General features: G+C 33.2%; 98 protein-coding genes and 2 tRNA genes (2 of these 100 cut by a window edge). 55 read left to right on the plus strand and 45 right to left on the minus strand.

Features of this window, described 5'->3' with window-relative positions; translation table 11 throughout:
* From BM238_RS08560 to BM238_RS08615, 11 genes are all read right to left on the minus strand, one after another.
* Nucleotides 1-916 carry the start of a 4-alpha-glucanotransferase gene (locus tag BM238_RS08560; protein ID WP_090079873.1) on the minus strand. It extends 1,739 nt beyond the left edge of the window, so only the first 916 of its 2,655 coding nucleotides appear in the window; the start codon lies at nt 914-916; its stop codon lies off the left edge, out of view.
* 180 nt (nt 917-1,096) lie between these two features.
* Complete coding sequence (locus tag BM238_RS08565; RefSeq protein ID WP_090079874.1) at nt 1,097-1,414, minus strand: type II toxin-antitoxin system RelE/ParE family toxin; 318 nt, start codon at nt 1,412-1,414, stop codon at nt 1,097-1,099.
* Nucleotides 1,405-1,632 (minus strand): hypothetical protein, encoded by a 228-nt coding sequence (locus BM238_RS08570; RefSeq protein ID WP_090079876.1) that lies wholly within the window; start codon nt 1,630-1,632, stop codon nt 1,405-1,407. The genes BM238_RS08565 and BM238_RS08570 overlap by 10 nt, the downstream gene beginning before the upstream one ends.
* 312 nt (nt 1,633-1,944) lie before the next feature.
* Nucleotides 1,945-3,432 (minus strand): cysteine--tRNA ligase, encoded by a 1,488-nt coding sequence (cysS, locus tag BM238_RS08580; RefSeq protein ID WP_090079879.1) that lies wholly within the window; start codon nt 3,430-3,432, stop codon nt 1,945-1,947.
* Between the two features lie 41 nt (nt 3,433-3,473).
* The gene (folE, locus tag BM238_RS08585; RefSeq protein WP_090079881.1) at nt 3,474-4,139 is read right to left on the minus strand and encodes a GTP cyclohydrolase I FolE; all 666 of its coding nucleotides are present in this window, start codon (nt 4,137-4,139) and stop codon (nt 3,474-3,476) included.
* Nucleotides 4,140-4,284: 145 nt separating this feature from the next.
* Nucleotides 4,285-11,355: a T9SS outer membrane translocon Sov/SprA gene (gene sov / locus BM238_RS08590; protein ID WP_090079882.1), complete on the minus strand. Its 7,071-nt coding sequence runs from the start codon at nt 11,353-11,355 to the stop codon at nt 4,285-4,287.
* A 3-nt stretch (nt 11,356-11,358) separates the two neighbouring features.
* Nucleotides 11,359-11,943 carry a Holliday junction branch migration protein RuvA gene (gene ruvA / locus BM238_RS08595; protein ID WP_090079885.1) on the minus strand — a complete coding sequence of 195 codons (585 nt, stop codon included), beginning with the start codon at nt 11,941-11,943 and terminating at the stop codon, nt 11,359-11,361.
* Nucleotides 11,944-12,062: 119 nt separating this feature from the next.
* Nucleotides 12,063-12,452 (minus strand): hypothetical protein, encoded by a 390-nt coding sequence (locus BM238_RS08600; RefSeq protein WP_143093373.1) that lies wholly within the window; start codon nt 12,450-12,452, stop codon nt 12,063-12,065.
* A 216-nt stretch (nt 12,453-12,668) separates the two neighbouring features.
* On the minus strand, nt 12,669-14,960 hold the full coding sequence (locus BM238_RS08605) for an NADP-dependent malic enzyme (RefSeq protein ID WP_090079889.1): 2,292 nt from the start codon (nt 14,958-14,960) through the stop codon (nt 12,669-12,671).
* 169 nt (nt 14,961-15,129) lie between these two features.
* On the minus strand, nt 15,130-16,011 hold the full coding sequence (locus tag BM238_RS08610) for a BadF/BadG/BcrA/BcrD ATPase family protein (RefSeq protein WP_090079891.1): 882 nt from the start codon (nt 16,009-16,011) through the stop codon (nt 15,130-15,132).
* Between the two features lie 54 nt (nt 16,012-16,065).
* Nucleotides 16,066-16,320 (minus strand): hypothetical protein, encoded by a 255-nt coding sequence (locus tag BM238_RS08615; RefSeq protein WP_090079893.1) that lies wholly within the window; start codon nt 16,318-16,320, stop codon nt 16,066-16,068.
* A 195-nt stretch (nt 16,321-16,515) separates the two neighbouring features.
* Between BM238_RS08615 and BM238_RS08620 the strand changes: the two genes are divergently transcribed.
* Genes BM238_RS08620 through BM238_RS08635 form a run of 4 tightly spaced genes read left to right on the plus strand, consistent with a single transcriptional unit; the run spans nt 16,516 to nt 20,261 of the window.
* Nucleotides 16,516-16,974, plus strand: coding sequence for a GtrA family protein (locus BM238_RS08620; RefSeq protein WP_090079895.1), 459 nt, complete (start codon nt 16,516-16,518; stop codon nt 16,972-16,974).
* Nucleotides 16,975-16,986: 12 nt separating this feature from the next.
* Entirely contained in the window at nt 16,987-17,724 is a 738-nt protein-coding gene (locus BM238_RS08625; RefSeq protein ID WP_090079898.1) for a lysophospholipid acyltransferase family protein, read from the plus strand.
* Nucleotides 17,725-17,755: 31 nt separating this feature from the next.
* Nucleotides 17,756-19,201 (plus strand): MFS transporter, encoded by a 1,446-nt coding sequence (locus tag BM238_RS08630; RefSeq protein WP_090079900.1) that lies wholly within the window; start codon nt 17,756-17,758, stop codon nt 19,199-19,201.
* Entirely contained in the window at nt 19,188-20,261 is a 1,074-nt protein-coding gene (locus BM238_RS08635; RefSeq protein WP_090079901.1) for a DUF3810 domain-containing protein, read from the plus strand. The genes BM238_RS08630 and BM238_RS08635 overlap by 14 nt, the downstream gene beginning before the upstream one ends.
* A 350-nt stretch (nt 20,262-20,611) precedes the next feature.
* Here the strand turns inward: BM238_RS08635 and BM238_RS08640 are convergent, their stop codons facing one another.
* Genes BM238_RS08640 through BM238_RS08655 form a run of 4 tightly spaced genes read right to left on the minus strand, consistent with a single transcriptional unit; the run spans nt 20,612 to nt 23,437 of the window.
* Nucleotides 20,612-20,821, minus strand: coding sequence for a DUF3820 family protein (locus BM238_RS08640; protein ID WP_090079903.1), 210 nt, complete (start codon nt 20,819-20,821; stop codon nt 20,612-20,614).
* Between the two features lie 10 nt (nt 20,822-20,831).
* Nucleotides 20,832-21,911 carry an AI-2E family transporter gene (locus tag BM238_RS08645; protein ID WP_090079905.1) on the minus strand — a complete coding sequence of 360 codons (1,080 nt, stop codon included), beginning with the start codon at nt 21,909-21,911 and terminating at the stop codon, nt 20,832-20,834.
* 20 nt (nt 21,912-21,931) lie between these two features.
* A complete protein-coding gene (locus BM238_RS08650; RefSeq protein WP_090079906.1) occupies nt 21,932-22,666 on the minus strand; it encodes a hypothetical protein in 735 nt (244 codons plus the stop codon).
* 33 nt (nt 22,667-22,699) lie between these two features.
* The gene (locus BM238_RS08655) at nt 22,700-23,437 is read right to left on the minus strand and encodes a hypothetical protein (protein ID WP_090079908.1); all 738 of its coding nucleotides are present in this window, start codon (nt 23,435-23,437) and stop codon (nt 22,700-22,702) included.
* A 45-nt stretch (nt 23,438-23,482) separates the two neighbouring features.
* Between BM238_RS08655 and BM238_RS08660 the strand changes: the two genes are divergently transcribed.
* Both BM238_RS08660 and BM238_RS08665 read left to right on the plus strand, forming a co-directional pair.
* The gene (locus BM238_RS08660) at nt 23,483-24,457 is read left to right on the plus strand and encodes an aminodeoxychorismate synthase component I (protein WP_090079910.1); all 975 of its coding nucleotides are present in this window, start codon (nt 23,483-23,485) and stop codon (nt 24,455-24,457) included.
* Nucleotides 24,441-25,061, plus strand: a complete 621-nt coding sequence (locus tag BM238_RS08665) for an aminotransferase class IV (RefSeq protein ID WP_090079913.1) — start codon at nt 24,441-24,443, stop codon at nt 25,059-25,061. The genes BM238_RS08660 and BM238_RS08665 overlap by 17 nt, the downstream gene beginning before the upstream one ends.
* 64 nt (nt 25,062-25,125) lie before the next feature.
* On the opposite strand, the gene menD is transcribed toward BM238_RS08665, so the two are convergent.
* Complete coding sequence (gene menD / locus BM238_RS08670; RefSeq protein ID WP_090079915.1) at nt 25,126-26,790, minus strand: 2-succinyl-5-enolpyruvyl-6-hydroxy-3-cyclohexene-1-carboxylic-acid synthase; 1,665 nt, start codon at nt 26,788-26,790, stop codon at nt 25,126-25,128.
* Between the two features lie 117 nt (nt 26,791-26,907).
* The gene (locus BM238_RS08675; protein ID WP_090079917.1) at nt 26,908-27,087 is read right to left on the minus strand and encodes a hypothetical protein; all 180 of its coding nucleotides are present in this window, start codon (nt 27,085-27,087) and stop codon (nt 26,908-26,910) included.
* Between the two features lie 133 nt (nt 27,088-27,220).
* Here BM238_RS08675 and BM238_RS08680 point away from each other — a divergent pair, with 133 nt between their 5' ends.
* Nucleotides 27,221-29,332 (plus strand): prolyl oligopeptidase family serine peptidase, encoded by a 2,112-nt coding sequence (locus BM238_RS08680; protein WP_090079919.1) that lies wholly within the window; start codon nt 27,221-27,223, stop codon nt 29,330-29,332.
* Nucleotides 29,333-29,382: 50 nt separating this feature from the next.
* Here BM238_RS08680 and BM238_RS08685 read toward each other — a convergent pair whose 3' ends face one another.
* Nucleotides 29,383-29,919 carry a pyridoxamine 5'-phosphate oxidase family protein gene (locus BM238_RS08685; RefSeq protein WP_090080468.1) on the minus strand — a complete coding sequence of 179 codons (537 nt, stop codon included), beginning with the start codon at nt 29,917-29,919 and terminating at the stop codon, nt 29,383-29,385.
* Nucleotides 29,920-30,063: 144 nt separating this feature from the next.
* Here BM238_RS08685 and BM238_RS08690 point away from each other — a divergent pair, with 144 nt between their 5' ends.
* On the plus strand, nt 30,064-30,783 hold the full coding sequence (locus tag BM238_RS08690; RefSeq protein ID WP_090079921.1) for a class I SAM-dependent methyltransferase: 720 nt from the start codon (nt 30,064-30,066) through the stop codon (nt 30,781-30,783).
* A 59-nt stretch (nt 30,784-30,842) separates the two neighbouring features.
* On the opposite strand, the gene BM238_RS08695 is transcribed toward BM238_RS08690, so the two are convergent.
* The 4 genes from BM238_RS08695 to BM238_RS08710 are packed head-to-tail and all read right to left on the minus strand — an operon-like array spanning nt 30,843 to nt 33,898.
* Complete coding sequence (locus BM238_RS08695) at nt 30,843-31,352, minus strand: DUF4252 domain-containing protein (RefSeq protein ID WP_090079922.1); 510 nt, start codon at nt 31,350-31,352, stop codon at nt 30,843-30,845.
* A 12-nt stretch (nt 31,353-31,364) separates the two neighbouring features.
* On the minus strand, nt 31,365-32,678 hold the full coding sequence (locus BM238_RS08700) for a DUF4252 domain-containing protein (RefSeq protein WP_090079925.1): 1,314 nt from the start codon (nt 32,676-32,678) through the stop codon (nt 31,365-31,367).
* A gap of 31 nt (nt 32,679-32,709) precedes the next feature.
* A complete protein-coding gene (locus BM238_RS08705) occupies nt 32,710-33,414 on the minus strand; it encodes a hypothetical protein (RefSeq protein ID WP_090079928.1) in 705 nt (234 codons plus the stop codon).
* Nucleotides 33,392-33,898: an RNA polymerase sigma factor gene (locus tag BM238_RS08710; protein WP_090079930.1), complete on the minus strand. Its 507-nt coding sequence runs from the start codon at nt 33,896-33,898 to the stop codon at nt 33,392-33,394. The genes BM238_RS08705 and BM238_RS08710 overlap by 23 nt, the downstream gene beginning before the upstream one ends.
* A 240-nt stretch (nt 33,899-34,138) precedes the next feature.
* Between BM238_RS08710 and BM238_RS08715 the strand changes: the two genes are divergently transcribed.
* Nucleotides 34,139-35,686 (plus strand): trypsin-like peptidase domain-containing protein, encoded by a 1,548-nt coding sequence (locus tag BM238_RS08715; RefSeq protein ID WP_090079933.1) that lies wholly within the window; start codon nt 34,139-34,141, stop codon nt 35,684-35,686.
* A 180-nt stretch (nt 35,687-35,866) separates the two neighbouring features.
* On the opposite strand, the gene BM238_RS08720 is transcribed toward BM238_RS08715, so the two are convergent.
* From BM238_RS08720 to BM238_RS08730, 3 genes are all read right to left on the minus strand, one after another.
* Nucleotides 35,867-36,358, minus strand: coding sequence for a hypothetical protein (locus BM238_RS08720; protein ID WP_090079935.1), 492 nt, complete (start codon nt 36,356-36,358; stop codon nt 35,867-35,869).
* Nucleotides 36,359-36,742, minus strand: coding sequence for a RidA family protein (locus tag BM238_RS08725; protein WP_090079937.1), 384 nt, complete (start codon nt 36,740-36,742; stop codon nt 36,359-36,361). It lies immediately after the preceding gene.
* A gap of 80 nt (nt 36,743-36,822) precedes the next feature.
* Nucleotides 36,823-39,408 (minus strand): putative LPS assembly protein LptD, encoded by a 2,586-nt coding sequence (locus BM238_RS08730; RefSeq protein ID WP_177205449.1) that lies wholly within the window; start codon nt 39,406-39,408, stop codon nt 36,823-36,825.
* A gap of 53 nt (nt 39,409-39,461) precedes the next feature.
* Between BM238_RS08730 and BM238_RS08735 the strand changes: the two genes are divergently transcribed.
* The 10 genes from BM238_RS08735 (at nt 39,462) to BM238_RS08780 (ending at nt 46,221) form a co-directional block, all read left to right on the plus strand.
* Nucleotides 39,462-40,748, plus strand: coding sequence for an N-acetylmuramoyl-L-alanine amidase family protein (locus tag BM238_RS08735; RefSeq protein ID WP_090079940.1), 1,287 nt, complete (start codon nt 39,462-39,464; stop codon nt 40,746-40,748).
* 54 nt (nt 40,749-40,802) lie between these two features.
* Nucleotides 40,803-40,874: transfer RNA gene (locus BM238_RS08740), tRNA-Glu, on the plus strand.
* Between the two features lie 106 nt (nt 40,875-40,980).
* Nucleotides 40,981-41,235 carry a 30S ribosomal protein S20 gene (gene rpsT, locus BM238_RS08745; RefSeq protein ID WP_090079943.1) on the plus strand — a complete coding sequence of 85 codons (255 nt, stop codon included), beginning with the start codon at nt 40,981-40,983 and terminating at the stop codon, nt 41,233-41,235.
* Between the two features lie 15 nt (nt 41,236-41,250).
* Nucleotides 41,251-41,322: transfer RNA gene (locus BM238_RS08750), tRNA-Glu, on the plus strand.
* A 259-nt stretch (nt 41,323-41,581) separates the two neighbouring features.
* Entirely contained in the window at nt 41,582-42,202 is a 621-nt protein-coding gene (locus BM238_RS08755) for a Crp/Fnr family transcriptional regulator (RefSeq protein WP_090079945.1), read from the plus strand.
* 69 nt (nt 42,203-42,271) lie between these two features.
* Nucleotides 42,272-43,078 (plus strand): sulfite exporter TauE/SafE family protein, encoded by an 807-nt coding sequence (locus BM238_RS08760; RefSeq protein WP_090079947.1) that lies wholly within the window; start codon nt 42,272-42,274, stop codon nt 43,076-43,078.
* 32 nt (nt 43,079-43,110) lie between these two features.
* Nucleotides 43,111-43,719 (plus strand): class I SAM-dependent methyltransferase, encoded by a 609-nt coding sequence (locus BM238_RS08765; protein ID WP_090079949.1) that lies wholly within the window; start codon nt 43,111-43,113, stop codon nt 43,717-43,719.
* Nucleotides 43,720-43,793: 74 nt separating this feature from the next.
* Nucleotides 43,794-45,143: an MBL fold metallo-hydrolase gene (locus tag BM238_RS08770; RefSeq protein WP_090079951.1), complete on the plus strand. Its 1,350-nt coding sequence runs from the start codon at nt 43,794-43,796 to the stop codon at nt 45,141-45,143.
* Between the two features lie 21 nt (nt 45,144-45,164).
* Nucleotides 45,165-45,725 carry a YeeE/YedE family protein gene (locus BM238_RS08775; protein ID WP_090079953.1) on the plus strand — a complete coding sequence of 187 codons (561 nt, stop codon included), beginning with the start codon at nt 45,165-45,167 and terminating at the stop codon, nt 45,723-45,725.
* Nucleotides 45,726-45,807: 82 nt separating this feature from the next.
* A complete protein-coding gene (locus tag BM238_RS08780; RefSeq protein WP_090079955.1) occupies nt 45,808-46,221 on the plus strand; it encodes a DUF6691 family protein in 414 nt (137 codons plus the stop codon).
* A gap of 149 nt (nt 46,222-46,370) precedes the next feature.
* Here the strand turns inward: BM238_RS08780 and tamL are convergent, their stop codons facing one another.
* The gene (gene tamL, locus BM238_RS08785) at nt 46,371-48,728 is read right to left on the minus strand and encodes a translocation and assembly module lipoprotein TamL (RefSeq protein WP_090079956.1); all 2,358 of its coding nucleotides are present in this window, start codon (nt 48,726-48,728) and stop codon (nt 46,371-46,373) included.
* The gene (locus tag BM238_RS08790; protein ID WP_233741947.1) at nt 48,728-53,731 is read right to left on the minus strand and encodes a translocation/assembly module TamB domain-containing protein; all 5,004 of its coding nucleotides are present in this window, start codon (nt 53,729-53,731) and stop codon (nt 48,728-48,730) included. Before BM238_RS08790 ends, tamL begins: the two co-directional genes overlap by 1 nt.
* A 119-nt stretch (nt 53,732-53,850) precedes the next feature.
* On the opposite strand from BM238_RS08790, the gene BM238_RS08795 reads away from it, so the two are divergent.
* Complete coding sequence (locus BM238_RS08795; protein WP_090079958.1) at nt 53,851-54,261, plus strand: type II 3-dehydroquinate dehydratase; 411 nt, start codon at nt 53,851-53,853, stop codon at nt 54,259-54,261.
* Between the two features lie 14 nt (nt 54,262-54,275).
* On the plus strand, nt 54,276-55,136 hold the full coding sequence (locus tag BM238_RS08800) for an ATP-grasp domain-containing protein (RefSeq protein ID WP_090079961.1): 861 nt from the start codon (nt 54,276-54,278) through the stop codon (nt 55,134-55,136).
* Nucleotides 55,137-55,213: 77 nt separating this feature from the next.
* Here the strand turns inward: BM238_RS08800 and pckA are convergent, their stop codons facing one another.
* The 11 genes from pckA to rimP all read right to left on the minus strand — a co-directional run bounded on the left by pckA (nt 55,214) and on the right by rimP (nt 73,977).
* Nucleotides 55,214-56,818: a phosphoenolpyruvate carboxykinase (ATP) gene (pckA, locus tag BM238_RS08805; RefSeq protein WP_090079963.1), complete on the minus strand. Its 1,605-nt coding sequence runs from the start codon at nt 56,816-56,818 to the stop codon at nt 55,214-55,216.
* A gap of 203 nt (nt 56,819-57,021) precedes the next feature.
* On the minus strand, nt 57,022-57,933 hold the full coding sequence (locus BM238_RS08810; protein ID WP_090079965.1) for a GYDIA family GHMP kinase: 912 nt from the start codon (nt 57,931-57,933) through the stop codon (nt 57,022-57,024).
* Between the two features lie 46 nt (nt 57,934-57,979).
* The gene (gene fabD, locus BM238_RS08815) at nt 57,980-58,855 is read right to left on the minus strand and encodes an ACP S-malonyltransferase (protein WP_090079967.1); all 876 of its coding nucleotides are present in this window, start codon (nt 58,853-58,855) and stop codon (nt 57,980-57,982) included.
* Between the two features lie 18 nt (nt 58,856-58,873).
* Nucleotides 58,874-60,796 carry a LysM peptidoglycan-binding domain-containing protein gene (locus BM238_RS08820; protein WP_090079968.1) on the minus strand — a complete coding sequence of 641 codons (1,923 nt, stop codon included), beginning with the start codon at nt 60,794-60,796 and terminating at the stop codon, nt 58,874-58,876.
* Between the two features lie 39 nt (nt 60,797-60,835).
* Nucleotides 60,836-62,422 carry a bacillithiol biosynthesis cysteine-adding enzyme BshC gene (gene bshC / locus BM238_RS08825; protein WP_177205450.1) on the minus strand — a complete coding sequence of 529 codons (1,587 nt, stop codon included), beginning with the start codon at nt 62,420-62,422 and terminating at the stop codon, nt 60,836-60,838.
* A 36-nt stretch (nt 62,423-62,458) separates the two neighbouring features.
* Nucleotides 62,459-64,387 (minus strand): putative porin, encoded by a 1,929-nt coding sequence (locus BM238_RS08830; protein ID WP_090079972.1) that lies wholly within the window; start codon nt 64,385-64,387, stop codon nt 62,459-62,461.
* Nucleotides 64,388-64,481: 94 nt separating this feature from the next.
* Nucleotides 64,482-65,912 carry a RagB/SusD family nutrient uptake outer membrane protein gene (locus tag BM238_RS08835; protein WP_177205451.1) on the minus strand — a complete coding sequence of 477 codons (1,431 nt, stop codon included), beginning with the start codon at nt 65,910-65,912 and terminating at the stop codon, nt 64,482-64,484.
* Nucleotides 65,913-65,974: 62 nt separating this feature from the next.
* Nucleotides 65,975-68,785: a SusC/RagA family TonB-linked outer membrane protein gene (locus tag BM238_RS08840; protein ID WP_090079976.1), complete on the minus strand. Its 2,811-nt coding sequence runs from the start codon at nt 68,783-68,785 to the stop codon at nt 65,975-65,977.
* Nucleotides 68,786-69,321: 536 nt separating this feature from the next.
* The gene (gene infB, locus BM238_RS08845; protein ID WP_090079978.1) at nt 69,322-72,174 is read right to left on the minus strand and encodes a translation initiation factor IF-2; all 2,853 of its coding nucleotides are present in this window, start codon (nt 72,172-72,174) and stop codon (nt 69,322-69,324) included.
* A gap of 81 nt (nt 72,175-72,255) precedes the next feature.
* Nucleotides 72,256-73,491, minus strand: a complete 1,236-nt coding sequence (gene nusA, locus BM238_RS08850) for a transcription termination factor NusA (RefSeq protein ID WP_090079979.1) — start codon at nt 73,489-73,491, stop codon at nt 72,256-72,258.
* 21 nt (nt 73,492-73,512) lie between these two features.
* A complete protein-coding gene (gene rimP, locus BM238_RS08855; protein WP_090079981.1) occupies nt 73,513-73,977 on the minus strand; it encodes a ribosome assembly cofactor RimP in 465 nt (154 codons plus the stop codon).
* 180 nt (nt 73,978-74,157) lie between these two features.
* On the opposite strand from rimP, the gene BM238_RS08860 reads away from it, so the two are divergent.
* The 17 genes from BM238_RS08860 (at nt 74,158) to BM238_RS08940 (ending at nt 92,176) form a co-directional block, all read left to right on the plus strand.
* Nucleotides 74,158-75,471 carry a UDP-glucose dehydrogenase family protein gene (locus tag BM238_RS08860; RefSeq protein ID WP_090079983.1) on the plus strand — a complete coding sequence of 438 codons (1,314 nt, stop codon included), beginning with the start codon at nt 74,158-74,160 and terminating at the stop codon, nt 75,469-75,471.
* Between the two features lie 132 nt (nt 75,472-75,603).
* Nucleotides 75,604-76,683: a dTDP-glucose 4,6-dehydratase gene (rfbB, locus tag BM238_RS08865; protein WP_090080472.1), complete on the plus strand. Its 1,080-nt coding sequence runs from the start codon at nt 75,604-75,606 to the stop codon at nt 76,681-76,683.
* 54 nt (nt 76,684-76,737) lie between these two features.
* Entirely contained in the window at nt 76,738-77,595 is an 858-nt protein-coding gene (gene rfbA, locus BM238_RS08870; RefSeq protein WP_090079985.1) for a glucose-1-phosphate thymidylyltransferase RfbA, read from the plus strand.
* A 110-nt stretch (nt 77,596-77,705) separates the two neighbouring features.
* On the plus strand, nt 77,706-78,554 hold the full coding sequence (locus BM238_RS08875) for an ABC transporter permease (RefSeq protein ID WP_090079987.1): 849 nt from the start codon (nt 77,706-77,708) through the stop codon (nt 78,552-78,554).
* Between the two features lie 41 nt (nt 78,555-78,595).
* Nucleotides 78,596-79,849, plus strand: a complete 1,254-nt coding sequence (locus tag BM238_RS08880; protein WP_090079988.1) for an ABC transporter ATP-binding protein — start codon at nt 78,596-78,598, stop codon at nt 79,847-79,849.
* Between the two features lie 5 nt (nt 79,850-79,854).
* The gene (locus BM238_RS08885; protein WP_090079990.1) at nt 79,855-81,030 is read left to right on the plus strand and encodes a glycosyltransferase family 61 protein; all 1,176 of its coding nucleotides are present in this window, start codon (nt 79,855-79,857) and stop codon (nt 81,028-81,030) included.
* A gap of 158 nt (nt 81,031-81,188) precedes the next feature.
* Nucleotides 81,189-82,121 carry a glycosyltransferase family 2 protein gene (locus BM238_RS08890; RefSeq protein ID WP_090079992.1) on the plus strand — a complete coding sequence of 311 codons (933 nt, stop codon included), beginning with the start codon at nt 81,189-81,191 and terminating at the stop codon, nt 82,119-82,121.
* The gene (locus BM238_RS08895; protein ID WP_090079995.1) at nt 82,121-83,158 is read left to right on the plus strand and encodes an acyltransferase family protein; all 1,038 of its coding nucleotides are present in this window, start codon (nt 82,121-82,123) and stop codon (nt 83,156-83,158) included. Before BM238_RS08890 ends, BM238_RS08895 begins: the two co-directional genes overlap by 1 nt.
* 1 nt (nt 83,159) lies before the next feature.
* Complete coding sequence (locus tag BM238_RS08900) at nt 83,160-84,038, plus strand: glycosyltransferase family A protein (protein WP_090079996.1); 879 nt, start codon at nt 83,160-83,162, stop codon at nt 84,036-84,038.
* Nucleotide 84,039: 1 nt separating this feature from the next.
* Nucleotides 84,040-84,939: a glycosyltransferase family 2 protein gene (locus BM238_RS08905; RefSeq protein ID WP_090079998.1), complete on the plus strand. Its 900-nt coding sequence runs from the start codon at nt 84,040-84,042 to the stop codon at nt 84,937-84,939.
* Nucleotides 84,939-85,781, plus strand: coding sequence for an FkbM family methyltransferase (locus BM238_RS08910; RefSeq protein WP_090080000.1), 843 nt, complete (start codon nt 84,939-84,941; stop codon nt 85,779-85,781). The genes BM238_RS08905 and BM238_RS08910 overlap by 1 nt, the downstream gene beginning before the upstream one ends.
* Entirely contained in the window at nt 85,778-86,623 is an 846-nt protein-coding gene (locus BM238_RS08915) for a glycosyltransferase (RefSeq protein WP_090080002.1), read from the plus strand. The genes BM238_RS08910 and BM238_RS08915 overlap by 4 nt, the downstream gene beginning before the upstream one ends.
* Complete coding sequence (locus BM238_RS08920) at nt 86,613-87,440, plus strand: alpha-1,2-fucosyltransferase (RefSeq protein ID WP_090080003.1); 828 nt, start codon at nt 86,613-86,615, stop codon at nt 87,438-87,440. Before BM238_RS08915 ends, BM238_RS08920 begins: the two co-directional genes overlap by 11 nt.
* Before the next feature lie 12 nt (nt 87,441-87,452).
* The gene (locus BM238_RS08925) at nt 87,453-88,241 is read left to right on the plus strand and encodes a glycosyltransferase family 32 protein (RefSeq protein WP_090080005.1); all 789 of its coding nucleotides are present in this window, start codon (nt 87,453-87,455) and stop codon (nt 88,239-88,241) included.
* A 37-nt stretch (nt 88,242-88,278) separates the two neighbouring features.
* Nucleotides 88,279-89,355 (plus strand): non-hydrolyzing UDP-N-acetylglucosamine 2-epimerase, encoded by a 1,077-nt coding sequence (gene wecB / locus BM238_RS08930; protein WP_090080007.1) that lies wholly within the window; start codon nt 88,279-88,281, stop codon nt 89,353-89,355.
* 82 nt (nt 89,356-89,437) lie between these two features.
* Nucleotides 89,438-91,336 carry a molecular chaperone HtpG gene (gene htpG / locus BM238_RS08935; RefSeq protein ID WP_090080009.1) on the plus strand — a complete coding sequence of 633 codons (1,899 nt, stop codon included), beginning with the start codon at nt 89,438-89,440 and terminating at the stop codon, nt 91,334-91,336.
* Between the two features lie 159 nt (nt 91,337-91,495).
* Nucleotides 91,496-92,176, plus strand: coding sequence for an NAD-dependent epimerase/dehydratase family protein (locus tag BM238_RS08940; protein WP_090080011.1), 681 nt, complete (start codon nt 91,496-91,498; stop codon nt 92,174-92,176).
* Nucleotide 92,177: 1 nt separating this feature from the next.
* Here the strand turns inward: BM238_RS08940 and BM238_RS08945 are convergent, their stop codons facing one another.
* Nucleotides 92,178-93,176, minus strand: a complete 999-nt coding sequence (locus BM238_RS08945; protein ID WP_090080015.1) for a glycosyltransferase — start codon at nt 93,174-93,176, stop codon at nt 92,178-92,180.
* Between the two features lie 3 nt (nt 93,177-93,179).
* Nucleotides 93,180-93,956 carry a class I SAM-dependent methyltransferase gene (locus tag BM238_RS08950; protein ID WP_090080016.1) on the minus strand — a complete coding sequence of 259 codons (777 nt, stop codon included), beginning with the start codon at nt 93,954-93,956 and terminating at the stop codon, nt 93,180-93,182.
* Between the two features lie 81 nt (nt 93,957-94,037).
* Here BM238_RS08950 and BM238_RS08955 point away from each other — a divergent pair, with 81 nt between their 5' ends.
* Together BM238_RS08955 and BM238_RS08960 are read left to right on the plus strand one after the other, a co-directional pair.
* Nucleotides 94,038-94,607, plus strand: a complete 570-nt coding sequence (locus BM238_RS08955; protein ID WP_090080018.1) for an acyltransferase — start codon at nt 94,038-94,040, stop codon at nt 94,605-94,607.
* A 61-nt stretch (nt 94,608-94,668) separates the two neighbouring features.
* The gene (locus tag BM238_RS08960) at nt 94,669-95,577 is read left to right on the plus strand and encodes a glycosyltransferase family 2 protein (RefSeq protein ID WP_090080020.1); all 909 of its coding nucleotides are present in this window, start codon (nt 94,669-94,671) and stop codon (nt 95,575-95,577) included.
* Between the two features lie 3 nt (nt 95,578-95,580).
* On the opposite strand, the gene asnB is transcribed toward BM238_RS08960, so the two are convergent.
* Nucleotides 95,581-97,410 carry an asparagine synthase (glutamine-hydrolyzing) gene (asnB, locus tag BM238_RS08965; RefSeq protein WP_090080022.1) on the minus strand — a complete coding sequence of 610 codons (1,830 nt, stop codon included), beginning with the start codon at nt 97,408-97,410 and terminating at the stop codon, nt 95,581-95,583.
* A 61-nt stretch (nt 97,411-97,471) separates the two neighbouring features.
* Between asnB and BM238_RS08970 the strand changes: the two genes are divergently transcribed.
* From BM238_RS08970 to BM238_RS09005, 8 genes are read left to right on the plus strand one after another with little or no spacing between them, the layout of a single operon-like run.
* Nucleotides 97,472-98,281: a glycosyltransferase family 2 protein gene (locus BM238_RS08970; RefSeq protein ID WP_090080024.1), complete on the plus strand. Its 810-nt coding sequence runs from the start codon at nt 97,472-97,474 to the stop codon at nt 98,279-98,281.
* Nucleotides 98,278-99,297 (plus strand): glycosyltransferase family protein, encoded by a 1,020-nt coding sequence (locus tag BM238_RS08975; RefSeq protein WP_090080026.1) that lies wholly within the window; start codon nt 98,278-98,280, stop codon nt 99,295-99,297. The genes BM238_RS08970 and BM238_RS08975 overlap by 4 nt, the downstream gene beginning before the upstream one ends.
* The gene (locus BM238_RS08980) at nt 99,287-100,441 is read left to right on the plus strand and encodes a glycosyltransferase (protein WP_090080027.1); all 1,155 of its coding nucleotides are present in this window, start codon (nt 99,287-99,289) and stop codon (nt 100,439-100,441) included. The genes BM238_RS08975 and BM238_RS08980 overlap by 11 nt, the downstream gene beginning before the upstream one ends.
* 11 nt (nt 100,442-100,452) lie before the next feature.
* Complete coding sequence (locus tag BM238_RS08985; protein WP_090080029.1) at nt 100,453-101,013, plus strand: acyltransferase; 561 nt, start codon at nt 100,453-100,455, stop codon at nt 101,011-101,013.
* Between the two features lie 3 nt (nt 101,014-101,016).
* Entirely contained in the window at nt 101,017-102,183 is a 1,167-nt protein-coding gene (locus BM238_RS08990) for a glycosyltransferase (protein WP_090080031.1), read from the plus strand.
* A gap of 6 nt (nt 102,184-102,189) precedes the next feature.
* Nucleotides 102,190-102,606: an OsmC family protein gene (locus tag BM238_RS08995; RefSeq protein WP_090080032.1), complete on the plus strand. Its 417-nt coding sequence runs from the start codon at nt 102,190-102,192 to the stop codon at nt 102,604-102,606.
* Nucleotides 102,607-102,609: 3 nt separating this feature from the next.
* Nucleotides 102,610-103,788 carry a trans-sulfuration enzyme family protein gene (locus BM238_RS09000; RefSeq protein WP_090080034.1) on the plus strand — a complete coding sequence of 393 codons (1,179 nt, stop codon included), beginning with the start codon at nt 102,610-102,612 and terminating at the stop codon, nt 103,786-103,788.
* Between the two features lie 11 nt (nt 103,789-103,799).
* Nucleotides 103,800-104,360, plus strand: a complete 561-nt coding sequence (locus tag BM238_RS09005) for a serine acetyltransferase (RefSeq protein ID WP_090080035.1) — start codon at nt 103,800-103,802, stop codon at nt 104,358-104,360.
* Here BM238_RS09005 and BM238_RS09010 read toward each other — a convergent pair.
* A complete protein-coding gene (locus tag BM238_RS09010) occupies nt 104,357-105,460 on the minus strand; it encodes a Pnap_2097 family protein (protein WP_090080037.1) in 1,104 nt (367 codons plus the stop codon). The genes BM238_RS09005 and BM238_RS09010 overlap by 4 nt on opposite strands.
* Before the next feature lie 229 nt (nt 105,461-105,689).
* Here BM238_RS09010 and BM238_RS09015 point away from each other — a divergent pair, with 229 nt between their 5' ends.
* The 4 genes from BM238_RS09015 to BM238_RS09030 all read left to right on the plus strand — a co-directional run bounded on the left by BM238_RS09015 (nt 105,690) and on the right by BM238_RS09030 (nt 109,437).
* Nucleotides 105,690-106,358, plus strand: a complete 669-nt coding sequence (locus tag BM238_RS09015) for a carbonic anhydrase (protein ID WP_090080039.1) — start codon at nt 105,690-105,692, stop codon at nt 106,356-106,358.
* A gap of 13 nt (nt 106,359-106,371) precedes the next feature.
* Nucleotides 106,372-106,671 carry a hypothetical protein gene (locus BM238_RS09020; protein WP_090080041.1) on the plus strand — a complete coding sequence of 100 codons (300 nt, stop codon included), beginning with the start codon at nt 106,372-106,374 and terminating at the stop codon, nt 106,669-106,671.
* A 135-nt stretch (nt 106,672-106,806) separates the two neighbouring features.
* Nucleotides 106,807-108,402 carry a SulP family inorganic anion transporter gene (locus tag BM238_RS09025; RefSeq protein ID WP_090080042.1) on the plus strand — a complete coding sequence of 532 codons (1,596 nt, stop codon included), beginning with the start codon at nt 106,807-106,809 and terminating at the stop codon, nt 108,400-108,402.
* A 138-nt stretch (nt 108,403-108,540) separates the two neighbouring features.
* Nucleotides 108,541-109,437, plus strand: a complete 897-nt coding sequence (locus BM238_RS09030) for a bestrophin family protein (RefSeq protein WP_090080044.1) — start codon at nt 108,541-108,543, stop codon at nt 109,435-109,437.
* A 2-nt stretch (nt 109,438-109,439) separates the two neighbouring features.
* On the opposite strand, the gene pth is transcribed toward BM238_RS09030, so the two are convergent.
* From pth to mfd, 3 genes are read right to left on the minus strand one after another with little or no spacing between them, the layout of a single operon-like run.
* Nucleotides 109,440-110,003 carry an aminoacyl-tRNA hydrolase gene (gene pth / locus BM238_RS09035; RefSeq protein ID WP_090080046.1) on the minus strand — a complete coding sequence of 188 codons (564 nt, stop codon included), beginning with the start codon at nt 110,001-110,003 and terminating at the stop codon, nt 109,440-109,442.
* Between the two features lie 8 nt (nt 110,004-110,011).
* The gene (locus BM238_RS09040; RefSeq protein ID WP_090080049.1) at nt 110,012-110,890 is read right to left on the minus strand and encodes a hypothetical protein; all 879 of its coding nucleotides are present in this window, start codon (nt 110,888-110,890) and stop codon (nt 110,012-110,014) included.
* A 34-nt stretch (nt 110,891-110,924) separates the two neighbouring features.
* A complete protein-coding gene (gene mfd, locus BM238_RS09045) occupies nt 110,925-114,299 on the minus strand; it encodes a transcription-repair coupling factor (protein WP_090080051.1) in 3,375 nt (1,124 codons plus the stop codon).
* Between the two features lie 233 nt (nt 114,300-114,532).
* On the opposite strand from mfd, the gene BM238_RS09050 reads away from it, so the two are divergent.
* The 3 genes from BM238_RS09050 to BM238_RS09060 all read left to right on the plus strand — a co-directional run.
* Nucleotides 114,533-114,799 carry a hypothetical protein gene (locus BM238_RS09050; protein WP_090080053.1) on the plus strand — a complete coding sequence of 89 codons (267 nt, stop codon included), beginning with the start codon at nt 114,533-114,535 and terminating at the stop codon, nt 114,797-114,799.
* Nucleotides 114,800-114,863: 64 nt separating this feature from the next.
* Nucleotides 114,864-115,217: a hypothetical protein gene (locus BM238_RS09055; protein WP_090080055.1), complete on the plus strand. Its 354-nt coding sequence runs from the start codon at nt 114,864-114,866 to the stop codon at nt 115,215-115,217.
* Nucleotides 115,214-115,343, plus strand: partial view of a hypothetical protein gene (locus BM238_RS09060; protein WP_090080056.1) — the 5' portion only. 479 nt of this gene lie beyond the right edge of the window; the window shows 130 of its 609 coding nt (coding positions 1-130); it begins with the start codon at nt 115,214-115,216; the stop codon falls past the right edge of the window. Before BM238_RS09055 ends, BM238_RS09060 begins: the two co-directional genes overlap by 4 nt.

Consider the following 115,343-nt stretch of genomic DNA (forward strand, 5'->3'; position numbering starts at 1 on the left):
AAGATAAGTATTGCGGATGCAACGCGTAAACAGAAATTGCGGCGTAAGGATAAGAATCTGTCCAGGTGTAATTTGCGGTTGTGTCATTTATTGGCAAGATCTGGATCATTGAAAGTTTACTTTCTTTCGCCCAATCTCCCAGTAATTTTAAATCAGAAAATTCACCCACACCAAAACCATTTTCACTTCTCAAGGCAAAAACCGGAACGGCAACGCCTGCTGCGTGATATAATTCCTTAATTCCAAATCTAAAAAAATGATCGGCTTTTATGTGTAATAAACTTTCTTCTTTATTTGCCGCGCTCCAACGGTTATTTCCAGTTTCCATCGCAATGATCTTACCAGTAGTTTCATCTAAAATGGAATATTTATATTGAAAAGGATAATCAACCAAGATTTCTGCGGCAATTTCCCAGATGCCAAAATCGGTTTGGTGCATTTTTAAAGCAGTTTCCGCATTCCAGTTTTGCAGTCCATCCACATTTCCCATTAAAACAATCCGCCAGTTTTTATTAAAAAGTGGTGCTTCCAAACGAAAAAGATGCGTGTGTTTTTTTAAAATACTTACTTTCTCCTGCTTAAAAGGTGTTAAAGTATTTTCTAAAATCTTGTTGTGAAGATAATTCTCTGGGAAGTTTTTTAAATTCCAGACATCATAAATCCTGAACTCTTTAAAGTTGTTTGGAAAGTTTAAATAATGCGCAGAATATTCTTCATCCAAAATATTATCAGACTGATTTTTAAGTATATACCTGTAAGAAATAGATTTTGAATAATGATCTAACTCAAAGGTCCAGGTGTTTGCGCCTGTATAATTTAAAACATATTCTCTGATTTCCGCTTTTTCGTCTGTAACCTGAAGAATCATTTTTTCGCCAAACTTTGTGTCAAAGTTGATATTAAAGTACAGTTTCATGTATTTTTTAATGTTTGTTTTGCTGTGCTAAAGTAAGATTTTTAGTAAGTTTAAAAGCAACAAATCAAGATTATTTTAAAAAAATAATTATAGTTTAATTATTAACAATCAATACTTTACAAGACTCACTTTGAGACATAAAAAAACTCTTTTAATATTTTAAAAGAGTTTGGTGTTTTTCTAATTTCGTCGTTGAAGTTTTACAGGATTTTGTCTCGAATCGAAAACATCTGTAATCTCAACCCTATTTTTGTCTTTATTAAACCAATAAATTATTTTATAATTTTTAAAAACCAAATATCTAAATTCCTCTTTTCTCTCTAAAAGTAATTCTTCTTTTTGCCCGATTTCCGTTTGAAAATCTAACGAATTTCCTTTCATTAAGATTGCTTTTACTAAATTTTGTGCAATTGAAGGACTCGCTTTTAATTTGTAGTAATCGAATATTTTTTTCAATTCGTTCTTAGCAAATTGCGTCCAATAAACTTTTACTGCCATTCTTTAATTTCAGAGAGTAATTCACTTGATTCTGTGACTCTGTCACTTTTAGAATCTTCTAATGATTTATCAATTCTTTCATTAAATTCTTCCATCGTAAATGGTTTAAAATCATCATCTCTATTATTCAACAAACTTTCTAAACGAGAAATTAATTCCTCACTTTGAACTTTCAAAAATTCTTGAACAAATTCGATTTTACGAGTTTGAATATCCATTTTACAATTATTTAAATCAAAATTACAAATTAAATTTTAAAACTTAATTTGTTAAATCTTTACAATTTTCTTTTTAAAAATTGACATTAGACATAACAATAAAAAACTAATTGCACTTAAAATTTTAAAGACATTAATTTCTTTACACAAATCATCTCCCGTTATTAAAGAAATGCAATCATTCATATTTTCTGTTTCATATTTTAAACTAACCATCATATTAAATATTTCAAAAATAAAAATTGGAATTAATACGATTAAAATAATCAGAATAATTTTGTAAATCTTTTTATTCATTCTTATTGGTTGATTTTAATTAATCGAATAACTCGTCCCTTCTCTTCCATCTTTCAACTCAATTCCTTCGGCTAATAAACGATCACGGATCTGGTCAGACAATTCAAAGTTTTTAGATTTTCTCGCCTGGTTTCTAAGTTCAATTAAAACCTGCAAAGTCTGGTCTAGTTTCGCATTATTATTATTTTGTTCTAAATTTTGTAAACCTAAAACGTCAAAAATGTAAATATTTAGAGCCTTTTTTAAACCTTCTAAATCTTCGGAAGTGATTTTTTCTTTGCCTTCTTTTAGATTAAAAATAAATTTAACGGCTTCGAAAAGTTGCGCTATTAAAATCGGACTGTTAAAATCATCGGCTAAAACCTCATCAGACTTTGTTTTCCAATCACTGAAGTTGAAAGTTGTCGATTGTTGGTTGTCAGAAATACCATCAACTGGCAACTGATAACTATTAACTATTTTCACCGCTTCTAAAAGTCTTTGCAAACCTTTTTCACTCGCAAGCATTGCTTCATTTGAAATATCTAAAACGCTTCTGTAATGCGCCTGCAAAAAATTAAAACGAACAACCGAAGGATGAAACGGTTTTTCAAAAAAATCATTTTCACCAGAAATTAACTGTGCCGGTAAAATATAATTTCCAGTTGATTTACTCATTCTTTGTCCGTTCATTGTGAGCATATTTGCGTGCATCCAATAATTTACGGGTTCAGTTCCGTTCACGGCTTTTCCCTGTGCAATTTCACATTCGTGGTGTGGAAATTTAAGATCCATTCCGCCGCCGTGAATATCAAATTTTTCACCTAAATATTTGGTACTCATTGCAGTACATTCCAAATGCCATCCGGGAAAACCAGGTCCCCAAGGAGAATTCCAACGCATAATATGAGCCGGCGAAGCGCCTTTCCAAAGTGCAAAATCTGGTGGATTTTTCTTTTCAGATTGGCCATCTAAATCGCGTGTATTTGAAATCAGATCTTCGATATTTCTTTTAGAAAGTTCGCCATAATTCAAACCTTTTGCATTGTACGCCAAAACATCAAAATAAACCGAACCGTTGCTTTCATAGGCAAAACCCGTATCTAGCAATTTTTGTGTTAATTCAATTTGCTCTAAAATATGTCCGGTTGCAGTTGGTTCAATCGTGGGTGGAAGTAAATTAAATTCCTCTAAAACTTTATGAAAATCGACCGTGTATTTTTGTACAATTTCCATTGGTTCTAATTTTTCCAAACGCGATTGCTTTACAAAACGATCGTTATTCACATCGCCATCATCAGTTAAATGTCCGGCATCAGTGATATTTCTAACGTAGCGAACATCGTAGCCGAAATATTTTAAACTTCGGAAAATGAAATCAAAAGACAAAAAAGTACGAACATTTCCGAGATGCACATTGCTGTAAACCGTCGGTCCACAAACGTACATCCCGACTTTATTTTCATGGATAGGCTTAAAAATTTCTTTTTCTGAAGTGAGTGAATTGTATATTTTGAGTTGCATTTTGCTTATAGTTGTTGGTTGTTAGTTGTCGGTTGTCAGTTTTAATCAATTTTCGCGTGGCTTCCAACGTAATGTAAAAATTCCTGTCTTGTGATTGGATTGCTTCTAAAAATACCACTTAATTCGGCGGTAATTGTAGAACTCGCAGTGTCTTTTATGCCACGACAATTCACGCAAAGGTGTTTTGCATCGATAATACAAGCAACATCTATCGTGTTTAAGGCTTCTTTCAAAGCATCGACAATTTGCATCGTTAAACGTTCCTGAACTTGTGGTCTCTTAGAATAATAATCAACTATTCTGTTAATCTTAGAAAGGCCGATCACTTCACCGTTTGAAATATAGGCAACGTGCGCACGACCAATTATCGGTAAAAAATGATGTTCGCAGAAAGAATAAACGGTAATATCTTTTTCCACCAACATTTGGCGGTATTTGTATTTGTTGGAAAAACTTGAAATCGTTGGTTTATTTTCAGGTAATAGTCCGCCAAAAATTTCATTAACATACATTTTTGCGACTCTTTTTGGGGAATCTTTCAAGGAATCATCGGTCATATCCAAACCCAAAGTTTCCATTATTTTACCAAAATGATGTTGAATAATTTCAATTTTTTCCGCGGGTAATTTATCGAAAGCATCTTCTCTTAAAGGCGTGTGTTCTTTTCCGGTGAAAACGTCATCATCATTATCTAAAAAATCCTGCATTGTTTAAATTTAGATAACAAAAATAAGGATTTAAAATAAAAGAAAATCCGTGTTTATAAAGATTAAATTATTTCATTTTTCCATTATTTTTACGAAAAAAGCCAAAGAAATTAATCCCTGGCTTTTAAAATAATATTTAAATCTATTAAAATCCTGCTCCACCAAATGTGAATGTTGCCGTTAAACCTGCTCTCACAGTAGAAAGTGGAAAGGCTGTAGAAATTTTATATTTGGTCATTAACTGGTTGTAAAAGAATTTTAAATTAAAGTTTTTCGACATGTTGTAATCTGCGGCAAGATTAACCGAAACCAATTTTTGACCGCCTGTCACCTGAGAATCATTCTGTAAAATATTGGTAATTCTCGTCTGGCTGTCGCGGATTGCAAAATCGCCACGAACATTAAGGTCACTTTTTACTTTTTTCTCTTTTCCCTGAAAATTAAAATTAAGTACCAGATCTTTTAAAATATAGCCAAAACCAACCACATATTCTTTACCGGAATCTTCTGTTAAAGTATGGTTGATCAATCCTAGTAAAAACGCGCGGTCTCTGTTATACATCACCCGCAATTGGAAGTTGTTACGCATCGTAAAATCTGCTCCAATGAGTGGCGCAAAAGCTTCAACATAACCGACTTGCGAAAAGGAATATTTATTGTAAAAATCCCCAAAAGTATCGCGGTTATTTGAGCCGTTACTTTGCACATTGTAAAAATCGATACTGCTTTGGACGCCCGTTGCTGTGTAAGTTGAAGTATAAGAGTGAAGTATATCAAATTTAGAAAACTGATTATTAATGATCGGAATATTTTTTAAACCAGAATAGGTAATACGCCAGTTTGGTAAAGGAAAGCCGGATTTTTTAGCATCTCCCACGGCATTTGTACCTTTTTTTCCTTCAATTGCATTTTGAAAAGCTGGTACTAAAACATAGGCATTTGCCAAACTACGCCCATCTGTAAAACCATCTGTATTTACAGTTCCGCCATAAGACTGTGAAATCTGTTGAGCGTTTGTAATAATATTATTAAAAATAGTTTTTCCATCTACAAAAGCCGTTTTAAAAGTCCAGGCAGTTCGTGAGTAAGAAACGAATTCATTACCATAAGAAAATTGAAAACCTAGTGCATTTTGATCTGCATCAACATTAAAACCACCTTGCGTAAAGTTTCTGTTATAATTTTTTAAAATATTAAAATCTATTCTAAGATCATTTATCGGCATTACCTGGAGATTTGCAGTGAGGTTTTGACTGTTTAGTTCTGAATATGGATCATTTAGCAAAGGATTAATGGACAACCAACCCCGCTCGATCGCGATTCTTCTAATATCTGCCTGAGAACCTAAAAGGAAACCGTAAGTCGGGCCGCCCAAAGTTTGACCGTAACCAAAGGCATTTGGCGCAGAAAGTAAACCCGGAAGCACTATTCCATTATTTTCATTGTAGGAAATATCAAGTTGCTTTATTGAAGTTAAGGCAAATGCAACAGCTTGAAAAGGCGTTAATTTATTTTTAAATTTATAATTTTTAAAAGTATTTTTTTTGTTCTTTTTACTCCACGCCTGCGTGTAAACATTATTTAATGAATCTATTTCCTGACGGCGTTTCTGCAGGGTAATGTTCATTTTCTGGAAGTATTTAAACTTGCTGAAAAATTTCGGAACATCTACTGTAGAAGTCGCTACGATATTGTTGGTATTTTGACCAATACTTCCCAAACTTCCACCTGGACTGTTCAGTAAAACAGTTGATCGCGCGCTCCAGTTATACTGAAAACCATACCCAACTTCTGCATTAATAAAATCTACAAAAGGGAAATATTCAAACGGCAATCTGTAATTCAGCTGAACTCTGTGGTTATATAAAACCGGTCTTCCCGCGCGCAAAGGATCTCTGAAAATGGACGTGGTATTTAAGTTATTCACGTTAAAATTATCATTCAAAGTTCGGGTTGCAGAATTAATTTCAAGTTTTAAAGATTTAGTAAAATTAAAACCAAGCCCATATTGCCAGCCAAAATAAAAATTATTGTTCTTGATAATATCAAAATCCTGACCTGGAATTCCTGAAATCAACGCATCGACGTTTCTAAACTGAAGTTCATTATAATTACGATCAACTTCCGCGCGCAAAGTCAATCTTGTAGGAATTGGGTTAAAATTAACCTCTTTTAACCAGCGAAGATATTTGTAGGATTTTGCGGTATCGCTGATCATTTTATTGAACGGTCGAATTACAAAAGGTTTAAAACTATAATTGTAATCTGCAAAACCACGTAAATACTGACGGTAATTTCTCGTTGTATAAATATCACGGAAAAAATCATCGTTGTAAATAGTCGTTAAAGAGACATTTTCTACATCGTAAAATTTAGGTTTTTTTACCGTATTTACACGCTCTTTTCTCATATTTACCACGCCGATACTTCTTTGCTGGGTATAAGTTCTGGCAACTTTTTTTAATTCAGCATTATTTCTTGCTTTGCTGAATTCAATGTCATTATCTAAAGGATTGTATTTTGGATCCTCAATCGTTTGTGTGTAAGAATAATTAACGGGAATTTTTAAACCTAATTTTTCAGGTAAAAATTTATCAATATTTACCGCGGTATTTATACTGAAAGCTGAATTATCATTTTGTGAACGTTCTGCAGGTTTTTGCGTGATACTTCCAAAACCGATAGTTGAAAGTGCAGCATTTGCATTCACCGTCGCAAAATCGCCAAGATTAAAATTTAAGGTAGCATTTCCTGCATAACCTCCTTTGTTATCAATCCCTGACAAACGCATTTCGTCCACCCAAAGTACCAGATCTTTGGGTCCCGGAAGTGGCGCCGCTTTTTGTCCACGGTTATCAAAATTATTTCTAACCCCAATCATTACCGTTGTAATACTGCCTAAACTTGGTCGTCCTTTTACGTAAATCTTTTTGTTGGCATCGCCATAAGTCGGATCTGTGTAACGTTCTGTTATTGCAAATGCCTTATTATCATCTCTGTTTTGCTTGGCTTCTACAAATCTTTGTATTTCCAGATCGACATTATTTTCAATTGGCCAAATGTCTAAAGGCGATCTTGCATTTTGCGCGGTATATTTTAAAGACGATTCGTATTCATAATAATTGTCCGTGGCATCGCTACCAAATCTGATAAAGAATTTTGCATTTGGATCAAGATCGCTGGACGTTAAATTTTTAAGATCTTCAGCGTGTACAAACAACTGTAGATTTTTATAACGCCGCATATCAAGCTGCGTATTTTTAAAAACACCTCTTGCCTCGTCTTGCAGATCAGTTACTTTTAAATAAAGTGACGCTTCATTTTGTCTTTGCGCACCTGCATTTCCACTTAAAACCTGTCTGTCAATTCCCGGAGGCAAAACGTAAGGCGGCATTCCGCTGGAATTTTCTTCTAAATTAACACTTCCAACATCAAAATTATTATTTTGTGTGATTGGCGCTGCGGTTCCTTCATCCGGAGCGATAACTGAGGAACTAAAAATATTTTTTGTATAAGCGCGCCAGTCACTTCTTACAAGATCGAATGTTCCGAAACGTAAAGTCGAAGTCTGGTCAAAACCTTTTACCAACATTCTGGCAAAACGCACATTGTTTAAAATAGAATTATCATGAGCGCCTGAATCCTGGTCGTACTGATCTACAGGAATTCTGAAAAGATACCATTTATTAGTACCTGTTTGTCCGTTTTGAAATTTTACCTGAACCTGGCGCATATCAACAATATTGTTTTGGCCAACTACTAAATTTGTTTTGGCTAAATCTACCGTATATTGGTTATAATTTTCACTTTGATCTAAATTATAATCGCCGTTCGCATCTTCAGCATCAGGTGTTTGCGTAGAAACTTCAAGAGAATTACTTTCTGAATTGCCTTGTGGATTTCTAAAATATCGGTATCTGTCAGTTAAAGAAGATGCAAGTGCTCCCTGAAATCTATCTGATAAAAAGTATAAAAAATCATCAGACGCTGGATCATTTACCTGCGTCACGGGATTGACAGCTGTAAAGTTGTATTTTTCACTTTCCTGTTCGTCGCTTAAACCGTCTAGACCAAGATCCTGAATTGTTCGTTCTGCACCTTCCGTAGAAAAAGCATATAAAATAGGAAACTGATTTGGCTGAATACCAAGATTTGTTGTCGTTGTATTTGATGGAACATTCGGCGTTGGCAATCCGTTTTCATATTGAAGTTTGCCATCTTTTAAAACATCTTCAGAAACATTTCCTAATTGTAATAAAAGTTTTGGTGCTGCGCCTAAATTTTTCCCGTCTGCATAAGGATCCATCATCCAAAATTCAACGTATTGAATATTAGAATTAACAAAATTAGAAACAGAGATCGGACGCATTAAACCTGCCCATCTTTGCTGTGTTCCTTCTGCAGCCGGATTAAAATTATACGGTCCTCTTTCGGTTGGGTAATAACTAATGTCAAACGTATTTAAAAAAGTCTGGTCACCGGCAACGAAATCTCTGTTGTTAAAAAGCTCTGATAACTGTACGCGCCTGGAAGCATGATTTGAAAGTGCGTCTGCATTGATACCGTTTGGCGCTCTTCCGCCAACACCGTAAAATCTTGGGTCAATATTATACCAGGAAACTAAACCTCTTCCGAAGCCGTTTTTGATATTGTCGTTTGAACCTGCATCCATAAAAACCGGATCATCCAGATTTTGTTCAGGTTTTGAAGCCAGACTCCAGGCAGCGGGTTCTTTTAAAGAAATTTTTGAAGTGGTTTGTTCGAAATCATCAATGTAAGATTGATCATTTGTTCCTTTATTTTGTCCGGGAATTAAATAAGCGCCTTCTGCCTGAAAATTTAAGGTAGAAGGTGCCTCCGTTTTTACGAAAGGAATTTTATTAGTCAGTCTTGTTAAAAAAGGCAATTGATTATTATACAAAATATTAAAACCAGCCATCGTATTATTAACCGCTTCTTCGCCAAAATTTACTTTTTGTGTTAAAGGTCTTTCTGCATAATTAACCACCGTGGCGCCAAGCGTTAAATGGTCATTAAATTTGCGTTCTAAATTTAAGCCATAAAAACTTTTTCGCTGAGTATTAAAATTAAGCTGATTTTCTAACGAAATATTGATCGCCTGACCGGAATTTTTCACCGCTTCGTTGATGATATTAACAGATCCTAACAAATAATCTACCGTGTAATCCTGTCCTTCAACTAACTGAACACCATTTGCGGTTACTTTTACAGAACCTTGTGGCACATTAATAGCGCCTAAAGAAATACCGCTTCCCTGCGTTCCTTTATAACGACCTTCCAAAGTATAGCGCAGCGCAAGATTACTGTTCGTCGCGTCGGATTTTTGTAAATTATACAAATCATTAAAGACAAATTTAGGATCATTCGTTCCTAAAACATTCTGAAGATATTGTCCGAAAGGTTTCGCTTTGGTAAAAATTAATTTGCCATTTTCCGGATCAATGGTTATTCCCGGCACAAAATCAAAAATACCGTCACCAAGTTGACCGCCACTATTTTGCAGATCATTATTTAAATTTAAACGGTCCCAGTTGAATAATTTTAAAAGGTTGATATCCTGAACAGATGTTTTAGGCAAATAATTTACTTTCCCGCCAGAAGTTTGATCGCGGTAAAAAACATTCATGATAAAACCATCAGAATTAATTTGATTGGCGTTTATCGGGTAAATATTTTTCATCATCAAATCCCACATCGGCGAAGTGGTTTTTGTAATGCTGTTCGGTTTTAAAAGTTTGGTGATAATTACCGGGCTGTCTTCAGAAAACTCCCCAACTTTATAAACCCTGTTGTCTCCATTGATCGTGTAAGAATAGGCTACGGTTAAAAGCTGATTGTCATTAAGCCTTTGGGATAAATCTATATAACCAAGCTGCGCATTAAATTTAAATTCTCCACTGCTTAATCGTCTTGATTTTCGGTTAAAAATAAAGTTTTCACCATCCTTATAAGGTTCTGTTCCGCCGTTTGCGTTCGGTAAAACCTGATTATTTATGGTATTATAAGCCGTATTTACATCGCGTAAACCCGGACCTAAATTAACTAAAGTCTGGTAAAGATTATTTTGATTGTTATCCGGTGTTCCAGTAACGCCGTCGCCAAGATCACGAATTCCGACAACGCCTTTTTGATCCTGCAAATTTCCTGAACCCTGATCCAAAACCCAGACTTCAATTCTTGTAATATTAATTCTGGAATTGATCTGCGGATAATTTAAAAGTGAAGTATCATAATTATCAAGGAAATAATGTCCGATGTAATAATGCTGATTATCTTCATAATCAATGGCGTTTATCTTAAAAGTGTTTACAACGCCACCGCCCTGAACTACGATATTTCTAGCTTCTCCCTGTTGTTGCGACAAAAGTAAAGTTCCCCTTGTTTTACCCAACTGAAATTCTGTTTTTAAACCAAATAAACTTTCTGAACCGCGAATTAAACTCGTAGAAAGTGGCATATTAACATTTCCAAATTCTATTCTTTTGATGATTTTATCTTCGCCTCCGGTTGTTTTATCGTTTAAACCTTTACTTTGAAGATCCTGCCAGGTTCCTTTTGCCTGATAAACTAAATTTAATTTATTCTCAAAAGCAAAACCACTTTGAGTATCATAATTCGCTTTTAACTGTAAATTTTCACCTACTTTTCCCAATAAACCCAGCTGGATTCTTTGCTGAATATTAACCGCGAAACTCGTTCTGTTTTGAGGAAGAATTAAAGGATTGTCAATTTTTTGATATAAAATACCAAGATCAAAAGACGCAAAACCCTGCGGAATAATTTCTATTTTGTCACCGCCAAAAATAGTTTGAAATAACTGATTTTTGATCCTCACACTCGGAACAAAGCCTTGTTTTAAAGCTTCCGTCTGATCTTTCCTTGTAAGCAGATCATTTTTAGTGGATTTTTCCTGATAATAAGACTTTAACTGATTTGATTTTATGTACGCAGAATATTCAGAAGGCGTCATGGCGACAGGATTTCCCGTCACTAAGTTGCCCACTTTCGGGTACAGATAATACATATTGCTTTGAATATCGTAGAAAGCATCGTATCTCACGGGATTTGGAAGGCTGTAATTTCTCCTTACACTTGTGCTGTCTGCAGGTAAATTTTGCGCCCAACTTTTAGCAAAACCGAAGCATAAAAATGCAAATATGATCAGTTTGTACCAAAATATATTTTTTTTCTTCAAATGTTAAATCTTTTTTAAAATCTGCTTCACCAATTCTTCCGTTGTAAAGGCAGGATTTTCTTTTAAAATTCTGTCAGCAATCTTCTCGCTCATCTTTTTAGGAATTCCTAAAACTTCTAAAGCAGATAACGATTCTTCTTTAATTTTATTATCTGATATTTGAGAAATATTTTCTTCAGAAAGCCCGAATTTCTGCACCTTATCCCGCAAATCTACAATAATTCTTTCAGCGGTTTTAGTACCTATTCCTTTCGCCTTTTGTATCAAGCCGCTGTTACCCGATTGTATAGCCGAAGCGATCTCCTGAAGGCTAAAAGTTGACAACATAATTAACGTTGAAACGGCACCAACTCCATTAACACTTATTAACAGATTAAACATTTCTTTTTCTAAAAGAGTGTTAAAACCGAAAAGTAAATTGGCATCTTCCCGAATGATTTGTTGAATATAAATAAATACATTTTCACCTGGTTTAATTTTGTCTGAAGTCTGTAAACTTATACCAACAGCATAACCAACGCCGTTGCATTCAATAACACATGATGTTGGTTGAATTTCTAAAACTTTTCCTCTTAAAGAATAAATCATATTTCTAATTTGGGCAAATGTAAATAAATATTATAAGATTGGGAATTGGGTTTTAATGTTGGTTTTGTGATAACAGTTTAAAAATACGAGATCTCGGTTTTAAATTGTGAAAAACTTATTTATTTTGTCGCTCCACTTTCTGATACAATACTAACTTTAGCCTCATTATTGCTCGTTTTCGCAAATTCTTTAATATAAAAATTGCTAAAAGACACACAACCTCTCTTGTTAATTGTGAACGGCCCGTAATAAATCTTTATTGGAAAAAAATTCCTGTAATACATGTAAATTTCTTGCTGCGAAAAATAGAATTTTACAAATGAAATATTTTGTCCTTGATTTACAAATCCGCCATACTTAAAAGATGGTGTTCTAATATCCTCGGTAGAAATTAGGTCCGGAAGATTTACACCTTCCGGACTATGTATTTTTTTTATGTAATTTATTGCAGTTATCAGGAACAATATAAAACCAAGTCCTCCTAAAACTTTTTCATATTTTAGTTTCATTATATCTCTAACACTTAATTGAAAGAACAAGAACGACAAGGCAGTTAATGAAATTAATATATAAGGTAATAGATCAACGCCATTTATTTTTAATTTAACCATTCTATTTTTTTATCGTTTGAATTTCAATAAACGTTTTTTTGATATTGAGCATTTAATATTTAAAAATGGCAACAAATTCTACTGCGATGTCGCGGATTTGCAATCCGTGACCATTTATTTTTTTGCTGATTCTTTTTTCTGTGCATCCAAAACTGCAATGGTCGTAAGATTTACAATTTCCTCAACGCTTGATCGCATTTGCAGCACGTGAACCGGTTGATTTAATCCCATTAAAATTGGACCGATCGTTTGCGCGACTTTCATTCCGCGGATAATTTTGTAAGAAAGATTTGCGCTTTCAAGATTTGGGAAAATAAAAGTATTTGCAGGCGTTATTCCTAATTTTGAGAATGGATAATCGCTTAAATGATCACTATCCATGGCAAAATCTGGCTGAATTTCGCCATCAACGATCATTTTTGGAAATTTTTCATGTAACATTTTTACGGCTTTTGCTACTTTTTGAGAAGTTTCGGATTTTGCTGTAAAATTCTCATAAGCAAGCATTGCGATTCTTGGTTCTATGGCAAAAGATCGCACCGTGATTTCAGACATTTTTGCAATTGAAACCAGATCTTCCGCGGTCGGATTTTTATTAATTGATGTATCTGCGAAGAAATAAGGTTTCTTTTCTGACAAGATCATCATCATAGAAGCGACCTTTTCAACACCTTTTTCTTTACCAATAATTTCTAAAATTGGTTTTAAAACGGAAGAATAATTTTTAGAAAAACCTACAATCAAAGCATCGGTATCGCCATTTTTTAACATTAATGGACCAAAATAATCTCTTTGGCGAACGTAGCGTTTTGCTTTATATTCATTCACACCTTTTCTTTTGCGTAAATCCCAGATGATTTCTTTATATTTTTTGCGGTTTTCTTCCTGATCATCATCTGTTGGATCAACAATCGGAACATCCAGATCAATTCCATATTTTTCCATTTGCGCTTTGATGAATTTTTTTTCACCCAATAAAATAGGATGTGCAATGCCTTCTTCGAAGAGAATTTGTGCCGCTTTCAACACATTATATTCTTCAGCATTAGCAAGCGTGACTCTTTTCGGATTTGATCTCGCACGATTTTGCATCATTCGGATGAGTTTTTCATCACGACCCATTCTGTCTAAAAGTTGATTTTCATACTGCTCAAAATCTTCAATATTCTTTTGTGCAATTCCGCTTTCCATCGCAGCCTTTGCAACTGCCATAGAAACTTTTGTAATTAAACGGTTATCAAATGGTTTCGGGATAAAATATTCAGAACCAAAATTTAAACTTTTAAGATTATAAGTTAAAACTACCGCTTCGGGAACTGGTTCCTTAGCCAAATCTGCTATTGCGTAAACTGCAGCCAACTTCATTTCCTCGTTAATTCCTGTCGCCTGAACGTCTAATGCGCCACGGAAAATGTAAGGAAAACCTAAAACATTATTAACCTGATTAGGAAAATCACTTCTTCCGGTTGCCATCATAACATCACTTCGCGTTGCCATCGCTAAATCATAATCAATCTCCGGATCTGGATTTGCTAAGGCAAAAACGATTGGGTTTTGTGCCATTTTTTTTAGCATTTGTGGCGTAACGACATTTCCTTTAGAAAGACCAACAAAAACATCTGCGTCTTCCATCGCTTCTTCTAAAGTGGTTTTATCGGTATTTGCAACATAATCAAGTTTTTCCGCGGTAAGATTTTCGCGTTTGTGGTTGATCACACCTTTACTGTCGCACATTAAGATATTTTCTCTTTTTAGACCTAAAGCCATGTAAAGATTGGTACAAGCAATTGCTGCAGCACCGGCGCCATTGACAACCATTTTAATATCGCCGATTTTTTTGTTGGCAATTTGAAGCGAATTAATTAACGCAGCGGCTGAAATAATCGCAGTTCCATGCTGATCATCGTGCATCAACGGAATGTTGAGTTCTTCCTTTAATTTTTGTTCGATGTAAAATGCTTCTGGTGCTTTGATATCTTCCAAATTTATTCCGCCAAAAGTTGGGGCAATTCCTTTTACAATAGCAATGAATTTATCAGGATCTTTTTCATTAATTTCAATATCAAAGACATTAATATCAGCGAAAATTTTAAATAATAAACCTTTTCCTTCCATCACGGGTTTTGAGGCTTCCGGACCGATATCTCCCAAACCTAAAACAGCAGTTCCGTTGGAAATAACAGCAACTAAATTACCTTTTCCTGTGTAATCATAAACTTTTTCCGGATGATCAAAAATCTCCATACACGGAATTGCAACGCCTGGCGAATAGGCCAAAGATAAATCTCTTTGCGTAGAATGTGGTTTTGAAGGAATAACCTCAACTTTCCCTTTTGGCTCAGACTGGTGATAATCTAAGGCGGCTTGTCTGAAATTTTTTTCGTCTCTGTTTGTTTTATTACTCATAATATTTTTTATTTAACAGGGATCAACCTGTTATATTTTTATCTAATCTTTAATTTTACCAAATTACTGCAGCCCGACTTGAGTGGAGCTCCTTTTTTTTTTGCATTTGAAAAAAAAAGAGCGGGAACGGAAGGCGGAAATGTCTGCCCAAAAAATCCAGAAAAATAATTTAAGAATTGCTGGATTGGTCTTTTAATTTAGGTAAAATATATTTTATGTGGTATTCTGCTAAACTCTCAATTGGTTTTTGCACCACTTTTCCTACTTTTAAATGCATTTCTGCGGCGGCGGCACGCAAAATATCTTCGTAATAATGCGCAATGGAACCAATAAAATTGATGTCACAGTTTTTACTTTCTTCATAAGGCAAAACCTGATAATCAAGGAAATTTTTGATTTCTTCAAAAACCAAATGCTGCAAATATGGATGCTGTTTTCGCTCTAAAATAAATTTACTAAAATCTGCTAAATAGGCGTTCGCACGGGGATTGTGATACATTGAACTGATCACGTTTTCGATATTTAAATTGTAGGCTTCCTCAAATTCCCGGTTAAGATCCTCAGGAAATTTTTTCATAAAGTAATTCTTCAATAAAATTTTACCTAAAGCATTTCCGCTGCCTTCATCTCCGATCAGAAATCCCAAAGACGGCAGATCACGACGAATGGTTTTACCATCAAAAAAGCAGGAGTTTGATCCCGTTCCCAAAATACAGATAACGGCAGGTTTTCCGACATAAGCGGCATAAGCAGCGGCAGTAAGATCTTCTTTAACGGAAATTTCTGCCTTTGTAAAGATTTTTTTCAGTTCATGTTCAACCAAAAGGCAATTTTTTGCAACGCCACAACCGGAGCCATAGAAAAATAAATAGTCTATGTTTTCCGCTTCTTCATAAAGCTGATTATTTTTTTTTATTTCTGCAGGAATTAAGTGCGCATCAATAATATTCGGATTAAAACCTATAGTAACGGTTTTAAAAAGTGTTTTCCCGGAATTATCAAGAATGATCCAATCACATTTGGTAGAACCGCCATCTACAATTGCAAACATATTTTAGCAAATTTTAAGAATGCTAAAATATGAATTAATCTTTAGAATTAAATTTTATATTGGATTTTGGTCGGTTTCAGATTTGAGCCAACCGTCAATTTCTTCTTCCAAATAATTGGTTTGTGTGGTCACGGCGTTTAAGAAATCGTCTGAAACTGAGATGTCCAGTGAAGTTTCCATATCCCAAAGTTCGTCAGACATGAATTCATATTCCTTATAAACTCTCTTAAAACGAGAATTGTTCTTTTTCAGTTCATCAATTTTTTGCTTTAAAGGCGAAAATCTTTGCAGGCTTCTTTGGTTTTTCATGGCATTTGGTTTAAAAGTTTTTTATTAAAAAAATTTAATTTATCACCTGAATCCCTTGTAGCAATGCTTATGGCTGAAAAATACGGGTAACCTTTAAATTTGATAGAATAAATGTAGAAAATAAATGAATATCAATAAAAAAATTAACAACAATTTATTAATGTTTAACATTAAATTTTAAATTTGCAACTTATTATGATAAAAATATTTAACAGGCATAAGCAAATTATGCTTTTTATTTTAGCGGGCGGTTTAAGTGCTGTTGTAGAGATCGGCCTTTTTAAATGCAGCAGTGTTTATCTTCCAAAAATTCTGCCGTCGGAACTGAACTTTTACGGAATAAAATATCCTTTAAGCAACATACTTTCAACTGGTTGTGCTATTTTTTTTAATTATTTCCTAAGTATAAAATTTGTTTTTGAACAAGGGAAACATTCAAAAAAAAGAGAGTTTGCTTATTTTATGATCGTGTCTTCTTTTTCTACGGTTTTAAGTTTGACAATATTTCAACTATTTTTTCATTTTGTTTTTCTGGACAATATTTCTTTCTTAATTTTCGTTTTCAGCCCGGAAGTTCTTAGCAAGATTTTCGCTATTATTGTGGTCTCGGTTCTGAACTATTCCGTAAAGAAAAAAATTATTTTTAATGGCTAAATTTATTCTGTAATGAGCGTTTTACTTAATTATATATGGCGACTCTGGTTTGTTATTTTAGCCTTTATTGCTACACTTTTCTTCGGCATTTTCGTTTACATATTTACGATCAGTTCCAAACATTACAAATACGCCTACTTTTTTATTCGCCTTTGGTGTTTTACGACCTATTACGGAATGGGTTTTAGCTACAAATTAATTAAAGAAACAAAGCAAAAAATAGATAAAAATCAGCAGTATATTTTTATTTCTAATCACACATCGATAATGGATATCATGCTTCCCTGCATGCTGATGCCAAATCATCCCTTAGTTTATGTTGGTAAAAAAGAACTGGTGAAAATCCCAATTTTTGGCCAGATCTATAAAAGAATATGTGTCATGGTCGATCGCACCAGTGCAAAAAGCCGGGCAGAAGTTTATACCAGATGCGCTGAAAGAATGCGCGAAGGTCAAAGCATTGTGATTTTTCCGGAAGGTGGAGTGCCGGATGATACTTCTATATTATTAGGTGATTTCAAAGATGGCGCTTTTACTTTAGCCTCAAAACACCAGTTTTCTATTCTTGTTTTTACTTTTATTGGTTTAAAAGAAATGTTTCCTTTTAATAACAAGGTTGGTCATCCGGGAAAAGTGAAGGTTTATTTTAATGATATTTTAACGCCCGATGAAAAAGCAAATGTTTTAAAATCTACTTCTCAGGAAATAATTAAAAATACTTTAGAAAAAAACATTAAACCGATTATTTAATTATATTTGTTTAAATAAAACTACAAAAAACATGTCAAATTATTCTAAACAGACCAATTGGGGTCAGTTCTTAACGTTAATTACCGTATTCTTTTTTTGGGGCTTTGTGGCAGCAAGTAATGACATACTTATTCCTGTTTTCAAAAAAGCGTTTAACCTTTCACAAGGTGAAAGTCAACTGGTTTCAGTAGCCTTTTATGTGGCTTACACAGTTGGTTCTCTTATTTATATGTTTATATCTAAATCCATAAAACAAGATGTAGTTAATAGAATTGGTTACAAAAATGGACTAATATATGGGTTATTAATCTCGAGCGTTGGAGCTTTTTTATTCTACCCAGCAGCAAATTTAGGATCTTTTAATCTTATGATTACCGGACTCTTTGTGATAGGATTAGGATTTTCATTATTGCAGATTGTTGCAAATCCTTTAGCAATTGAACTTGGTCCTAAAGAAACCGGATCACAACGTTTGATAATGGCTGGAGGAATTAATAATTTTGGAACTACAATAGGACCACTTATTGTGGCATTTGCAATTTTTGGTTCTGCCGCAGCAGCCAATACAGAAGCTGATGTGAGTTCCATTAAAGTTCCTTATGTAGCACTTGGGATCATATTTATTTTAGTAGCAATTTTGATAAAATTTTCTTCATTACCAAAAGTTACACCCACAATTACAGAAAATACTGAAGACGTCGTAGTTGGCGAACATAGAGATTCTGCTTTGAAATATCCACAGCTGGTTTTAGGAATGATCGCTATTTTCGTTTACGTAGGTGTCGAAGTTTCTACAGCAAGTAATTTACCAGCTTACATGGAAAAATCTTTAGGTTTTGCAACCAAAGATATTGCTCCTTATGTCTCATTATATTGGGCTTCTTTGATGATTGGTAGATGGACAGGATCTGTTGAGGCGTTTGATATTACAGCAGGCGCTAAAAAAATCTTAAGATTCGTTGCACCTTACCTGGCTTTTGGCGTTTTTCTTTTGGTAAATGCGATCGCAAAACACGATCTTTCTCATTTTTATATTTATGGACTGGTAATTTTGGTTATGATTGCAGCTGATATTGCAAGCAAGGGAAATCCTGCAAGAATGCTTTTGATATTCTCTTCAATGGGAATTTTATCTTTAATTACAGGAATGCTAACTTCTGGTATGACTTCTGTTTACGCATTTACAAGCGTTGGTTTATTTTGTTCAACTTTATGGCCTTGTATTTTTACTTTGGCTATAAACGGTCTTGGAAAACATACTAACCAGGGTTCTGGATATTTAATAATGATGATCATGGGCGGCGGTATTATTTCCTATTTACAAGGGACGCTCGCAGATATGACCAACATTCACATGAGTTACGTAGTTGGTATTGCATGCTTTCTTTACCTTGCTTTTTACGCCGTAAGAGTTACCGGAATTTTAAAACGACAAGGGATCAATCTTGATCAATTAAAAAGTGATGGTGCACACTAACAAATATTTCAATATTTATAAAAAAAGATTTTGGGCAGGTATTTTACTTGTCCAATTTTTTTTATTTTATATTTTATCTAAAAGTGAAAATGCGATAGAATTCTTCAACCAGTTATTTGAATTAAAAAAAAATGTTCATCAGATTATTTTTAGCAAAATTCAATTTTCAGTTGGCGATGCGTTTTATATTCTAATTGTAATATTCCTGTTATTAATTATTGTGAATCTTTTTAAAAAGAAAAGACGTCCAAAAAGTGCTTTTGCACTAATAATTTTTTGTAACATTTTTTACCTTATCTACCAAATTTTCTGGGGAATGCTTTATTTCCAAAAGTCATTATCAGATAAACTTTCAAAGGAAGATGCGACAATAAATGAAGCAAAAAAACTTTCCTTTAAATATTTAAAATTATGCATCGCTGACCGGGAAAATGTGGACGAAAATAAGCAGGGCATTTTTGTAATTAAGGATCTTAAAAGTGTCAAAGAATCTATTTTAAAAGAACAGAAAAAATTACCTTCTCAATTTTCCACAAAAAAATCTACTTTAATTAATGACTTTAAACCAAGTCTTTTCAGAAATGTAATGAGTTCTACGGGAATTCTAGGTTATTACAATCCTTTTACAGCGGAAGCACAGTTTAATGAAGATCTGCCTGCAACATTTTTACCCTTTACTCTAGCCCATGAAAGTTCGCACCAACTTGGTTTTGCACGTGAAAATGAAGCTAATTTTATTGGTTATTTAACAGGAAAAAATTCCGGCAATAAGGCTTTAAAATACTCAACAGATTTATTTGTTTTAAAAAGTCTTTTGGCATTTGTTGCTGACAGTGATCCTGCTTTTATAAAATTTATGATCTCTCAATTTTCCCCAAAAATGAAAGCTGACCGACAAAATGATTTAGATTTTGTAAAAAAACACAATGGATTTTTGAATGTTGTTTTTGATGTAAGCAACAATTTATTTTTAAAATCAAATCAGCAAAAAGGTAGTATAACGTATTCGTATTTCACTGTAATGCTTATTAAATACGAGCGTTCTGCAGGACAAAAATAAAGAATCGCACCTGCGATGCGATTCTAAAACACAAATGATGAAAAAAAATTTATGCAGTATAAAAGACAATCAATTGCCTCCTAAAATGCGTGGTAAATATACGTCTAAAATGAATATCAGCAAAAAATATTGAGCTAGATTTTAAAAAAATTCTAATAAATTTTCAATAAAAAAAAATATTAAAGAAATTTAAATAATAATTCAATTATTATCTACTTATTAATATCATTTTCTATTTATCTCTACAAATATCATAAAAAAATTTTACATAAAAAAGAGTTTTTTAAATAAAATAAAAATATTCAAAAAAATTTTAATTGTTTAGAATTTGTTGCTTTTTAAACCAATAATTATCTACGTAAAGGTCTCAAAAGTTCTGTCAACCCGTTGAGTTTGATTTCATAAATAGTGGAAAGTTGCATACCGAGTTTGCCAGGCGGCATACCTTTTCGCTGAAACCATTCCAGATAAGAAATAGGCAGATCAGCTATTATGTAGCCCTTATATTTACCGAAAGGCATTTTTTGCACACAGATTTCCTGTAAAATTTCCGGATTCAATTAGTGATTTTTAGATTGAAAGATCTATTTTTTCTTCAATTTCTTTTGGTTCAGGAAGTATGATTTCGTGGTCATCTATTTTAAATTCATCACGATAAACCTGAATCAGCAAAAGTGTAATTGAAATTAAGATCGGCCCAAATATTAAACCCATGAAACCAAATAAATTAATACCCATTATAATCCCAAAAACAGTATTCAATGGGTGAATATCTTCTAATTTTTTTAAAAGTGTAAAACGCAACAGATTATCTGTGAGTCCTACCACAACCAGACAGTAAATAAGTAATCCAACACCACCACCTAAATCGCCCTGAGCAGCCATAAAAATAGAAACTGGCACAAAGATAATCGCTGCTCCGACGATAGGGATCATCGCCGTAATACACGTGAGTGCGAAAAGCAATAAAATATTAGGCGCACCAAATATATAATAGCCAATAATAGCAACCAAACCCTGACCAACGGCTACAACTGGAATTCCGATGGCATTTGCAGTTACCATTGAGCGAATTTTCCCACCTATTAACGTGATATTTGCTTTCTTTAATGGCGCTGAACTTCTTAAAAGTCTTTCAAAAAGCCTTGGCTTTTCCATCATAAAATAAAGCATAAAATAAGCGGATGCGATAACCGTAACCGTATTAAAAGTGCCACTTAAAGCCGAAGTAGAAAATTTGCCGACAGCGTCTTTTAACTTGGTCATATTTTCATTACTTAAAATATCAAATTTTGTTTTTAAATATACAAAGTCATGAATTTTATCAATAAAAACATTAAATTTTGACATGTATTCCTTCGTATTCCCCAACTTTTCAACCAGTAGATCTCCCAAGAAATAAATAGGCAAAACCAAAATTATCAGTGAAATAATAATGATGAATAATGCAGATAACCAGGGTTTCCAATTTTTTTTCTCCTGAAGATAAAGATTGTATTTTCTCGTTATCACGTATAGCGTTATCGCTCCTAAAACAGAAGGAATGAAAAGAGCTAGATTATAACCTATTAGAAGAAGTAAGATCACAATAAGTGTAAGTAAAAACACCTGCTTTATTTTCTCTTCGCTTATTGGTAAATTATGTTGCATTTTTTAGTTTATATAAATAATTATTTGGTTGAGATTGGTTTTGGTGCACCAAAATAAGCACAATATGCAGAATATTTTGCAGCGTATGAAAACATTGATGTTAATACTAATCCAACACAGCAAAGTATAACACCACTAATAGAGATTAAAAACGTTAGAATTGCTAAACCTAGAAATGTAGCATAATTATTTTTTACAGTTTCGTAAGATTTTTTTAGCGCGTCTGTAGCCGATGCATTTTCAAAGAAGACGATAGGCAGACCTAAAAAGAGAAAAGGCGCTATAAAAATAACTGGAATAACGCATAAAATCAGAGAGATAGTTGTGATCACTACTGATATCACATAATAAAGTATCAACTGCGCCGTGTTTTGCTTATAGCCGATAAAAAGATCAGAAAATGCATATTGCTCTCCAAAATTAGCTTTATTTAAAATATACATAAAACCTGCATATAAAGGAAATAAAGCCAGATTAATTAAAATTGAAATTCCGTAATTACTTCTCAGACCTTCAATATTTCTAATTTCTTCATAATTTTTAGTTCTTGCTGCTTCCCGAATAATATTGATCGCTTCAGCCTGATTAAATCCAAATAAACTGCTGACAATTGAAGAAATAACATAAACTCCCACTATGATCAAAACGCCGTACCACACTACTTTTTTGTAGTTATCAAAAGCGTGGGCAATTATTGAGTTGCTGTCTTTTTGTGGCGTTGTTGACAAATTGTCAAATTCAGTAAAATTTTCCATAGTTTTTTTTTTATAAAAGTAATTAAAAAAACTTTATACCAAAACTTCCTTTTTGATTTCATTAAAATATTTTTGATACATCGCGTAGATCACAGCGTTCCAAAAAGGAAACGTGAAGAAAATGCCCAATAAGAAAAATATTAAACCAAAATAACTAAATATAAAAGCCAGAACGCAACAGGAAAAAATCGTGAAAAAATCAATTTTGTACGCCTTCACAGTTAATCTTATGCTCTCAAAAATAGAAATATTCATAAAATACATCAGTGGTGCGGAGAAAACGGTTATTAAAATCCAGATAAAGACGAGTCCCACAGAAACATGTGCATAAAGATTTATAAATCCCCAAAAAATACCAAAACCTAAAAATTTGAAAAAGTTAAAACCCCGATATCCGGCATAAAGATCCGAAATGCTGTAAGGCAACTTTTCATCGATATTTCTGTAGATCTGAAATAATCCAATATTTAAAGGAAACATAACGGCTTTTATAACCACCATCGCAATCACAAAACTGGCAAAATCCGGCACTTTCGCCCATTCCAAAATTCCTTTTTGTGCGGCTGGAATGTCCGTTTCCGAAAGTTTCATCAACCTCATAAATTCTGGTAAAAGTCCATAATATTTAAAAAAATAAAATCCCAAAAGAAAGATAATAGAAAAATACAGCAAACTGAAAAGTATCTGGATATTTAAAGTCATCGCCCAGTAATTCACAGCTTTTCGCAGAATTTCTTCTATATTACTTTTCCAGGTTGGTTTGTTTTCCATAAAATAATTTGTGCAAAAGTACGCATCAATACTTACTTTTGCAGAATGTTTTCGAAGATAAAAGATAAATTCACAGAAATAGACGTCCTTTCCCAAAACGGAAAAGCCTTCTTCTTTTTTATTGATTTTAAAATAGAAAATATTCTGATCTATAATGAAGATGAATTACTAAAAGAAAATATTGCTGTTTATTTTCCTGATTTTAAAAATAAAAAACCGCATAAAAGTGAAAAAATATTGTCTTTAAAATCATTCCCGCCAACAAAATCAGATTATGAAGTCGGTTTTAAAAAAGTGCAGGATAATTTAAAACTTGGCAATTCTTATTTGGTGAATTATACCTGCGAAACGCCCATAGAAAGCAATTTTACGCTAAATGAATTTTTTGATCTTGCTGATGAAAAGTATAAAGTCTGCAAAGATGACGACTTTGTTTTTTTCTCTCCTGAAACTTTTATTGAAATAAAAGACGACAAAATTTTTACGCATCCAATGAAAGGCACAATTGATGCTTCCAGGGAAAATGCTGTTGGAACGCTGAAAAATGATGTCAAAGAAAAAGCCGAACATTACACGGTTGTAGATCTGTTGCGAAATGATTTGTCAATGGTTGCAGATCAGGTAAAAGTGGATGAATTTCAGCGGATCGATTTTATAAAAACAAAGCAAAAAAATCTTTATGCGATGAGTTCGGAAATTTCAGGGAATTTAAAACCGGAATTTAAAAATAAGATCGGAAGTATTTTAAAGACTTTACTTCCCGCTGGTTCAATTTTAGGTGCGCCAAAGAAGAAAACTCTGGATATAATTTTAGATGCAGAAACGCATGAAAGAAATTTTTACACTGGTGTTTGTGGTTATTTTGACGGTAAAAATTTAGATTCCTGCGTGATGATCCGGTTTATTGAAAAAAAAGATAACAAACTATATTTTAAAAGTGGCGGCGGAATTACGCACTTAAGCCTTTTAAACGACGAATATCAAGAAATGAAAAATAAAATTTATGTCCCGATTCATTGAAAGTATTAAAATAGAAGACCAGGAAATTTTTAATATCAATTTTCATCAAAAGCGTGTAAATGATACTTTTGAAAATTTTGGAAAGGAAAATCTAATTGATTTAGAGCAAATATTTAAGGATCTGGAACACGATGAAGACGGTCTTTATAAACTTAGAATTGTTTATGATTTAAATTCAAAATTTACTGTAAACATCATTCCTTACGCCTATTCTGAAATAAAAGAATTTGCATTGGTGGAAAATAATACTCTGGACTATTCCTTTAAATTTGAAGAAAGAAAAATCTTTGAAATGATGAAAATTAAATCAAGATCTGAAGAAATCATCATCGTTAAAAATAACCATATTACAGATTCTTCTTATGCCAATCTTTTATTTTTAAAAGGAAAACAATGGTTTACGCCAAATACCTGTTTATTAAATGGAACGCAAAAACAGGCGCTTTTAAAATCAAAAAAAATCAAAGAAACAGAAATTAATCTGCGGAATTTAAAGGAATTTTCACACTTCCAAATGATCAATGCGATGATTGGTTTTGAAGAAATAATCTATCCAATTGAACTTATTAATAATTTAAGTCATTTTTCAAACGACAACGAATAAGTTGAATTATTTTACTGAAATGAAGTAGATTTTCTAAATTATACTATAACTAATTTAAGAAAATCTACTTCATTTCAGTAAAATAGTCTTTTAAGATCTGTGCGTTTTCCACGTCTTTTGTAATAACTTCCAAAATTTTTGGCTGATAACTGTGTTGAAAAAAATGATCTAAAACGCGCTCAACAGTTTGTTCATCTTCCACTTTAAAATATTCAAACTTAAAATCTTCTGCCAAACGTTCGGCCGTTCTGTTGTGTTTTGTTAAAATAAATTCATCCAGAGCATTCGTAGAATCCGGCCCGGGAATAATTTTAAAAATATCACCACCGCCATTATTAAAGATAATAATTCTCACATAAGGTGGAATATATTGGTTCCACAAGCCATTAATATCATAGAAAAAACTGATATCACCAGTTATCAAAACAGTCGGATTTTCATTTTTTAGCGCAAAACCCATCGCTGTCGAAGTTGAACCATCAATTCCACTCGTGCCACGGTTGCAATAAATATGCTTTTGCTCAAAATGAAACAATTGCGCATAACGAATTGCAGAACTATTGCTAAAATGAATATTATGATTCTCCGGAATGGTCAGTGCTAGATTTTCAAATAATTTGAAATCTGAAAAGCCAATTTTTTTGCAGTATTCAACGTGTTTTGCGTCTTTTTTATCGCGTAAACTATCCCACAAATTATAATAAGCCTGCGGTTCGAGATTGATTTTATTTAAAAACTGACCAAAAAAAGTTTCGGGCTTCGTCTCAATTTTTTCCGACAAAGCAAAAAATGTATCAGGTTGCCAAAACGGATCGATATGCCAATGGCTTTTTGGTTTTGCTTTTCTCAGGAAATATTTTACTTTTTTGGAAACTACATTTTGTCCAATGGTGATTAGTAATTCCGGCGCAAAAGTTTTGATGTCTTCCTCAGAAAAATTAAAAATATAACGGTCAATATGTGAGAAAAATTTATCGTGTTTTAAATTAGAATTTACTTCGCTTAAAACGACAACACTGTGATTTTTCACCAATTGATTAAGCTGCATTTCCAGTTCTTCACTAAAATCGCGCGTTCCGACCAGAATTAAAATTCTTTTAGATAAATGCCATTCAGCGATTAAATTTGAAGGAAGCTCGTAAGATTTTTTTTGAATTGTTTTTTCAACAGGCGAAAAGACAGGCATTTCTGAAACCAGATTATAAAGTGGTTCTTCTAAAGGAATATTGATGTGGACCGGCCCTTGTTTTTCTATACAAAGTTCTACCGCTTTTTTTATAATGTTAAAATTTTCATCTTCCGCGTTTTCCTGTGAATCTTCTAAAAGTTGAAAATCACCATAAGAATGATTTTTATAAATGTCTTTTTGCCGAATTGTCTGACCGTCAAAAATGTCCACGTAATCTGCTGGTCTGTCCGCTGTTAAAATTAAAAGTGGAATATTAGAATAAAATGCTTCTGTAATCGCAGGGTAATAATTTGCCGACGCAGAACCGCTTGTACACGTGATCGCCACCGGAAGTTTAGTACTTTTTGACATTCCCAAAGCAACAAAAGCTGCGCTTCTTTCATCAACAATACTGTAAGAATTGAAATCATTAAGTTCAGAAAAATGAACTGCCAAAGGTGCATTTCTGGAACCGGGAGAAATCACAATATCTTTAATGCCGTAAGAACTTAAAATATGCCCCAATAACTGGATGCTTCTTTTGGCGGAATACTGCTTCATAAGATTAAAATAATTATACTACAAAAATAGGTATTAGAAATTGCTTCTCATAGTTTTTAAATTAAAAATCCAGCTATTAATAATAACTGGACATCTATAATTGATATGAAAATTTTATTATTTTAAGCCTAAATATTCAATTCCTTCGTCTGCAGACTGCATCTCTTGAAGTGATCTAAATTGATGGTAATAATTAGCAAGTTTTTTGTTACTCAAAAATTTCTTTAAAGCTAGAAATCCCAATACAGCAAATACGCCAAAACTTCCTGCTAATAATATGGTGGTTTCCTTTTTCATAAGTTCTTTAATTTTATTTCCAATCTGGGATACAAATAATGTTCCTTTTTAAAAGAGAAAGAATTAAATTTTTGTTAAAAGAGCGTTTATTAAATCATAATTTTTTTCTTAATTTTGGTAAAATCACTTTTTTATGAAATTTAAATCACTTTTTAGCATTTTTGCGATGACCATTGCGATTCCTGCTACTTCTCAAACTATGCAAAAAAATTTAAAATATCCCGAAACTAAAAAAATTGCGCACACCGATACTTATTTCGGCACTGCCGTTGAAGATCCTTATCGCTGGCTGGAAGACGATCAGGCGGCAGATACAAAAGACTGGGTGAAACGTGAAGCTGATTTCACGAAAGATTATTTTACCAAAATTCCTTTTCGTGAAGAAATAAGAGCACAATTAAAAGATATCTGGAATTACGAAAAAATAGGTGCACCTTTCAAAGAAGGAAATTATACTTATTTTTATAAAAATGACGGATTGCAGGCACAATCTGTTTTATATAGAACGGATAAAGCCAATAAAACAGAAGTTTTTTTGGACCCAAATAAATTTTCTACAGATGGCACAACGTCTTTAGCGGGAATTTCATTTAATAAAAAAGGAAATTTAGTCGCTTATTCAATTTCTGAAGGTGGCTCTGACTGGAATAAAATAATTATTTTAAATGCAGAAAACAAGGAAAAAATTGATGAAACCATTCAGGATGTAAAATTCTCCGGGACTGCGTGGCTCGGTGAAAAAGGATTTTTCTACAGCAGTTATGACAAGCCAAAAGGCAGCGAACTGACGGCGAAAACCGATACGCACAAAGTCTATTTTCACGAGCTTGGCACAAAACAAAGTGTTGATAAACTGATAATTGGCGGTGAAAAATTTAAAAGACGTTACATGGGAATTGCTGTTTCTGAAGATCAGCGCTTTGAATTTTTATCTGCTTCAGTTGCCACAAACGGAAATGAACTTTACGTAAAAGATCTAAAAAATAATACTGACTTCATTCCTCTTCAAACAGGTTATGACTTCAACACAAATATTATTGATACAAAAGGTGATTTTATCTACGCAATTACTGATAAAGACGCGCCGAATATGCGTTTGGTAAAATTCAACATTAATAATCCAACTGTTTGGATGGATGTTATTCCACAAAGTGAAAACGTACTTTCAGTTTCTACAGGTGGCGGTTATATTTTCGCCAATTACATGAAAGATGCATTGACGACCATTAATCAACTGGATTATGATGGTAAATTAATTCGAAAAATTTCGCTTCCAGGTAAAGGAACTGCGGGCGGCTTTAGTGGCAAAGATGATCAAAAAGAACTTTATTATTCTTTTACCAATTATATAACGCCGGGCACAACTTTTAAATTTAATGCAGATTCGGGTAAATCTGAAGTTTATCAAAAACCAAAAGTGAAATTTAATCCAGAAGATTTCGTTTCTGAGCAGGTTTTTTATACTTCGAAAGATGGTACAAAAATCCCGATGATGATCAGTTACAAAAAGGGATTAAAAATGAACGGTAAAAATCCTACCATTTTATATTCTTATGGCGGTTTTAATATTAGTTTAACTCCGGCTTTTTCTGTAGTAAATGCGATCTGGATGGAAAATGGCGGAATTTACGCAGTTCCAAATATCCGCGGCGGTGGTGAATACGGCAAAAAATGGCATGATGGCGGCATAAAAATGAATAAGAAAAATGTGTTTGAAGATTTTATTGCAGCAGGAGAATATTTACAGAAAAACAAATACACTTCCAAAGATTTTATGGCACTTTCCGGCCGATCAAATGGCGGATTATTAGTTGGCGCAACAATGACGATGCGTCCGGATCTGGCAAAAGTGGCTTTTCCCGGCGTTGGTGTTTTAGACATGCTGCGTTATAATAAATTTACAGCGGGTGCAGGCTGGAGCTACGATTACGGAACTGCAGAAGATTCAAAAGAAATGTTTGAGTATTTAAAATCTTATTCACCAGTTCAAAATGTGAAGAAAGGTGTTTGTTATCCTTCAACTTTGGTGATCACGAGCGATCATGATGACAGAGTTGTCCCGGCACATTCTTTTAAATTTGCCGCAAATCTGCAGGAAAAACAATCTTGCGCAAATCCGGTTTTGATAAGAATTGAAACAAATGCCGGACATGGCGCAGGAAAATCTACCGATCAAGTCATCGGTGAAAATTCTGACATTCTTAGTTTCGCGCTTTACGAAATGGGAATAAAAAAATTAAAATAAAAAAAATCCGGTTGAAATTTTCAACCGGATTTTTTAATATTAACAGGAAATTATGGGTTTAATTTTCCTTCAATACTATCGTCCAAAGTTTTCCCTAAAACTGCACCCAAAGCCATTTTAGCAAAAGCTACATATTTACCATGTTTGCTGTCCCAATAATAACTTTCTGAAGGCGTTACTTTTATGACTGTTATTCTTGGATCTTCTTTGCCCTCGGTAAACCAGGTTTTTAAAAGCGGATTCCACAATTCGTCAATTTTTGCCTGATCTTTACTTACTGTCGCATGACCGAAAATACTCATAAAATCCGTGTGCGGATCACCCTGAAATAAAAGTTGAACAGCATCATTATCTTTCAACTCTTCATTTTTATGACTGTCTACGGAACTTAAAAACCATAAATTTCCTTCGTCATCTACTTTTTGCACGGCCATTGGTCGTGTGGCAAATGGTTCATTAGATTTTAAATTGGTGCAAAAGAAACAACTTTCCGCGGTACTTACCAGATCTTTAATTTTTTTAACAGCTTCCTGATTATTTAAATCTTCGTGATTTTTTTCTTCTTGATTTTGATTAATTGAATCCATAATATTTATTTTGATTGTTAAAGATTTTCTATCAAATAAAACACCAAAAATTAAAAAGTAGTAAAAAACAATGGTAAATAAATTAACGAAAACTGAGATCAATATTATAAAATAGTAACAAAGTATAATTTGTATTTTTACAAAATGGAACAGGAAAAAATTTCAGATTTTTATGATAATTTCGTTCAAAAGCAGTTAAAAATTGGTGCGAACGAACGACTCATTTCTTTACTAAAAAGATTGCTAAAACTTGGTTTAAATAAAAACTCCAGGGTTTTGGAATTAGGTTGTGGTGTCGGAATTTTCACCGGACTTTTAGCCAAAAAAATTGAGAAAGGTTTTATTGAAGCGGTTGATCTTAGTGAAAAAAGCGTTGAAACTGCGAGAAATAATTTAAAAACCAAAAAGAATATTCATTTTCAAACTGCGGATGTGGTTTATTACAAACCAAAACAATCCGACTTTGATTTTATTACTTTAATGGATGTTATTGAACACATTCCTTTAACTGAACATCCAAAACTTTTTCAAAATTTAGCAGATATTTCTACGGAAAAAACTAAAATTATTATCAATATTCCCAATCCGGATTACACCGCTTTTACAAAAATTCACAATCCCGAAACGTTGCAGATCATTGATCAGGAAGTAGAAATTTTACCGATTTTACAGCATTTACAAAACACCGGCCTGGAAATGATTTTCTTTGAAAAATACAGCATTTGGCAAAAAGAAGATTACCATTTTATGATCATCAGAAAAAAACGAAAATTTGTATTAAAAACGACTGCTTCAGAAAGAAATCTTATAGCTAAAATTTTAAATAAAATAAATAAAACAGTTGATAAACTGAGATTTTCTTAGTTAAAAACTATTCAAAAAAAACCATCCTGTCGGATGGCGAAATAATTTGAATGAAAAATTTATTTATTTGTCGCGTTTATAAGATCTGTGATATCCTGTGGCGTAAATTTGCCGCGAATGTCTATGTAAACCAACTCTTTACCGGAATTCACCGTTAACAAAAGCTTTTTGATCATATCGCCGCTTTGTTGTGCTTTGATGTTGACGTTTTCACCATTGTGTTTTATCGACATCCAGTCTTCATAGTTGTTATCTGTAAGATATTTTGCATAATTACTGACAAGTTTTGTATCGCCATTTTCCACAGTCATTATTTTTACTCTACTGATTTTCCCGATCAGGTTTCTTAACTGTTTAGAATCTTCGTCTTTATCGTCCTTTAGAGCTTTTCGGATCATCGGTTTTGCCAAAAATAACGGAACATTTACGCTGGTGAACTGCGCTTCAGAATTTTTTGCCTCCGCGCCGTTGAAATAATCAATATTTGGTCTTGAAGAAACAATGCAGGATTGAAGTGCGAAAATTAAAAGTGTGAAAAAGGCTGTTTTTAAAATAAAGTTTGATTTCATAGTGTTGTTTTTTTAAAATTTTACAAGTGAACCGCCGGACATTTTGCTGATATTGCTGTCTATAGTAGGATTTCCTTTGTATCGTATTTTTCCACCGGATGAAGCGTCTGCCTTTAAGTTGCCTGACACATTTACGCTCACCGTAGAAGCAGAAGTGGCTTGTGCAAAGGCATTTTCTACATTTAAATTTTGCGCATTACAGTTGGCGGCGCTCGTTCCTTTGAAATTTGCCTTAGAAACTTTTCCTTTTATCGTGGCATTACTTCCACTTGTTCCTTCAAAATTTAAGTTTGCAGCGTTGATGTTTGCGCTGATGTTTGCCCCAGAATTAACTTCTAAATTAACAGTTTCACTGATATTAAAATCGCCGTTTAGATTTGAACCCGAAGTGCTTTCAATATTCAATTTATCTCCTTTTAAAGTATTTAAAATGGTGAGACTTGAACCGGATGTCGCAGAAATATCATTGATTTCCGGTGCAACAACATTCACAAAAATTTTGTTGAAATTAAGATTCTTCTTGCCGGTTTCTTTTACATAAATATTTAAGATTCCAGCTTTTACTTCTGTTGCAATGTATTGCATCTTATCTTCGTCGGTTTCTACGCGGATTTCCTGATCATTGCCTTGTGTGAAATTAACTTTTATCCCGGACGATACTTTTAAACCAGTGAATTTTCCTACTTTTCTTTCTTCAGAATTTCTGTTAATAACATTAGAGGAAGATGAATTTGAATTTGAGGAATTTGATGTTGTGAAATTCTGTGTTTCATTAACCAAATTATTAACGTCATCCATTGAAATTTTCCCGTCAAGCATCATTAAAACCATATTATCATTAGACGAAATGTTGAGTAAAAGATCATCTAAAATACCATCTTTTGCACCGGCGGAAAGAAATTTTATTTTATTTTCCTTACTGTTCACGCTCATTAATTCTTCGTAGTGCAAACCTTTTAAAAGAGAGGAAATGTCTTTTTGAACGCCATCATAATTTAAACCGGATTTCACACTTTTACCATCAACCATTTTGCCGGAAGGTTTTTCTATGACCAGTATTTTCAAGCCGTTTATTTTTGATAATAATGGTTTGATTTGATCTAATTCTCCGTCGCCTAAATTTAATTTGTTCAGCATACTAAACATTGGTTTGGCGATTTTAATGGAAGTAATTCCATCAGAATCCTGGTAACGATCAAAGATCTCGTCTAATTTTTCTCTCTGTGCGGAAACGTTTAAGATGGCGCAGAATAAAAAAGCAATTAAGACGAAGGCTTTTTTTGTCGTACTTAATAAATTACTGTGGGTTTGAATATTTGTTTTCATTTTATTTAAAATTTGGTAGGTTTTTATTGATTTATTTATCCATGTTGAGAGTGTTAAGCACGTCTGCCTGCTCTACGGTTTGGTTTACATTATTTGCTAAAATTTGGAAAGAATATTTTGTCACGTCGATCGCTTCCTTCTCACTTGTGATTTTATGACCGTTGATAATGACATAATTGCTTTGATATTCAGTTTTATTTTCTGCATTTTCCGGCTTTGAGTTACTTACATAACGGCGAATCACTCTTTTCTTCATTCTGGATTTTTTAGGTAAGATATCATCCAGAACATCATCACTTTTTGCCATTTTTTGCACATCAGGTTTGGCATTTTCCGCAACAGGTTCATACGTATTTTCCTGCATAATTTCTACTTTTCGTCTTTTATAAATGTCTGCGGATGCTATTTGAGGGCTTACTTTTTCCTGGTCATTTTTGCTGTTATTTAGCCAAAAAGCGCCAATGGAAAAGATAAAAATTAAACTTGCAGCAAGCCAAACCCATTTAAATTGAGATTCTTTTTTCTCAGGCGCAATACTTTTCTCTTTATTGGCCAAAGCCAAGAACTGCTCAAAATCTAAGTTTAATTTTTCCTTTTTTTCTTCCTTTAAAGTTTCAAAATAAAGAGAATCTTCTGCAGATAAATGTTCGGACGATTTCAGTACATTTTCTTCGGCGACTGTAGTTTGTCCGTCGTAAAATTTCTGAAGTAATTTATGATATTGTTCTGTGTTCATAATTCATTAATTGTGTGATCTGTGATTTTACTTTCTGCCGCGCTCTCATTAAATTGACGCGCACTGCGTTTTCTTCCATTTCCAAAATTTCAGCAATCTCTGAAACTTCGTGCTCTTCTACATCTTTCAGGTGAATGACCATCCTCTGTTTTTCCGGTAATTCACTTATATATTGTAGAATATAATCTTTTAAATTATTCGTTTCCATCTGAAATTCATCTGAAGTGTGCAATTTTACTTCCGCAAAATTCATTTTTACCTGATGGTGCTTTAATCTATTCAGGCAATCGTTTTTAACACATTTTAAAATATAAGACTTCAAATTTCCGTATGCCAAAAGTTCTTCTTTTTTCTGCCAAAATTTCAATAAAAGATCCTGCACCAAATCTTCCGCTTCATCTGAACTCTGCAGAAATTTTTTTGCAAAGCGGTACATTTCATCCTTTAGGGAAAATACCGAAGTTTCAAATGTTTGTGAAGTCATGTTTTAGTTTCTAATATTAAGACAACTAAAGATAAATTTTTATTACATCATCCTTTAAATTTTTTTTAATTTTAAATTTTATGCTAAAGTTTCTTAAATTTTAAATAAATAACAGTGCTAAATTTTAAAGTTGCATAATTCTTGTTAAAGTATCGTTAAATATGAAACAGAGGTACTTTTTATACTACCTATTTATCATTAATTTTGAATATTAAAATCATAAAAACCAAGTACAGTAAAATGAAGAACAGTTTAAAAAAGTTATTACCACTAGCGATTGTCGGGGTAATTTCTGCGGGTACTACTTTTGGTGCCATCACTTATTTCACGCCTTCCAGGGATAATGCGGATATGTCTTATTTCCATAATTCTAATAAAGATGCAAGATTTGCTTCCATGAATACGGAAGGTGCGAGCGACGATTTTGTAAAAGCTTCTAAAATGGTCGTTCCGGCGGTTGTTACCATTAAAAATTATCAAAATACCGCGCGGTCGCAGGACAATTCTTCTAACCAGGATATGTATGACTGGTTTTTTGGCGGTGGCAATGATCCATTCGGAGGCGGTGGGCGACAAAAACAGCAACCTCAGCAAAGACAGCAACCACCGAAAAATATGCCGACAAGTTTGGGTTCAGGCGTAATTATTTCTCCAGATGGTTATATCATCTCGAACAATCACGTTGTAGCGGGCGCCAATAAACTTGAAGTGGTACTTTCAAACCAAAAAACATACATCGCTAATTTAATTGGCCGTGATCCAAATACAGATATTGCACTTTTAAAAATCGAGGAAAGTGGATTACCTTATTTAAATTTTGCCAATTCTGATAATGTAGAAGTAGGACAATGGGTTCTAGCCGTAGGAAATCCTTTAGGTTTAAATTCTACCGTGACAGCAGGTATTATTTCCGCTAAAGGTAGAAGCATTGACCTTTTAAGCCAACAAAGTAAAACGCCGATCGAAAGTTTTATTCAAACAGATGCGGCGATCAATCCTGGAAATTCCGGAGGCGCGTTGGTAAATACAAATGGTGATTTGATTGGTATCAACTCCGCAATTTCTTCAAATACAGGTTATTATGAAGGTTATGGTTTTGCAGTTCCAGCAAATTTAGCGAGAAAAGTAGTAGAAGATCTTAAAAAATATGGTCTTGTTCAGCGAGGCTTCTTAGGCGTTAATTCCTTAGATTTATCTAATGATCAGCAGGTTGCAGCTTATAATCAGGATAAAAAAACCAATATAAAAATAGGTTCTGGTATTTATGTAGTAGGCGTTACTGATAAAAGTGGTGCAGAAGATGCGGGGTTAAAACTTGGCGACATCATTACAAAGATCGACAACGTTAATATTTTAAACTTCTCTGATCTTTCCGTGGCCGTTGGTAGCAAAAGACCTGGTGACAAACTGAACGTAACTTACATGAGAAATGGTAAAGAATATACGTCAAGCGTTACTTTAAAAGATCAAAACGGTGGCACTTCGGCAAGAAGTAAAGCAGATCTTACGGTGACTGAAAAAATAGGCGCAGATTTTCTTTCTTTAAGTGATAAAGTGAAAACAGATTACGGTTTAGAAAGCGGCGTATTGGTACAAAATACGGTTGATGCAGGAGAACTCGCAAAAATAGGAGTTCAGGATAATTATGTTATTATGGAAATTAATGGAAAACCGGTTAATTCTCAAAAAGATGTAGAAAAAATCCTTGCGGGTTATAAAGGAAATGTATCTGTGAAATTTGTCGATGGATACGGGAGAATTTACACGAAAGGTTTTAAAATGCCTTAACCGATAAATTCATATTTAATAAAAAACGCAACCGTAAAAAGTTGCGTTTTTTTTATTTTAAATTCTTATCAAAAATTAAATGGTAAAAATTATTTTAAATTTTAAAAAAGAAAATATTTAAGCAAAAAATCCGGATAAAATTTGAAAATATGATCTGATCGAGTGAACGGTTAAGATAATTTAATCTTCTTTTTGATCACTTTTAATGGTAGATTGTACGCTTTTCACAAGTAGTGCTAATCTCTCTTCTACCCTTTTTTTACGATTATATATCACTTCCGTTATCTTCCCGCCCATCCAGGCAAAAGGAAAAAAGGTGAGAAAAATAGTGATCTTGTAAAATGTAGGATGATAAGGAAAAATAATAATGTCAAGCATTGCTATGAAAAGCAAAATAAAACCAATCAAAATAGCGTAAGCAACTTTAGCATATTTCACAATAATTGCGGTGATAACGCCACCGATTGTAGATGCAACGCCGGTTGAAATAAGAAGTGCCACAAAAAAATAAGGTTTATGCTGCACAGATTTTAAAACACTTTCCCATTGCTCAAATGCAGTATAACGATCGTAAGTAACCCACGATGGATTCAATCTTATACCTAAAGTAATGATGAGTCCGGCTACAAAAAGCCCTACAATAACTGCAAAAGTATTTCTTAAAAAGTTCATTTAATCTTGATGAGCGATCATTGAAATTTCTATGTCAACATTTTTTGGCAAACAGGAAACCTGCACTGTTTCTCTAGCTGGGTACGAATCTGCTTCTAAGTAGGAAGCGTAGATTTCATTCATTTGTGCAAAATCATCCATATTTTTTAAATAAATGGTCGCTTTTACCACATTTCTGAAACCCATTCCTGCTTCTTCTAAAACAGCTTTTAAATTTTTCATCACCTGATGAGTTTCCTTCACAATACCTTCCACAAGTTTACCGGAAGCTGGATCAACAGGTATTTGCCCGGAAATATACAGAATTCCGTTCGCAAAATTAGCCTGAGAATAAGGTCCGATAGCTGACGGTGCAAATTGAGTCGAGATAATTTTCTTGGCCATAATTAGGTGGTTTTTCTCATTAAAATTTATGATAGCGCAAATATAAAATTTTACTTCACAATCCGTTCACATTTATTTAATTAAAATGGAGCGTTTGGTTGGGTGAAACTTCTGTCTTTATATTTTACGGCGTCTTTTAAAATATTGGCTTTTATCCCGATGAAAAAATCATACACTTTATACTGACCAAAAGGAACCCAGTTAAAATTGATGGTAAAACTTCTTTGATCACGGGAAAATCCAATTCTTGTGTAAGCTAATTGTTTAGAAACAACATCTATATTTGTACTTCCGGTCACGTTCCAGTAAGGTGTTAGTTTAATACTTCCATCCAAACCTACGGACGCTACTTTTTGACCAAATCTTGATAAATTTCTTGTGTATGCGTAATTGGCATTGATATTTAAAGTCCATGGCTGGTTAAAATGCGCATAATTATCATCATCAAAATAATAATTTTCATTGCGTATTTCGCCTTTTGCTTTATAGGTTTTAGCAAGATCTTTTTCTTTACCAAAAATATCTGAACTTAAAGGATAACTCAACTGCAGATTAAAACTCTGCAAACTGAAATAACCAAATTTATCTGTTCTAATTCCCAAATCATCTCCCGGCGCAAAAAGTATCTGATAGGGCTCAAGAGATAAACTGGTGTTGACATTCAACTTGTTATTAAAAAAAGAAGACTGCCCATTTATACTGAAAACAGACCATTTATTCGTCGTCGCAGCAAAATTATAATTCCCTGAAATATTTAAATTTTCAAAGATTTTTACTTTTTTCGTTCCTGTAGAATCACTTTTAGATCTGACTTTCATCTCAATATTATTTCCAATGCTGAAACCTATCGCTTCCTGTAAACTCGCATTTGGAGACCCAATAATACCGCCGTCAAAAATAGAATATGGCGTCAAAGCACCACGGTTATCTACATAATTTTTGTAATAACCATACCGGGGTTTGCTAAAGTCAGGCGAATAACTAAAACTTAAACTTGGCGTAATTACATGTCTGATCGCCTGAATTGCACTTCCTTTCGCAAAATTCTTTTGCCCGTAAACGGTAGTTTGCAAACTTAAACTGGTAGAAAAACTTGAAAAACCAGCGACATTGTTATTGATATTATTCTCCAGAATATTGGTAACAGGATTATAATATCTGTTTAACGTTTTCGTCGTAAGCGCATTATTAATATTTGCAGCAAGTGAAAACGTAAAGTATTTTGCCAGCGTGGTATTTGTTCCTAAAGCGATGGAATTGGTAATTCCGGTTTGCAGTTTATCAAAAATTGTTTTTGAAAATAACTGATTTTGTGGCGCGGAAACGTAATTATTTAAGTTAAAACCAGTATTTACCGTAATATTTTCCAGTAAACCACTTCGTAATCCTGTTTTAGATTTTAGTAAAAAAAACTGATTGATCGCCACATTCATCTGAGGTAAACGAATATCCGTCAAACCCGTAGAAAAATTTTGAGAATAAGAACCTGTCGCTGTGATAGTTACCGGCAAAGTAAGAAATCTTTTTATCAAACTTACCGTTGAATTCTGCTGGGTATTTAGTACGTTTTGGTTAAAAATATAATCGTTATTTACCGTGTTATTATAAAATTTAGTACTTACAATATCCACGGAAGCGGAAAAAGTCAATAAAGGATTGGCTTTCGTATCCTGCGAATGTCGCCACGAAATTCTATAAGTTCCGGACTTTGAATAACTGTCCAAACCTTTTATACCACGAACAGTCGTTCCCACATCCGCTGAAAAATTACCGGAATAACTGTAATTTTTCTTATAATTTAATTCTGGTTTAAGGTTATAACTGCCTTTTGTGCAAATATCCGCAAGCACTTTTAAATCAAAATGATCGCCGATCGGCTGATAATAGCCAAGACCATTTAAGAAAAATCCCACATCCTGGCGCTCACCAAAGCTCGGAATTAAAATACCTGCAGAACGTTTATCAGAAAAGGGCAAAATTGCAAAAGGTAAAATTAACGGCGTTGGAACATCTTCAATATAAAGCTGAATAGGACCGGTGATAACCTGAGATTTTTTTGATCCTTTGATTAATTTAATAGTTGGCGCCAATAAATAATAATCTGCGGTAGTATCTTTTTTCTTAATGAAATACTCATCAGTGGTGTATTTTCCCTGACGCATAAAGAAAACAGAATCATTGTATTTTTTTGTTTTTTGCGCCACAATAACGCCTTCGCTTTCTTCCGTTCGAGCATTGAAAGCGATCGCTTGTTTTGTTTTTAAATTATAGGAAAACTGATCTGTTTCATATTTTTTACTGGCTTGCGTTGTAATAACAGGCTCTCTTATTTTGCCTAATGAATCCAGCTTTCCGCGAGCAAAGACAAGACCTTTGTCCCAGTCAATGCTAATATAATCTGCATCGATCTGCAGATCTTGATAAATGACCTGGGCTTTTCTGTTAAGATAAGTCATCTTTTTTGGCAGATCATTTCGGATGTTTTCTGCCTTACTTTGCACCACGTCTTCCAGCTGTTCTTTCACAACCAAAGTGTCTTTTGATCTTATTGTATCGGTTATGATCCTGTTTTCCGGTGAATTTTTCGGCGTGGTTTGTGCTAAAAAATTGTTAAAAATTAGGATAAGTAAAATATGTAGTATATTTTTGAAGACTGTTTTGTGCAAAGTTGGTTGTTGATAGTTGGGCTCAAAATTAATATAAATTTTAAAATTGAAAGATGATTAATCCAAGATTTAACATTATTAAGTGCTTTTTTCTTATTTCTCTCCTGTTTTCTTCATTTACATTAGCTCAAAAAAAGTTTGTTTTGGTTTTGGATGCAGGCCACGGCGGGTCAGACTTTGGAGCGAACAGATCTTACTCTGATGTTGGAAAGGTGAATGAAAAAGACGTTACCTTGCAGATAACGTTAAAATTGGGGAAACTTTTAGAGAAAAACAAAGACATTAAAGTTATTTTTACCCGAACTGTTGACGAATATCCTTCTTTAACCTCAAGAACAAATCTTGCTAACCGAAGTAAAGCGGATCTTTTCATTTCAATACATTGTAATGCTTCCGGACCAACTCCTTATGGCACAGAAACTTTTGTACAGGGACCTGATCAAAACAGAACCAACCTTGAAGTGGCAAAAGAAGAAAATGATGTTTCTTTTCTAAATGCAGAAGACCGCCAAACCTTTTCCAGATATAATCCGAGTGCACCGGAATCTATTATTGCTTTAAAAATTCAACAAAGTAAATATTTAGAGGCAAGTTTAGCGATAGGAAGTTTTGTAGAGGATAATTTTGCCAATAAGAATAAACGACTTTCCCGTGGTGTAAAACAAAAAGACTTACACGTTTTAAGGCTTAATGCAATGCCTTCTATTCTTGTTGAGACAGGATTTATTAGTAATAATGATGAAGCGCATTATTTGATATCGGATGAAGGTCAAAACGAAATCGCAAGATCAGTCTACGACGCGATCATAAGCTATAAAAATTTAAAAGGAAACGTCATGGCCGTTACAGCGCCTGTAGAACCTCCAAAACCTGTCGAAATTCCTTCTAAGAATGATTTTAGAATTATGCTGATGAGCACGCCGATAAAATACAATGAAGATGATCCGGCATTAAAAGGTTTAAAATATATTTTAACCCTAAAAGAAAACGGACTTTATAAATATTACTACAGCACGACCAATATGACTTCCATTCGGGATAATAATATCAAGACGGCAAAAGATGCAGGCTTTAGGAATGCTTTTTCGGTAGGATTTATTCCAAACCAAACATTGGGAAGCGGATATTACAGAATAGAATTACTTGTTTCAAAAGATAAACTGAATAGCAATTCTTACATTTTAACGGCACTGAAAGATGTAGACCGAAATAAGGATAAAGGGCTTTTTTATTACACTTACGGTAAATTCCGTTCGCTGGAGCAGGCTGTTGAGGTTCAAAATGATCTGGAGAAAAAGGGCATTAAAAATACGGTGATTGAAAAAGTTCTAAATAATTAGATTTAAATTTTTCATAACGCCTAATTTTTACTAATTTTGCACTCAGAAAATTTTGGCCTATTCGTCTAGTGGTAAGGACTCAAGATTTTCAGTCTTGCAACAGGGGTTCGATTCCTCTATAGGCTACAAAAACAATAAAAAATCAGTAAAGATTATTTTTTCGTTTTTTTTCAAAAAAAGATTTTGAAAATAGAAATAATTATTTATCTTTGCACCCAAGTTTTTAGAAAATATGGCAAATCATAAATCAGCTCTGAAAAGAATCAGACAATCAGAAGTTAGAAGAATCAGAAACAAATATTACTACAAATCTGCAAGATCTGCTGTAAAAGTTTTGAGAAATGAAGAAGATAAAACTGCTGCATCTGAGCAATTACCAAAAGTAATCGCGTTATTGGGTAAATTAGCTAAGAAAAATATTATCCACAAAAATAAAGCGGCTAACTTAACAAGCAAATTAACTAAGCACGTAAACGGCTTAGCATAAAATAAAACGACGGATGGCCCGTTCGTCTATCGGTTAGGACCTCAGGTTTTCATCCTGGTAAGAGGGGTTCGACTCCCCTACGGGCTACTAAAAAAACCTTCAAGCAATTGAAGGTTTTTTGCTTTTTTATACTTTTAAACTTTTTTTTGAAGCTTAATCCTGCTATCCGCTGTATCTTTTTTTTGAGATGATATTGTTACTGAAAGATATATTTTAGATAAAAAAAAGGATGCCGCTTCTATCAGGGCTATTAAGATTATCTGAAAATTTAGATTTTATCAAGTAGATCACTTTTATTATAAAGCCGATTATTCTTTATATTTGATAAAATAATTTAATAATAGTTATGATCGATAATTTCATATCCATTTTTGAGCCCGAATTATTGCGGGAAATTAGCGAAACGGGAATTCCAAAAGAATTTAAAGAAGGTGATATCATCATTGAAATTGGTAACTATGTTAAATTTATACCTTTAATTATTTCTGGTAACATCAAAATTTCCCGGGAAGACGACAATGGCAAAGAATTATTACTTTATTTTTTAGAGAAAGGAAACACCTGTGCGATGACACTTACATGCTGCGTTGGCAATGCAAAAAGTGAAATTCGGGCTGTTGCTGAAACAGATGTGTCGCTAATTATGATCCCTGTGCAAAAAATGGATGAGTGGATGATAAAATACAAAACCTGGCGAAATTTCGTATTGCAAAGTTATCAGGACCGTTTTATGGAAGTCTTGGAAACTGTTGACAGCATCGCCTTTTTGAATATGGACAAACGCCTGCTAAAATATTTGGCCAATAAAGTAAAAATATCAAACAGCAATATTATAGAAACAACACATCAGCAAATTGCTGACGATCTAAATACTTCCCGCGTTGTAATTTCACGCTTACTGAAAACACTTGAAAGAGAAAATCTCGTTGAATTAAACAGAAACAGTATTAAATATCTTTTAAAATAAAAAACCTGTGTAACAATAGTTACGAATTGGTAAAAATCTACACTTTAACTTTGTGAAAAATATTTTAGGATGGATTTTGTACTTATTTTAGGTTATTTGGGAGCGTTAATAATCGGTGTGATTTTAGGATTAATCGGAGGTGGAGGCTCCATTTTGACCGCTCCTGTTTTCGTCTATCTATTGGGAATCGAACCTGTAACTGCAACCGCATATTCTCTGTTCGTTGTAGGAATTGTTTCTCTTTTTGGCGCGGGCAAAAATCTGCAGAAAGGTTTAGTAGATTACAAAACAGCCTTTACGTTCGCTGTTCCGGCAGTAATTTCTATCTATTCAGTTAGAAAATTCTTGATCCCCGTTATTCCCGAAGTCATTATTAAATTTAACGGTTATATTTTAACAAAAAACATCGCCATTATGGTGTTTTTCGCAATTTTGATGGTAACTGCTGCTATTTCCATGATCAAAAAAAACACAACAGAAATAGAAAGCAAAAAATCGAATATAAACAATTATAATAGTTTTAACCTTTCGGTTTTAGGACTTTTAACAGGATTAGTAACCGGAATTGTCGGCGCTGGTGGCGGTTTCATTATAATTCCTATTTTAGTTTTACTGGCTGGATTATCGATGAAAAAAGCGGTAGGAACATCGTTGTTTATTATTGCAATTAATTCTTTACTGGGATTTTTAGGTGATGTAAACGAGGTTTCAATTGACTGGAAATTCTTATTATCATTTTCCACAGTTGCAATTATTGGTGTATTTTTCGGAATTTATTTGAATCAATTTATTAACGGAAAAAAATTAAAAACCAGTTTCGGTTGGTTTGTATTAATAATGGGCGCTTATATCTTGAGCAAGGAAATATTATTTTAAATTTCTATTAATGAATATTATTTAAAATTAAAATGGAAAAAAAACAGCATTGGGAAAACGTATATGAAACGAAATCACCAAACGAAGTAAGTTGGACGCAGGAAAATCCGGGAATATCTCTGGATTTGATCAGACAAACTAATTTACCGAAAAGCGCTAAAATTATCGATATCGGCGCTGGCGACAGTAATCTTGTAGACTGGCTTTTAAAAGAAGGTTACAGTAACTTAAGCGTTCTTGATATTTCCTCTAAAGCGATTGAAAAAGCAAAAAATAGACTCGGGGAATTTGCCGAAAATGTAAAGTGGATCGTTTCTGATATCAACGATTTTCAACCGGAAGAAAGTTATGATCTGTGGCATGATCGTGCTGCTTTTCATTTTTTAACTGACCAAAAAGAGATTGAAAATTACAGATCACTCACTTCAAATTATATTTCAAATTCGCTAATTATTGGTACATTTTCTAAACTCGGTCCAAAAAAATGCAGCGGTTTGAATATTGTGCAATATGATGAGCGGGATTTAAACTTGATTTTTAATGAAAATTTCTCTCTTTTTAATAGTATTTCTTCTGATCACATTACACCTTTTTCAACCATACAAAATTTTCAGTTCTGTAGTTTTAAAAAAATCAATTAGGAAAGATTTCATTGTGTATCAAAAGTTACCATTTAATAAAAAAACCTTCTCTAATTTTGCATTAAATATTAGTTATGACAATTAAACAATTTGAATATAAACCATTATCCCATTATTCTTACGCCATAATAAGTGAGGGAAAAATGGCTGTAATAGATCCCGAAAGAAATCCACAGCAGTATTATGATTTTGCTAAAGCAAATAATGCTGAAATCGTAGCTGTTTTTGAAACGCATCCACATGCAGATTTTGTCAGTTCTCATTTGCAGATACATGATGAAACTGGCGCAAAAATATATGTAAGTGAAAAACTAGGTGCAGATTATCCACACGAAACTTTTGATGATGGAATCAGTTTAATGTTGGGTGAAGTTATTCTTAGCGCAATGAATACGCCGGGACATTCACCTGACAGCATCACAATAGTTGCAAAACATAAGAACGAAACTGTACTTTTCACAGGTGATACTTTATTTATAGGCGATGTTGGTAGACCTGATTTGCGGGAAAATGCCGGAAATATGACAGCAAAAAGAGAAGAGTTAGCAAAAATGATGTATGAAACAATCACTTTTAAATTCGCCAACTTAAGCGATGAATCCGTTGTATTTCCCACTCACGGCGCAGGTTCTTTATGCGGAAAAAATTTGAGCGATAAGCCAAGCAGCACTTTAGGAAATGAGAGAAAAAGCAACTGGGCTTTTAAAAAGCAAACTGAAGAAGAATTTCTTAATGTAATTTTAAACGGTCAGCCATCAATTCCTGCTTATTTCGGTTTTGATGTTGATTTAAATAAAAAAGGTGCACAACATTCAGAAAATTTTATCAAAAATATATCCTTTAAAGAAAATGCGAAATCTGATGGTTTAATAATCGACGTGAGATCAGAGGAAAGCTTTAAAAAAAATCACTTAAAAGGCAGCATAAATATTCAGGCAGCATCAGAAACCTCAAAATTCGAAACATGGCTGGGAACAGTTATTAAACCAGATGAAAAATTTACTGTCGTTGTAGAAAATATTAATGATAAAGAAAACATTTTGCAAAGAATCGCAAAAATCGGCTATGAAACACTTGTTAAATCTGTAATAACATTGGCAAATGAAGATTTAAAAACAATGGAAAAATTAAATCTTGAAGCGTTTAAAAAAAATCCGAATAATTACACAATTGTTGATGTTAGAAATCAGTCAGAGATAGATGAAGGTCAATATTTTGAAAATGCTTTGGCACACCCACTTACCAATCTACGGGAAACCGCCAAAGATATTCCTTTAGATAAAAATATCGTGGTTCATTGTGCTGGTGGCTATAGAAGTGCCGTGGCAAGCAGTATAATTGAAAATGTGTTTCCTGATTTAAAAGTATTTGACCTTGGGGAAGATATCGGAGAGTTTGAAATTATTAAAAAAATAAATATTTAAAATTGTTCTAAAATAAAAAATATGAATTGGATATATGAACCTTGGCCATGGTATGTGGTAGGACCGTTAATAGCATTGACAATGTTTGTTTTGCTATTTACAGGAAAACAGTTTGGAATGTCTTCAAACCTTCGAACAATGTGCACAATTGGTGGTGCAGGAAAATTTTCTGAATTTTTTAAATTTGATTGGCGAAAAGAACGCTGGAACTTAATGGTAGTTTTAGGTGCTGTAATTGGTGGTTTTCTCGCGTCAAAATATATGTCGAACAATATTGTAAAAATAAACCCGGAAATAGCTGCGGAACTATCAAAAGATTATGGCATTTCAAGTGCAAACGCAGCCTATTTACCACCGGAAATTTTCAGTGTAGAAAAACTTAGTGATCCTTTTACGCTTACTATTTTAGTTGTGGGTGGTTTTTTAGTCGGTTTTGGTAGCCGTTATGCGGGCGGATGTACTTCGGGACATGCCATTTCTGGTCTTAGCAATTTGCAGATTCCTTCATTGGTCGCTGTTATTGGCTTTTTTGCGGGCGGTTTGATCATGGTTTATTTTATTTATCCTTTAATTTTTGGTTGATCAAGTCTTCACAAAAAATAATTAAATAAGCGCAAACAAGTAACAGTCAAAAAAATAATGACTATAAAAGAATCAAAACTAAATGAAATATTTAAAATTTTTAGCAATTGGTATATTTTTCGGGATCATCATGTATAAATCTGAAGCCGCGTCCTGGTTTCGTATCTATGAAATGTTCCGGTTTGGCTCATTTCATATGTTTGGTATTATAGGATCTGCGGTTATTATAGGCGCGATAGGTGTTCAAATTATTAAAAAAAAGAATTTGCGAACAGCCGGAAATAAGGAAATAGTTTTAAAATCCAAAGAGAGAGGTATCAGTCGATATTTGCTTGGCGGTTTGATTTTCGGATTGGGATGGGCATTAACAGGCGCGTGTCCGGGACCGATGTTTATATTAGCGGACGCAGGATTTTACTCAATTTTAATAGTTATCGCCGCATCGCTTTTAGGAACATTTGTTTATGGAATTATAAAAGACAAACTGCCGCATTGATAATTTTTATCATTAAATTTTTTATCTAAAAACCGAAAAGTTTATCGTCGTTCAACTCAATTGATGTAATAAAAAATTTATTAAAATAAATATTAAAAAAAAACTCATTTCCAATTCTGGAAATGAGTTTTTTCTATGTTAAATTTAATCTAAAAAGGATAACCAATCGCAATATTGAGTATTAAGTTATCTTTTCGGTATTGCTTGTCGCCAAAATCCATTTTATCAAAAGTCCAGCGATCACCTTTTTCATAATAAGGAATCCGTAAAGGCGTGGCAAGATCTAACCTTAAGACAAGAATATTAAAATCCAGTCTCAAACCTAAACCGGCACCAACAGCTACCTCACTTAGAAAATCTTTTGTAAACTGGCCGCCTGGTTTTGTAGAATCTTTATTTAAAAGCCAAACATTTCCGGCATCTACGAAAGCTGCGACATTCAAAAATTTATAAATATTAGCGCGGTATTCTGTATTAAATTCAAGTTTAATATCGCCGGATTCATCAAAGAAAAATGAAGCTGGCTGCGATCTTGGATCATAACTTCCCGGCCCTAAAGTTCGAGCTCTAAATGCTCTGATACTGTTGCTTCCACCTACAAAAAATTGTTTTGAATACGGCATCTGTACAGAATTACCGTAAGGAAGTCCAAGGCCGACGATCAACCGTGAAGCGATAGTTGTTTTTGTATTAATTTTAAAATAATCCCGAAAATCACCTTCTACTTTTACATACTGGCTAAAAGGAATACCGCCGATTATTTTTCTATTACCTGCTTTAGCGTCAGCACCGCTTAATAAACCTGTTACATTACCAGCAAGATCTGCGGAACCTTTAAAATAAACTGTATTTTTTTTCTGCAGCATCGTATTGGTAAAAGTATAACTGTACGTTGGTCCAAAAATCAGCTGTTTATCAATAACTCTTTGCAGAGAAGGATTTGCCGGAATATTTTGTTTTGTCACAGGATCAAAATAGCCGTCAATTTGCTGTTGGTATTTATCAGTTACATTTTGAGGTGAAACGTAGGTGATATTTACAACATTAAGTTCATGTTCTTTCCGTTCGTTTTCTTTCCACAAATAACCTGCAGTTGCTGTAAAATTATTTAAGGTGTAAAGCTGCGTGCGGTTCAAAAATTCGTAGGCAAGGGAAAAATTTGTTCTTGGTACGTAAGCTCCGGAAGTATTAAATGTAAATGGCGCTACAATTCTTGGGATCGACAACTCCGCTTTTGTACCTAATCTGATAATATTATTGGCATCTTTCGGACCACCAAACTGCACATCAAAACCACCGAAAACGGAACCTTTAAATTGTTCTGCTCCTCTTAAAAAATTGTGGTGCGTGTAGTTTAAATTTAATTCAGCACCTGTGTAATTGGCAGAATTTGTTTTACCTAAAGTTTCAAGACGTAAACTCTGAAATTTATTTGGTGTCAATAAATAATAAGCATCAAATTTATGATTTAGAGAATCTGAAATGACAAATTCATTTTTTACAAATTTAAATACGCCCAAACTGATCAGTCTGTTTAAGGATAAATTATGATCTGTGCGGTTATAAAGATCTCCTTTATTAAAGTATAATGCGCGGTCAAAAACCCTTGGTTTAAATTTCTTCTCAGGATCAACAATATACAGATCTTTATAGAGTTCGATTGAATCTGTGAGCATCGGAACACCATATTTTCCTTTCTTAACATCCTGAAGATTATAATCAGGAAATACGATCGTTTTATCAATTGTGAACTGTTCTTTTGCCAGTTTTGGTGTCGTACTTTTTAATTTTACAAACAATTCAACTTTTTGTTTGTTAGTGACCGTACTGTCAGCCTGAACTATTATAGCGTCCGGACTAAAATAATAAAATCCTTTTTCCTTTAAATTATTATCAATTCTTACACGCTCGGCTTTTATCACATCCAGATCAAATGGATTTCCCACTTTCAGGAAACTTTCTGATTTTGTTTTCTGTATTTCTTTATTTACCAAAGAAGAATCCGCCGGGAAAGTTACTTTGTTGATCACATATCTGGAACCAGGTTTTAGCGTATAGATCACTTTCGCTTTTTTGTTCTTTGAAATAGTATCGGAACTCGCCTGCGCATTAAAATAACCTTTATTTTCAGAAAAATTAACGATTATTTTTTTATTAAATTCCTGATCTACACTTGATAAAAGTACGGGTTTTTCGCCAATTTTATATTTTAGCCAATATTTAAAACCTTTGTCTTTAGTTGGTTCTTTCGCAATATTATAAATGTAAAGTCTTGGTCTTAAACCCAAAAATGAGGAATTTGGTTTTGGCCGAAGTTGCTCTGTGAGTGCATCACTCAGATTTCCTTTTTCTTTTTTACCTAAACTGTCACTTTTTACCTCAATTTTTGCTCCCGTATAAAGAAACTGACCTTTTTCTAAAAATTTAGTATTGCTGCACGCCGATATTGCCAAAGCAAAACTTATGGCGCATACTATTTTTATATATTTTTTTAAACTGTAATTCATTATTTAGAAGACTTCTTTACTTTATTTTTTTGATCTCTGTTTTTTTTTTGCTTTTCAAAAATTTCTCTGAATTTATTATAATCCAAAGTAATGATAAACCCAACACCAGTTTCAATAATTTGTCCCTGAAGCGCAACCTGATATTCGTTTTTTCTATAAGCCCGCAGTGCATATCTTCCATCTTTTGAAAGAGCGTAATCTACAGTAAGATCACCTGCAATATTGCTTGTTTTTTCGTTTGCACGCGCATCACCTTCTACACCAAAACTATTTCCAACAGTTACTTTCAGACGGTCATCAAGGAAAGATTTACTTAAACCGATATTTAGATCGGTACGGTCATTTTGTGTACCTGTAGAATAGTCTTCCGTTGACTGAAGATCAAAATTAAGCTGAACGCCACCAATAAGATCACCCGCAAGATTATTAAGTTGTTGAGATAAAATTTTACTTACACTTTGTTTTGCGATGGTCGCAGTAGAAAGTCCACCCGTGCTTTCGAAAGGATTTTCACCCACAAAACGGTTTAGTAAAAGCAAGGCAAAAACCTGTTTATTTAGTTCACCTTCATCGCGTTTCAGTTCTGTTAATTTTTGCGTCACGGCGTCGGTAACTTCAGACGAAACAGAAGTATTGTTTTCATCTGTTGTAATATCAAACGTAATTTGTGGTTTTAAAAGTTCGCCTTTTAAAATTAGCAAAGTATTAAAAGGAATCTGCTGTTTAAACTGATTCATAGTACTTGCCGGAACAGCAGCACCAAGTTGTTGCGCCACTAGATCGTACGGCGCGGCTTTGGTTTTATAATTCGCCGTTATGTCCAAACGTGCCGCAGTTGGTTCCCCTGTCCAGGTAATTGTACTACCTTTTTGAATCTCAAATTTTCTTTTTAAAACACTTACAGATAATTCATATGCTCCCTTTTCAACGGTATAAACTCCAACTAAAGTAGTTTTTCCAGATGGATCAACGCCTGCTGTCAACTGCGCTTCACCTTGAAGTGCAATAAAATCACCGTTTGCTTTATCAATTACGATAGAAGTTTTCGCTTCTTTATTAACTTCAATATTAATATTAACGTCCAAACCTTTAATAGCAGTTTGACTTGTTAAAGAATCGGCTTTCAATGTGTTTTGAAGCGCAATCTGATCCTGATCAATAAATTCTACAATACCTTCCCTCGCCTGCAACTGCGGCGAACTTTGTGGCAAAACAAATGTAAAATCAGTTTTATCTGTAACTGCTAATTTACCACTCACTTTCGGAAGGTCTAAATTTCCTCTGACTTGAAGATCTGCATCCACCGCCAAAATACCGTATAATAATTTATCCTCCTTTTTCTCAGAATCTACTACTTTAAAGTCGTTGGCATTAAGATCTAAATTAAATTTAAAATCAGTGTAAGTTTGGGTTAAAATATCGCCGTCGATCACAAACGGATTTCCGCTGTCATCTTTTATTTTAAATTTATCAAAATTAATTCCCTGATTTGTAAATCTGATCTCATCATTGATATTTTTAAATTTACTTCCCAGTTTTGTAATTCCTAAACCAACATCATTAAATTTTACCGCACCTAAAACCTGAGGTGTTTTTGTGGTACCGCTGATTTTCAAGTTTCCGGAAAGAAATCCTTCCGCATTTTCGATGGCATTAAGTGAAAAACCCTGAACAGATTTCATCTGTAAACGATTCATATCAAGATTCATATCTAATGACGATGCTTCTGTATTGTAAGTTCCGAACAATTTCAGATCATTATCATTTCCACTTAAATTAATATCGGCTTGCAAAACTTTCGGAGAAATATTCTTCACTTTTACCGCCATATTTCCGATTGGACTTCCATAGACGACGAGATCAGAAATATTAATATCGGACGTGAAAGTCATATTCTTACTAAAATCGCGAACTTGAGCTGTTCCGTTTATATTTCCTTTGGCTAAAAGTGAATCTTTTTTAATAAGTTCTGTGATCGTTTCGATCTTGAAATTAGTCAAAGTCACATTTAGCGGACTGTTTGGCGAGGTATTTTCTGACTGCAATTTTATTGAACTTCCATTATTTGAAAGTATAAAATTTTGTGCATTTATACCATTTTTTCCAAATTCAACCACATTATCTGGCGCGACTTGCCAATTATCATAATTTAATTTTAATCCGTCCGGGTTTAAACTTAATCTTGAAACATCGCCTTCATTCTGAAGTTTACCGGCAATCAAAAATTTGGTAACGTCTTTTTCATCTTTTGTCGTTGCGTTATAAGTTATTATGTTATTTTGAACATCACCTTGCAACTGCACTTTTTGAAGCGCGAGATTATCATTTTTAAATTCTGCTAAATTAACATCATAAACCAGCGCATTTCCTTGATTATTAATATTTAAAGTGGCGTTTTTTACAGAATTTTTGCCATAAATTACTGTTGGAATTTCACCCTTCACATTTAATTTTTGAGTATCTGCGGCATAATTTCCAGAAATAGTGATCGGTTCAAAACTTGTAAGTTCCGGTACAAATTTTCTTATAATTTTATCATCTTTTATCTTTCCTGTAAAATCAAAATACTGGTTTGGCGTTATTTTTAGTTTTTGTGCAGAAGGTTTTTGAAACTCATAATATTGATTTAAAGTTTGCTGCAAAGAAGCCAAAATTTCTGTCAGTTTGTATTTTCCATTTAATTCAAGATCGGCAATTTGAGATTTTAACAAAAGCTGATTACCTGTTTCATTAGAAACTGCCGTTAAATTAATTTGCTGCAATGGATAAACATCTTTTGTATCAGAAACCGCAAAATCATCTAAATGCAAATAACCATTCAACGCATTGGGATCTAAATTTGTAAAATCACCATCAATTTTACCGGCTAAAATTAAAGGATCTTTATAAAAACCAAGTTTATTCAGATCTACTTTTATTATCGAGCCATTTACTTTTATCGCTTTGGTGTTATTTAAATTTCCCGCAGCATATAATTTCAAATTGGCATTTGGATCCTTCGAATCTAAATTAATCTGATAAGCGCCCCGGTTTATTTTACCGTTCAGCGCCATATTTCTATAATTATAATTTTTATAAACGGCGGAATTTACGTTTCCTGAAAAAACAGCATTTGCACTATTTGGATCAAAACTTTGTCCTTTTACATTAATATTTCCCGTGAATGGACCGACATCCTTGTTTTTAATTATTTGCCCGATCTTTAAATTCTGCAGGTTTGCAACCACGTCATATTTCTCCCTGTTTTTTAAACGCATATCAACCAAAGCTTTTACAGCTGCATTTCCAAGCGTTGTTGTGATTTTCAAATTGGTGTTTACGTTCTTCGTTGTTCCTTTAGCTAAACCTGAAATTTTGAAAAAAGACGGCAAAGCAATATTTGATGGAATTGTCCCTTTTGGAATAAGATTAAAAATGGTTTTTGCGGAAGAGGAAAGTTCCCCAATTTTTAGGTCATAAAAAAGTTTATCGGGCTGCATCGCATTTCGGATATTTCCTGACGCGATAACTTTCATTTGATCAAGCCCGGAAACTCGCAAACTTTGAATGTTTAAATTATTAACCGTTCCATTAAGTCGCGTATCGAGATTTAAAACGGCATTCGGATATTTGTTGAAAGGAGCAGTATTTCTCAAAGCCTGTGCTAAAATTAAAATATCAGAAAATCCAACTTTAGAATTTTTGATATTTGCGGAAATTTTGATTGCGCCAGGGTTTGCAGTCAATTGCTCTAAAGAATTATAATTTAAAACAAGCTCGTCGCGAAGCACTGTTTTCGGTGTTTGCAAATAAAGATCTTTAAGAAAAGCTTGCTTTTCATTGTAAACGAAATCAGTTCGAAATTCCTGAATATTTAAACCACTTTTCTCCTGAATCTCAGCAGAGTTAACAGTTCCGGCAAAAGTGGAATTCTTCATTTTAAAATTCCGCACTTCCAGATTCATCTTAGAAAAATTGAGATGATTAAAATCGATGCCGCGCGACATTCTCTTTGTAGCTGTATTATCGTAAACGACTTTCACATCATCCAACACTAATTTATTCAATAAAAGACCAAGTGATTTTCCTTTCGTAACTTCCGGTTCCGGCACGCCCTTCCCTTTAGATGCGGCCTTCACAGCAGCAGAAAATAATTTCGCATCTATATTTGCGCCCTTTAGATTAAGATTACCAACATTGTAAGAATTATTCTGAAGGTCAATGTTTTTTATCTTTGAAGACAGTTCTTTAAACTTAATTTTTGCAAAAGTTTTTGAATTTTCATCACCATAATCGATGTCGAAATTGGTGAGATTTAGTTCATTTAAAGCCAGTTTCATCGGTGCTTTTTCGTTGAGAGAATCTACCTTTTCAACTACTTTTTTACCAACTTCTTCTATTAAACCTTGCTTAAGTTTTAGTTTTAAACCATCAACATTAATATTATTTACGGCGTAATTATTTTTCTGAAGATCAAAAGTTTTAACGCGCGTGTCAAATGATTTTACGTAAAAGTTAATATCATTATTTGCCTGATTATCTTTAAAATTAACGCCAATATCAGTGAGTTTTATTTTATCTAAAGAAATAATAAATGGCTTCGAAGGTGTTTTTTCTTCATCTTTTGTGGCGAAAGCATTCAAAATATAATCGAAGTTAAAACTGCCGTTTTTATTTCTTACCACATTGGCGCGCACAGTTTGAAGATCAACAGATGTAATATCTGCGGTGCTTTTTAGCAGTTTAGGCAAATTAATACCAACATCTGCGCTTTTAGCATAAAGTAATGTGTCTTTTTTCTGACCTTCCAGATAAAGATTTTTCATCACAATACTGTTCGGAAAACCAATGTAAACGCTTTCCAGACTAACTTTTGTATGAATTTTATCTTCAAGATAGGTAACCAGTTTACCTTTTGCAAAATTTTGAACCGCAGGAATCCGCAAACTTAAAATCACCACTACGATCAGAACTATCAGAAAGGCAAGGAAGTAGCCCGTATATTTGAGTATTTTATTGAATATTTTCACGCGATAAATATACTGAATTTAAATAAAAAGTTGTAGCGCCATCACCTAAAAAAAATGCTTTTTTTAAATTTTTTGCAACCGATAATACTTTATATATTTGTGAAAATTATTTGATGAAAATTCTTATTCTCAACGGGCCAAACCTCAATCTTTTAGGCACTCGTGAACCAGAAATTTACGGCTCCGTTTCTATGGAAAATTATTTGGAAAAGTTAAAACTTGAATTCACAACCGAATCTTTTTTATACTTTCAATCTAATATTGAAGGTGAAATTATTAACCGTTTGCAGGAAGATGATTTTGATGCGTTAATTATCAATCCTGGTGCTTTTACGCATTATTCGTACGCTATTTCGGACTGTTTAAAAAACATCAATAAAAGAAAAATAGAAGTTCACATCAGCAATATTTACAAGCGGGAAGAATTTCGGCAAAAATCTGTAACGGCGGCAGTTTCAAATGGAATTATTTCTGGTTTTGGATTGGATGGTTATCGTTTGGCAGTTTTAGGACTTTTAAATTAATATCAAAGATCTGAATGAAAATTGCATTTTTAACCTCGAATAAATATCCCGAAATTTTAGAAAAAGAAAAGATTTTAGCATCTCAACTTCCTGAAAAATTTAAGGTAAAAATAGAAATCTGGAATGATCCAAAAGTAGATTGGGCCTCTTATGATTGTCTTGTTTTTAGAACAATCTGGGATTATTTTGAGTACCCCAAAGAGTTTGACACCTGGTTAAATTTAATCGAAAAACTGGGCGTAAAGACACTTAATCCTTTGTCAATAATAAAGTACAATCAACACAAATTTTATTTAAAAGATTTAGAAAAACAAGATATTGCAATAATTCCAACAGTTTTTATCCCAAAAAACACACGCTTTGATCTGGGTTTCATAAAAGATAAACAATGGGGAAAAGCGGTTATAAAACCTGCAGTTTCTGGTGGTTCTTATTTAACCAGATTATTTTCTGAAGACGAAATAAGTGATGTTGAAGCAGAATACAGATGTTTAGCTCAAGAAACGGATTTTTTGATGCAACCATTTATGTCAGAAATAGAAGAGAATGGCGAAATATCACTTTTATATTTTAACGGAAAATATGTTTATTCTGTAATTAAAACACCCAAAAAAGGTGATTTTCGAGTGCAATCTCTTTTTGGTGGACATTATGAAGAATACAAACCCAACGAAGATTTAATAAAAACAGGCGAAAAAATCATTCAGAAATTTAATTCAGATTTACTTTATGCAAGAGTCGATGGAATAATAAAAAACGGCCAATTTTTGCTCATGGAAGTAGAACTTATCGAACCAGATCTTTATTTTGATTTTGTAGCAGAAGCAAAAAATTTATATTTAAAAGCATTAGAAACCAAACTAAACAGCCTTTAGTTTCTTTAATTTTATTTAAATAAAATAAAAAAACTGCCTCATTTTTATGAGGCAGTTTTTTACTTTTTCTTTTAAAATTATAATTGCGGACCTGCGGAGATTAAGGCTTTTCCTTCTTCCGTATCGCAGTACTGCTCAAAGTTTTGAATGTATCGCGCTGCAAGATTTTTAGCTTTAGTTTCCCATTTTTCAGAATTTTCATAGGTTTTTCTTGGATCTAAAATTCCTTCAGAAACATTTGGAAGCGAAGTCGGAAAGTCTAAGTTCATTACAGGAATAGTTTCTTTTTCCGCTTTATCAATGCTTCCATCCAAAATTGCGTCAATAATTGCGCGCGTGTCTTTCAAAGAAATTCTATTACCAGTTCCGTTCCAGCCGGTATTTACCAAATAAGCTTTTGCGCCATGTTCTTTCATTTTACCGATCAATGTTTTTGAGTACATTGTGGGATGAAGCGACAAAAATGCTTCCCCAAAAGCTGGAGAAAAGGAAGGTGTAGGTTCCGTAATTCCAAGTTCTGTTCCCGCTAATTTCGAAGTGTAACCGCAAAGAAAATGATATTGCGCCTGCTCATCTGAAAGAATTGAAACCGGCGGCAAAACGCCAAAAGCATCGGCCGAAAGGTAAATTATTTTTTTTGCGTGTCCAGCTTTCGATGGAAGCACGATTTTATTGATATTATAAATTGGGTAGGCAACTCTCGTGTTTTCTGTAATTGAGTTATCCTTATAATCAACTACTCCATTTTCATCTGTTACTACGTTTTCCAGCAAAGAATCTCTTTTGATGGCGCGCCAGATATCCGGTTCTTTTTCTTCAGTAAGGTCGATTACTTTCGCATAACATCCGCCTTCGAAATTAAAAACACCATCATTATCCCAACCATGTTCATCATCACCAATTAAATAACGTTTTGGATCTGCCGAAAGCGTTGTTTTCCCAGTTCCTGACAGTCCGAAAAACACGGCTACATCTCCCTTTTCACCAACATTTGCAGAACAGTGCATAGACGCAATTCCTTTTAAAGGCAAATAATAATTCATCATGGAAAACATTCCTTTTTTCATTTCGCCGCCGTACCATGTACCGCCAATGATCTGAATTTTTTCCGTCAAACTGAACATTACAAAATTTTCTGAATTTAAACCCTGTTTTTCCCAGTTTGGATTGGTAGTTTTTGATCCGTTCATTACCACAAAATCAGGTTCACCAAAATTTTCGAGTTCATAAACTGAAGGACGAATAAACATATTGGTCACAAAATGTGCTTGCCAAGCAACTTCCATTATAAATCTCACTTTTAAACGCGTATCTGGATTTGTCCCGCAAAACGCATCCACGATATATAATTTATCAGATTTTGACAATTGCTCAACAACAATTGTTTTACATTCTGTAAAGATTTCCGTGGTTGTTGGAAGATTTACTTTTCCATCCCAATGAATAGTGTCTTTGGAGATATCATCTTTTACTATGTAACGGTCTTTTGGGGAACGGCCAGTAAAAATTCCTGTTTTTACAGCAACAGCGCCACTTTCCGTAACAATACCTTTTTCAAAACCTTCATTTTTAGGAGAAATTTCTGCCTGAAAAAGTTCTTCATAACTTGGATTGTAGCAGATTTCGTGATCCGTCTTTATCCCTAATTTTTGAAGATCGTTAGTAAGATGAACATTTTTCATAAAAGTTTAATTTAATTTGTTTGATTTTGGTAATCTTACAAATCTAAGTAATTACGAAAAAGTGGCATTGAATTATTTACTGATTTTTCTCATTATGAGAAAATAAGATTTTTAAGGAAAATTTTATTTATTCTTTATTTGTAAAAATTATTAAAAATCAAACAATTAAAGATAATAAAACCTCTGTTTAATGGAAAATTTAATTAAAATTGTACAATTTCATTCCATTTATACATAGAATTAAAACCTTTTTTAGCGAAATATTCTTGATAATTCTGAAATTTGCGAGTTAGAACAAAATCTCCACCCCAAGCTCCCAAACTTTTGATAAAGACCGGCAAATCAGGAAATAATTGTTCTTTCACGGTTTTAATATTTAAAAAACTGCTTACTTTAGACTCGTGAATTTCCATTAAATCAGAAAATTTATCAATATTTTTTGCTTCTAAAACTGCTTTAGTAAGATCTGAAAATTCTTTGACAAGTCCATCAGATTTAATTTTTGAACGGTAAAGATCAATGCCTTTTCTTGAATCTTGTTTTTGATTTAGATGCACTAAAATAAGCTCATCGCTGAAACACGGTTTAAATTCAATTTTTTCAATCTCTGATTTTGAAGCAGATTTTTTAAATAAAATTGGAGATTTTTCTTTAGCAACTGCGATGTCGTAACCACTTCCGCCGAGACTTTTCTCATTAAGCAAAAAAGCATCTATATTTGCCCAGTCCGCAAGATTATTCATTAAAGTAGAACTGCTTCCCAGTCCAAAATCTGGTGGAAACTGAAGATTTGTTCTAAATTCATAAGAATTTCCGGAGAATTTTTCTGAGGATAAATGATATATTTCTTTAAAAACTTTTAAAATAAATTCTGCAGCTGATGGAATATTTGTTTCCAGAATTTTCCAGTTTACATAATCGATCTTAACTTTTAGCCAAAATTTATTTTCATGAAAGGCTTCCCAAATAATCGTATTTCCATTATTCAATATCTCATTGACAGACATTTCCTGACCTAAGACAGTTGGAACCGCCAAGGCTAAAGCACCGTCCAAAACAAAATATTCGGACGTGATCAGTAATTTTCCCGGTGAAAAATAAGATTTTGAAATCACGTTTAATTATTTAAAAAAAGCCACAAAAAGCGGCTTTTAAAATTTTCTAGATGGCTGATGAAGTTTCTGCCGTTGGGTCAATTTTCTTTATTAAACCCTGCAAAGTTTTTCCTGGACCAACTTCCACAAATCTGTGCGCGCCATCTTTTATCATATTTTGAATGATCTGCGTCCATTTTACAGGTGCGGTCATTTGGGCGATCAGATTTTTTTTGATCTCTTCTAAATCAGTAGTTGCCGTTGTAGAAATATTCTGATAAATAGGTAAAGTCGCTTTGTTAAATTTGGTTTTTCCAATTGCTTCGGCTAACTTTTCCTGTGCAGGTTCCATTAGTGGCGAGTGAAATGCCCCGTTCACCGGTAATAAAAGTGCCCGTTTTGCACCGGCATTTTTTAAAGCCTCACAAGCTTTTTGAACAGCTTCTGTTTCCCCGGAAATCACTAATTGTCCCGGACAGTTATAATTTGCTGGTACCACGATACCGTCTATCGTTGAACATATTTCTTCTACTTTCTCATCCGGCAATCCTAAAATTGCTGCCATTGAACTTGGATTTGCATCACAGGCTTCCTGCATTGCTTTAGCACGGGCAGAAACTAATTTTAATCCATCTTCGAAAGATAAAACGCCGTTTGCGACCAATGCGGAAAACTCTCCCAGCGAATGTCCTGCAACCATTTCAGCGCCTATTGTATAAGCTGCTTTTACCGCTGCAACGGAATGAATGAAAATTGCGGGCTGTGTCACCTGCGTTTTTTTAAGGTCTTCTTCTGATCCATTAAACATAACTGAAAGAATATCAAACCCTAAAATGCCATTAGCACTGTCCATCAGGTCTTTGATGTCTTTTCGGACTTCATACAGATCTTTTCCCATACCCACATATTGCGAGCCCTGTCCCGGGAATACAAGTGCTTTCATAAATTTTTTAAAATAGTCTTAATTTTGTGGCATTAATCTTACAACGCGGTAGCCTGTGTTTTGATAAGCACCGTTCGGTTTTGTTCGTACAAATTCGAACTTTGTTGCAAGCTGCGTTTGCACTTTTCCCATTTGCTTGAAAAGCTCTCCTTTTTTATTTTCTCTGCTCAAAATATCATTTACAACATCAAAACCAATAACAGAATATTTTGACGGAGATTTACAATATTTCAGCTTATAATCTGCTAAAACTTCTTTTTCAAAAGTTCCGTCTGTCACGATCTTTCTATCCATTAAATAAACGAGATTTGCCTCACTCAGATCATCAACATTTTTCTCGAAAGCACTGTTATAATACATACTAAAAGATTTTGTACCAGATGCAAGCTTCGAGATCTCAATCATTTTTTGAGCAAATGCCGCGCCTGTACTTTCGTCATCTGTAGCTAATATAGCAATCACCGGCGCAGACTGACCAGTCATCATATTCTTATCAACAGAAATTTCTGAAGATGAATTAACTATAACAATATTTGGAGTTTTTAAATTTTTCTCCAAATTATTTTTAATATAATTGGCCTGAATTTTATCCTGATCTGCTACAATATAAATTTTTTGATCAGAAAAAACATCTTTCACTTCTTTTGCAATTCTATCCGCGTAGACATTATCATTGGTTTCTATGATCACAAGATTGCTATAATCGTAAAGATCTGCAGAATTTGCAAACGGCGCAACAACAGGAATATTCTGTTTTTTCACAAAATCCAAAACTTCCAAAACACTTGATTTAAAAAACGGTCCTATGATCAGATCCGTGTTGTCCGGATTAATCTGAGTTAAACTGTTTTTAAAGGACTTTTCGTTGCCGGCATCAATTACTTTTATGTCTAATTTTTGACCTGCTTTCACATTTCTTTCAATCGCTAACTTAGCGCCCGTCAGAAAATCGAAAGACAGACTTCTGTATTTTGAATCATTGGAATCAAAACCAAAAGGCAACATTAAAACCACGTTCAACGCATCACCTGCTTTTTTCTCATAACCAGGTTCTAATTTTTTTATTTTTAAAACCATTCCAGATTTTAAACCTTGCGATAATTCAGGATTTAAGGAAATAAGTTCATCAAGAGAAATTCCAAATTTATTTAAAATTCCAAAAACCGTATCATCTTTTAATACTGTGTAAGTGACAAAATCGTCAGAACTTGAAACTCGGGTATTTACAGAAGAAGCGGAACTTTCAACTTCAACTTTTGCTGCTTTCTGTGTATTTTTTGATTCTTTGTCAGAAATTTCCTGTCCCGCACCCTTTATGATGATCACATTCCCTGGCTTTAAACCACTTTGTTCAAGCTGTGGATTTAGAGCAAAAAGCTCATTTTGTGTAAGATTAAATTTACGGGTAATCCTGTAATAATTATCTTTCGCTTCTACGGTATATGAATTTTCTGAAGTTACTTTCGGTGTTTCAGCTACATTTTCCTGAGGATTTACAACATTTGTTTGGGCAGAAGCCAAAGGTTGACTTCCAGCGTATTTTGAAATTAAATTTGACGGCAAAATAACTTCGTCGCCAATCTTCATATTCGCATCAAGATTTGGATTCAAATTACGCAAATCTGCCTCTGAAATATGATATTGTTTTGTTATGCCATAAACAGTTTGTTTCGGTAACAAAACGATTTTGCCTGTAGATTTACTTGACACTGAAGGAGATATTACAGCAGTTTTTGTAGTATTTGCATCAATTTTTAAAACATCTCCCAAAGCTAGCGTTCCTTTTGCCTGAAGATTCAGTTTATAAAGCTGATCTATGGTTATACCATATTTTTTCGAAATATTATACGGATTATCACCTTTAATAACAACGTGTGTTTTCTGTGCAAAAACGCCAAAACTAACTAAAAGGCCAGATAAAAAAAGGAATTGCTTGATCATTAAATAGTCTTAATATTTTACAAAAATAAGTCTTTAAAATTAAACCTCAAGGATTATTAATTCTGAATTTTCAACATTCATTTCTTCGTAAGATTTATCTATAAATTCTTTTCCTGAAGTGCTGAAAAAGACAGAAAAATTAAAAACGCGTTCCTGCCAGGTTTTCCCCGGATGAATATCCAGAAATAACTGCTCCATTCTATTTAAAAGTTCTGATTTCTTTATTTTTTCTGCCCTCAACAGTCGTTTTTCCATTCTGCTAAATGATTTCAACTGACGCGTTTCTTCGGCTTCTACAAGATTTCGGAAGGTAACATCCGTTTTTTCAGCTTCATCTTTTAGTGCGTTAAACTGAAGTTTTAAAACTTTGTGCGTATTTTCTAATTCTGATAATATGTCATTATTTTCTAAAAGTTTTTCCTTTACTAATGCGTCAAAATTTTTAAAGTAATCTGCAATATTTAAATGTAGTTTATCAAGTTTTGAAAACACTTTTTCTGATAACCAAAGCATTGAATTTCTCGGTACAAGAATGGGAAAATCTAATTCTATTTTTTTAAAGAAATCTTTAAGTTCCAACCAATACATAATTTCCGCATTGCCGCCGATGTAGGCAACATTTGGCAAAACACTTTCCTGAAAAGCCGGCCGCAAAACTGCATTTGGGCTAAATTTTTCCGGATTTTGCTCAAGTTCTTCTAAAATTTCTTCTTTAGTGAATTTTAAATCTGTGTCTAAAACTAAATAATTTTCCCCGTCAAATTCTATTCTGTTTCTTGTTTCAGACAAATAGAATAAATTAATTTCACGTGGATTTACCTGAACTTTTCCATAAAGATCAGTTAATTTCTGAATCGCATTTTTAGAATAATTAAATAAATCCTGAGTCAGCAATTCGGCTTTGAAAACTGATTTCATTTCAGTTTTTAAAATTTTATCATCGCCGTCGATCATTATTAATCCATAATGAGAAAGCAACTCATTGACTAAAAATCTTGTCGCAGAAGTTAAAGTTTCACCCTTTTGATAAGCTTTTTTTAGCAACATTATTAATTCTGTTCCAAAAATATCATCTTTAAATTCCTCTTCAAAGGAAGAAATAAAGGCGAGATCCTCTAACTTAATTTTACCTACTGCGCCACCGGAATTTGCTTTAAATTCATAAAAATTATTACTGGTTTTAAAGTGATTGATCTCTTCAAAATCATGATCTTCAGTCGCCATCCAAAAAACAGGGACAAAATCATCTTCAGGAAAATTCTTTTTTAAATAGACTGCCGTTTTTATAGTTTGCAGAATTTTGTACACGAAAAATACCGGTCCGCTAAAAAGATTTAGCTGATGGCCAGTCGTGACGGTTAAAGTATTTTTATTTTGAAGTAAAGAAAGGTTTTCCTGCTGAGATTGGGATAAATTAAGATCCTGAAGCTGAGTTTCTAAAACATTACAAAGATTTCTACGGGTTTTATCGGAAAAATTATTCCTTTTATTTTCTATTTTTTCTTTAAAATTATCCAGGCTAAATGAATCTTCACGAAATTCCGGGAATTTATCATTCAAAAAATCTTTGATGAGCTGCGGGATTGAATTGATTTCCGTAAAATTTAAACTGGATTTTTTTTTCAAAATATTATTTTTTAAAGGAAATAAGATCTTTTAATCTTAATTAAACAAATACCACACAATTCCAAGATTTAACCTGAAATCATACAATGGATAATCCGGCGCCGTGAACGATTTATTTTGAGAAAATGTAGTGTCAAAATGCTGTGCTTCCACAAAAAAGATCAATCTTTTTACTTTAAAATTAATGTAGCCATCTGCAATTGGTTGCCCTCCAATAGAAGTTGAATTGGAGTCGGGTAAAATAAATTCATTTAAAATTGGAAAATATTCTCGTGAAGCAAATTTTGAAAAGTAATAGACCTTCACGCCTGCCTGAATTTCCGCCGCGTTTTTAAAAGCTTTTGTTTGATAATAAATATTCGCTCTTCCGATGAAATTGGGCATGGGCAGAAGATCTTTATTAGTTAAAGCACTCTGAAAAAGTACTTTTCCATTGAGATGAAATTTAGAATAATCTAATGTTGCTTCTCCACCAACTTTCGAAATATTAAGCGATGTGCCACTTTGCTGCGGCTGCGCATTTGCATCAAGGTAGGTATAATTGTCAATTCTGTAGTAATTACCAAAAAGCTGCGCATTGAACCATTTTAAATTTATTTTTCCACCGATGTCTGTTACCGTTTCATTATTAGCATCTTTTAAATAGTAATTAAATTTACGATAAACAGAAGTATTTTCCAGCAGATTAAATGTTGGTGAAGAGGATTGAAAATTAACGTGAGCGTCAACTTTATAACCATTTATTGGCTCTACACTTAGTAAATTCTCTGATTTAATAAATGTTCCGAAAGCGCTGCCCTGAGAAAATTCAAAAAATGATTTGAGATCAATCCTGTTAATTAGTTTTATTTGAAGATTTCCAACTGCACCAATTCTGTTTTCAGAAATATCGGTAGGAATTATGTACAGATCTGAGATTACTCCGGGTGTCGCACCTGTTTTGATTTTTTGATAACGAAGACCGGCATCGAATTTAAATTTTTCTTTATCAAAAACCAGACTTGTCGTGTTACTAAAATTCTGAGAGTATTTTTTAGTGAAAGGAGGAAAATTAGGAATCAGATCATTAGGAGAACTGAAATAAAAAGGCTCTAAAACCCTTCCAAAATAATATTTATTTACCTGACTAAAAGTGGTATTTCTAATTTTAAATGGATATTTCTCTACATTAAATGGTGCAAATTCCTGACTTAAATAATATCTTCTGTATCGAAATTCACTATTTGAATTAAGTAAATTAACCTGAAAATTTTGTCTATCGCTAAATCTACTGTCGCCAGCTAAAAATAATCCCACATCTGTAATACCGCCATATTCCTGATTATTCACATTTTGGCTAATGTAATGCGCAAAAAGCTGATAGCGTTTATTTTTTGAAATGTAATGTGCGGAAACTGAGGTATTATTATTTGCCGCTAAACTATTTTGATAATTTCCAAGTGATCTTAAGCCAAAATAATCGATCGCAAAATTAAATCTTGCTCCGATATTTTGAGTGTAGGTTGAATTTAAAACAGCGCCATTATTTACCGCATTATGATAGATGAAAGCGGCAGTCGGCGTTTTTACATCGTAGTATTTTATATCATCGATCTTTAAAATAGTGAAGGATTTATTTTCTGGCAATAAGCTTAAATTTTTCTCAGAATTTACGCTATAAACCATATTTTGAAAACCTGATCCAATATTCGCAAATTGAATTTTACCAAAATTATCCTGATTATTATATTGGGAAAAAATGAAAGTTTTATTTTGTGAAAGAACTGTGTCAAAAATTTTCTTTTCAGATAACTGCGTCTGATAGAGGTAATCATTAATGGTTGGTTTAAATATTTTGAGCGAATCTTTTACTCCGGCATCTATTACCAAAGTGTCGCTGGATTTCACCTGATTGCCATCGGTTTTATTAATGACCTGCGCTTTTAAGGAAAGGCAAAAAAATAGACTCAAAAAAAGATATTTCATCAAATGTAATTGGAGTACAAATGTAAAGAAATGGAAGACAATAAAAAAACCACTCTTAAAAAGAGTGGTTAATTAAAAATTTAAAATACTAATGTTAATATCCAGGATTCTGAACAATTTTTGGATTAATATTAATTGCGCTGATTGGTATTGGCCATTGCCATTTTGTGTTTGAAGGAGCAATAAGTTGAACTGTTGCAGGAATACCTGTACCATCAATATTTGCACCTTCACCTGTTCTTTGCATAGGTAAGCCTAATCTTTTAAGAGTAAAAAATCTGTCGTTTTCAAATGCAAGTTCTAATCTTCTTTGAAGCAAAATTTCATTTAAAAGTGCGGCACCCGTTAATGTAACCGGCACGTAACCGCTATATCTTTGTGCCTTCAAAGTGTTAAGCAAGGAATTTGCCAACGCATCGTTAGTGCCTGTTCTAGCGGCTGCTTCAGCAACATTTAAGTAAACCTCAGCCGTTCTTAAATACTTTGGTTCTATTACGTTCAAAGCGGTTGCACCGCCAGTATTTACCGCATATTTTATAACATTATTTCTTACAACATTTGTTGATCCGCTTACATAAGTACTTGTTCTGATATAGGCAGATTTTCTTATATCATTTGCTGCGAATAAATCATTCAATGATTTAGGCACAACATACTCAGATCTAATGTTTCCGCCGGTTGCTGTTGCGAATTGCTGATATGCAACACCTGTAGAAATGGCTTCATTAACAGAATTTAGAATTTTTAAAAGCACACCGTCTGTGTTATTTGAACTCCATACTGAACTGAAGTTACTGATAGATCCTACTGATGGAGATGCTGCAATACATAAATTACCATAAAGAATAGCATTGGGATAATCTCCATAATACAAATACACTCTTGACAATAACCCATTCACAGCAGCTTTGTTGAATTTAGATTTATCGGTTGGATTATCAGTAATATTAGCAGCTGCAAATTTAAGATCATCAATAATTTTTAAATAAACCTGATCAACTGTTAAATTTCTTGTAGCTGTATTATCATCAGGCGCAAATGCACTGATGTATGCGATACCTAAAGAAGCTTTCGCATCTGAGGATTGTGTCGGAATTTTACAGTATGCACGCACTAAATCAAAATGCGCTGCTGCTCTCACAGCTCTAGCCTGTCCTTCAATATTATTTCTAAATGCATCTGCCGGAAGGTTATTTAAATAAAGTAATGGTAAATTCGCTCGTGAAATGACAAAATACGCCTGATTGAATAAACCAGTAACTGATCCATTATCATTAGAAAATCCCCAGTTGTAAGCAAGGCCATTGCTTTGTCTTCCTTCAGGATTTAAAATTAAATTATCTGTTGTTAAGTCCGGCAAGATTAATTGATTACCAGTGTCTGTGGAAAAGTATCCTGAGCCTTTAATAGCGGTGTATGCACCATTTATTGCCTGTGTGAAATTTGCTGAGCTCGTAAATGCAGTTGCTGAGGCAACTTGAGTTGATGAAACTTGCACAAGTTCTCTGTCACATGAAGATAGCACACTTGTAGCGGCAACTCCAAATAAAATTATTTTTACTATGTTATTTTTCATTATTATTATATTTAAAATTGTACTTCAAAGCCTACTGTTACAGTTCTGGTTGTAGGATATGTGTATAAGGTATATGAATTAGGAACATCTGCATTTCCTTCTCCCGAACCTGCCGCGACTTCCGGGTCACCTTCATACTTTGTCCACAAGAATAGATTTTGCGCCTGCGCATAAACTCTGAATGAATTAATTGGAACATTCTCACCCAAAAACTTTTTATTAAAAGTATAACCAACATTTAAGCTCCTAAATCTTATGTAATCTGTTTTTTGTAGGAAATAATCTGTGAAATATATACCATTTACGCTAGGTTTAGCAAGAACATTTGTATCACCCGGATTTTTCCAGTAATTCGCAGCATCAACTCTCTTTTGTGTGGCGAATTGTGAAGAGTCAAGTAAATTAAGAGCTTCATAATTTGCTGAATAGCCGCCTGCTTTATATGTGAAATCTGCAGTGATATCAAAATTCTTATATGAAATTGTCCCTCCAAAACCACCAAATATTTTTGGATACGGTGATTTATTGGTGATATCTTGTATATCACTTCCAGTATACAGATTAGTAACTGTCATCCCATTTACTGTAGAAAAAGTTTCACCAGGATTCGCAGTTGTACGATTAGTGTAATACAAAGCGTCACCATTAGCAGAATTTACACCTGCATATTTTACCATTCTAAAGTAATAAGGCGTTTCACCAACTTTCAATTTATTATTGTTACCAATATTTCTTTCCGTTTCGCCTTCACGAAGCGCTAAAATTTTGTTTTCAACATGTGAAAAATTTCCTCTTAATTGAAAATTCAGGTCTTGCGTTTTGATAACATCGGCAGAAAGATCTACTTCAATCCCTTTATTTTCTAAATCTCCTGCATTATCATATACTGTATAACTACCTTGTTGTCTATCGTACGGAATCAACTGCAAAAAGTCTCTTCTCTGATTTCTAAAAACTTCAACCGACCCTTTAAATCTTCGTGCGTAATCGAAATCTAAACCTAAATTGGTTATTGCTACACGTTCCCATTTAACATTAGTATTACCTACAGTCGTTGGAACAACAGTTGTTGCACTTGGTCCATACAAACCAAAAGCTACGTATGGTTGGTTTACATAATCTGGAATCGGAGCATCATTCCCTGCTATACCATAAGATGCTCTTAATTTTAAGCTGTTTAATTTAGAACCATCTAAAAAACTCTCTTTCGCGACATTCCAAGCGACACTTCCACTACCAAATGTTCCGAATTGTTCATTCAATCCAAATCTGGAGCTACCGTCTCTTCTCACGGATCCACTTAAAATATAGCGGGAATCGTAATTATAATCTAGTAATCCGGCAACTGCAGTTCTTACTGTGCTTGTTTGTGAACTTGTTGTTGCAAAAGGAGTAACCATATTAGATAGAACATCTAAACCTGGTGTGCGGTAATTTCTACCTGTGGCACTTAGTAGATTTGTTCTCTCTTTATTGTATTCGTAAAAAGCTGTCAATTCAACATGGTGAAGGCCAAGATCTTTTATATAATCCAACCTTTGATTGGCTGTAAGATAATAAAGATCATTGCTGGATTGTGTTACCTGTCCGTTATAACCCAATGCATTGTCTAGATAGGATTTTGGCTGAATAATGGACAAACCTTTAAGTAGCGCAAATGTATTTGAAAACGTTGTTTTAAATGTTAGATCCTTGTAAATCTTGTATTGCCCATATATATTACCATTTACCCGTAAATTCTTATTTCTATTTGGATTCGTTTGCAAAGCTTCCAACACAGGAAATCCTGCCGCAGATAAATTGTATGTTCCATCCGGATTAAATACCGGATCGTACGAATTTGCACGGTAAAGAAAGCCAAACGGATTCTGAGCATTATTTAAATCTCTCTGATTTTGTGTAACCTGAAAACTAAAATCGGCATTCATACCCATTTTAAATTTATCAGATAAAGAATTTTCAAAATTCACTCTACCAGTATACCGCTTAAGCGCATCTAAAAAGCGAACAATTCCTGAATTATGATCATAACCCAATGAATAGTAGTATAAGCCTTTATCAGTTCCACCACTTGCAGTTACTAAATAAGATTCTTCACCAGAATTTTTTAATATATCTTTCTCCCAATCATGGTTATTCGCTGTTAATGTTGCAACCTGTGCAGCTGTCTTAGGCGTATTTCCAACAAATGGAGAAATAGCATTTTCGTAAGACAATTTCTGAGCAGCATCCATCAGTTGGAAATTCATTTGATCGTTAGAAATCTTTTTTGATGTTCCATATCTGGATTCTAAAGTAAATCTCGTTTTTCCTTTCTCACCACGTTTTGTAGTAACTACAATTACACCCGCAGATGCTCTTGAACCATACTGAGCGGTGGCTGCTGCATCTTTTAAAACAACAACGCTTTCTACCTGACTTGGATTAAGAGCATTAAGTTGAGCCGCAGATGAATACTGACCATCTATTACTACCAGTGCTGATGTATTAGAAAAATTAGAAAAACCCCTAACTGTAATAATACCCGCACTTCCCGGCTGACCGGTATTTGTTTGCACAAGTACACCTGGAGCTCTACCCTGAAGCATGTTGGTTACGGATAAAGTATTTGATTGAGCTTTCAGCTCATCTGCACCGATAACTGATTGTGCCTGAGTGATTAAGTCTGTTTTTTTAGACTTATAGCCAGTTACTACTACTTCATCAATTGCTTTTTCACTGGTAATAGTGTCTCTTTTCGCTCTTTGTGTCGTTTGAGCCATAAGTAATGATCCAGTAAAAAATACTGCTGCCATACTTACTACGCGTAATTTTAAATTCATATTAAGATTATTTTAATATTAAAGCGCAAAGTTGTTAAATAAAATTAACATACACAACATTTAAAATATATTTTTAAAAAATTAGTAATACTAGCGAAATAAGCAATTTATAGCGATTTGACTTATCAAAATCTAAAAAAAATGATAATAAAATTAAATTTCTAATTTTGAAATATTTAACATTACAAGATTTATTTTATGATTTCGTTAACGCTAAATTCACTTGTTTTGATTTCATTAATACTTCAAATAACGACGAGCACAGCGTTATTCAGGATTTTCCGTATAGTAAATTTTAAAATAGAGTTAGTGTCAATAATTTTTAGTTTCCGAAATAACTAAAAAATGAATAGAATATTTGTGTTTAATGCAATATATTTAGCTAACAATTTCAATCGGTTAACTTAAAGAACTTGATTTTTATCAATATTATTTGAACACCAATAAAATGAAAAGTTCCTATGTAAAACATATATAAATAAATAATCCCACACTTTGTGCGGGATCATTTATTTATCAAAATATTATAAATTATATTATTTTAAGGTTTTCTTTACAGAAATTTCTTCATAAACTTCCAAAATGTCACCGGCTTCAATATCATTAAAACCTTTAATATTAAGTCCACATTCATAACCTTTTGTTACTTCTTTCACGTCGTCTTTGAAACGTTTTAAACTTTCAAGTTTACCATCAAATTTAACAATACCATCTCTCAATAATCTGATATTTGAATTTCTGGTCACTTTTCCCGTTAAAACCATACAACCTGCGATTGTACCTACTTTCGTGATTTTGAACGTTTCTCTAATTTCTACGTTACCAATTACCTGTTCTTTAATTTCTGGTGAAAGCATACCTTCCATGGCTTCTTTTACCTCATCAATAGCATCGTAGATTACAGAATATGTTCTGATCTCAATCTCTTCTTTATCTGCTAATTCTTTTGCATTAGCACCAGCTCTTACATTAAATCCTATTACGATAGCATCTGAAGCTGCTGCCAAAAGAATATCACTTTCAGTAATCTGACCAACACCTTTATGTAAAATATTAACCTGAATTTCTTCAGTAGATAATCTAACTAACATATCGGAAAGTGCTTCTACAGATCCATCAACATCACCTTTTAGGATAATATTAAGTTCTTTAAATTCACCAAGCGCAATTCTACGACCAATTTCATCTAAAGTTAAATGTTTTTTAGTTCTTATAGACTGCTCTCTTTGTAACTGATCACGTTTATTAGCAATTGTTTTCGCTTCTTTTTCATCAGTGAAAACTCGGAATTTATCACCCGCTGTCGGCGCGCCGTCCAGACCTAAAATAGTTACCGGGATCGCTGGACCTGCAGTTTCCAAAGGATTTCCACGTTCATCCAGCATGGCTTTTATCTTACCATGATTTGTTCCTGCTAAGACATAATCGCCAATTTTCAAAGTTCCGGATTGTACGAGAACTGTTGAAATATAACCACGACCTTTATCCAGCGAAGCTTCAATAACAACACCCTGACCTAATTTATCCGGATTTGCTGTTAATTCTAATAATTCAGCTTGTAATAAAACTTTCTCCAAAAGAGCGTCCATATTGGTTCCGATTTTCGCAGAAACTTCCTGAGACTGAACATTTCCACCCCATTCTTCAACCAAAACATTCATTGCAGAAAGCTGCTCACGAACTTTATCAGGATTTGCTCCCGGTCTGTCCATTTTATTTAAAGCAATGATCATTGGAACGCCTGCCGCCTGAGCGTGAGCAATAGCTTCTTTAGTTTGCGGCATCACATCGTCATCAGCTGCAATAACAATAATTGCAATATCCGTCACCTGCGCACCACGCGCTCTCATAGCAGTAAATGCTTCGTGACCTGGTGTATCTAAGAAAGTAATTCTTTGACCATCTTCAAGTTCCACATTGTACGCACCAATATGCTGTGTAATTCCACCAGATTCACCGGCGATCACATTTGTTTTTCTAATATAATCTAAAAGCGAAGTTTTACCATGATCTACGTGACCCATTACGGTAACAATAGGTGCACGACTCAATAAATCTTCTGGAGCATCCGCTTCAACTTCTGTTATAGATTCCTCAAGATCTGCATCAGAAAATTCTATTTTAAAGCCAAATTCATCAGCCACTAATAGCAAAGTGTCTGCTTCCAAACGTTGGTTCATTGTTACCATTACGCCTAAAGAGAAACATGCTGAGATTACTTCCATCGGGCTCACTTCCATCAAACTTGCAAGTTCTCCTACAGAAATAAATTCTGTTACTTTTAAAGTGGTATCTCTTGCATCAGCTTCATTCTGAAGATCATCCTGCTCTCTTCTATAAACTCTTTTTTCTTTTCGATATTTAGAACCTTTAGATTTACCTTTTTTGTTGGTTAATTTTTCTAAAGTTTCTCTAATTTGATTTTTAACCTGCTCTTCCGTTAATTCTACTGGCATTGAAGGTCCTGTTCCACGTCTGCTGGTTCCAGGTCGTTGTTGACCACCGCCGCCTCCGGGACGATTATTATTATTATTGTTATTACCTGGACCACCCGGGCGATTTTGCTGCGGTGGGCGGTTTGCCCCTCCCGTATTTGCTGTTCCAGTTGTGCCAGTATTTGCAGTACCTGGTTTGCCAGGAACTTCTATTCGTTTTCTTTTCTTTTTATTTGCACCTGCAGCAGGCTTCGGTTTGTTGAACTGTGATAAATCAACAGTTTGCTTTAAAATTTTAACACCTTCAAGTTTTTTATAAACCGTTTCAATCACTTGAGATTCCGGTTCTTCAGCTGTAGTTGTAATTTCAACAGTTGCTGCGGGCTCAGTTGCTTCAGCTTTTACAGGCTCTACTTCTACAGGTTTTTGTTCTGCTTTTGGTATTTCAGCTTTTGGTGCCTCTTTTTTAGTATTTCTTGGTTTTGTTCCTTCAATTTGAGAAAGATCAATTTTATCTAAAACTTTGAACTCCTGTTTTTCAGGCTGTTTAATAGATTCAACCACAGGTTTTTCCGCGACCACCTCTTTTTGTACAGGAACTTCCGCTTGCACCTTCAGCTCTTCCACCACTGGTTTTACCGGATTTAGATCTATTTTACCTAAAATTTTTGTTTCGTTTTGCGGCTCAGCCTTAGCGCGGATCACTTCTGGTGCTCTTTGCACTTCAAGCTGAAGTTTTTCTTCCGGAACTTTTGCGATCACCACTTCATGAGAAGCCTTTTTCTGTTCTCCGTCTTTACGGAACTCCGCCTCTAATGCAGAAAATGCCTTTTCTTCTAACACAGTATTTGGATTGTTCTCAACTTCCATACCCAGGCTTTGTAGAAAATCTACCGCACGAGGTATAGAAATGTTAAGTTCCTTTACTGCTTTATTTAATCTTATTTTTGGCATATAAATTTGTTTGCTTCAGCGTGCCTCGAGTGCACAAAACTGTTTTTTTTTAATTTAAATTATTATTATAAAAGTGAAAATTTAAATATCTAATTCCGCCTTTAATATTTGTTTTACATCATCGATGGTCTCATCCTCCAGATCGACTAGTTTCGCGAGTACATCTGTGTCTTTATCAACAATACTTCTTGCTGTAAGTAAACCCACTTTTTTAAACTCATCAATCACCCAGTCTTCGATCTCATCTCTAAATTCATCGATATTTACATCATCATCTTCTCTCTTCTCTCTGTAAACATCAATTTCATAACCGCTTAACCATGTTGCCAAACGAATATTTTGTCCCTGTTTACCAATCACTCTGGAAATTTCTTCAACTGGCGTGTAAACAAGCGCGTATTTAGTTTCCTCGTTGATCTCTATTTTATTAACAGTCACATTACCCAAAGCTCTTTTCACCATTATTTCAGGATTTTTAGACCATTGAATAACATCAATATTTTCATTTTTCAACTCACGAACAACTCCATGAATTCTTGAACCTTTCACGCCAACACAAGCACCAACAGGATCAATTCTGTCATCATAAGCATCAACCGCAATTTTCGCTTTTTCTCCAGGAATTCTAACTACTTTTTTCAAAATAATTGTTCCGTCCTGAATTTCCGGAATTTCCAGTTCCAATAATTTTTCCAAAAATACTGGCGAGGTTCTGGATAGTATGATCTGTGGTTTTGAACCATGAAAATCAACGCTTTCAACTATAGACCGTATGCTTTCTCCTTTTTTAAAATAATCGGAAGGAATCTGATTTTCTTTCGGTAAAATAAATTCATTGCCCTCATCATCAAGCAAAATTACGTGCTTATTTCTGATATGATGTACTTCTCCTACAACAATCTCACCAATCTTATCGTGAAATTCGTCATATAATGCCGCATTGTTATATTCCTGAAGTTTAGTTGAAAGAATTTGTTTTAAAGTTAAAACACTTCTTCTTCCTAATTGTGACACTAAAATCTCTTGTGTATATTCTTCTCCAACTTCAAAACTTTCGTCAATTTTTTTTGCCTCAGAAAGTTCTATTTCTAAATCATCGTCTTCAGACATTTCGTCTTCCACGATCATTTTATTAAGAAAAATCTGAAAATCGCCTTTATCCGGATTCACGATCACATCAAAATGATCATCAGAATCATATCTTTTTCTAAGTAAAGTCTTCAGGGAATCTTCGATAATAGCCATTAAATCTATCTTGCTGATTCCTTTCTCGTCTTTAAAATCGCCAAATGATTCAATCAACGCTAAATTATCCATCTCTTTTTCTTTATAATTTTTTTAAAATTTTACTACAACAAGGGCTTTTTTAATGTCAGTGTAAGAAATTTTTCTTTCTTCAACTACATCTTCTTTCCCCTTGCCGATCAGTTTTGGTCTTCTGTATTCCAGTTTTAAAGTAATATCGGTGTCACTTACATCCATAAGTTCTCCTGCTATTTCTTCATCATTATTCAACCAAACTTCAATCTCTCTTTCTATATTTTTTCTAAATTGTCTCGGCGTCTCTAAAGGTTCGCTTAAACCTGCGGACATCACCTGAAGACTGAAATCTTCATCCTCTTCAAGATTAAATTCTATCGCGCGGCTCGCATCAAGACAATCCTGAAGAGTGACGCCGTTGTCTCCATCTAAAATTACTGTAATATCTTGTGCGGATGTTATTTTCGTTTCTATCAGGAAAAGATCTTCTCTTTCCGCTAAGAAATCATTTATTAAACCGGCAACTTTTTCTTTAAAACTCATCTCAATAATGCTGAAAATTCATCTACGAAAAAAGGCTTTCTTCCGAAGCCTTCCCATTTTATCCCGTAAATCTTTTGCAAAGATAAAATAAAAAATAATGTTATGCAAATACATTAAACTACTTAAAAACAAGATAATAAAACAGATTTCGTATTTTTGCAAAAATTAAAACATAAAACTTTGAATATAACGATCGTTGGGACAGGATATGTAGGTTTGGTAACCGGCACTACATTAGCAGAATTGGGAAATTCCGTCTACTGTGTTGATATTGATGAGAAAAAAGTCGAAGCCATGAAATTGGGTAAAGTTCCAATTTATGAGCCCAATTTAGAGGAAATGTTTTTAAGAAATATTCAGGCGCAACGTTTATTCTTTACCACAAATCTCAAAGAATCTTTGGAAAAGAGCGATGTTATTTATCTCGCGCTTCCAACGCCACCAGGTGAAGATGGTTCTGCGGATCTTTCTTATGTTTTAAAAGTGGCCAATGATATTGGTGAAATGATGACTTCTTATAAAGTGATCGTCAATAAATCTACGGTTCCTGTGGGGACTGCAGATAAAGTTCGTGCAACAATTGCTGCCAAAACGTCTGTGGAATTTGATGTGGTTTCTAATCCGGAATTTTTGCGTGAAGGTTTCGCCGTAGAAGATTCCATGAATCCCTCGAGAGTTGTAGTTGGCTCAAGTTCGGAGAAAGCGAAAGGTTTTATGTCTAAAGTTTATCAGCCTTTCACAAATATTGGTATTCCTATTATATTTATGGATGAAAAATCTTCAGAATTAACAAAATACGCGTCCAATTCTTTTCTCGCCGTGAAAATTACGTTCATGAACGAGATCGCAAATTATTGTGAAAAAGTAGGCGCTGATGTTGATAAAGTTCGATTAGGAATGGGAAGCGATGACAGGATCGGAAATCGATTTTTATTCCCGGGAATTGGCTACGGCGGAAGTTGTTTCCCGAAAGATGTGAAAGCCTTAATAAAATCCGGAAAACAGGAGAATTTTGATTTTCAGATTTTAGAAGCGACTGAAAACGTCAATATTTCTCAAAAAGTAATACTAGTCTCAGAAATTGAAAATTATTTTGGTGGAAATCTTAGAGGTAAAAAAATTGCACTTTGGGGTTTGGCCTTTAAAGCAAATACAGATGATATCAGAGAAGCTTCTTCTTTAGATAATATTAAATTATTACTCGAAAAAGGTGCAGAAATTACCGCTTATGATGCGATCGCCGAAGAAAATGTAAAGAAAATTTTAGGTGATAAAATTTCTTACGCTTCAGATATGTATTCTGCGTTGGAAAATGCAGATTGTCTTTTGATCGCCACAGAATGGAGCGAATTTAAAAATCCTAATTTTAAATTAATGGCAGAAAAGTTAAAAAATAAAGCGATTTTTGACGGCAGAAATATGTTTCCTTTGGAATTACCGGAACAAAATGGATTTTTTTATAAATCTATCGGAAGAAGAACGGTTGGGGAATAATTAATATAAAAACTTTAAAAATACAAATTATAATGCGGCCCGGCTTGAACGGAGCTCTTTTTTCTGAAGCGCAGCGGAAGAAAAAAAGCGGGAGTGGAAGACGGAAACAGCCGCCCAAATAAAAATAAAAATATGAAAAACACAATAATAACCGGCGGCGCAGGATTTATCGGATCGCACGTTGTAAGAGAATTTGTAAAAAATAATCCGTATTCAAAAATTATCAATCTTGATGCTTTAACTTACGCTGGAAATCTTGAAAATTTAACAGATATTGAAAACGAACCAAACTACGTTTTCGAGAAGGCTGACATTACAAAACCGGAAGAATTACGTCCGATTTTTGAAAAATATAAACCAGACGCAATCGTGCATTTAGCGGCGGAAAGTCATGTTGACAGAAGTATTACGGACCCAAATGCTTTTATTAACACAAATGTAAACGGAACGGCAAATCTTTTGAATCTTGCAAGAGAATTCTGGACTTTAAACCCAGATCATCAACACGGAAACTTTCCCGGAAGTGAAAGAGATTTTCTTTTTTATCATGTTTCAACGGATGAGGTTTATGGAAGTTTGGGCGAAACAGGTTTTTTCACGGAAGAAACTTCTTACGATCCAAAATCGCCATATTCTGCGAGTAAAGCGGCGTCTGATCATTTGGTTCGCGCTTATGGAAATACTTACGGAATGCCGTTTATTATTTCAAACTGTTCCAATAATTATGGTCCAAACCATTTTCCGGAGAAATTAATTCCGCTTTGTATTTTAAATATCATTAACGAGAAACCTTTGCCAATATACGGTGATGGAAAATACACGCGTGATTGGCTGTATGTTATTGATCATGCAAAAGCAATCCATCAAATCTTTAATGAAGCAAAAACTGGCGAAACTTACAATATTGGTGGTTTTAATGAATGGAAAAATATTGATTTAGTTAAAGAATTAATTAAACAAATGGATGAAAAGTTGGGGAAACCTGCAGGACATTCAGAAAAATTGATCACTTATGTGAAAGACCGACCGGGACACGATTTGCGTTATGCGATCGATGCAAATAAACTTAATAAAGAGTTAGGATGGAAACCTTCCGTCACTTTTGAGCAGGGTTTAGGAAAAACAATTGACTGGTTTTTAGAAAATCAGGATTGGTTGAATGATGTGACAAGTGGGAAATATCAGGACTATTATAAAGAACAGTATTCTTAATCAAGAAGCGGTTATTTCTAACTATTTAACAATCTAACATTATAATAGAAAAACATGAAAGGAATAATATTAGCCGGCGGATCCGGAACAAGACTTTATCCATTGACGATTGCCGTGAGCAAACAATTGATGCCGGTTTACGACAAACCAATGATTTATTATCCTTTGTCAACCTTGCTTTTGGCAGGAATTAAGGAGATCTTAATTATTTCAACTCCACACGATATTGGTGGATTTGAAAAATTATTAGGCGATGGTTCTTCCATTGGGTGTGAAATTTCTTATAAAGTTCAGCCTTCACCGGACGGTTTAGCGCAGGCTTTTGTTTTGGGAGAAGAATTTATTGGTGGTGATTCTGTGGCCTTGGTTTTAGGTGATAATATTTTTTATGGAGCCGGATTACCTCAGCTTTTATCCAGTAAAACGAATGTGAAAGGTGGTTGCGTTTTCGCTTATCAGGTTTCTGATCCGGAACGATATGGTGTGGTAGAATTTGATGAAAATTTGAAAGCCATTTCTATTGAAGAAAAACCGGATCAACCAAAATCTAACTTTGCTGTTCCAGGCTTGTATTTTTATGATAATTCTGTGGTAGAAATCGCTAAAAATTTAAAACCATCTCCCCGTGGAGAACTGGAAATCACAGATGTAAATAGAATTTACCTTGAAAAAGGACAGCTTGAAGTGGGGTTAATGTCCCGCGGAACTGCCTGGCTTGATACAGGAACTTTTGATTCTTTACACGACGCTTCAGAATTCGTCAAAGTATTAGAAAAAAGACAAGGTTTTAAAATCTCGTGTATTGAGGAGATCGCTTATGTGAAAGGGTTTATCAATAAAGAACAACTTTTGAAATCTGCCGAAAAATACGGAAAAAGCGGTTATGGAGATTATCTAAAAAAGTTGGTTTAAAGTAAAATATCAATATTAAAAATCAGCTTTTCAATAATAATCGTTTAAAGTAATTGTTAAAATATTATTAAATTTTAAATCTTATTTTTGCAACCTCACAAAAAGAAAAAATGACCGAAAATAAACAGGAATGGACGGAAACAATAGAATCCAGCCATTCTTTATTTAAACTGAATTTAAAGGAAGTCTGGGATTATAAAGATCTGGTTTATATGTTTGTAAAGCGGGATTTTGTATCCAGTTTTAAACAGACCATTCTTGGGCCGATATGGTTTTTTATAAATCCGGTTTTTACAACGGTAATGTATCTTTTGGTATTTGGCAAAATTGCGAATATCTCTACTGACGGCGCTCCAAAAATTTTATTTTACCTCGCGGGAGTAACATTATGGAATTATTTTTCCGCTTGTCTCACAAGTACTTCCAATGTTTTTACGGGCAATGCTGCTATTTTTGGAAAAGTATATTTTCCTAGATTAGTAATGCCGTTATCTATCGTAGCGTCTAATTTAATGCGATTTGGAGTGCAGTTTATGCTTTTTCTGGCTGGATTTTTTTATTATTTTTCTAAAGGTGAGGTATCGCCAAACTGGTGGATCTTAGCAACGCCTTTCCTTATTATTTTGATGGCCGCGTTTGCTTTGGGCGCAGGAATGATATTTTCTGCTTTGACCACGAAATACCGTGATCTTCAGATGCTGTTAAGTTTTGGTGTCAGTTTATTCATGTATGCCACGCCGGTTGTTTATCCGGTTTCAGCGTTGCCAAAAAATATCCAGCCTTATGCAGATTATAATCCTTTGACCGGTATTTTTGAGTGTTTTAAACACGCCTGGTTGGGTACAGATGGCTTTCGGCCAGAAATGTTGATATCCAGTACGATCATCATTTTTATACTTTTAGCAATAGGAACTCTGGTTTTTAACAAAGTGGAAAAAAGCTTTATGGATACGGTTTAGGCTTTAGGTAAAATAATATTTTTTAAAACAAACAACACGCAATGCTCGCATTAAAGTCAGAAAATATATCAAAACAATACCGTCTCGGCCAGGTTGGAACAGGAACGATGAGCCACGATCTCAATCGTTTTTGGCACCAGATCCGTGGAAAAGAAAATCCCTATCTGAAAATTGGAGAAGCAAATGACCGCGCCGTAAAAGGCGAAAGCGAATATGTCTGGTCTTTGCAGGATATTAATTTTGAAATAGAACAAGGCGATGCAGTTGGTATTATTGGTAGAAACGGCGCAGGAAAATCAACACTTTTAAAATTGTTAAGTAAAGTTACAAAACCAACGACTGGAAAAATTTTTACTAAAGGCAGAATTGCTTCTCTACTTGAAGTAGGAACAGGTTTTCATCCGGAAATGACGGGTCGCGAAAATATTTATTTAAACGGAGCCATTCTCGGCATGAACCGTAAAGAAATCAAAAGAAAATTTGACGAAATCGTAGATTTTTCCGGCGTTGAAAGATATATTGACACGCCCGTAAAACGCTATTCTTCGGGAATGTATGTGCGTTTGGCTTTTGCTGTTGCCGCGCACTTAGAATCCGAGATCTTAATTGTAGATGAGGTTCTTGCCGTGGGAGATGCAGAATTTCAAAAAAAATGTCTGGGAAAAATGAATTCTGTTTCCAAAGGTGAAGGTAGAACAGTTTTATTCGTGAGTCACAATTTAACGGCTGTGAAAGAACTTTGCTCCAGGGGAATTTTACTGGATCAGGGAAGATTGACTTTTACCGGCGGCGTTGAAGAATCTGTCATAGAATACCAAAGAAACAGTTTAAAAAAATCGAGTTACGTGCATAACGGCCCAGTCGATAATGCGATTGGAAATGAAAATATCAGAATTACAGAATTTTCTGCCTTGCCTACAAAAGGAAAAATGATTGATATCGATTCTGGGGTTAGCGTAAAACTTAAATTTTTTAGTTTTTTACCAAATATTACTTTAGATGCCACCTTTGAATTACGGACTTTTGAAGAAGTGGTCATTTTTCACACCGGAGCATTTATCACTAAAAATGAAGATTCAGAAAGAAAAATGTATGAAATTGACTTTGATATTCCTGCACAGTTTTTAAATGCAGGAAACTATTATTTTAAAATTATTTTTGGCAAAAACCAGAGAGAAGTTTTATACATCAATGAAAATTTAATCGCATTTGAGGTAGAAAACGTAAAATTGGGAACAAATGTAGCGGTTTTGCCTGGCTTAATAAGACCAAATTTTGATTATATAATAACTTAAAAGTTATGATAAAAAAAGTCAAAATTTTTCTCAAAAATTTGCTGTATTCACATGAGTTCATTGATAATCAATTTTTAAGTTTTATTCAGTTAAAAATTCTCAGTAAAGTACATCAGAGAAAATATTATAGAATAAAAATAAAAAGTTTAGAAAAAACAAAAATTTTAGAAAAAATTATAGATGGTTATTTTTACGAAAGTAGAACACAAAATAATCAAATGATAAAAGTTCCTGATCTAAATTTATATTTCTTCGAAAATGCGCTCGTAAATTCATACTCTTCGGCAGTAATTAGTAAAAACATTTTACATTATGAAGTTTTCAATGACAAAGAAAGATATAATGAAGGTTTCATATTATATCATTCGAAGAAAACAGCAGTTTATTTTCTAAATGAAGTTGAAACCATTGAAGAAGGTTTTTTTCTTGCAGGCAATGGAAGTTATAATTGGTACCATTGGATGATCGAGATTTTACCTAAGATAATATATTTCGATACATCCCATACAAAGGTAATTTTAGTTAATCAATCCTGTCAAACTATTAAAAGTATGGCTGATTCGTTAAACTTAATAACCGAAAATCTAAACATAAAAATAGTCTACTTACATCCTAGAAAAGTATACAATGTTAAAAAGCTTTTTTTTATAAATGAGGTCAATAAATTAATGTTTAATTCGGAAAATATTACATTTTCCGATTCTTACAAATACTATTTTAGAAAGGAAAGTTTAAATAATATCAGTAATATTTTTAAAAGTAAGATAACTGGCACAGAAACTTGTTGCAAAAAATTATTTTTAGAAAGAAAAAATACGCACCGGATAGCAAAGAATGATAAAGAAATCTTTACATTTTTACAGCAAAAAGGTTTTGTGAGTGCAGATTTGCGATCATTATCTTTCACCGAGCAAATTAATTGCCTTAAAAATGCAAAAATAATTGTGGGTACAACTGGGGCGTCATGGACGAACCTTTTATTTTGCGAGCCTAGTTCATACTCGATAATATTTATACCTGAGAATTTTAAAAATTATAGATTTTTTGAGGAGATCGGGCAAATGTTAAATGTGAAGGTTGATTATTTATATTATGAAAATGGTGAAAACGATCATGATAAAAGCGAGTTTATAATAGACATAAAAAACTTAGAGAATTTGTTACATGAATTTGAAAAATAAAAATTGGACTGTTTGCGGAAATTTGATCAAAATCATCTTGACAAAAACATAATTCTTTTAGAAAAAACGCTAATTGGTAACATTCTCGAAAATTACAAAAATATTTGCTTAGCTATCTTAAAAGCTAGTGATTTGTTTCAATAAAGAATTAATAAAATATGGAAGAAAATCCGTGGGTAAGCATAATTTGCGCATGTTATAACCAAAGCAGTTTTGTAGTTGAAAGTTTGGAAAGTGTGAAAAACCAAACTTATAAAAACCTGGAAATCATAATTTATGACGATGCTTCCAAAGATAACTCTGTCGAAATTATTGACGGTTGGATTTTAAAAAATCAAGATTTAAATATCAGATTTATAAAAAATGTTCAAAATATTGGCATCTGCAAATCTCTTAACAATGCTCAAAGTTTTGCCACAGGAAAATACATTCAACTATTAGCGTTAGATGATATTTTACTACCTGATAAAATTGAGCGTCACGTAAAAATTTTAGAGAAAAGCCAGGAAAATGAAGCACTTGTTTTTACAGATGCATATTTAATGGATGATAAAAGCCAAATTTACCAAAATAAATTTATTGCGTATCATAAAAGATTTTTAAGCTTAAAAACCGAGAATTATTTTGAAGATCTTTTAACAGGAAATTTTATCCCTGCGATGAGCATTTTATATAAAAAGAAGATTTTTAGCGATATTGGTTTTTGGGATGAAGATCTGGTTTTTGAAGATTATGATATGCTTCTTCGCATCGCAAAAATTTATAATTTTATTTTTGATGAAAATATTTCTGTCAAGTATAGATTTCATGAAAATAACAGTCATAAAAAATTGAGTTCTAAAATGTATAAATCGAACTATCTGTTATTATTAAAACATATAGATCACAATGATGCTGTAAATAAGTACCTAAAAGAATACATTATTAAATCTTATAAAAACAACAATTTACAAGGAGAACAGATTAAATTTTTTCAATATATAAAACCAAAAAATTTCAGAGATCATTGGCTACTGGAAAATAAGAACCAAAAGTTTTATAAAATTATTGAGAAAATATTACAGGTAAAAAATTTGTTTATTTATAGCTAATGAAAGCATCGAATCAGATTAATCGCAAAAATAATTTTGACTTCATCCGACTAATTCTCGCATCTTTAGTAATTGTTTCACACTCTTTCCAGCTTACAAAAACAAAAGAAATTCTTGCTGTTATAACCAACAACCAAGTGGATTTTGGAAGCTTAGCAGTAAATTGCTTTTTTGCTTTAAGCGGTTATTTCATTTTTATCAGTCTAAAAAACAGTAAAACAATTACAAATTACATATGGAAAAGATTATTGCGACTTTATCCTGCGCTCATAGTTTTGTTGATCTTTACTTTTATAGTTTTAATTTTTCTGTATTCTGGCGAGAACTATTTAGTTTATATTAAAAACTTTATTTTTTATGCTGCAAATTGTCTTTCGCTTTATAAGGTTGACTATTATATATCTGGCATTTTTCTAAGTAACCCTTATAAAGGAGCTATCAATGGTAGTCTCTGGTCATTGAGTTATGAATTCACAATGTATATACTTTTGGTCTTATTGTTTTTTATTAAAAATAAAAAATTTGAATTTATTTTGCTACTTTTTGCATTCATTATTTCTTTATATTTTTCTAATTGCAAAACAACATTTCTAAACAAATTTTTCTCAGGTATTTATTTGAATAGTGGTCAGATTTATCGGTTAGCGTCTTATTTCGTAGCAGGGAGTTTACTTACATTCTTAAATTTAAAAACAATTAATACCGTTTTTATAAGATTATTCATTTTTGGACTTATCATTTTTTCTTTATTATTTAATTTTTACACTTATGTTTCTCCTATATTTATTCCAATTTTTGTTTTACTTATTGGCTCACTAGACACAAAAATTATAAATGAATTAACTCTTAAGATCGGAGATATTTCTTACGGTGTATATATTTATGGATTTTTAATTCAACAGGTTTTCATGAGTTTTATCAAACTTAATGCTTACTACCTGTTGGTCCTAAGTTTACCTGTGAGCTATATTTTGGCTTACTTATCATGGCACTTAGTGGAGAAAAAAATGCTAAAACACAAATATTGGATTAAATAATATGCAGAATAAATTAGCAATCGTAATTCCTTTTTATAAAATAGAATTTTTTGAAGAAACTTTAAAATCCGTTGCTTCTCAAACTAATAAAAAATTCACTTTATACATCGGCAACGATGCGGCTCCGATTAATCCTTTGTCGCTAATTAAAAAATATTTTTCCATTGATGACTTCAATTATTTTGACTATAATGTTAATTGGGGTGGTGAAAATCTTGCTTTACAATGGGAAAGAATTTTAGAAAATGTAACAGAAGATTGGTTTCAGATTTTAGGTGATGACGATATGATAGCATATAATTTTGTTGAAGAATTTTATAATTGTTTAAATAATAAGATAGATGATTTTAATGTTATAAAATTTCCATTAACAGTAATTAATGAAAATAATATAAAAATAAAAGATTTCTCGTACGATGATAGTTTTATTAGCAGAGAAGCTTTCTTATTATCCCGTTTAGATCAAACTTCCTCTTCATCACTTTCTGAAAATATATTTAGAAGAATTCAATATTTAAAATATAAAATTCAAAAATTTCCCTTAGCTTGGCATAGTGATGATTGTATGATTTTCGAATATGCTGAGAATAAAAAAATTTTAAACAATAAAAAAAGTACGGTTTTAGTACGAAACTCGGGCATCAATATTTCTTCTTTACAAAATAATCAGGAGGAAAAGTCTTGCGCTAACAACTCTTTTTATAATTTTATCATTGAAAAGTATTTTATTGTCTTCAATTCCGAACAAAAAAAAATAATTTTACATTTTCTTAAAAAACATTATTATTACTCTAATGATAAGCCAAATCTAAAATTGGTTTATCTCATAACAAAAGATAATTTACTAAACGGTTTGCGTTTTTTTAAATATTTGTTTTAAAATGAAAAAAACTGTTTCCATCATCATACCCAATTATAATCGTGCGAATTTAATCGTCGAAACACTGGAATCGATTGTTGCCCAAACTTATAAAAACTGGGAATGCCTTATTATTGATGATGGATCAAAGGATAATTCTATTGAAGTAATAAATAATTTCATAGCAGTAGATCATCGTTTCAAGCTGTACGAAAGAGATGCTAAATCACCAAAAGGTGCAAATTCATGCCGGAATATTGGAGCTAAAAAAGCAAAAGGCGATTACATCATCTATTTTGATAGCGATGATTTAATGCTTGAAAATCATCTTGAAATTAAAATAAATACGATTAAGTCGCACAATTATGACTTTGTTATAGCAAAAACGGAGTACTTTAATAGTCCAGAAGATGCATACCCTATCAATTACCGCTCCTTATTTAGTCTTCCAATCACTGCTGATAATTTTATACAAAAAAAAATTAATTGGCTAACTCTGGATCCAATAATAAAGGCAGAAACTGCAAAAGCAATTCAATTTACGGAAAAAAACAGTTCCGCGGAAGAATATAATTATTTTGTAAAGTTAGTACTGCAAACAGAGAATGCAATTGCTTTAGATGTAGTTTTGTCCCTAAGAAGATTTCATGAAGATTCATTTCAATTTGGTAAAGAAATCGACGAAAAGCAGCGGTTGATCAACTATTTCTTCTATAATTGGGACACTTTGAAGGAGGTTGAAAAAAACCCGAACTGCTCTCAGAAATCTAAAATCTATCTATTAGAAAATTGCATAAATTTACTTAAAAATATAAAACTTCCAGTTCCTGTACTATTATTTCACAAAACAATTTGCGAAATTAAAGGTTATCAATTTTCTACATTGCCATATTTGTTGGTTAACAAATTAAAATACAAATAATGAATTTAAAACTTTATTTTTCAATTATTTCAAACTATGCCAAAATAGCTCTGATAGATATTAAATACTTAGTAACACCAAACGAAACTACAGGCATTACAAATGCTGAAAGGATGAGGCTGAAAAACTATCCAAAACTAAAAAAGGGTTCCGCAAAATTTTTCGATGTTGATTTTTATTTCAATGATGTTGGCGGTTTTATGCATACAGTTGACGAAGTATTTAGTGAAAAAGTATATAAATTCGAGGCTGATAAACCTGAGCCGTATATTATAGACTGCGGTTCCAATATCGGTATCAGTTTATATTATTTTCAAAAGTTATACCCCAACGCGGAAATTATAGGATTTGAACCTGATCCTGAAATCTACAGAATTCTTCAGAATAATGTATCAAATTTTTCAAATAAGAATATAAAAATTTATGAGGAAGCAGTCTGGACACAAGACACAGAACTTATTGTTTATTCTGAAGGTTCACTGGCAGGCTCTGCAACGGTGGATTATTTGGGAACAAACAAAAAAACTACAGTTAAAGCATTTGATCTTAAAAAATTGATGACAAAAGAAATTGATTTTCTGAAAATTGATATAGAAGGCGCTGAAAATGAGGTGATTTTTGACATAAAAGATAAATTGTTTCTGGTAAAAAATTTATTTTTAGAATACCATGGTTTAGCAGGAAAAAGACAAAATCTGGGAGACATTTTAAATCTTTTACGCGATGCAGGTTTTGAATACTATATTCGTCTGGCTGGAGAAAATATTAAATACCCTTTTTGCAATGAGCAACCAGTAAATTTCAACCAACAACTAAATATTTTTTGTTTTAGAAAAAAATGATTTCAATAATTATTTCAACTTACCAACCTGCTTTTTTTCAGGATTTAGAACAAAATATTGATAAAACCTGCGGTGTGCCGTATGAGATTATTAATATAGAAAATCCCGGTTTAATGAGCGTTTGTGAAACTTATAACAAAGGCGCAAAACTCGCAAAATTTGAGAACTATTTATTTTTGCACGAAGATGTTTTATTTTTAGAAAACAACTGGGGAGAGAAATTAATTAACATCTTAAACCTGCCAAATTGCGGTGTAGTTGGCGTCGCAGGGGGAGATTATTACGGCTACGTTCCTGCAAGTTGGTGGAGCGAAGGTTATAAAAAAATGAACATAATTCAGGCTGATAAGAATTCTGGAAAGGACCATTTTAACGACCATTTTAATTTTAAAAAAGACAGTGTTTTAGAAGAAGTAAAAGCTTTAGATGGGGTTTTTTTGGCCTGCAAAAAAGAAGTTTATGATGCTACAAGATTTGACGAAAAAATTGAAGGATTTCACGGGTACGATTTAATTTTTTCTCTAAAAGCATCAGCAAAATTTCAAAATTATGTAACTGGCGAAGTTTTGCTTAAACATTTCTCTAAAGGCTCATTGTCTAAAGAATGGTTACAGAATATTTTGAAAGTTCGTTCCATAATTGGTTTTAATAAAAATCAAAAAATCGATCAAAATGTTGAATTGCAAAATTTTTATAAATTATTAGCAATGATGAAACTTTATAATTTCACAAAATCAAAAAGCCTGCAAATCGCCATTAAATATTTTAATCCAAGCATTTTTGGTTTAAAAAATAGCCTAAAAGTATTAAATCGTCTTAAATATATATATATTGAAAAATAATATAAAAAAAGCGATTGCAATTCTTTTGAAAGATGATCTGCAAATTTGCATTACGCCAAAAGGCGCAAGATGGGGAAATCTTCTTTATTTTTTTCTTCACGCTTTTATTAAAGAAAAAAACGGTAAAAACTTTAAACTGCTTTACACGACGCATATGGCAGAGGTTTTAAAGTGGTTTCCAGATTTAAAAAAATTTACAATTACTGAAAAAGACGTTAAATTTTATCATCAAAAAGATGCGTCCAATAATTTTTATCAAATATTTGGAGAAGATTTCGGCAGAGATAATCTTTATGATTTTATTAAAACCCAGCTCTTAACTTCTTCAATAAAAGATTTATTACAAAACATTCCAGAGCCTGAAAACGATTGGCTTACCATAAACATCCGTCGAGGCGATTTTTATGAAAAAGGAAATACTTCGCTTTACGGTTACGATCAAATCGGGTTTGTAAAACACATTTTTAAAACCAGATTTAGTGAAAAAAACTGGCAAAAAATCACAGTCATTTCTGACGATATGATTTGGTGCGAAGAAAATTTTTTCTTTTTAAATCGATATTCCAAAATATTAGAATTTCCAGAATTTAAAGAAAATACTATAATTTCCAGCTTTTTGAGAATTTCAAAATCTCAAAATTTGATCTTATCAAATTCTACATTCTCATTTTGGGCGGCTTATATTTCTAATTATCTTTACGGTTCCGCAGAAAAGACATATTGCCCTATCTTTGGAAGCAGAAGAATGGAAAATACGGATCTTTACCAGTTTGACCCAAATTGGCAAATGATAAAAGATTTTAATTTTGAAAGTTAAATTTATTGAAACATGATCCCTAAAAAAATACACTATTGCTGGTTTGGCGGAAATCCTTTGCCGGAATCTTTTGCAATCTGTCATGCAAGCTGGAAAAAATATTTGCCGGATTATGAAATCATAGAGTGGAACGAAACCAATTTTGATATTTCCTGTTGTGAATACGTGAAACTCGCCGCTGAAAAAAAACAATGGGCTTTTGTTTCAGATTATGCGCGCGCCTTGGCGTTGTTCAATGAAGGCGGCATTTATATGGACATCGACGTTGAAGTAAAACACAATCTCGATGAATTTTTGCATCATCGCGCATTTTCAGGTTTTGAAATTACTGGAAGTCCGTTCACCGCGCTTTGGGCAACAGAAAAAAACCATCCGTGGCCAAAAAAAGTTCTGGATTTTTATGATCAAAAAACGGATTTTGACTTGACGACAAACACGGTTTTCGTTTCAGAATTATTAGAAAAAGAATACAAAATAAATCCCGAAAAAGATGAATATCAGGAATTGGCAGATGGAATCGTGATTTATCCTTCCAGTTATTTTTGTTTAGATCTTCCAAAAAATTACGCAGCACATCATTTTATTGGAACCTGGCACAAACGAGAAGCGCCAAATCCTTTTAAAGATTATGTTCACGCGCATTTTTATTTAAAATCATTAAAAAATCTTCCAAATGGAAAAAAGGAAATTCACAATGTCATTAATAATCAAAAAATGATGACTTCTGATGATATTCTCTCACAGTTTCCTTTGAAAATGTTGGTCAAACATATTGCAAAACGATTGAAATTAAAATCTTAAAATAATATTTTCAGTACTTTTGTTTAAACTAATTTAAATGTCCAAAACCGCAATAATCTACGGCACACGTCCGGAATTTTTAAAAATTTTTCCTTTAATTTTAGAATTTAAGAAAAATAATTTGTTGGTTTCTTTGGTAAATACCGGTCAGCATGATTCTCTTTTATCTGAAATGGAAAAAGATTTTGATGTAAAGCCAGATTTTTCTTTATCGGTTCAGTCGTCAGCATTTACCAATTCAAATTTGATTTCAAAACTGATCAATGATATTTCAAATTTGGTTCATCAGGAAAATATTGAAAAAATCATTGCGCAGGGCGATACATTCACGGTTTTAGCCTCGTCAATTGTGGCTTTTTTAGAACAAAAGAAATTTTACCACATCGAAGCCGGACTTAGAACTTCAACGATAAAATTGCCATTTCCCGAAGAATTTAACAGAAGAACGGTTTCGCTGACGTCTGATATTAATTTTGCGCCGACCGAACTTTCCCAAGCAAATCTTTTAGCCGAAAATATTCCACAAAATAAAATTTTCTTAGTTGGAAACACGATTGTTGATATGATCCAATATGTTTTAAAAAAGGAAAATATTACTGTTGAATATGAAGATTCTGTTTTTATAACTGCGCATCGACGGGAAAATATTGGTAAACCTTTAGAAAATATTTCTACGGCAATAAAAGAATTAGCGGAAGAAAATCCGTACGTTAAATTTCATTGGGCTTTGCATCCAAATCCGAATACGCGTAAAATTATCTTAAATGCTTTAGGCGAAAATAAGCCCCAAAACATCGTTTTTTCTGAACCTTTAAATTATGTTGAAGCCATAAAAATGATGGCAAAAGCAAAACTATTGCTTTCAGATTCCGGCGGCATTCAGGAAGAAGCGCCAAGTTTGCAGAAACGTGTTTTAATTTTAAGAAATGAAACCGAAAGACCCGAAGTTTTGCACTGCGGTTGCGGTATTTTAGTGGGTGATGATATTCAAAAAATCAAAGAAAATTTTAACCAAATTTTTAATAACGAAAAAGAATATATTTTTGAAAGTACACAAAACCCTTTTGGCGACGGAAAATCTTCCGAAAAAATTCTCGCTGAAATTTTAAAATAAAAAAAACCTCTTTCCGCCAATTTGTCACCTTCCTTCCGATGGTATTTCTTTTGAGAAATAGTTTTTACAAAAATTAAAAATTATGACAAAAGGCAATATCAATGTTTCGGTGGAAAATATTTTCCCGCTAATTAAGAAATTTCTTTACAGCGACCATGAAATTTTTCTTCGTGAATTAATTTCAAATGCAACGGACGCGACTTTAAAATTGAAACATTTAAGCAATATTGGTGAAGCCAAAAGTGAATTGGGCAACATCGAAATTGAAGTAAAAGTTGATAAAGAAAATAAAAAAATCCACCTGATTGATCACGGCGTGGGGATGACTTCCGAGGAAGTTGAAAAATACATCAATCAGGTTGCTTTTTCCGGTGCGGAAGAATTTTTAGAAATATACAAAGACACGGCGAAAGATTCCGGCATTATCGGACATTTCGGTTTAGGCTTCTACTCTGCTTTTATGGTGGCAAAAGAAGTTGAGATTTTAACGAAATCATTTAAAGAAGATTCTACTGCAGTTCGTTGGGTTTGTGATGGTTCGCCAGAATTTACGCTGGAAGATTACCCGGAAAAAACGACTCGCGGAACAGAAATAATTCTTCATATTGCAGACGATTCTACCGAGTTTTTGGAAGATTACCGGATCGAAGAATTATTGACCAAGTATAATAAATTTATGCCCGTTCCAATTAAATTTGGGACAAAAACTGAAACACTTCCTTTACCCGAAGATGCAGCAGATGACGCAAAAGCGGAAACTGTAGAAGTTGATAATATCATCAATAATCCAAACCCGGCTTGGACGAAAAACCCGTCTGAATTGTCTGATGAAGATTATAAAAATTTCTACCACGAACTTTATCCAACGCAGTTTGAAGAGCCTTTGTTTAATATACATTTGAATGTAGATTATCCATTTAATTTGACGGGAATTTTATTTTTTCCAAAACTGGCAAATAATTTAAATATTGAAAAAGACAAAATTCAATTATACCAAAATCAGGTTTATGTAACCGACGAGGTAAAAGGAATTGTACCGGATTTTTTAATGCTTTTGCGAGGTGTAATTGATTCACCAGACATTCCGTTAAATGTTTCCCGTTCTTATTTGCAGGCTGACGGCGCCGTGAAAAAGATCTCCAGTTATATCACCAAAAAAGTGGGTGATAAAATGGTTTCCTTATTTAACGAAGATCGCGCAGGTTACGAGAAAAAATGGAATGACATTAAGATCGTGATCGAATACGGAATGATCTCTGAAGATAAATTTTATGAAAAATCTGATAAATTTGCACTTTATCCAACAACGGACGGAAAATATTTCCTTTGGGATGAATTGATTGAAAAAATTAAAGATTCACACACTGATAAAAACGGAAGAACTGTTTTACTTTACGCTACAGACGCAGATGCACAGGATTCTTACATCCAAAAAGCGAAAGAAAAAGGATATGAAGTTTTACTTCTAGATTCACCAATTACGCCGCATTTAATTCAAAAACTAGAAACTTCTAAAGACAATATTTCTTTTGCAAGAGTTGACGCCGATCATTTAAATAAATTAATTGAGAAAGACGAACCGACAATTTCAAAATTAAATGATGAAGACAAAGAAAGATTAAAAATTGAGGTTGAGAAAAATTTAGAAAATAACACTTATGTGGTTCAGGTTGAAGATCTGGATAGTTCTGATGCACCATTCTTAATTACACAACCGGAATTTATGCGCCGTATGAAAGATATGCAGGCAACTGGCGGCGGCGGCGGAATGTTTGGAATGGGAAATATGCCGGAAATGTATAATTTGGTTATCAATTCTAACAGTAGTTTGGCGGATAAAATTTTACATTTAGAAGATGCAGATAAACAAAAAACTTTAGTTCAGCAGGCTTTTAATTTGGCTAAATTATCTCAGAATTTACTTAAAGGAAAAGATTTGACGGCTTTTATTGAAAGTTCTTATTCAAATTTAAGTTCATAGCATTTTTTTTAATTTTCAACTGTTTTTGGTTGACCAAAGAAAATTTCTTTTAAATATAATTTCAAGATCCGGTAATTAATTTTACCGGATTTTTATGCTGAAAAAATAAAAATAGCCTGATCTGTTCTTTTTTATTATTTTTACCTAAATTAAAAATCTATGATCGTAGGAAATGGCTTGATAGCGTCACTTTTTAAAGAAAACTACCGAAGTGATGTTGTGTTTTTTGCTTCCGGTGTTTCCAATTCTTTGGAAAAAAATGAAAGCCAGTTTGAACGCGAAGAAAACTTAATTAAAGATACCTTAGCAGAAGAATCTGATAAAATTTTTGTCTATTTTTCGACCTGCAGTATTTATGATTCCTCAAAAAATGGCAGTTCCTACGTTTTACATAAATTAAAAATGGAACAACTTGTAAAAAATTCTGCTAAAGAATTTCTAATTTTACGTGTAAGCAATGCCGTTGGAAAAGGTGGAAATCCCAATCTTTTGATCAATTATTTAATTCGCTCGGCAAAAGAAGAAAACACCATAAATGTTCATACAAAAGCGTCACGAAACCTCATTGATGCGGAAGATGTTAAAAATATAACCGAGAAATTACTCAATGAAAATTATCTAAATAAAATCGTAAATCTTGCCTATCTTCACAACTACTCCGTTGTTGAAATTTTAGAAATTATTGAGCGTTTTTACCACAAAAAACTTGATCTAAATCTAGTGAAAAGTGGTTCCGGTTATGACATTAACATTCCAGAAACGGAAAATTATTTTAGAGAAAATAATCTGACTTCAAAAGACGATTATTTCATGAATATCTTACAAAAATATTATGCTTAAATTATCTTTCGTAGCGCCATTTAAATAATTTAAAACCTAAATCTGTCGGTAGATTATTGAAAATCTCTGTTTTTTTCGTGGCTAAAGAAAAGTTTTTATTGAAATAATCCTGAAAACTTAGACCAGATAATTTTTTATAATTAGTATAACTTTCTTTCCACAAAACTTTGTCTTTCTGCGCTTTCCAGTTCATCAGAAGCGTACTGTTTTTAAAATCACTAAGAAACTTTAGGATCAAATTCTGCCTTTCGGGATTTAATTCTTCCTTATAAATTTCATCAATTTTTTTCGCGATCGTCAACCAATTGTCAAAATTTTTCTTCGTCCGGTTGTGTATCACCGAATTTTTATGAAGAAAATAGCGGTAGGTTTTATTGTGGATAAACCCGACAGAATCTAATTTTAAAGCCGTTTGCAAACTTTGCAATGTGTCCTGGGCAAATAATCCACGCGTGAAATAAAGTTTGTTTAATTTCAAAAATTCTACCAGAATAAGTTTATTCCAGCTAGAACTCGGAAAATTTCCTTCCACAAAACTTTCTAAAATTTTTTGATTTCCTTTTATTGAATTTTCAGTAGCAACAAGACCAAACATTTCAGAAGCATTTCCCGTTTCAGCGTTGATCGTTTCCGTGTTTCCGACAACCACTTGAAGGTTTTCGGCTTCGGCAGATTTTACTAAAAGTGAAATGGTTTCGGGGAAAAGTTGATCATCACTATCCAAAAAGAAAATATATTTTCCATTTGCAGTATCGATACCTTTATTTCTCACGACAGACAATCCTGAATTTTCTTCTAAATGGTAGATTTTCCAGTTTTGAAGTTGGTATTTTTCAATAAATTTTTCGGCAATTTCTACGCTTCTATCCGGCGTTTTGTCATTTATTAAAGTGACTTCAATATTTCCGTAAGTTTGAGAACGCACAGATTCCAGACAGTCTTCTAAAAAATCTTCACATTTAAAAATTGGAATTGAAATCGTGACCAAAGGCTGATCCATTTTCTACTTTTTAAAAATAAATCCGGCATATTTTTCATCAAATTCCACGACGATAGATTCATAGTTATTTTGCAGACAAAAATCCATAAAAGCAGCATTATCGCCAATATCATCACTCATTAAAACACCACCTTTTCGTAAATGTTTAAATAAAAGTGGATAAGCCCACATTCTGCCATCATAAGATTTGTCGCTGTCATAATGCACAAAATCTATTGAATCCTGAATTTTAAAAATTTTTGGTAAAGATTCCCGGTCGGCAAACCGAAACAATTGCCAATTAAAAGTCAGATTTTCCGGCACAACGCAACCAACATACTGGTCATTTTCCTTTCCTAAATAAGGCATATCTGAACTGTAAAGTGTTCCGTTTCTTTTCTCAATTGAAAGCAAAGCAGCAAGTGAGCTCCAGCCATAAGCAACACCGGTTTCTACTGCATTTTCTGCTTTTAAATATTCATTGATGTAAAATATAAGATCCAATGCGCCTGCACCGCCCATTTTTACAGGACAATTTTTTTCATTACTTTTTGCTTCAGCTAAGATTTCCGGATAAAGCTCTTCAATTTTTGTATAATTTTTAAAACCTAAAATTTCAGCAATCGTTTTTTCCTGAGAAATGGCATTTTTCGCGCACCACAATGCTGCGTCATCTTTTCCTTTAAAAGCTGCTTTCCTATTAAAAATATTTTTGTAGATCTTTCTAGCTAGTTCAGGGTAAAGATGTGGACGTGATAAGTAGGCGAAGAAAGTTTTAGAAATATTAGAAATTTCACTCATCAGTTTTATATTTGCCACAAAAATAAAGAAATAATTATGAAAATATTACCTTTGTTGATCAACCACTAATAAAGTTTCGAAATGAATTTATTTTTATCTCAATTGTACCTAAAATGGAGCAATTTTCTTACTTCGCTAAAAATAAATGCACAAAGAAATTTTTTTTTTAAAAATCCCGAAAGTAGTATTCATCCAAGTTTTAAATTAGGTGGAGGTAACGTTTTAGACATCTCAAAAGATGCTGTTTTTACTTTCGCAGAAAACGTATTTTTCAACCAACATAATTTTATAGCTGTAAAAAATAATGCAAAATTAAAAATTGGGAAAAACACCTACATTACAAGAGGTACAATTTCTTGTTTAAGTGAAATTGAAATCGGCGACAACTGCCTTCTGGGCGAAGGAATGAAACTTTTTGACCATAATCACAAATACACGACAGACCCATTTTCAGTTTTAAAAACGGACTTTAATGTGGGAAAAATAAAAATAGGAAATAATGTCTGGACTGGTGCGAATGTAACGATCTTAAAAGGTGTCACAATTGGTGATAATGTAATTTTAGGCGTAAATGTTTTTATCCATAAAGACGTACCGAGCAACAGTATCGTTACTTTAAATCAGGAATTAAATATAAAAGCTATTTCTTGACATTTCTTTTAAAAAACTATTTACAAATTTAAAAAACTGCAAAAGTTATAAATATTTAATAATGAAAAAACTTGCCTTTGTAATTCCTTTTTATAAAATAAATTTTTTTGAAGACACTTTATCGGCGTTGGATCAACAAACCAATAAAGATTTTAATGTCTACATAGGTGACGATAAAAGCGAGAACAACCCCAAAGAATTAATTAAAAAATATGCGGATTGTTTTGACCTACAGTACAAAAGATTCAACAATAATTTAGGTGCCACAGATCTTGAAGGGCAATGGATACGGTGTATAAATTTAAGTAAAGATGAAGAATGGATTTGCATTCTTGCAGATGATGATTACCCAAAGGCAAATTTTGTAGAAGAATTTTATAAAAATTTAGACTTGCTAGACGAGAAAAAGATAAATGTCATCAAAGTCGCAATCACTTCCATCAATGAAAAAGGTAAAGTTAGAGGTGCAGACTTAAACCATCCAACTTTTGATACCTCACTAAATTATTTTTGGCGGGACAGAAATGGAGAAACATACACAAGCATTAGTGAAAACATTTTTCGTAGAACTGCTTTTGAAGAAAAACGTTTTAGAGGCTTTCCTTTAGCTTGGGGCACACCTTTAATTGCATGGATTGATTTCTCAGAAGGCGGTGAAATTTTTGGATTAAATTCAACGCAAATGTGTGTGAGGGTTTCCGAAATTAATTTAAGCAGAATTGATTCTTTCAAGGATCAAAAACATAGAGGTGAATTTATGGTTTATGAAATTATTTTTACGGATTATAAATCAAGATTTAACTCAAAACAGTTATTTTTTCTTACAAAACAATATCATTCAATCGTACATTATTATAAGATAAGAAATAAATTACCTGATACAATTTTAAAACTTTACAAGAATTTTGCGGGATTAAAAGGCATTGCTTACTATATGATAAAAGAATTAAAGTGGAAATTTATAAAATAACATTTATCTCTGAAAATGCGCTTCCATCCAAATCCCCAAAACCAGCAAAGACCAGTGTTTAAAAGTAAAATCTAAATACTTCTGACTTTCCTTAAAATCTACTTTCTGGAAAATTTGGGATTTTGGATTTTTTAAGATTTTGTCAGATAACTCTACAATTTCGGGGAATTTCATCCATTCGGAAACAGGTGCGCCAAAACCCTGTTTTTTCTTATTTAAAATGTTTTCCGTTAACAAATTCCCGAAAACTTTACGTAAAATGATTTTGGTTTGCGATTGATCAACTTTATATTTTGAAGGCAAACTTGCGCAAAATTCAACAAGATCTTTATCTAAAAAAGGTGTGCGGAGTTCGATGGAATGCATCATCGCGATACGGTCGTCTTTCACTAAATAATCACCGGGAATTATATTTGTAAGATCCATTTTCATGCAGGTATTCAGATTTTTTTTATCTAAATCAAAACTGTAAGAATGTTCATAATTGACATTTTTACCGAGAAGTTTTGCAGTTTCACCTGACGTAAAATTATTATGAACTTTGTTTTTTTGATAAGAAACTATATCTGAAAATTTTGCTCTAAAAACTTTATCTAAAAAATGATTTTGGATTTTTTTAGAACCAACTACTTTTCCGAAAGTCGCGCCCATTTTAAAAATATTTAAAAAATTTAGATTTTCACCGCCTTTTTTTAAAATATTGAGTTCTTCCTGATACCATTTGTAACCGCCAAAAAGTTCGTCGCCGGCATTTCCCGTTATTACAACGGTCATTTTTTTTGCAGCTTCCTCACAAATTTTATAAGTTGCCATTATTGCCGTATCTGCAAGTGGCTCATCAAGTTGCGATAGAACTTTTTGCAGAATTTTTGGTAATTCTTCTTTTGTGAATGTAATTTCATTATGGTCGGTTCCGTATTTTTTTGCGATTTCCCGCGCTTCTGGCATTTCGTCCCACGAACCTTCATATTTAAAACCGAGCGTTGTCAGATTTTTATTTTCCTGCGAAGAAAGCGCTACCAAAGTCCCGGAATCCAATCCACCACTTAAAAACGCGCCCACTTTCACGTCGGCAATCAATTGCTTTTCAACCGATTTTTTCACTAAGTTTTCAAATTTTGAATAAATTTGTTCTTCTGAATAATTAGATTCTTCTTTTGGAAAATCCCAATATTGAGAAATTTCAATTTTCCCATTTTTAAAAACTAATCGTGATGCAGGTGGTAAAACTTTTATATTTTTATAAATACTTTGCTGACTGTCAACAAAAAGATGTCGCAAAAAATGGCTTAATGCTTCATCATTTAATTCATTATCCACTAAACCGGTCGCTAAAATCGCTTTTATTTCTGAGGCAAAAATAAATTCACCGTTTTTTCCGATGGCGTAGTAAAAAGGTTTTTCGCCAAAACGATCTCGTGCGCAAAAAAGTTGCTGTGAAGTTTCATTCCAAATGGCGATAGAAAACATTCCGTTTAAATATTTTGGAAGTTCTTTGCCGTGTTTTTTAAATAAATCTAAAATAACTTCCGTATCGGTGTTGCTTTTAAAATTAACTTCCGGCATTTCCTTTTTTATGTCGCGGTAACCATAAATTTCACCGTTAAAAACGATGCAGTTATTTTTATCCTGAGAATACATCGGCTGATGTCCGTCCGGCGAAAGATCGACGATGGAAAGTCTTCTAAAACCTAAATAGCAGTTTTCAAAATATTCAGCACCTTCATCGTCCGGACCGCGATGTTTGATGGAATCCGTCATGTTTTTGAGAATGGTTTTATAACCGTTTTTTTGGTCAATTTCCTTTAAAACAATACCCGAAATTCCGCACATATTAAAAAATTATGGCGTAAAATTAACATATATTTGTTAAGTTTGACAATAATAGTCTGAAATGAAAAAATTTTCCCTTCTTATTGCGCATTTTTGTAATTACGATTTTTTTGTAGAATGCTATGAAAGTATAAAATCCCAGACTTTTCAGGATTTCGAAGTTATTTTGGTTGATGATTGTTCGACAGATGATTCTTTAGAAAAAATTAAAATTTTAACGAAAGATGATTCACGCATAAAAATTTTTAAAAACGAAACTAATAAAGGTGTCGGTTTTACCAAAAGAAAATGCGTAGAAATGGCACAAGGCGAAATTTGCGGCTTTTTAGATCCTGACGACGCACTTAGAAATGATGCTTTGGAAATTAGTTTAAAACAATATTCTGACAGCAAAATTATCGCGACACATTCCCAAATTATGATGTGTGATCAAAAACTTTCACCGCTTAATTTATTTAAAAATACCAAAGCCGTTAAAGCCAACAATTCCAAATTTTTTAATATCAATTTTGAAGTGAATCATTTCTTCACTTTTAAACGATCGATTTATCTGGAAACCAGCGGAATTAATGAAAATCTAACTTCCGCCGTTGATCAGGATTTGTATTTAAAAATATATGACAAAGGAATTTTAAAATATATAGAGGAGCCAATTTATCTGTATCGGAAACATGAAAGCGGAGTTTCTCAGGATAAAAGTAAGAAATCAAAATTAGTTTCCAACTGGAATATTGTTTTGAAAGACACTTTAAAACGTAGAAATATTTCAACGCTTTATGGCAAAAAAGTAAATGAAATTGAAGATTTAGCGACATTTATTTACAAAAAGCAAAATTCTTATCTGGCGAAATTTTTAAAGAAATTTTCATGACGGATATTTTAATTAAATCTTTTAACAGACCTTTTTATCTGGATCGTTGCCTGTTTTCTATTTTTAAATTTGTAGAAGGCGATTTTAAAATTTCCGTATTGGACGATGGAACACCAAAACAATATTTAGACAAAATCAGGGGAAAATATCCTGAAATTGATATTATATTATCTAAAAATTACGCTCAAAAAACGTCTGCAATCACTGAAAACCTTAAAAATAAAACGGAAATTAATGGTTTTCAAATTCCTGTAGATTTATGGATCGAAGCGGCAAAAAATGCTTCCGACTATTTTATCATAACCGAAGATGATGTTTGGTTTACGGAAAAAATTAATATAAATGATTTGGTTTCAGAGATGAAAAAATCTGACATAAATCTTTTAAAATTAGGTTGGCTTGGTAATTTTAAAGATGATCAGCATTTAGATATTTCAGAAATAAATAATAAAATTGACAGAATAATTCCTCACAAATTATTTTTAAAAGGCCAAAAAACGATGGAAGCCTTTTTTTTAAACAAATATAAATTTTACAGTTTTTTGTATAAACTAAAGATCGTAAACAATGAAACACCACAAAAATACTGGGCCTTAAACTCAATATTAATGGGACTTTACAGCAAAAAATACTGGCTCAAGATCTGGAAAAATATGGCAGGAAAAGTGGATGAAAAGCAACAACTGATCAACGCTTCTGTTTATTTTAAAAAAAATAAAAACAACCTTAATTTCATTGCGCGTTTAAAAAAAGAATCAATGAAAACGACTTTTCAATCATCAGCGACAAATTCCTATCACAATTACGGCTATAATTTCGATGTTAATTTATTTAATTATTTAATCAACGAAGCCTGGTTTACAGATAAATTTGATTCATTTCAAAATTTTCCAAATGATTTTTCACTAGATTATTTTGAGTCTTTTTTTAATGATAAAATTGATATTTTAGAATTTAAAAAATGGGTTTCTCATTTTAAAGAACAGTATAAAAATCTTGGTGTAGATGTCGGATAAAAAAATAAAAATTCTCTTTCGGCACCGCTCAATGGAAATGGGCGGCGTAGAAAAAGTGATCCTAAGTTTGCTGAATAATCTGGACAGAGATAAATTTGACCTGACGATTTGTTTAAATTTAAATCAGGGCGAACTTAGAAATGACATTCCAAAACACGTAAAAAAAGTTTTTTTAACTAAAGGAAAAGAAGATTTTTCCAAGAATTTTTTACTTCAGAAATTTCAATTAATAATTAGAAATTTAAAATTAAAACAGGCAGAAAATAATCCGCAAATTGCACAAAAACTTTTAAATGACAATTTTGATATTGAAATTGCGCCGACTTATTCTTCTTTTTCATCAGTTTTAAATTCGTCAAATAGAAACTCGAAAAAGATTGGTTGGTTTCATTCTGATATTTCTTTCCCAAAACTACAACCTTTAGTTCCAAAAATTTTAGAGCAAATTCCGCAGTTTGATTATTTTATTTGGGGTTCAAAACAAGCAAATGATGTGTTTGTGGAAACTTATCCAACTTTTATTTTACCAGAAAACGAAGTAATTTTAAATGCAATTCCTATTAAAGAATTAAAATTAAAAGCCGAAGAATTTCCTGTAAATTTTACTAAAAAAACATTCGTATCTGTCGGAAGACTTCACACCAGAAAGGGTTTTCATAAATTGTTAGAAGCACATTCAAATCTTTTAAAAGAAGGTTTTGACCATGAAATAATTATTATCGGCGACGGCGAAGAACGTCAAAATTTAGAAAAACAAGCACAGGATTTAGGGGTTTCTGGCAGTTTTAAATTTCTGGGAACTTTACTGAATCCTTATCCTTATGTTAAAAATGGGGATTTTTTTATTCTACCCTCGGAATCTGAAGGTTGGCCTTTAATTATCGCAGAAGCACTAATTTTACAAAAACCAATTATAGCAACAAATGTGGGTGGCATTCCAGAAATGATAATTGATAAGGAAAATGGTTTACTGATAGAATATGAAATTTCAGTCATGCAAAACGCAATGAAACTATTCCTTACCGATGAAATTTTAATATTAGAAATTAAAGAAAATTTAAAAAAATCTGAATCACAGTTTGATAATAAAAAGATTTTTGAAAGTGTTGAAAATATCCTCATTAAATTAGCAAAAGCCCAATAAAATTTTCTAAAATGATATTTTTTTATAGAATTATTTTAAAGATGCACACACTTTATCAAAATTTAATTGGTAAATCTTACATCGAAATGTGTAAAGCGCGCGGTATGAAAGTTGGTAAAAACGTCGTATTTATTGAAGCGCCCGCTTTTGGTTCGGAACCTTATTTAATAGAAATTGGCGACAACACAAAAATCACGGCGGGTTGTACTTTTATCAATCACGACGGCGCAATGTACGTTGTTCGATCGATGGAAAAATATAAAGATGCACGAAATTTTGGCCGTATCAAAATTGGTAAAAACTGTTTTATTGGGAATAACTGTACTTTTTTGCCAGGCGTAGAAATGGGTGATAATTCTATTTTAGGCGCTGGTTCTGTCTTAAATTCTTCCGTTCCGGCAAATTCTGTTTACGCTGGCGTTCCGGCAAAATTTATTTGTACAATCGAAGAATACGGTGATAAAGCGTTGGAAAATAACGTGATGTATCCGCGTGAATTGGAAAAAACACGAAAAGATTTAGATGCTTATATTTCTAAAAAATTACCTCATACTTTTAAACCAATAAAATAAAAAGTGGCTTTAAAAAAGAAAATTCTTATCAGAATTGGTTCTCTTCGTCATGGCGGCGCGGAAAAAGTTTTGGTGACTTTTCTTAAAAATCTGCCGGAAGATAAATATGAAATAGATCTGCTTTTAAATCTATATTCTGGGAAATATTTAGCGGAAGTTCCGACTTGGGTTAACGTTTTGCATTTAAATAAAGGTGAAATGATCACGACGAATCGTTTGCAGGATCTACCAAAAAAAGCATTTCGCGTTATTTATCAATCGGTTTTAAAAAAATTGCCGGATCTGCTTTATCAATTTATTTTAAAAGGTAAAAAATACGATATAGAATTTGCCGCGATTCATGGAATGCGCGATGATATTTTAAATTCACCACAGAAATCTTCAAAAAAACTGATCTGGATTCATAATGATTTAAAGAAAACAGAACTTTATAATTATACTGATTCAGAAATCAGAAAGTTTTTTGATTACGATAAAATTATGGTGATTTCCCAAAAAATAAAGCAAGATTTCGAAGATTTAGCCAAAACTGAAATCGAAAAAAATAAAATTACTCGCATCTATAATCCTTTGGATACGGAAGAAATTATTTTAAAGAGTCAAAAACAAATAGTCAAGACTCAAGATTTAATCGAAGAAAATCGTTTACCAACATTCGTTTCTATAGGGACGGTTTTTCCGCAAAAAGGTTTTGACCGGCTTTTGAAAGTTCACAGGAAATTATTGGATGAAGGTTTTCAGCATAATATTTTAATTATTGGCGATGGTTATGATTTTGAAAACTTACAAAAATTACAAAACGAATTGAATGTTACCGAAACTTCAACACTTTTGGGTTTTACAGATAATCCTTATCCATATTTTAAAGCCGCAGATTTCTATATTTTAAGTTCAAGATATGAAGGTTTTCCGACGGTTTTGTTTGAAGCGATTACTTTAAAAAAGAAAATAATTGCCACCGAAGTTTCCGGTGTTAATGAAATGCTAGAGGATGGAAATTTAGGTTTGCTAGTAGAAAATTCGCAAGATGGAATTTATCAGGGAATGAAAAAAGCACTAACTGAACCGATAATTTTCGATAATTTTACTAAAAATTTACAGGATTATAAAATGCCTTTTAATTTGGAAAATTCAGTGAATTCTATTTGTGAAATTATCGATAATTTATAATTTTTTATGAAAATAAAAATAGACAGAAAAAATAAAGCGTACCATTTTCAAGGACAAAATGAAGATGGCGTCACAATAAATATGGACGCCAATCCGGAAATTGGTGGTGAAAAAAAAGGTGTTAGACCAATGGAAATGCTGCTTTACGGTTTGGCAGGTTGCAGCGCAATTGACATGATTTCTATCCTTGAAAAAAGCAAACAGGATCTTCAGGAAATTTCCGTAGAAGTTGATGCAGAAAGGCAAAAAGATAAAACGCCCGCACTTTTTACGGATATAAAAGTGACTTTTTACTTAAGTGGAAATTTAGATGAAACGAAAGTAAAACGGGCTTTAGATCTGACCTTTGAAAAATACTGTTCGGTTGCATTAACGTTAAATAAAACCGCAAAGATTACTTATGATTATGTTATTAATAATTAAAAAATGAAATCAAAAAATTTTGAAACTATTGCGATAAGAGAAAATATTGAAAAATCGCCTCATAAAGAGCATTCAACACCGATATATTTAACTTCAAGTTACCAGTTTGACTCTGCGGAAGAAATGCGTGATCTTTTTACTGGGGATATTGAAGGTAATATTTACAGCCGCTATTCAAACCCAAACACGAACGAATTGATTGAAAAAATTGCAGGTTTAGAAAAAATGGAAAATGCCTGGTGCACTTCTTCCGGAATGGCTGCAGTTTTTACCACTTTTATGGCTTTGCTAAAAAACGGCGATCACATCTTATCATCAAGTTCGGTTTTTGGAAGTACGCATCAATTATTTTTTAATATTTTTCCAAATTACGGCATTACAACAAGTTACGCTTCAATTCATAACCTTGATGATTGGGAAAAATTAATTCAACCCAACACGAAAATTATATACGCTGAAACGCCTTCAAACCCTGCGTTAGATTTAATTGATTTAGAAGTTTTAGGAAAATTAGCAAAAAAGCATAATCTGATTTTAATTATAGATAATTGTTTTACAACACCTTATCTGCAAACGCCGGTAGATTTTGGTTGTGATATTTCAATACATTCTGCTACAAAATATATTGACGGACAAGGAAGAGGTTTGGGTGGATTGATTGTTGGAAGCAACGAGTTAATTGCAAAAATTGAAGCCTTTGCCAGACACAGCGGTCCGGCTTTATCGCCTTTTAATGCGTGGATGTTTTCTAAAAGTTTAGAAACTTTGGCGGTAAGAATGGACAGACATTGCGATAATGCTTTGGAAATTGCAGAATTTTTAGAAAAAAGTGAGTTTGTTGAGAAGGTAAAATATCCATTTTTACCCTCACATCCACAATTTGAAATTGCCAAAAAACAGATGAAAAAAGGTGGCGGAATGGTTACTTTTTACTTTAAAGGAAGCCTGGAAAAAGGAGTGAAATTCATCAATTCTTTAAAAATGTGTTCAATTTCCGCCAATTTGGGCGATACTAAAACAATTGTGACGCATCCGGCAAGTTCGACGCATTCAAAACTGACGGAAGAAGAACGAAATTCAGTTGATATTACTTACAATTTAATCAGAATTTCTGTCGGTTTGGAGAGTATTGATGATATAAAAGAAGATATTAACCAGGCTTTGAATGTGGCTTTTGCTTAATTATTTAAAAAATGACAGATCAAAAATACAGTATTATTCAAAAAGATTTCTTCCGTGAAAGCGGGAAATATCTTTCCAATTTTGAGATCTGGAAAAAATGTTTTAATCCGAATCTGCATTTTATTTTCATTTTGCGAAAAGCACAGAAACATCCTAAAAAATCTTTTGGCGGCATATTTTGGCGTGTTGTTTTAAGGCATTTTCAGATCAAATATGGCTTTCAAATTTATCCCGAAACAGAAATTGGAGAAGGTTTTTATCTCGGACATTGGGGTTTGTTGGCAATTAATCCAGGTGTGAAAATCGGCAAAAACTGCAATATTGCGCAAGGTGTCAGTATCGCGCAAGCAAATCGAGGAAAATTTATTGGAAGTCCAAAAATTGGCGATGAAGTTTGGATCGGTCCAAATGCTGTGATTGTGGGCGGAATTACAATTGGAAATAACGTATTGATTGCGCCAAATACTTATTTAGCAGAAAATGTTCCCGATAATTCTTTGGTTATTGGAAATCCTTGCCGTATTTTTAATCTTCACAACGCAACGGAAGGTTACATTAACAATAAAGTTTAAACTGTTCTTTTTTGCTTGATGGTGAAAAGTTTTGCCATCATTTTTCCATCGGATTCGCGGAATAAAGTTGAGCATAATTTTACTTTGTTGTCTGATAAATAATCCACGGAATTTAAAACATATTTTATTTTATCGCGGGAATCGCAATTGGCGTAATACATCACGTCGCGAAAAAGAGTGCAGTAATTTTCTTCCCATTTTTCCTCATTTTCAAGTGAACCAAAATATTGCAACTCGCAAAAATCATTGATGATCGGATAAGATGCAAAATATAAAAGTCCGACGCCGTTTAAGTCGTAGTAAGGATTTAAAGAATATTTAAAGGAAAATAATTCCGTTTCTGAAATATTGAAGATATAATCTTTGTAGAAAAATGTTTTTAGATCTCTTTTCTTAATTAACCGGTATTCATTACCAAAAATCGGAAATTCTGCAACCTGCGGAATATTACAAGTTTCCATCGTCGGTTGACTTTTGGCTAAACTTTTATTGTCGCCAGTAGATTTTCTCACAGAAAAACTGGTCATCATATCAATTTTAATTGATTTATTTTCAGATTTAAAATTGGTGTTGCTGAAAAACATTCCCATCCCAAAACGTGATAATTTTGCATCAAATTCGTATGGATCATTTTCCCGAAATTCACTTAAATTTCCAGTTCCGTCAATTCGAATTCTCACAAAAGTGGCGTAAAGTCGGTTTCCAATGTCATCTTTTAATTCAGAAGATGAAGTTCCCAAACCGTCGCAAAGTAAATCCCAATGCTCACTTCCGGCTTCTTTAAAAAGCCAGTTTTCCGAAAGTGCTTCAAGACACATTTGCGGCATGTTGATGAAATTTTGCTTTTTTACTGCTTTTTCAATAGTCTTTAAAACAGAAATTTCAGAAATTTGAGCACCAGATTTTTCAGCGTATTTTAAAATATCATTTAAACTTTTAAAAGAAAGCCAATCAAAATTTGGAATCATTTTCCCTAATTTATTTTCAATATCTACACGCATTGAGACAAGGTCAATACTATCAATATTTAAATTCTGAAAATCTTCGTTATAATTTTCAGCGCTTAAATTTGGTAAAATTCTTTCTATAATATTTTTCATTTAAATATATTTCTCTGCAAAACTATTAATCTCAAGCTGACTATTCTAATGAAATGATATGTTTTTATAGCATTTTTTGAAATAATGAAATTAATCAATATTAAATTTTCCCAAATAAGATATATAATAATTTAAAAATTATATTTTTGCACTATTATTGATTCAGTCTATTAAATTCGAAAATAAGATTAAACGAAACATATTATTAACCTTTAAATATTTTTAAATTATGTCACAATCGTATGATGGTATTTTCGAAAACAACAGAAAATGGGTAGAGTCCAGAATCAGTGCGGATCCTACTTTTTTCGAAGAATTAGCAAAAACTCAAACTCCGGAATATCTGTATATTGGATGTTCTGACAGTAGAGCGACAGCGGAGGAATTAATGGGCGCAAAACCGGGTGAAGTTTTTGTACACAGAAACATTGCGAACGTAGTAAACTCTTTAGATATGAGTGCTACAGCTGTAATTGAGTATGCGGTGCAACATCTAAAAGTGAAACACATTATAGTTTGTGGACACTATAACTGCGGCGGTGTAAAAGCAGCGATGACACCTCAGGATCTGGGTATTTTAAATCCCTGGTTGAGAACGATCCGCGATGTTTATAGATTGCACCAAACTGAGCTGGACTTTATTGCAGATGATGATCTGCGTTACGACAAACTTGTAGAACTTAATGTTCTGGAGCAATGCATTAACGTGATCAAAATGGCTTGTGTACAGGAAAGGTATATTTTAGAAGAGTATCCAATTGTGCATGGCTGGGTTTTCGATTTGAGAACCGGGAAGATCATAGATCTGGAAATTGATTTCGAGAAAGTCTTGAAAGATATCCAAAAAATCTACAATCTGAGCGAGGATCAATGGGTGATGAGTCGTAAAATTAAATAATTTTAATTTTAGAATGAAATTCTGGAGTATTTTAACATTGGTGATTTTTTTCAACTTTACAGCTTTGCCAAGCATTGCTGCTTTAGCTGGGTGGAAATTACCTTCTGCTAATATTACTGTGAACGAAGAAGAGTCTCATTCAAACTACTCTCCATTTTCTGTTAACGAAAAAGCCCTCCCAAAAACTTTAGATGTATTCGATTATCTTAAGTTTTTTGAGGCAGACCAAGAAGGTGTTGCATTTTTCCCTACAGATGATTCTCTTCATCTTGCACCTTTTTTACTTATTTTTTCTCCACCACCAAACGCATAGATTTTTAACTTTTCAGTAAAATTCATGACCATTCGGCTGTGAAAATTACGCTGTGTTCAAAATTTTTTTAAGAAGAATTTTAATTGATCTTTTGATTCAATTAAAATGTTCTGTTCATACGTTTTTTTTATTATAATGAGAAAATCTAAAACTTTGGTAGAGGGAATTAAAGAAAATTTCCCTTCAGGCCTTGTGGTCTTTTTGGTGGCGTTGCCATTATGTCTTGGTATTGCATTAGCTTCCGGCGCACCACCACTTTCCGGGGTTATTGCAGGGATTGTCGGCGGTTTAGTGGTCGGTTTTTTAAGTAATTCAAATATTTCTGTTTCCGGTCCAGCCGCAGGTTTGACGGCAATTGTTTTGACCGCAATTACTGATCTTGGTGCTTTTGAACTTTTTTTATGTGCGGGAATTATAGCCGGATTAATTCAATTGATTTTAGGATTTATCCGCGCGGGAAGCATATCCAGCTATTTCCCAAATAATGTAATTGAGGGAATGCTTGCAGCCATTGGAATTATAATCATCATTAAACAAATTCCACATGCTTTGGGTTTTGACAATGATTTTGAAGGGAATGAGGTTCTTTTTGCGAAAGGAATCAACTTTGGATATTTCTTTGAAAGATTTGGTGCCTTTCAGCCGGGCGCGATTTTGATCACAATAGTTTCCCTGTTAATATTAATCGCCTGGGACAAATTTCCGGCTTTAAAAAAAATAAAATTATTACCGGGCGCTTTGGTTGCCGTTGCTGTAGGAATTGCGATCAATGAAATTTTTCAGGCTTCAGGAAGTTCTTTAGCGATCGGAACCAAACATCTGGTTTCACTGCCGGTTCCTAAATCTCTGGATGATTTTAAAAATTTAGTGATCTTACCTGATTTTAATAGTTTTACAAATCCTAAAGTGTGGATTGTAGGCGCAACGATTGCGATTGTAGCGTCCATAGAAACTTTATTATGTATTGAAGCTTCCGACCGTTTAGACAGTCAAAGAAGAATTACTGACACCAATTTAGAATTAAAAGCACAGGGAATCGGAAATCTGATTAGTTCTTTTATCGGTGGTTTACCAATGACATCTGTTGTTGTACGAAGTTCTGCAAATGCAACGGCTGGTGCTACTTCAAAATCATCTTCTATAATTCATGGTGTTTTACTACTATTGTGTGTACTTTCAATACCTTTTATTTTAAATTTAATTCCACTTTCCACTTTGGCCGCTGTTTTATTAATGGTTGGTTATAAACTGGCAAAACCGGCGACTTTTAAACATTTCTGGAAACTTGGAAAATACCAGTTTATTCCTTTTGCTGCAACAGTTGCAGCAGTTGTGGCAACAGATCTGCTGAAAGGTGTTGGTATTGGTTTGGCAATTTCTATCTTTTACATTTTACAGGGGAATATGAAGCGGGCCTATTATTTAAGCAAAGAAAACTTAAATGATGCTGATGAAATCACTATAAAGCTCTCGGAAGAAGTTTCTTTTTTAAACAAAGCGTCCATCAAAAAAACAGTTAGAAATATTAAACCAAATTCCAAAGTGATTTTTGATGCACGGACAACGTCCTATATTGCAAATGATGTATTAGAAATGATTCAGGATTTTGCCAATATTCGTGCAAAAGAAGAAGATATCTCCGTTCAGTTGCTTGGTTTTAAAACTTCGTACAGAGATTATGAAAATGATCAGGAATCTCATATTCAGATCACGCACCGCCGAGCCATGTAAATTTCAATTTAAACAGATTCTTATTTTAAATTATCTTTAAGAATATTCGCTATTTTTGAATATAATTTAATAAACTAAAAAAACTTTCATAACAAACTTGATGTTTGAATGTGAGAAGTTTAAAATTCATCTCAATCTATGTTAATAAAGACAAAAATATACAACCAAATTCTCACGCAAACGTGGAAGGTCGATCTCATAATGATCTTTTCCTGTGCTGGCGCTTATTTTTTTCACGATCAGATCTTAGACAATAATCTTGATGTTCCAACGATCATACCCACGGTTCTTGGGACGGCCATTGCGTTTTTTATTGGTTTTAATAATAATCAGGCGTATGACAGATGGTGGGAAGCGCGGAAGATCTGGGGAGAGATCGTAAATGATTCCCGAACTTTTGCCAGAGATCTTCTTTCATATTCGAAAAAAAGCCCTGAAACTGACCATTTAATAAAACAAATGATCCTTCGACATATTGATTTTTTATATGCGCTGAAGCACAATTTAAGAGACCGGATGGACAAACTTCAATTACCAAATCTCTCTGAAAATGAGCGTCAGCAGGTCTTAAGGCAAAGTAATGTACACAACGCAATCTTATTTAACAATACAAAGGCATTAAAAAATATTTATGATAAAAAGCTTATCAATGACTTTGAATTTTTGCAGATTGATGCCATGCTTGTGAAATTTTCCAACGAAATGGGAATGAGCGAAAGGATTAAAAATACTATTTTTCCTACAACTTACAGCTATTTGACGAAAGTATTTATCTGGGTTTTTGTGCTTTCTTTTACGTTTGTGATATCGCCGTTTTTAAGTTATTACAGCATTTTTGTCGGTTGGCTGGTTGGTTTTGTTTTTGTTTCTACACAGATCAACGGGATGAATCTGGTGACGCCGTTTAAAAAACATCCTACTTCAATTCCGATATCTCAAATCACCAGAACTATTGAGATCAATTTACTTCAAATGCTGGAAGAAAATGATATTCCGGAGCCGACAAAACCGATCAATAAGGAATATATTTTATAGAATTATTTACCGTTAAAACCAGTCATTGCATTTTCAATTCCAGCGAAAACGAATGACAATGAGGCTTTAGAAAACTTCTCGATTCTTTCGGGGAGTTTTTCTTTTTCCTCGCCTTCCCATTTTCCCAAAACGTAATCGACTTGTTTTCCGGCAGAAAATTCAGCAGAAATCCCAAATCTTAAACGGGGATAATTTTGGGTTTGAAGTTCATTTGCAACACTTTTTAAACCATTATGACCGGCGTCCGAACCTTTCATTTTTAATCTTAAAGTGCCGAAAGGCAACGCCAGATCATCGGTAATTATTAAAATATTTTCTAAAGGAATATTTTCTTTCTGCATCCAGAATTTCACGGCATTTCCGGAAAGATTCATATAGGTATCCGGTTTTAAAATAAATACTTTTCTGCCTTTGTATTTTCCTTCAGCTAAAAGTCCAAAATTGGAAGATTTGAAAGGTACTTCAATCGTTTCAGCCATTTTTTCAGCCACTTTAAAACCAATATTATGGCGCGTTTCTGCGTATTCTTCACCTTTATTTCCTAATCCTACGATAAGGTATTTCATCACTTTACTTATAATTTTTTATATTGGTAAATGTAGTATTCACCATCAGAACTGGATGCTTTAGTTGCATAATTGTCTGTATCATATTCGTAAGTTATAGTGGCAGTAGCGGTACCGTTGGCTTGATCTGTAACTGTTTGATTTACTGGGTTATTTAATGAATTGATATAACCTGTTTGCGGAGAAAGACTGCTAAAATACAACGAAAATTCTTTCGGCAATAAACTGAAGGGTGCAAATTTCGCATCATAACCATAAGAACTGGTTGCAGCATCCGGACTTATTATTAAATCACCCGTCGTAGGATCATATAGCCCGATTTTAGTGACATCTTTTGTAATATTATTTGCTGTAGTTTCATAATTATCTTCTAGATAGGATTTTATGGAAACGGAAAATAAAGAAACAGTACTGATAATAACTGTTTTAGCCAAATTTGCTCCATTAAAAGTATAACTGGTTTCCAGATTACCAAAACCTGTAATATCACTGGTTACTTTTGACAGAACATTTCCATTATAAGTAAATACCGAGTTGACAGCGCCAGGTGCAGAAATTCTGGAAATTTTATTAGAACTGTTATATTCTATATTCAATCCATTACCTGCTTCATCAGTATAGCTTACGAATCTATTATTAACATAATTAAATGTAACCGTAGCATCTTCAAATTGTCCGGCATCATTCAAAGTATGTGAAGTCATTTTGACTAAAACTTTCCCGGTCATCGAAGAACCGCCGCCACTTCCGGAACCACCATTTCCGCCAGATCCACCGTTTTGATTAACTCCCAGAAGTAGATCTCCATCGTAATCCACTAAACTTGAACAGGATAAAGAAAACGCAGAAATTAGCACCAATAAAAAAAAAGAATATATTTTTCTCATTCTAAAAAATTTTTACAAAAGTAATCGAAAATTTTTAAACCAACATAGGATTTAAAATCCTTTCCAGCAAAGCATTAACCTCATCAATATGCTCTACATTTTCTTTCCGCATCATGAGTTGATTGCCATCCGAAGTATGTTTTTCCTTTAATTTTGCCTCGTGCTGGTTTCTGCTTAAATAATTAATGATGTGTTTAAATCTGTCACTTTGATAAAATTTATCTTGAGGATTTGGCGGAAAATAACCCAAAAATACACCATTTTTTACCACAATTTTATCAAAACCAATTTCCTCCGCGATCCATTTCAATTCAACTGATTTTAAAAGATTGACGGCTTCTGATGGCAAACTACCAAAACGGTCTTTCAGGTTTTTCTCGAAAATTTCCATTTCCTTTTTGTTTGGAATTTCTGCTAATTGCTGATATAAAGTCAATCTTTCTTCCACAGAACTCACGTAATAATCTGGCAACATTAATTCTAAATCGGTGTCAATATTAACGTCTTTTGTTGTTTTAAATAATTTTTTACGGTCGTCTTCATTTTCAAAAAGATCTTCAAATTCTTCGTCGTCCTGCAATTCTTCCAGGGCTTCCTGCATGATTTTTTGATAGGTTTCAAATCCCATTTCATTAATAAAACCACTTTGTTCACCACCCAAAAGATCGCCTGCGCCACGAATTTCCAGATCTTTCATCGCAATCTGAAAACCACTTCCCAAATCTGAAAACTGTTCAATCGCTTCTAAACGTTGTCGCGCATCGGAAGTGATCATATCAAAAGGCGGCGTTATCAAATAACAAAAGGCTTTTCGGTTGCTTCGCCCCACTCTACCGCGCATTTGATGTAGATCTGCCATTCCAAAACGCTGTGCATCATTGATGAAAATCGTATTCGCATTCGGAACATCTACTCCACTTTCAATGATTGTCGTTGAAACCAACACATCATATTTTCCTTCCATAAAATCCAGAACATTACGTTCTAATTGCTTTCCTTCCATTTGTCCATGACCTGTAATTACTTTAGCATCAGGAACTAAGCGCTGAATTAATCCTGCAATATCTTTTAAATTTTCAATTCTATTGTTAATAAAATAAACCTGTCCATCCCGTTGAATTTCATACGAAACCGCATCACGAATAATTTCCTCAGAAAAACCGATTGATTGCGTTTCCACAGGCTGTCTGTTTGGCGGTGGTGTTTTAATTACCGATAAATCTCTCGCAGCCATTAAGGAAAATTGCAAAGTCCGTGGAATTGGCGTCGCTGTCAAGGTTAAGGTATCAATTGACGATTTTAAATTTTTCAATTTATCTTTTACGGCAACTCCAAATTTATGCTCTTCATCAATAATTAAAAGTCCTAAATCTTTAAATTTTACCGCACTTCCAGCCAATTGATGTGTTCCAATAACAATATCAATTTTTCCATTTTTTAAACCTTCAATCGTTTCGTTTTTTTGCTTTGTCGAACGAAAACGGTTCATATAAGAAATCGTAACCGGAAAATCTTTCAATCTCTCCGTAAAACTTCGATAATGTTGAAATGCCAAAATCGTCGTCGGAACTAAAATCGCGACTTGTTTTCCGTCAGTTGCTGCTTTAAAAGCCGCACGAATGGCGATTTCCGTTTTACCAAAACCAACATCACCGCAAATTAAACGATCCATAATCGTCTCTTTTTCCATATCGGTTTTCACGTCAAAAGTCGCCTTTTCCTGATCGGGCGTATCTTCATAAATAAAACTGGCTTCCAGTTCATTTTGAAGGTACGTGTCTGGAGTATAAGCAAATCCTTTCGCAGATTTTCGCTGCGCATAAAGTTTAATTAAATCAAAAGCGATTTGTTTAACTTTCGCTTTTGTTTTTTGTTTTAATGATTTCCAAGCCGGCGAACCGAGTTTTGAAAGCACAATTTCCCGACCGTCCGGCCCATTATATTTTGAAATTTTATGCAAAGAATGAATGGAAACATAAAGCAGATCGTTATTTTTATAAGTTAATTTAAAACATTCCTGTACTTTGCCATTATTATTGACTTTCACCAAACCCATAAATTTCCCGACGCCGTGGTCGATGTGCGCAATAAAATCGCCGACTTTTAAAGACATCAGATCTTTTAAAGTCAATTGTTCACTTTTGGCAAAATTATTTTTAGCCTGAAATCTTTGGTATCGATCGAAGATTTGATGATCTGTGTAAACTAAAAGTTTGTGCGCATCATCTACAAAACCTTCGTGCAATTCAGATTTAAAACTTTTAAAAGGCACATTTTTTTCCAAAGATTGAAAAATACTTTCTAATCTGTCTTTCTGTTTTTCCCCGGAAAATGAGATCCAAATGTCATATTTTTCCGCTAATTTTTCTTCTAAATTTTCCGTTAAAAGTTCGAAGTTCTTATTAAAAGAAGGTTGCGAAGTTTGCTGAAATTCTATATTAAAATAGTCTTTTGTAAAGGTTGAATTGGCAATCGAAACAAAATCAATCTGCGTTAATGGCTTTAAATCTTTTTCAAATTCTTGCTCTGAAATAAATAATTCCGAAGGTCTTTGATGCTTTATATCTTTATTTAAAGTCTCAAATTTTTCTTCTGCTTTTTTAAAAAACTCTTTAATTTTCAACGCCCCAAATTCCAAATTTTTAGATAAAATAAAAGAATCTTTTGGCAGCAATTCCAACATTGAAGTTTTAGACGAAGCCGTCGCCGTGCTCATATTTGAAACCAGTTGAAAACCTTCTACTTTTTCTTTGGAAAGTTGTGTTTCAATATCAAATTTCTTGATGCTTTCGATTTCATTCCCAAAAAAAGTAATACGAAATGGTTGCTCATTAGAAAAAGAAAAAACATCTACAATTCCGCCACGTACGGAAAATTCGCCAGGTTCTGAAACGAAATCTGCGGGTAAAAACTGATAATGATTTAGCAATTCATCAACAAAATCAAAATCCAGTTTATCGCCCACTTTTAAAGTGTGAGAAATAGCGCTGAAATCTTCTTTTTTAATCACTTTTTCTGCAATCGCCAACATCGGTGAAATAATCACTTTTGGCGATTTTTCAGTTAAAATTTTATTTAAAACTTCGGTTCTTAAAACCAGATTGGCGTTCTGGGTTTTCTCAATTTGATAAGGTTCAAGATGTGTTTGCGGAAAATAGAGAACATTTTCTTTGCCCAAAAGTTCTTCTAATTCTGTGGTAATGTAAAGCGCCTCTTCCTTATCATCAACCAAAAAGAAAATATTTTTTTTCTGTGTTAAAAATAATTCAGCCGTAAAAAGTGAAGTCGCCGAACCTGCAAAACCTTTGACAGAAAGTTTCTTTTTATCTAAATTTTTAAAGATCTCTTCTGCAAAATTGTTCTTTAATAGATGCGGAAGAAGGCTTTCCTGAATGGATTTTAAGATCATATTTTAAAATAAATTATACCGAAATTTTAAATTTATAAAAACGGCAAAAAACGATTTCGAGATTTCCCCGAGACCGTTTCTAAAGTGCAAATTTACAATAAATTTAAATTCTTGAAAAAGAGAAGAAACATAAAAAATGCAATTATTAAAATTTGTTAAAGTTTAAAATCCAATATTTTGGATTGATTTTTATTCTAACTTTACTTTATAATCAAACACTAAAATTCCTCAAAATGAAAAAATTATTAACCGCATTGTCCGTAGTTTTATGTCTAAGTTTTGCAGGCGCACAGCAAACTGCACCTTCTTCAACGTCTAAAATGCAAAAAATGAAGCCTAAAACAGGGGCTAAAATGGTAAAACCTGAGAAAAAAATGATGGCTGCAAAACCTGCCATTTCTTCGGGTGTGAAAATGAAAAAAGACGGCACGCCGGATAAGCGATACAAAACGTCGCAACATCTTAAAAAAGACGGAACGCCGGACAAACGCTATAAATAAAAATTCCTTTTTTATAAACCTTACAACAATAATGTAAGGTTTTTTTTATTTAAATTTACCGCACATGAAATTTCTTTTTATTTCCCTCTTTCTTGTGCTTTGCAGCTGCAAAACCAATGGTGATGAGCAGGCCAGAGCGTACATTGAAGGAAAAATAACCACGTCACTTTCAACAAATCTCGTAGAACTACAGCTGAAGAGCGAAAATGTCCTCATATCAAAAACAACATTAGACCCTTCGAAAAATTTCGTTCTTTCCGGGCCGCTTTTAGGGAAAACATTTTTTTTGGTCAGCAATCAAAAAATCAAAAAATTCACAGCAAGCGCAATCCTAAAAATCAGCAAAGACTCTTTGATACTCGAGTTTCCTGCTGGGAAAACCTATATCAATGATCTTGAATTAACATTAAATAAATGAGGAAATTTTATTTATTTCTAATATTTCTGCCCTTATTTTTTTTAAGTCAAAAGAAAAAACCGATTGAGATTTTAGGTTCACTTGACGGAAAAGTGCTGGTGATGAAATCATTTGGCAACAATCAAT

The sequence above is a fragment of the Halpernia frigidisoli genome (assembly GCF_900113805.1).
Lineage (GTDB): Bacteria > Bacteroidota > Bacteroidia > Flavobacteriales > Weeksellaceae > Halpernia > Halpernia frigidisoli.

Bases quoted from the DNA above. Each gene is read 5' to 3' on its own strand.
- BM238_RS08565 (WP_090079874.1), bottom strand. From the start codon at position 1,414: ATGGCAGTAAAAGTTTATTGGACGCAATTTGCTAAGAACGAATTGAAA.
- BM238_RS08570 (WP_090079876.1), bottom strand. From the start codon at position 1,632: ATGGATATTCAAACTCGTAAAATCGAATTTGTTCAAGAATTTTTGAAA.
- cysS (WP_090079879.1), bottom strand. From the start codon at position 3,432: ATGCAACTCAAAATATACAATTCACTCACTTCAGAAAAAGAAATTTTT.
- folE (WP_090079881.1), bottom strand. From the start codon at position 4,139: ATGCAGGATTTTTTAGATAATGATGATGACGTTTTCACCGGAAAAGAA.
- ruvA (WP_090079885.1), bottom strand. From the start codon at position 11,943: ATGATTTATTCTTTAAGAGGAAAAGTTTTAGAAATTCAACCAACATCA.
- BM238_RS08600 (WP_143093373.1), bottom strand. From the start codon at position 12,452: ATGAAACTAAAATATGAAAAAGTTTTAGGAGGACTTGGTTTTATATTG.
- BM238_RS08605 (WP_090079889.1), bottom strand. From the start codon at position 14,960: ATGAGTAATAAAACAAACAGAGACGAAAAAAATTTCAGACAAGCCGCC.
- BM238_RS08610 (WP_090079891.1), bottom strand. From the start codon at position 16,011: ATGTTTGCAATTGTAGATGGCGGTTCTACCAAATGTGATTGGATCATT.
- BM238_RS08615 (WP_090079893.1), bottom strand. From the start codon at position 16,320: ATGAAAAACCAAAGAAGCCTGCAAAGATTTTCGCCTTTAAAGCAAAAA.
- BM238_RS08620 (WP_090079895.1), top strand. From the start codon at position 16,516: ATGATAAAAATATTTAACAGGCATAAGCAAATTATGCTTTTTATTTTA.
- BM238_RS08625 (WP_090079898.1), top strand. From the start codon at position 16,987: ATGAGCGTTTTACTTAATTATATATGGCGACTCTGGTTTGTTATTTTA.
- BM238_RS08630 (WP_090079900.1), top strand. From the start codon at position 17,756: ATGTCAAATTATTCTAAACAGACCAATTGGGGTCAGTTCTTAACGTTA.
- BM238_RS08635 (WP_090079901.1), top strand. From the start codon at position 19,188: ATGGTGCACACTAACAAATATTTCAATATTTATAAAAAAAGATTTTGG.
- BM238_RS08645 (WP_090079905.1), bottom strand. From the start codon at position 21,911: ATGCAACATAATTTACCAATAAGCGAAGAGAAAATAAAGCAGGTGTTT.
- BM238_RS08650 (WP_090079906.1), bottom strand. From the start codon at position 22,666: ATGGAAAATTTTACTGAATTTGACAATTTGTCAACAACGCCACAAAAA.
- BM238_RS08655 (WP_090079908.1), bottom strand. From the start codon at position 23,437: ATGGAAAACAAACCAACCTGGAAAAGTAATATAGAAGAAATTCTGCGA.
- BM238_RS08660 (WP_090079910.1), top strand. From the start codon at position 23,483: ATGTTTTCGAAGATAAAAGATAAATTCACAGAAATAGACGTCCTTTCC.
- BM238_RS08665 (WP_090079913.1), top strand. From the start codon at position 24,441: ATGTCCCGATTCATTGAAAGTATTAAAATAGAAGACCAGGAAATTTTT.
- menD (WP_090079915.1), bottom strand. From the start codon at position 26,790: ATGAAGCAGTATTCCGCCAAAAGAAGCATCCAGTTATTGGGGCATATT.
- BM238_RS08675 (WP_090079917.1), bottom strand. From the start codon at position 27,087: ATGAAAAAGGAAACCACCATATTATTAGCAGGAAGTTTTGGCGTATTT.
- BM238_RS08680 (WP_090079919.1), top strand. From the start codon at position 27,221: ATGAAATTTAAATCACTTTTTAGCATTTTTGCGATGACCATTGCGATT.
- BM238_RS08685 (WP_090080468.1), bottom strand. From the start codon at position 29,919: ATGGATTCAATTAATCAAAATCAAGAAGAAAAAAATCACGAAGATTTA.
- BM238_RS08690 (WP_090079921.1), top strand. From the start codon at position 30,064: ATGGAACAGGAAAAAATTTCAGATTTTTATGATAATTTCGTTCAAAAG.
- BM238_RS08695 (WP_090079922.1), bottom strand. From the start codon at position 31,352: ATGAAATCAAACTTTATTTTAAAAACAGCCTTTTTCACACTTTTAATT.
- BM238_RS08700 (WP_090079925.1), bottom strand. From the start codon at position 32,678: ATGAAAACAAATATTCAAACCCACAGTAATTTATTAAGTACGACAAAA.
- BM238_RS08705 (WP_090079928.1), bottom strand. From the start codon at position 33,414: ATGAACACAGAACAATATCATAAATTACTTCAGAAATTTTACGACGGA.
- BM238_RS08710 (WP_090079930.1), bottom strand. From the start codon at position 33,898: ATGACTTCACAAACATTTGAAACTTCGGTATTTTCCCTAAAGGATGAA.
- BM238_RS08715 (WP_090079933.1), top strand. From the start codon at position 34,139: ATGAAGAACAGTTTAAAAAAGTTATTACCACTAGCGATTGTCGGGGTA.
- BM238_RS08720 (WP_090079935.1), bottom strand. From the start codon at position 36,358: ATGAACTTTTTAAGAAATACTTTTGCAGTTATTGTAGGGCTTTTTGTA.
- BM238_RS08725 (WP_090079937.1), bottom strand. From the start codon at position 36,742: ATGGCCAAGAAAATTATCTCGACTCAATTTGCACCGTCAGCTATCGGA.
- BM238_RS08735 (WP_090079940.1), top strand. From the start codon at position 39,462: ATGATTAATCCAAGATTTAACATTATTAAGTGCTTTTTTCTTATTTCT.
- rpsT (WP_090079943.1), top strand. From the start codon at position 40,981: ATGGCAAATCATAAATCAGCTCTGAAAAGAATCAGACAATCAGAAGTT.
- BM238_RS08755 (WP_090079945.1), top strand. From the start codon at position 41,582: ATGATCGATAATTTCATATCCATTTTTGAGCCCGAATTATTGCGGGAA.
- BM238_RS08760 (WP_090079947.1), top strand. From the start codon at position 42,272: ATGGATTTTGTACTTATTTTAGGTTATTTGGGAGCGTTAATAATCGGT.
- BM238_RS08765 (WP_090079949.1), top strand. From the start codon at position 43,111: ATGGAAAAAAAACAGCATTGGGAAAACGTATATGAAACGAAATCACCA.
- BM238_RS08770 (WP_090079951.1), top strand. From the start codon at position 43,794: ATGACAATTAAACAATTTGAATATAAACCATTATCCCATTATTCTTAC.
- BM238_RS08775 (WP_090079953.1), top strand. From the start codon at position 45,165: ATGAATTGGATATATGAACCTTGGCCATGGTATGTGGTAGGACCGTTA.
- BM238_RS08780 (WP_090079955.1), top strand. From the start codon at position 45,808: ATGAAATATTTAAAATTTTTAGCAATTGGTATATTTTTCGGGATCATC.
- tamL (WP_090079956.1), bottom strand. From the start codon at position 48,728: ATGAATTACAGTTTAAAAAAATATATAAAAATAGTATGCGCCATAAGT.
- BM238_RS08795 (WP_090079958.1), top strand. From the start codon at position 53,851: ATGAAAATTCTTATTCTCAACGGGCCAAACCTCAATCTTTTAGGCACT.
- BM238_RS08800 (WP_090079961.1), top strand. From the start codon at position 54,276: ATGAAAATTGCATTTTTAACCTCGAATAAATATCCCGAAATTTTAGAA.
- pckA (WP_090079963.1), bottom strand. From the start codon at position 56,818: ATGAAAAATGTTCATCTTACTAACGATCTTCAAAAATTAGGGATAAAG.
- fabD (WP_090079967.1), bottom strand. From the start codon at position 58,855: ATGAAAGCACTTGTATTCCCGGGACAGGGCTCGCAATATGTGGGTATG.
- BM238_RS08820 (WP_090079968.1), bottom strand. From the start codon at position 60,796: ATGATCAAGCAATTCCTTTTTTTATCTGGCCTTTTAGTTAGTTTTGGC.
- BM238_RS08830 (WP_090079972.1), bottom strand. From the start codon at position 64,387: ATGAAATATCTTTTTTTGAGTCTATTTTTTTGCCTTTCCTTAAAAGCG.
- BM238_RS08840 (WP_090079976.1), bottom strand. From the start codon at position 68,785: ATGAATTTAAAATTACGCGTAGTAAGTATGGCAGCAGTATTTTTTACT.
- infB (WP_090079978.1), bottom strand. From the start codon at position 72,174: ATGCCAAAAATAAGATTAAATAAAGCAGTAAAGGAACTTAACATTTCT.
- nusA (WP_090079979.1), bottom strand. From the start codon at position 73,491: ATGGATAATTTAGCGTTGATTGAATCATTTGGCGATTTTAAAGACGAG.
- rimP (WP_090079981.1), bottom strand. From the start codon at position 73,977: ATGAGTTTTAAAGAAAAAGTTGCCGGTTTAATAAATGATTTCTTAGCG.
- rfbB (WP_090080472.1), top strand. From the start codon at position 75,604: ATGAAAAACACAATAATAACCGGCGGCGCAGGATTTATCGGATCGCAC.
- rfbA (WP_090079985.1), top strand. From the start codon at position 76,738: ATGAAAGGAATAATATTAGCCGGCGGATCCGGAACAAGACTTTATCCA.
- BM238_RS08875 (WP_090079987.1), top strand. From the start codon at position 77,706: ATGACCGAAAATAAACAGGAATGGACGGAAACAATAGAATCCAGCCAT.
- BM238_RS08880 (WP_090079988.1), top strand. From the start codon at position 78,596: ATGCTCGCATTAAAGTCAGAAAATATATCAAAACAATACCGTCTCGGC.
- BM238_RS08885 (WP_090079990.1), top strand. From the start codon at position 79,855: ATGATAAAAAAAGTCAAAATTTTTCTCAAAAATTTGCTGTATTCACAT.
- BM238_RS08890 (WP_090079992.1), top strand. From the start codon at position 81,189: ATGGAAGAAAATCCGTGGGTAAGCATAATTTGCGCATGTTATAACCAA.
- BM238_RS08895 (WP_090079995.1), top strand. From the start codon at position 82,121: ATGAAAGCATCGAATCAGATTAATCGCAAAAATAATTTTGACTTCATC.
- BM238_RS08900 (WP_090079996.1), top strand. From the start codon at position 83,160: ATGCAGAATAAATTAGCAATCGTAATTCCTTTTTATAAAATAGAATTT.
- BM238_RS08905 (WP_090079998.1), top strand. From the start codon at position 84,040: ATGAAAAAAACTGTTTCCATCATCATACCCAATTATAATCGTGCGAAT.
- BM238_RS08910 (WP_090080000.1), top strand. From the start codon at position 84,939: ATGAATTTAAAACTTTATTTTTCAATTATTTCAAACTATGCCAAAATA.
- BM238_RS08915 (WP_090080002.1), top strand. From the start codon at position 85,778: ATGATTTCAATAATTATTTCAACTTACCAACCTGCTTTTTTTCAGGAT.
- BM238_RS08925 (WP_090080005.1), top strand. From the start codon at position 87,453: ATGATCCCTAAAAAAATACACTATTGCTGGTTTGGCGGAAATCCTTTG.
- wecB (WP_090080007.1), top strand. From the start codon at position 88,279: ATGTCCAAAACCGCAATAATCTACGGCACACGTCCGGAATTTTTAAAA.
- htpG (WP_090080009.1), top strand. From the start codon at position 89,438: ATGACAAAAGGCAATATCAATGTTTCGGTGGAAAATATTTTCCCGCTA.
- BM238_RS08940 (WP_090080011.1), top strand. From the start codon at position 91,496: ATGATCGTAGGAAATGGCTTGATAGCGTCACTTTTTAAAGAAAACTAC.
- BM238_RS08945 (WP_090080015.1), bottom strand. From the start codon at position 93,176: ATGGATCAGCCTTTGGTCACGATTTCAATTCCAATTTTTAAATGTGAA.
- BM238_RS08950 (WP_090080016.1), bottom strand. From the start codon at position 93,956: ATGAGTGAAATTTCTAATATTTCTAAAACTTTCTTCGCCTACTTATCA.
- BM238_RS08955 (WP_090080018.1), top strand. From the start codon at position 94,038: ATGAATTTATTTTTATCTCAATTGTACCTAAAATGGAGCAATTTTCTT.
- BM238_RS08960 (WP_090080020.1), top strand. From the start codon at position 94,669: ATGAAAAAACTTGCCTTTGTAATTCCTTTTTATAAAATAAATTTTTTT.
- asnB (WP_090080022.1), bottom strand. From the start codon at position 97,410: ATGTGCGGAATTTCGGGTATTGTTTTAAAGGAAATTGACCAAAAAAAC.
- BM238_RS08970 (WP_090080024.1), top strand. From the start codon at position 97,472: ATGAAAAAATTTTCCCTTCTTATTGCGCATTTTTGTAATTACGATTTT.
- BM238_RS08975 (WP_090080026.1), top strand. From the start codon at position 98,278: ATGACGGATATTTTAATTAAATCTTTTAACAGACCTTTTTATCTGGAT.
- BM238_RS08980 (WP_090080027.1), top strand. From the start codon at position 99,287: ATGTCGGATAAAAAAATAAAAATTCTCTTTCGGCACCGCTCAATGGAA.
- BM238_RS08985 (WP_090080029.1), top strand. From the start codon at position 100,453: ATGATATTTTTTTATAGAATTATTTTAAAGATGCACACACTTTATCAA.
- BM238_RS08995 (WP_090080032.1), top strand. From the start codon at position 102,190: ATGAAAATAAAAATAGACAGAAAAAATAAAGCGTACCATTTTCAAGGA.
- BM238_RS09000 (WP_090080034.1), top strand. From the start codon at position 102,610: ATGAAATCAAAAAATTTTGAAACTATTGCGATAAGAGAAAATATTGAA.
- BM238_RS09005 (WP_090080035.1), top strand. From the start codon at position 103,800: ATGACAGATCAAAAATACAGTATTATTCAAAAAGATTTCTTCCGTGAA.
- BM238_RS09010 (WP_090080037.1), bottom strand. From the start codon at position 105,460: ATGAAAAATATTATAGAAAGAATTTTACCAAATTTAAGCGCTGAAAAT.
- BM238_RS09015 (WP_090080039.1), top strand. From the start codon at position 105,690: ATGTCACAATCGTATGATGGTATTTTCGAAAACAACAGAAAATGGGTA.
- BM238_RS09020 (WP_090080041.1), top strand. From the start codon at position 106,372: ATGAAATTCTGGAGTATTTTAACATTGGTGATTTTTTTCAACTTTACA.
- BM238_RS09025 (WP_090080042.1), top strand. From the start codon at position 106,807: ATGAGAAAATCTAAAACTTTGGTAGAGGGAATTAAAGAAAATTTCCCT.
- BM238_RS09030 (WP_090080044.1), top strand. From the start codon at position 108,541: ATGTTAATAAAGACAAAAATATACAACCAAATTCTCACGCAAACGTGG.
- pth (WP_090080046.1), bottom strand. From the start codon at position 110,003: ATGAAATACCTTATCGTAGGATTAGGAAATAAAGGTGAAGAATACGCA.
- BM238_RS09040 (WP_090080049.1), bottom strand. From the start codon at position 110,890: ATGAGAAAAATATATTCTTTTTTTTTATTGGTGCTAATTTCTGCGTTT.
- mfd (WP_090080051.1), bottom strand. From the start codon at position 114,299: ATGATCTTAAAATCCATTCAGGAAAGCCTTCTTCCGCATCTATTAAAG.
- BM238_RS09050 (WP_090080053.1), top strand. From the start codon at position 114,533: ATGAAAAAATTATTAACCGCATTGTCCGTAGTTTTATGTCTAAGTTTT.
- BM238_RS09055 (WP_090080055.1), top strand. From the start codon at position 114,864: ATGAAATTTCTTTTTATTTCCCTCTTTCTTGTGCTTTGCAGCTGCAAA.